Source organism: Priestia sp. TRM10, assembly GCF_057808375.1.
Map to the genome: position 1 here is coordinate 1 of NZ_JBJZOT010000002.1, position 115,343 is coordinate 115,343.

The 115,343-nt window shown below is 35.6% G+C and carries 110 protein-coding genes, 3 pseudogenes and 1 riboswitch (1 of these 114 running past the window's edge); of the genes and pseudogenes, 80 read left to right on the top strand and 33 right to left on the bottom strand.

Features of this window, described 5'->3' with window-relative positions; genetic code table 11:
• The 4 genes and pseudogenes from ACK3CR_RS00100 to ACK3CR_RS00115 all read right to left on the bottom strand — a co-directional run.
• On the bottom strand, positions 1–1,000 hold a 1,000-nt coding region (locus ACK3CR_RS00100; RefSeq protein ID WP_488974791.1), incomplete at its 3' end, for an NTTRR-F1 domain.
• 423 nt (positions 1,001–1,423) lie between these two features.
• A complete protein-coding gene (locus tag ACK3CR_RS00105) occupies positions 1,424–2,113 on the bottom strand; it encodes a DUF1796 family putative cysteine peptidase (RefSeq protein ID WP_328123954.1) in 690 nt (229 codons plus the stop codon).
• Positions 2,114–2,390: 277 nt separating this feature from the next.
• Positions 2,391–2,884 (bottom strand): annotated as a pseudogene (locus ACK3CR_RS00110) (hypothetical protein).
• Entirely contained in the window at positions 2,859–3,869 is a 1,011-nt protein-coding gene (locus ACK3CR_RS00115) for a DUF3231 family protein (RefSeq protein ID WP_488974506.1), read from the bottom strand. Before ACK3CR_RS00115 ends, ACK3CR_RS00110 begins: the two are co-directional and overlap by 26 nt.
• Before the next feature lie 363 nt (positions 3,870–4,232).
• On the opposite strand from ACK3CR_RS00115, the gene ACK3CR_RS00120 reads away from it, so the two are divergent.
• Positions 4,233–5,114 carry a LysR family transcriptional regulator gene (locus tag ACK3CR_RS00120; RefSeq protein ID WP_488974507.1) on the top strand — a complete coding sequence of 294 codons (882 nt, stop codon included), beginning with the start codon at positions 4,233–4,235 and terminating at the stop codon, positions 5,112–5,114.
• Positions 5,115–5,302: 188 nt separating this feature from the next.
• Here the strand turns inward: ACK3CR_RS00120 and ACK3CR_RS00125 are convergent, their stop codons facing one another.
• Positions 5,303–6,481 carry a YeeE/YedE family protein gene (locus ACK3CR_RS00125; protein WP_488974792.1) on the bottom strand — a complete coding sequence of 393 codons (1,179 nt, stop codon included), beginning with the start codon at positions 6,479–6,481 and terminating at the stop codon, positions 5,303–5,305.
• Between the two features lie 268 nt (positions 6,482–6,749).
• Between ACK3CR_RS00125 and ACK3CR_RS00130 the strand changes: the two genes are divergently transcribed.
• From ACK3CR_RS00130 to ACK3CR_RS00145, 4 genes are all read left to right on the top strand, one after another.
• Positions 6,750–7,736 (top strand): LacI family DNA-binding transcriptional regulator, encoded by a 987-nt coding sequence (locus tag ACK3CR_RS00130; protein ID WP_430240585.1) that lies wholly within the window; start codon positions 6,750–6,752, stop codon positions 7,734–7,736.
• 161 nt (positions 7,737–7,897) lie between these two features.
• A complete protein-coding gene (locus ACK3CR_RS00135) occupies positions 7,898–9,139 on the top strand; it encodes an MFS transporter (protein WP_488974508.1) in 1,242 nt (413 codons plus the stop codon).
• A gap of 11 nt (positions 9,140–9,150) precedes the next feature.
• On the top strand, positions 9,151–10,623 hold the full coding sequence (locus ACK3CR_RS00140; RefSeq protein ID WP_243510235.1) for a glycoside hydrolase family 32 protein: 1,473 nt from the start codon (positions 9,151–9,153) through the stop codon (positions 10,621–10,623).
• Between the two features lie 49 nt (positions 10,624–10,672).
• Positions 10,673–11,659, top strand: a complete 987-nt coding sequence (locus ACK3CR_RS00145; RefSeq protein ID WP_328123959.1) for a carbohydrate kinase family protein — start codon at positions 10,673–10,675, stop codon at positions 11,657–11,659.
• 54 nt (positions 11,660–11,713) lie between these two features.
• Here the strand turns inward: ACK3CR_RS00145 and ACK3CR_RS00150 are convergent, their stop codons facing one another.
• On the bottom strand, positions 11,714–12,394 hold the full coding sequence (locus tag ACK3CR_RS00150) for a hypothetical protein (RefSeq protein WP_328123960.1): 681 nt from the start codon (positions 12,392–12,394) through the stop codon (positions 11,714–11,716).
• A 354-nt stretch (positions 12,395–12,748) separates the two neighbouring features.
• Complete coding sequence (pdxR, locus tag ACK3CR_RS00155) at positions 12,749–14,170, bottom strand: MocR-like pyridoxine biosynthesis transcription factor PdxR (RefSeq protein WP_488974509.1); 1,422 nt, start codon at positions 14,168–14,170, stop codon at positions 12,749–12,751.
• Between the two features lie 141 nt (positions 14,171–14,311).
• Between pdxR and ACK3CR_RS00160 the strand changes: the two genes are divergently transcribed.
• From ACK3CR_RS00160 to xynB, 5 genes are all read left to right on the top strand, one after another.
• Positions 14,312–15,208, top strand: a complete 897-nt coding sequence (locus tag ACK3CR_RS00160; RefSeq protein WP_488974510.1) for a DMT family transporter — start codon at positions 14,312–14,314, stop codon at positions 15,206–15,208.
• A 295-nt stretch (positions 15,209–15,503) separates the two neighbouring features.
• Complete coding sequence (gene xylA, locus ACK3CR_RS00165; RefSeq protein WP_243510208.1) at positions 15,504–16,841, top strand: xylose isomerase; 1,338 nt, start codon at positions 15,504–15,506, stop codon at positions 16,839–16,841.
• Positions 16,842–17,285: 444 nt separating this feature from the next.
• On the top strand, positions 17,286–18,701 hold the full coding sequence (gene xylE, locus ACK3CR_RS00170) for a D-xylose transporter XylE (protein ID WP_430240591.1): 1,416 nt from the start codon (positions 17,286–17,288) through the stop codon (positions 18,699–18,701).
• 127 nt (positions 18,702–18,828) lie between these two features.
• Positions 18,829–20,220 (top strand): MFS transporter, encoded by a 1,392-nt coding sequence (locus ACK3CR_RS00175; protein WP_328123964.1) that lies wholly within the window; start codon positions 18,829–18,831, stop codon positions 20,218–20,220.
• Positions 20,221–20,266: 46 nt separating this feature from the next.
• The gene (gene xynB, locus ACK3CR_RS00180) at positions 20,267–21,868 is read left to right on the top strand and encodes a xylan 1,4-beta-xylosidase (protein ID WP_488974511.1); all 1,602 of its coding nucleotides are present in this window, start codon (positions 20,267–20,269) and stop codon (positions 21,866–21,868) included.
• A 98-nt stretch (positions 21,869–21,966) separates the two neighbouring features.
• Here xynB and ACK3CR_RS00185 read toward each other — a convergent pair whose 3' ends face one another.
• Positions 21,967–23,145, bottom strand: a complete 1,179-nt coding sequence (locus ACK3CR_RS00185; protein WP_488974512.1) for an ROK family protein — start codon at positions 23,143–23,145, stop codon at positions 21,967–21,969.
• Positions 23,146–23,413: 268 nt separating this feature from the next.
• Between ACK3CR_RS00185 and xylB the strand changes: the two genes are divergently transcribed.
• From xylB to ACK3CR_RS00210, 5 genes are all read left to right on the top strand, one after another.
• Positions 23,414–24,910, top strand: a complete 1,497-nt coding sequence (gene xylB, locus ACK3CR_RS00190) for a xylulokinase (protein ID WP_243510177.1) — start codon at positions 23,414–23,416, stop codon at positions 24,908–24,910.
• A 531-nt stretch (positions 24,911–25,441) separates the two neighbouring features.
• The gene (locus ACK3CR_RS00195; protein ID WP_243510172.1) at positions 25,442–27,106 is read left to right on the top strand and encodes an alpha-keto acid decarboxylase family protein; all 1,665 of its coding nucleotides are present in this window, start codon (positions 25,442–25,444) and stop codon (positions 27,104–27,106) included.
• A 289-nt stretch (positions 27,107–27,395) separates the two neighbouring features.
• Positions 27,396–28,811: a pectinesterase family protein gene (locus ACK3CR_RS00200; RefSeq protein ID WP_488974513.1), complete on the top strand. Its 1,416-nt coding sequence runs from the start codon at positions 27,396–27,398 to the stop codon at positions 28,809–28,811.
• A gap of 90 nt (positions 28,812–28,901) precedes the next feature.
• Complete coding sequence (locus tag ACK3CR_RS00205; RefSeq protein WP_328123966.1) at positions 28,902–29,642, top strand: rhamnogalacturonan acetylesterase; 741 nt, start codon at positions 28,902–28,904, stop codon at positions 29,640–29,642.
• A 54-nt stretch (positions 29,643–29,696) separates the two neighbouring features.
• Complete coding sequence (locus ACK3CR_RS00210) at positions 29,697–30,995, top strand: pectate lyase family protein (RefSeq protein WP_488974793.1); 1,299 nt, start codon at positions 29,697–29,699, stop codon at positions 30,993–30,995.
• Positions 30,996–31,032: 37 nt separating this feature from the next.
• Here the strand turns inward: ACK3CR_RS00210 and ACK3CR_RS00215 are convergent, their stop codons facing one another.
• Positions 31,033–32,010, bottom strand: coding sequence for a 2-hydroxyacid dehydrogenase (locus tag ACK3CR_RS00215; RefSeq protein WP_488974514.1), 978 nt, complete (start codon positions 32,008–32,010; stop codon positions 31,033–31,035).
• Between the two features lie 67 nt (positions 32,011–32,077).
• The gene (locus ACK3CR_RS00220; protein ID WP_243510161.1) at positions 32,078–33,379 is read right to left on the bottom strand and encodes an Nramp family divalent metal transporter; all 1,302 of its coding nucleotides are present in this window, start codon (positions 33,377–33,379) and stop codon (positions 32,078–32,080) included.
• 704 nt (positions 33,380–34,083) lie between these two features.
• On the opposite strand from ACK3CR_RS00220, the gene ACK3CR_RS00225 reads away from it, so the two are divergent.
• The 6 genes from ACK3CR_RS00225 to ACK3CR_RS00250 all read left to right on the top strand — a co-directional run bounded on the left by ACK3CR_RS00225 (position 34,084) and on the right by ACK3CR_RS00250 (position 40,811).
• On the top strand, positions 34,084–34,515 hold the full coding sequence (locus ACK3CR_RS00225; RefSeq protein WP_328123969.1) for a DUF4064 domain-containing protein: 432 nt from the start codon (positions 34,084–34,086) through the stop codon (positions 34,513–34,515).
• Between the two features lie 371 nt (positions 34,516–34,886).
• The gene (locus tag ACK3CR_RS00230; protein WP_430240597.1) at positions 34,887–35,672 is read left to right on the top strand and encodes an arylamine N-acetyltransferase family protein; all 786 of its coding nucleotides are present in this window, start codon (positions 34,887–34,889) and stop codon (positions 35,670–35,672) included.
• A gap of 101 nt (positions 35,673–35,773) precedes the next feature.
• Positions 35,774–36,049: a hypothetical protein gene (locus ACK3CR_RS00235; RefSeq protein ID WP_488974515.1), complete on the top strand. Its 276-nt coding sequence runs from the start codon at positions 35,774–35,776 to the stop codon at positions 36,047–36,049.
• Positions 36,050–36,424: 375 nt separating this feature from the next.
• Complete coding sequence (locus ACK3CR_RS00240) at positions 36,425–36,703, top strand: glycoside hydrolase family 88 protein (RefSeq protein ID WP_488974794.1); 279 nt, start codon at positions 36,425–36,427, stop codon at positions 36,701–36,703.
• Between the two features lie 157 nt (positions 36,704–36,860).
• Positions 36,861–38,420, top strand: coding sequence for an MFS transporter (locus ACK3CR_RS00245; RefSeq protein WP_328123971.1), 1,560 nt, complete (start codon positions 36,861–36,863; stop codon positions 38,418–38,420).
• A gap of 120 nt (positions 38,421–38,540) precedes the next feature.
• On the top strand, positions 38,541–40,811 hold the full coding sequence (locus ACK3CR_RS00250) for a rhamnogalacturonan lyase (RefSeq protein ID WP_328123972.1): 2,271 nt from the start codon (positions 38,541–38,543) through the stop codon (positions 40,809–40,811).
• Between the two features lie 142 nt (positions 40,812–40,953).
• Here ACK3CR_RS00250 and ACK3CR_RS00255 read toward each other — a convergent pair whose 3' ends face one another.
• On the bottom strand, positions 40,954–41,736 hold the full coding sequence (locus tag ACK3CR_RS00255) for a DeoR/GlpR family DNA-binding transcription regulator (RefSeq protein ID WP_243510146.1): 783 nt from the start codon (positions 41,734–41,736) through the stop codon (positions 40,954–40,956).
• A 623-nt stretch (positions 41,737–42,359) separates the two neighbouring features.
• On the opposite strand from ACK3CR_RS00255, the gene ACK3CR_RS00260 reads away from it, so the two are divergent.
• Positions 42,360–42,713 (top strand): hypothetical protein, encoded by a 354-nt coding sequence (locus tag ACK3CR_RS00260; RefSeq protein ID WP_243510145.1) that lies wholly within the window; start codon positions 42,360–42,362, stop codon positions 42,711–42,713.
• Between the two features lie 87 nt (positions 42,714–42,800).
• Here ACK3CR_RS00260 and ACK3CR_RS00265 read toward each other — a convergent pair whose 3' ends face one another.
• Positions 42,801–43,286 (bottom strand): hypothetical protein, encoded by a 486-nt coding sequence (locus ACK3CR_RS00265; protein WP_243510143.1) that lies wholly within the window; start codon positions 43,284–43,286, stop codon positions 42,801–42,803.
• Positions 43,287–43,566: 280 nt separating this feature from the next.
• A complete protein-coding gene (locus ACK3CR_RS00270) occupies positions 43,567–44,364 on the bottom strand; it encodes a HoxN/HupN/NixA family nickel/cobalt transporter (protein ID WP_410915057.1) in 798 nt (265 codons plus the stop codon).
• A gap of 124 nt (positions 44,365–44,488) precedes the next feature.
• A riboswitch (cobalamin riboswitch) is annotated at positions 44,489–44,682 on the bottom strand.
• Between the two features lie 322 nt (positions 44,683–45,004).
• Between ACK3CR_RS00270 and ACK3CR_RS00275 the strand changes: the two genes are divergently transcribed.
• From ACK3CR_RS00275 to ACK3CR_RS00325, 11 genes are all read left to right on the top strand, one after another.
• Positions 45,005–45,841 carry a pentapeptide repeat-containing protein gene (locus ACK3CR_RS00275; RefSeq protein ID WP_328123975.1) on the top strand — a complete coding sequence of 279 codons (837 nt, stop codon included), beginning with the start codon at positions 45,005–45,007 and terminating at the stop codon, positions 45,839–45,841.
• A 147-nt stretch (positions 45,842–45,988) separates the two neighbouring features.
• Positions 45,989–46,357: a hypothetical protein gene (locus tag ACK3CR_RS00280; RefSeq protein WP_243510136.1), complete on the top strand. Its 369-nt coding sequence runs from the start codon at positions 45,989–45,991 to the stop codon at positions 46,355–46,357.
• On the top strand, positions 46,350–46,604 hold the full coding sequence (locus ACK3CR_RS00285) for a hypothetical protein (RefSeq protein ID WP_243510135.1): 255 nt from the start codon (positions 46,350–46,352) through the stop codon (positions 46,602–46,604). Before ACK3CR_RS00280 ends, ACK3CR_RS00285 begins: the two co-directional genes overlap by 8 nt.
• A gap of 62 nt (positions 46,605–46,666) precedes the next feature.
• Positions 46,667–47,392, top strand: a complete 726-nt coding sequence (locus ACK3CR_RS00290) for an ABC transporter ATP-binding protein (protein ID WP_328123976.1) — start codon at positions 46,667–46,669, stop codon at positions 47,390–47,392.
• Positions 47,389–48,216: a DUF2705 family protein gene (locus tag ACK3CR_RS00295; RefSeq protein ID WP_243510129.1), complete on the top strand. Its 828-nt coding sequence runs from the start codon at positions 47,389–47,391 to the stop codon at positions 48,214–48,216. Before ACK3CR_RS00290 ends, ACK3CR_RS00295 begins: the two co-directional genes overlap by 4 nt.
• Positions 48,217–48,231: 15 nt before the next feature.
• Complete coding sequence (locus tag ACK3CR_RS00300; protein ID WP_488974516.1) at positions 48,232–49,002, top strand: ABC transporter permease; 771 nt, start codon at positions 48,232–48,234, stop codon at positions 49,000–49,002.
• 7 nt (positions 49,003–49,009) lie between these two features.
• Positions 49,010–49,690: a response regulator transcription factor gene (locus tag ACK3CR_RS00305; protein ID WP_488974517.1), complete on the top strand. Its 681-nt coding sequence runs from the start codon at positions 49,010–49,012 to the stop codon at positions 49,688–49,690.
• A complete protein-coding gene (locus ACK3CR_RS00310; RefSeq protein WP_488974518.1) occupies positions 49,678–51,132 on the top strand; it encodes a sensor histidine kinase in 1,455 nt (484 codons plus the stop codon). Before ACK3CR_RS00305 ends, ACK3CR_RS00310 begins: the two co-directional genes overlap by 13 nt.
• Positions 51,133–51,248: 116 nt before the next feature.
• Positions 51,249–51,467: a hypothetical protein gene (locus tag ACK3CR_RS00315; RefSeq protein WP_328123980.1), complete on the top strand. Its 219-nt coding sequence runs from the start codon at positions 51,249–51,251 to the stop codon at positions 51,465–51,467.
• Between the two features lie 107 nt (positions 51,468–51,574).
• Positions 51,575–52,123, top strand: coding sequence for an HD domain-containing protein (locus ACK3CR_RS00320; protein WP_488974519.1), 549 nt, complete (start codon positions 51,575–51,577; stop codon positions 52,121–52,123).
• A gap of 254 nt (positions 52,124–52,377) precedes the next feature.
• On the top strand, positions 52,378–53,301 hold the full coding sequence (locus ACK3CR_RS00325; protein WP_488974520.1) for a dihydrodipicolinate synthase family protein: 924 nt from the start codon (positions 52,378–52,380) through the stop codon (positions 53,299–53,301).
• A gap of 57 nt (positions 53,302–53,358) precedes the next feature.
• Here ACK3CR_RS00325 and ACK3CR_RS00330 read toward each other — a convergent pair whose 3' ends face one another.
• Positions 53,359–53,967: a CPBP family intramembrane glutamic endopeptidase gene (locus tag ACK3CR_RS00330; protein ID WP_488974521.1), complete on the bottom strand. Its 609-nt coding sequence runs from the start codon at positions 53,965–53,967 to the stop codon at positions 53,359–53,361.
• Between the two features lie 613 nt (positions 53,968–54,580).
• On the opposite strand from ACK3CR_RS00330, the gene ACK3CR_RS00335 reads away from it, so the two are divergent.
• The 4 genes from ACK3CR_RS00335 to ACK3CR_RS00350 all read left to right on the top strand — a co-directional run bounded on the left by ACK3CR_RS00335 (position 54,581) and on the right by ACK3CR_RS00350 (position 56,945).
• Positions 54,581–55,057, top strand: a complete 477-nt coding sequence (locus ACK3CR_RS00335) for a MarR family winged helix-turn-helix transcriptional regulator (RefSeq protein ID WP_243510111.1) — start codon at positions 54,581–54,583, stop codon at positions 55,055–55,057.
• A 21-nt stretch (positions 55,058–55,078) separates the two neighbouring features.
• The gene (pssA, locus tag ACK3CR_RS00340; RefSeq protein ID WP_488974522.1) at positions 55,079–55,612 is read left to right on the top strand and encodes a CDP-diacylglycerol--serine O-phosphatidyltransferase; all 534 of its coding nucleotides are present in this window, start codon (positions 55,079–55,081) and stop codon (positions 55,610–55,612) included.
• Positions 55,603–56,091 (top strand): DedA family protein, encoded by a 489-nt coding sequence (locus ACK3CR_RS00345; RefSeq protein ID WP_480380721.1) that lies wholly within the window; start codon positions 55,603–55,605, stop codon positions 56,089–56,091. Before pssA ends, ACK3CR_RS00345 begins: the two co-directional genes overlap by 10 nt.
• Positions 56,092–56,312: 221 nt before the next feature.
• A complete protein-coding gene (locus tag ACK3CR_RS00350; protein ID WP_488974523.1) occupies positions 56,313–56,945 on the top strand; it encodes an esterase/lipase family protein in 633 nt (210 codons plus the stop codon).
• A gap of 66 nt (positions 56,946–57,011) precedes the next feature.
• On the opposite strand, the gene ACK3CR_RS00355 is transcribed toward ACK3CR_RS00350, so the two are convergent.
• From ACK3CR_RS00355 to ACK3CR_RS00365, 3 genes are all read right to left on the bottom strand, one after another.
• On the bottom strand, positions 57,012–57,647 hold the full coding sequence (locus tag ACK3CR_RS00355) for an SdpI family protein (protein ID WP_488974524.1): 636 nt from the start codon (positions 57,645–57,647) through the stop codon (positions 57,012–57,014).
• A complete protein-coding gene (locus tag ACK3CR_RS00360) occupies positions 57,644–57,916 on the bottom strand; it encodes an autorepressor SdpR family transcription factor (protein ID WP_243510100.1) in 273 nt (90 codons plus the stop codon). The genes ACK3CR_RS00355 and ACK3CR_RS00360 overlap by 4 nt, the downstream gene beginning before the upstream one ends.
• Positions 57,917–58,043: 127 nt before the next feature.
• On the bottom strand, positions 58,044–58,922 hold the full coding sequence (locus ACK3CR_RS00365) for a MurR/RpiR family transcriptional regulator (protein ID WP_488974525.1): 879 nt from the start codon (positions 58,920–58,922) through the stop codon (positions 58,044–58,046).
• A 224-nt stretch (positions 58,923–59,146) separates the two neighbouring features.
• Here ACK3CR_RS00365 and ACK3CR_RS00370 point away from each other — a divergent pair, with 224 nt between their 5' ends.
• Both ACK3CR_RS00370 and catA read left to right on the top strand, forming a co-directional pair.
• On the top strand, positions 59,147–60,577 hold the full coding sequence (locus tag ACK3CR_RS00370) for a 6-phospho-beta-glucosidase (RefSeq protein WP_488974526.1): 1,431 nt from the start codon (positions 59,147–59,149) through the stop codon (positions 60,575–60,577).
• A 213-nt stretch (positions 60,578–60,790) separates the two neighbouring features.
• Positions 60,791–61,444: a type A chloramphenicol O-acetyltransferase gene (gene catA, locus ACK3CR_RS00375; protein WP_488974527.1), complete on the top strand. Its 654-nt coding sequence runs from the start codon at positions 60,791–60,793 to the stop codon at positions 61,442–61,444.
• Between the two features lie 60 nt (positions 61,445–61,504).
• Here catA and ACK3CR_RS00380 read toward each other — a convergent pair whose 3' ends face one another.
• A complete protein-coding gene (locus tag ACK3CR_RS00380) occupies positions 61,505–62,299 on the bottom strand; it encodes a nucleotidyltransferase domain-containing protein (protein WP_488974528.1) in 795 nt (264 codons plus the stop codon).
• 139 nt (positions 62,300–62,438) lie between these two features.
• On the opposite strand from ACK3CR_RS00380, the gene ACK3CR_RS00385 reads away from it, so the two are divergent.
• The 8 genes from ACK3CR_RS00385 to ACK3CR_RS00420 all read left to right on the top strand — a co-directional run bounded on the left by ACK3CR_RS00385 (position 62,439) and on the right by ACK3CR_RS00420 (position 67,830).
• Complete coding sequence (locus tag ACK3CR_RS00385) at positions 62,439–62,921, top strand: DUF456 domain-containing protein (protein ID WP_430111346.1); 483 nt, start codon at positions 62,439–62,441, stop codon at positions 62,919–62,921.
• 142 nt (positions 62,922–63,063) lie between these two features.
• The gene (locus tag ACK3CR_RS00390; protein WP_488974529.1) at positions 63,064–64,266 is read left to right on the top strand and encodes an iron-containing alcohol dehydrogenase; all 1,203 of its coding nucleotides are present in this window, start codon (positions 63,064–63,066) and stop codon (positions 64,264–64,266) included.
• Between the two features lie 89 nt (positions 64,267–64,355).
• Positions 64,356–64,589: a DUF6199 family natural product biosynthesis protein gene (locus tag ACK3CR_RS00395; RefSeq protein ID WP_488974530.1), complete on the top strand. Its 234-nt coding sequence runs from the start codon at positions 64,356–64,358 to the stop codon at positions 64,587–64,589.
• A 65-nt stretch (positions 64,590–64,654) separates the two neighbouring features.
• Positions 64,655–65,497, top strand: coding sequence for a 3'(2'),5'-bisphosphate nucleotidase CysQ (gene cysQ, locus ACK3CR_RS00400; RefSeq protein WP_488974531.1), 843 nt, complete (start codon positions 64,655–64,657; stop codon positions 65,495–65,497).
• 242 nt (positions 65,498–65,739) lie between these two features.
• On the top strand, positions 65,740–66,405 hold the full coding sequence (locus tag ACK3CR_RS00405; protein WP_488974532.1) for a hypothetical protein: 666 nt from the start codon (positions 65,740–65,742) through the stop codon (positions 66,403–66,405).
• A gap of 214 nt (positions 66,406–66,619) precedes the next feature.
• The gene (locus tag ACK3CR_RS00410) at positions 66,620–67,075 is read left to right on the top strand and encodes a hypothetical protein (protein WP_488974533.1); all 456 of its coding nucleotides are present in this window, start codon (positions 66,620–66,622) and stop codon (positions 67,073–67,075) included.
• Positions 67,076–67,081: 6 nt separating this feature from the next.
• Positions 67,082–67,456 (top strand): immunity 22 family protein, encoded by a 375-nt coding sequence (locus tag ACK3CR_RS00415; protein ID WP_488974534.1) that lies wholly within the window; start codon positions 67,082–67,084, stop codon positions 67,454–67,456.
• Positions 67,457–67,473: 17 nt separating this feature from the next.
• Positions 67,474–67,830: an Imm3 family immunity protein gene (locus ACK3CR_RS00420; RefSeq protein WP_430240615.1), complete on the top strand. Its 357-nt coding sequence runs from the start codon at positions 67,474–67,476 to the stop codon at positions 67,828–67,830.
• Positions 67,831–67,975: 145 nt separating this feature from the next.
• Here the strand turns inward: ACK3CR_RS00420 and ACK3CR_RS00425 are convergent, their stop codons facing one another.
• Complete coding sequence (locus ACK3CR_RS00425) at positions 67,976–68,743, bottom strand: hypothetical protein (protein ID WP_488974535.1); 768 nt, start codon at positions 68,741–68,743, stop codon at positions 67,976–67,978.
• A gap of 267 nt (positions 68,744–69,010) precedes the next feature.
• On the opposite strand from ACK3CR_RS00425, the gene ACK3CR_RS00430 reads away from it, so the two are divergent.
• The 11 genes from ACK3CR_RS00430 to ACK3CR_RS00480 all read left to right on the top strand — a co-directional run bounded on the left by ACK3CR_RS00430 (position 69,011) and on the right by ACK3CR_RS00480 (position 79,069).
• Positions 69,011–69,283, top strand: coding sequence for a DUF5839 family protein (locus ACK3CR_RS00430; RefSeq protein WP_243510040.1), 273 nt, complete (start codon positions 69,011–69,013; stop codon positions 69,281–69,283).
• Between the two features lie 273 nt (positions 69,284–69,556).
• On the top strand, positions 69,557–70,897 hold the full coding sequence (locus tag ACK3CR_RS00435; protein WP_328123997.1) for a hypothetical protein: 1,341 nt from the start codon (positions 69,557–69,559) through the stop codon (positions 70,895–70,897).
• A gap of 3 nt (positions 70,898–70,900) precedes the next feature.
• The gene (locus ACK3CR_RS00440; protein ID WP_328123998.1) at positions 70,901–71,563 is read left to right on the top strand and encodes a hypothetical protein; all 663 of its coding nucleotides are present in this window, start codon (positions 70,901–70,903) and stop codon (positions 71,561–71,563) included.
• A gap of 344 nt (positions 71,564–71,907) precedes the next feature.
• Positions 71,908–72,387, top strand: a complete 480-nt coding sequence (locus ACK3CR_RS00445) for a hypothetical protein (RefSeq protein ID WP_328123999.1) — start codon at positions 71,908–71,910, stop codon at positions 72,385–72,387.
• A 908-nt stretch (positions 72,388–73,295) separates the two neighbouring features.
• Positions 73,296–74,219 (top strand): ABC transporter ATP-binding protein, encoded by a 924-nt coding sequence (locus ACK3CR_RS00450; RefSeq protein WP_328124000.1) that lies wholly within the window; start codon positions 73,296–73,298, stop codon positions 74,217–74,219.
• A gap of 144 nt (positions 74,220–74,363) precedes the next feature.
• Positions 74,364–75,068 (top strand): ABC transporter permease, encoded by a 705-nt coding sequence (locus ACK3CR_RS00455; protein ID WP_488974536.1) that lies wholly within the window; start codon positions 74,364–74,366, stop codon positions 75,066–75,068.
• 54 nt (positions 75,069–75,122) lie between these two features.
• Positions 75,123–75,986, top strand: a complete 864-nt coding sequence (locus ACK3CR_RS00460; RefSeq protein ID WP_328124030.1) for a DUF4097 family beta strand repeat-containing protein — start codon at positions 75,123–75,125, stop codon at positions 75,984–75,986.
• 283 nt (positions 75,987–76,269) lie between these two features.
• Complete coding sequence (locus ACK3CR_RS00465; protein WP_488974537.1) at positions 76,270–76,986, top strand: winged helix-turn-helix domain-containing protein; 717 nt, start codon at positions 76,270–76,272, stop codon at positions 76,984–76,986.
• 1 nt (position 76,987) lies between these two features.
• On the top strand, positions 76,988–77,923 hold the full coding sequence (locus ACK3CR_RS00470; protein WP_328124003.1) for a sensor histidine kinase: 936 nt from the start codon (positions 76,988–76,990) through the stop codon (positions 77,921–77,923).
• A gap of 283 nt (positions 77,924–78,206) precedes the next feature.
• Positions 78,207–78,401, top strand: coding sequence for a hypothetical protein (locus ACK3CR_RS00475; RefSeq protein WP_243510019.1), 195 nt, complete (start codon positions 78,207–78,209; stop codon positions 78,399–78,401).
• Between the two features lie 119 nt (positions 78,402–78,520).
• Complete coding sequence (locus tag ACK3CR_RS00480) at positions 78,521–79,069, top strand: hypothetical protein (protein WP_328124004.1); 549 nt, start codon at positions 78,521–78,523, stop codon at positions 79,067–79,069.
• Between the two features lie 162 nt (positions 79,070–79,231).
• On the opposite strand, the gene ACK3CR_RS00485 is transcribed toward ACK3CR_RS00480, so the two are convergent.
• Positions 79,232–80,740: an AMP-binding protein gene (locus tag ACK3CR_RS00485; protein ID WP_328124005.1), complete on the bottom strand. Its 1,509-nt coding sequence runs from the start codon at positions 80,738–80,740 to the stop codon at positions 79,232–79,234.
• Positions 80,741–81,036: 296 nt separating this feature from the next.
• On the opposite strand from ACK3CR_RS00485, the gene ACK3CR_RS00490 reads away from it, so the two are divergent.
• From ACK3CR_RS00490 to ACK3CR_RS00510, 5 genes and pseudogenes are all read left to right on the top strand, one after another.
• Positions 81,037–81,561, top strand: coding sequence for a general stress protein (locus ACK3CR_RS00490; RefSeq protein ID WP_328124006.1), 525 nt, complete (start codon positions 81,037–81,039; stop codon positions 81,559–81,561).
• A gap of 658 nt (positions 81,562–82,219) precedes the next feature.
• Complete coding sequence (locus ACK3CR_RS00495) at positions 82,220–82,732, top strand: DUF5412 family protein (RefSeq protein WP_243510010.1); 513 nt, start codon at positions 82,220–82,222, stop codon at positions 82,730–82,732.
• A 186-nt stretch (positions 82,733–82,918) separates the two neighbouring features.
• Positions 82,919–83,398, top strand: coding sequence for a hypothetical protein (locus ACK3CR_RS00500; protein WP_243510009.1), 480 nt, complete (start codon positions 82,919–82,921; stop codon positions 83,396–83,398).
• A 93-nt stretch (positions 83,399–83,491) separates the two neighbouring features.
• On the top strand, positions 83,492–83,926 hold the full coding sequence (locus ACK3CR_RS00505; RefSeq protein ID WP_243510006.1) for an SMI1/KNR4 family protein: 435 nt from the start codon (positions 83,492–83,494) through the stop codon (positions 83,924–83,926).
• A 134-nt stretch (positions 83,927–84,060) separates the two neighbouring features.
• Positions 84,061–84,290, top strand: a pseudogene (locus ACK3CR_RS00510) (immunity 22 family protein); the annotation flags it as partial.
• Between the two features lie 99 nt (positions 84,291–84,389).
• Here the strand turns inward: ACK3CR_RS00510 and ACK3CR_RS00515 are convergent.
• Positions 84,390–84,545: a hypothetical protein gene (locus ACK3CR_RS00515; RefSeq protein WP_243510002.1), complete on the bottom strand. Its 156-nt coding sequence runs from the start codon at positions 84,543–84,545 to the stop codon at positions 84,390–84,392.
• Positions 84,546–84,990: 445 nt separating this feature from the next.
• On the opposite strand from ACK3CR_RS00515, the gene ACK3CR_RS00520 reads away from it, so the two are divergent.
• On the top strand, positions 84,991–85,974 hold the full coding sequence (locus tag ACK3CR_RS00520) for a tRNA dihydrouridine synthase (RefSeq protein WP_328124007.1): 984 nt from the start codon (positions 84,991–84,993) through the stop codon (positions 85,972–85,974).
• A gap of 153 nt (positions 85,975–86,127) precedes the next feature.
• On the opposite strand, the gene ACK3CR_RS00525 is transcribed toward ACK3CR_RS00520, so the two are convergent.
• From ACK3CR_RS00525 to ACK3CR_RS00535, 3 genes are all read right to left on the bottom strand, one after another.
• A complete protein-coding gene (locus tag ACK3CR_RS00525; protein ID WP_139210367.1) occupies positions 86,128–86,274 on the bottom strand; it encodes a BH0509 family protein in 147 nt (48 codons plus the stop codon).
• A gap of 954 nt (positions 86,275–87,228) precedes the next feature.
• Complete coding sequence (locus ACK3CR_RS00530) at positions 87,229–87,429, bottom strand: cold-shock protein (RefSeq protein ID WP_019394549.1); 201 nt, start codon at positions 87,427–87,429, stop codon at positions 87,229–87,231.
• Between the two features lie 402 nt (positions 87,430–87,831).
• The gene (locus ACK3CR_RS00535; protein ID WP_328124008.1) at positions 87,832–88,902 is read right to left on the bottom strand and encodes a DUF3900 domain-containing protein; all 1,071 of its coding nucleotides are present in this window, start codon (positions 88,900–88,902) and stop codon (positions 87,832–87,834) included.
• A 367-nt stretch (positions 88,903–89,269) separates the two neighbouring features.
• Here ACK3CR_RS00535 and ACK3CR_RS00540 point away from each other — a divergent pair, with 367 nt between their 5' ends.
• Positions 89,270–89,695, top strand: coding sequence for an ASCH domain-containing protein (locus ACK3CR_RS00540; protein ID WP_410915060.1), 426 nt, complete (start codon positions 89,270–89,272; stop codon positions 89,693–89,695).
• 353 nt (positions 89,696–90,048) lie between these two features.
• The gene (locus tag ACK3CR_RS00545; RefSeq protein ID WP_243509995.1) at positions 90,049–91,551 is read left to right on the top strand and encodes a malate:quinone oxidoreductase; all 1,503 of its coding nucleotides are present in this window, start codon (positions 90,049–90,051) and stop codon (positions 91,549–91,551) included.
• 102 nt (positions 91,552–91,653) lie between these two features.
• On the opposite strand, the gene ACK3CR_RS00550 is transcribed toward ACK3CR_RS00545, so the two are convergent.
• Complete coding sequence (locus ACK3CR_RS00550) at positions 91,654–91,827, bottom strand: hypothetical protein (RefSeq protein ID WP_243509991.1); 174 nt, start codon at positions 91,825–91,827, stop codon at positions 91,654–91,656.
• Between the two features lie 240 nt (positions 91,828–92,067).
• On the opposite strand from ACK3CR_RS00550, the gene ACK3CR_RS00555 reads away from it, so the two are divergent.
• The 10 genes from ACK3CR_RS00555 (at position 92,068) to ACK3CR_RS00600 (ending at position 101,129) form a co-directional block, all read left to right on the top strand.
• Positions 92,068–93,144, top strand: coding sequence for a type I restriction endonuclease (locus ACK3CR_RS00555; RefSeq protein WP_488974538.1), 1,077 nt, complete (start codon positions 92,068–92,070; stop codon positions 93,142–93,144).
• A gap of 189 nt (positions 93,145–93,333) precedes the next feature.
• On the top strand, positions 93,334–93,471 hold the full coding sequence (locus tag ACK3CR_RS00560) for a hypothetical protein (RefSeq protein ID WP_488974539.1): 138 nt from the start codon (positions 93,334–93,336) through the stop codon (positions 93,469–93,471).
• A gap of 301 nt (positions 93,472–93,772) precedes the next feature.
• Positions 93,773–94,720, top strand: coding sequence for a hypothetical protein (locus ACK3CR_RS00565; RefSeq protein ID WP_488974540.1), 948 nt, complete (start codon positions 93,773–93,775; stop codon positions 94,718–94,720).
• 203 nt (positions 94,721–94,923) lie between these two features.
• Positions 94,924–96,843, top strand: a complete 1,920-nt coding sequence (locus tag ACK3CR_RS00570) for a BglG family transcription antiterminator (RefSeq protein WP_488974541.1) — start codon at positions 94,924–94,926, stop codon at positions 96,841–96,843.
• Positions 96,836–97,279 (top strand): PTS sugar transporter subunit IIA, encoded by a 444-nt coding sequence (locus tag ACK3CR_RS00575; protein ID WP_328124014.1) that lies wholly within the window; start codon positions 96,836–96,838, stop codon positions 97,277–97,279. The genes ACK3CR_RS00570 and ACK3CR_RS00575 overlap by 8 nt, the downstream gene beginning before the upstream one ends.
• Positions 97,280–97,311: 32 nt before the next feature.
• Entirely contained in the window at positions 97,312–98,367 is a 1,056-nt protein-coding gene (locus tag ACK3CR_RS00580) for a PTS fructose transporter subunit EIIC (protein ID WP_488974542.1), read from the top strand.
• Positions 98,368–98,387: 20 nt separating this feature from the next.
• Positions 98,388–98,702, top strand: a complete 315-nt coding sequence (locus tag ACK3CR_RS00585; RefSeq protein ID WP_243509973.1) for a PTS fructose-like transporter subunit IIB — start codon at positions 98,388–98,390, stop codon at positions 98,700–98,702.
• Positions 98,703–98,725: 23 nt separating this feature from the next.
• Positions 98,726–100,006, top strand: coding sequence for a class II D-tagatose-bisphosphate aldolase non-catalytic subunit (locus tag ACK3CR_RS00590; protein WP_488974543.1), 1,281 nt, complete (start codon positions 98,726–98,728; stop codon positions 100,004–100,006).
• A 153-nt stretch (positions 100,007–100,159) separates the two neighbouring features.
• Positions 100,160–100,648, top strand: coding sequence for a GNAT family N-acetyltransferase (locus ACK3CR_RS00595; RefSeq protein ID WP_488974544.1), 489 nt, complete (start codon positions 100,160–100,162; stop codon positions 100,646–100,648).
• 13 nt (positions 100,649–100,661) lie between these two features.
• Positions 100,662–101,129 (top strand): NUDIX domain-containing protein, encoded by a 468-nt coding sequence (locus ACK3CR_RS00600; protein ID WP_488974545.1) that lies wholly within the window; start codon positions 100,662–100,664, stop codon positions 101,127–101,129.
• Between the two features lie 38 nt (positions 101,130–101,167).
• Here ACK3CR_RS00600 and ACK3CR_RS00605 read toward each other — a convergent pair whose 3' ends face one another.
• From ACK3CR_RS00605 to ACK3CR_RS00640, 8 genes are all read right to left on the bottom strand, one after another.
• The gene (locus tag ACK3CR_RS00605; RefSeq protein WP_328124016.1) at positions 101,168–101,629 is read right to left on the bottom strand and encodes a DMT family transporter; all 462 of its coding nucleotides are present in this window, start codon (positions 101,627–101,629) and stop codon (positions 101,168–101,170) included.
• Between the two features lie 12 nt (positions 101,630–101,641).
• Entirely contained in the window at positions 101,642–102,070 is a 429-nt protein-coding gene (locus tag ACK3CR_RS00610) for a DMT family transporter (protein WP_243509962.1), read from the bottom strand.
• A 74-nt stretch (positions 102,071–102,144) separates the two neighbouring features.
• A complete protein-coding gene (locus ACK3CR_RS00615; protein WP_328124017.1) occupies positions 102,145–102,447 on the bottom strand; it encodes an ArsR/SmtB family transcription factor in 303 nt (100 codons plus the stop codon).
• Positions 102,448–102,518: 71 nt separating this feature from the next.
• Positions 102,519–103,127 carry a transglutaminase-like domain-containing protein gene (locus ACK3CR_RS00620; protein ID WP_328124018.1) on the bottom strand — a complete coding sequence of 203 codons (609 nt, stop codon included), beginning with the start codon at positions 103,125–103,127 and terminating at the stop codon, positions 102,519–102,521.
• A 390-nt stretch (positions 103,128–103,517) separates the two neighbouring features.
• Positions 103,518–103,721 carry a hypothetical protein gene (locus ACK3CR_RS00625; protein ID WP_243509952.1) on the bottom strand — a complete coding sequence of 68 codons (204 nt, stop codon included), beginning with the start codon at positions 103,719–103,721 and terminating at the stop codon, positions 103,518–103,520.
• Positions 103,722–104,107: 386 nt separating this feature from the next.
• Positions 104,108–104,638: a DinB family protein gene (locus tag ACK3CR_RS00630; RefSeq protein ID WP_488974546.1), complete on the bottom strand. Its 531-nt coding sequence runs from the start codon at positions 104,636–104,638 to the stop codon at positions 104,108–104,110.
• Between the two features lie 108 nt (positions 104,639–104,746).
• On the bottom strand, positions 104,747–105,790 hold the full coding sequence (locus ACK3CR_RS00635) for a flavin-containing monooxygenase (RefSeq protein WP_328124020.1): 1,044 nt from the start codon (positions 105,788–105,790) through the stop codon (positions 104,747–104,749).
• 419 nt (positions 105,791–106,209) lie between these two features.
• Positions 106,210–106,476 carry a winged helix-turn-helix transcriptional regulator gene (locus tag ACK3CR_RS00640; protein ID WP_488974547.1) on the bottom strand — a complete coding sequence of 89 codons (267 nt, stop codon included), beginning with the start codon at positions 106,474–106,476 and terminating at the stop codon, positions 106,210–106,212.
• A 518-nt stretch (positions 106,477–106,994) separates the two neighbouring features.
• On the opposite strand from ACK3CR_RS00640, the pseudogene ACK3CR_RS00645 reads away from it, so the two are divergent.
• The 4 genes and pseudogenes from ACK3CR_RS00645 to ACK3CR_RS00660 form a co-directional block, all read left to right on the top strand.
• Positions 106,995–107,595: pseudogene (locus ACK3CR_RS00645) on the top strand (reverse transcriptase domain-containing protein); the annotation flags it as partial.
• Positions 107,596–107,713: 118 nt separating this feature from the next.
• A complete protein-coding gene (locus tag ACK3CR_RS00650) occupies positions 107,714–108,967 on the top strand; it encodes an MFS transporter (protein ID WP_488974548.1) in 1,254 nt (417 codons plus the stop codon).
• Between the two features lie 14 nt (positions 108,968–108,981).
• Complete coding sequence (locus ACK3CR_RS00655) at positions 108,982–113,538, top strand: amino acid adenylation domain-containing protein (protein ID WP_488974549.1); 4,557 nt, start codon at positions 108,982–108,984, stop codon at positions 113,536–113,538.
• Positions 113,539–113,540: 2 nt separating this feature from the next.
• Positions 113,541–115,343, top strand: partial view of an amino acid adenylation domain-containing protein gene (locus ACK3CR_RS00660; RefSeq protein WP_488974550.1) — the 5' portion only. Its footprint extends 4,674 nt past the window's final position; only the first 1,803 of its 6,477 coding nucleotides appear in the window; its start codon is at positions 113,541–113,543; the stop codon falls past the right edge of the window.

The window sequence follows — 115,343 nt, forward strand, 5'->3', positions numbered from 1 at the left end:
TAGGTCCAGTTGGTCCAAGGTCGCCAGTAGCACCCGTAGGTCCAGTTGGTCCAAGGTCGCCAGTAGCACCCGTAGGTCCAGTTGGTCCAAGGTCGCCAGTAGCACCCGTAGGTCCAGTTGGTCCAAGATCGCCAGTAGCACCCGTAGGCCCAGTTGGTCCGACATCACCAGTAGCACCTGTAGGTCCAGTTGGTCCAAGGTCGCCAGTAGCACCTGTAGGTCCAGTTGGTCCAAGGTCACCAGTAGCACCTGTAGGTCCAGTTGGTCCAAGGTCGCCAGTAGCACCCGTAGGTCCAGTTGGTCCGACATCACCAGTAGCACCCGTAGGTCCAAGGTCACCAGTAGCACCTGTAGGTCCAGTTGGTCCAAGGTCACCAGTAGCACCTGTAGGTCCAGTTGGTCCAAGGTCGCCAGTAGCACCCGTAGGTCCGGTTGGTCCGACATCACCAGTAGCACCCGTAGGTCCAGTTGGTCCAAGGTCACCAGTAGCACCCGTAGGTCCAGTCGGTCCAGTCGGTCCTGTTACGCCAATTACATTTAATAGAGCAACATCATCGACTAAAATATCAGCTGTGCCTACTTGAGGCCCAGTATTAATTAAAACAAAGGCTTGTGTAGCGCTTGGGGGAGCTGGAGTTGTAATTTGGTGGATTTCAAGCCATGTATTATTATCGGCTGTAGGGATTCTGTTTACTGGAATGTTTATAAAGAGTCCGTTTCCAAGAGAATTAGAAAGATCATTTAAATAAACAACTTGTATCTGTATAGGAGCAGCCTGATCCAATCCTACTTTAGCTAGGGAAACGAGTAATTCAAAGGTGTCTCCTGGATTCACGGGAACAAGTTGCCCAATATAGGAAACCGTGTCTCCACCCTGTAATCTTGCTGAATAAAAGTTGGAATGTGAAAATTGATTGGTCACTATTGCGTTGGAAAAAAACCATGGAGAAAGTGTTCCTGTTTCGAAACCTCCATTAACAATTAAGTTCTGAATACTCATGTTGTTCATTATTCCTCCATTCTATTAAAGTAGCATTACTATTTAAAGTAATACTGTTTATCCTATGTCTCTTCCTTAGAAATGGCGCGGGCACTTATCCTTTTTAGTGTTTTTTTTCCAGATAAAGGGGGATGAGTAAAGTTTAAGGACTGGGAGGAGTTGTGAAAAATGCAATTTTCTATTCTCTTTTCTCATGGCGGAGTGGGGAAAAGTTTGTTAAATCAGTGAGGGACAAAAAAACTGGCTAGAGAGTAAAAAAACAGAAGGCGCGGATTCCTTGTTATTTAAGGGTTCCGCGCCTTCGTTATTTCTTTGAATATGTTTTATATCAGCTAGAATTGTATAAAAATTACTAATTAGATATAGAGTTATAGGAATATGCAAAATCTGATTTAATTAAAAGATTTAGTAGTTTAAAAACAATTAATTCGTTAATGTTACTCCATTTAGAACATGATCCCATGTCGAATCGCTGTTAGGATCACTAGGAACGTTAACTACACATGTTCTATCTAATTCCCAATCTACTTCAGTAATTTCTTCCAAGTCTTCTACTGGATTAAGGATAAGGACATTAAAACGTCCTTTTACCATGTGAGACAAAATAGATTGTAATTCGACTGCTTCATCATAGTTAGCTACCCATCTAACAAATAGAACGGATTCACTATTGGCTACTTTCTTTAGAAATCTATATATTCGATAGTTTAGTGTTTTTTTAAAAGAAGGGTAGGTTACAATCCAATTTTGATCTCCAATAATAGGGAAATCGTGAGCTGAAAAGATATTATAAACAGTATCTTGTATCACATAGGATTTTGTTGGTATTTGAATTTCTTTATCTGGAACAACAGGGGCTCCATCATGAGCATATACATAATCTCCTTTATCATTTACTACACGCATATTTTTAAGTTCCATAAATCCCTTAAAATTATTTTTAAACAATCTATTTACATCTGAAAGGAATGGAGAGTAACTCCAATCTAGTGGACTTGATGTAAACCTTTTTAAATTAAGGCGTTGGAATTGAAGGGCTGGATTACAAGCACTCCCTAAACTAAATACAGCATCATAAGATCCTTTGATATCTTGTAAGTTCAAGTTAATCATCCTCCTATTATTTTTTAAAAGGTCTCTTAATATAAAATGCTTAGTTGGTTGGAATTGTTTGGACAATTTATTTTAAAGTCTATATGAGGGTCAGTACCCTATAGAAGCCATATCTTTATAAAGAAACTACAAAATATAAAAAAGTAATCTTAACATTCAAAAGACAGCACTTATTAAATAGGCGCTGTCTTTTGAACCCAGTAATATCTTAAGGAGACTTAATTTTACATTTGGTAATGGAATGAAAAGATAAAAAAATAAACAATTAAGTTTACCCTTAATGTGATGTTAGGATTCTTTTTAGAGAAAAACCGATTGTTAAACCAGGGATAACCCCCAACATTGGAAGCCATACGGGTCCTAATAAGAAACCAAACACTTCTAGTTTTGTTGAATACATAATCCCAAGTGTAACGAAAAATCCTGAGAAAACGAACGGAAGATAGGAGAAGTGGCTCTTTCCACCCCCTGAACTTTTAAAGGCATCCCACATTGAAAAAAGTATAAACAAGGATAAAACATAAGCCATTGGAAATTTGTTTGAGCAATTGCCGCATCTATTTGTCCCATAAAACTTAATTGAATGATTTCATTAAAATTGGCCTTAACGTTTATTACCATTTCAAGGACAAGAAATAAAATCCCTTTAAATAGCCTCCCATTTAATATTTGAGAAAAACCAGGTAAAGCTATACTCCAAAATATACTCTCAATTATCTGTTCCTTTTTTTCATTCTTACTAAAATCATTTATTTTTTGCCAAATCGTCATGATCTGTCGCTAGTGGAGGTTGCTCCATCCATTCATTTTCTATTAGTAAATTTACGCCGTCTTCTGCTAACACTGCAATATCGGTAATCATTTTCGCATAATTAGCTGCCAAATCCCTTCGTTGACATAATGACATAGCTTCACCGTAATATCCAATAGCTGAAGAGAGTAGGCTAGATATTAAAAACATCATGAGTTTATCGGAAAAGGGAGGAACTGTTGAATCTGTTACCTCGGAATCAAACGTTCTAGGAATGTGCAAATCATCATCTGTTAACATTGAAGCTAGGATTTTGAAGTGTTCTTGGCAAACTGATCTAGCTCTTTTCATGTATTTCCGAACAACTTTTGACTGAGCAACCTGGCTAAACCCCAACTCTAGAACTAGTTTTGTCAGTGTCTTTTGCATATTAAGGTAAGTACCACTAACTTCAACTGCACTGATCGGTCTACGTTTCCCAAGCCACCCTGTTAGATAACTTTGTTTTTTTACAAACTCAACTTTCTGATGATTGTTAAAAGTAGGGGGTTTACTAATAATTCCTTTACTTACAAGCACACCAGTAGCTAAATCATACAATTCCACTGACTCAGAAATAACTTGTTTAAAGTATTTTCTTTGGTCCTCTCTAATTGCACAGCCGATAGCTCCTGTATATCTAGTCATACCATGGACAGACATGATCTGCATAAAAACAATAATATATGTATCTGTAAATAGAGCCGGTGCCTCTAGTGTGACATCCTCATCAGTAAATCCCTTTGGAATTGGGTAGTTTTCCTTTGTTAAAAATTCTTTTATCTTTTGAAGGTGGGTTTCTGATAACTCTAGGGCAAATTGAAGGACGTCACCTATTTCTTTATCCTCTACAGTATTAATGAAATAACGAATAATGCAATGTGATAAGCTATCATTGAGGTATTGTGACCAAAGGTTTGCAAGTTCCGAGGAACTCATCTTACCACTATGAGTAATGTTCTCCATTTTATTAACCTCCTGCAAATTTGTCTACGCTAGTATATCCCAATGGAGTTATATTATAATTTAGAACAAACTTCAGGATTGATGGGCTCTACGTTTCATTATAATCTCATGGATGTAGCAATAGCCTTTGTTGCTTATTGGTTTACTAAGTTCCTTTTGAAAGTAAGAAATAGAAGGTGAAGATTGCCTTATCTATAAAGAATAAAGAAAGATTACATATTTTTGAAATTTCGGTTTCTCCACAGGGACCAAATAAGCTTCTCAAGTATCAATTTGGAGAAAGAGACATAAATAACTATAAAAAGCAATTGTAATATATAATATAGTTAGGTATGAATTTATCTGTATGTGGAGGAGAGCTTTATGGAATGGCATCATTTTGAGTATTTTCAAATGCTTGCACGCACAGAACATATGACACAATCAGCGAAGCTATTATCAATATCACAGCCTGCGTTAAGTCGCTCCATTTCTCGATTAGAGGAGGAAGTTGGTGTTCCACTATTTGATCGGCAAGGTCGCTCTATTTCGTTAAATAAATACGGTCATTTGTTCTTAAAACGAGTCGAACGGATTATGAAAGAGTTCGAAGAAGGAAAGAGAGAGATTCAAGCCCTTTTGGATCCTGAAGAAGGAGAGATTTCCCTCGGGTTTCTACATACGCTAGGACCAAGTTATATTCCACGCCTTATTAGCTCTTTTAGAGAAGTGTATCCAAAAACAAAGTTTCGTCTTTATCAAAATAATTCTCACACTCTTCTTCGCCAGCTAGAAGAAGGAGAAATTGATATTTGTCTGCTTTCAAATATGGAAATTAAGCATCCTATTCAATGGCGAATTTTAAGGAAAGAAGAGCTCTTTCTCAGTGTTCCAACTTGTCACCGGTTTTCCCATTACAAAAGCATTTTATTAGAGGAAGTACGAGAGGAGAAATTTGTTCTCTTAAAAAAAGGATATTCGCTGCGCTCCATTACGGATCAGCTATTTGAGAAAGTTGGAATTATCCCAAACATTACTTTTGAGGGAGAAGAAGTTCCCACAATTGCAGGGCTGATCTCAGCTGGATTTGGTATTTCATTATTGCCTCGTTTACATAAACCAGAGGAAACCAACGTTATCCAAATTCCGGTTCGTTCTCCAAAGTGTGAACGATTAATAGGGCTTGCCTGGAATGAAAAAACATACATGTCTGCTCCAACATTGAACTTGAAGAATTTTGTTTTAGAGTGTAAAAATGAGCTTTAAAATATGAAGCATTAAAACTTTGTAATGAGTAAACTACATAAAGTATGAAAAGAGATAAGCATAAGATAAAAACAAGAAGGTGAGAAATGAAACAACCAAGTTGTCCCTTCGTAGTTTTTGAGACAGCTAATAGGTGCATAAAAAAGACCTTATCTACATAGATAAGGTCTTTTTACATGTTCTTTTCTTTATTTCTTATAAGCACAATATGGACGGAGTTTCACACCGATAATGCTTCCGATAAATGCAGCAACAAACCAAAGCCAGCCATGCAGGCTAAAGGAAGCAATTCCATCAAAATAGGCTCCAATATTACATCCAAATGAAATACGAGCTCCATATCCCATCATTAATCCACCAACTAATGAACCAATTGTCATGCGGGTCGGCAGTTTAAAGCGGACAGGTTTGCTGAAACGACCTGCGAAAGCAGCTGCAAGAAGTGCTCCAGCCATAAGACTGATATCCATAACGGTTGTGATGTCCATATATAATGGACTTTCTAGTGAAGCAGCCTTTGCAGGATCCTGCCAGTATGACCATGTCTCAGGACTTGCCCCAAAAGCTTGGGTGATTTTTGAACCCCACAGAGCAAAAGCAGATGTAATTCCCCAAGGCTTTCCTTGAATCATTAAGATAAGAGCATTTAGAACGGCTAGCGCAACTCCACCTAAAATAAGTGGCCAAGGACCTTTGAAAATGACTTTCCATCCGTTTGCATTTTCTCGCTTTTGAGGAATAAGTTTGCCGTGTTTACGTTTTTCAATCAAGATTGTCGCAAAGTAAACAATAGCAAGCATGATAAACTGCACAAGAAAACCTGTTACAACATTAAAATGTTCAATAAGAGAAATTGGTTGAAATTGCGGTGTATTCATCCACCAATTAAAATGAGTAGCAGCAATAACAGAGCCTGCAATAAATCCGATTAATGTTACAACACCGTTCATATCACCGCCACCAATATGATACAGCGTACCTGATGCGCACCCATCACCCATTTGCATTCCAATTCCAAAAATAAAGGCGCCGACTAATACAGACATTCCTACTGGAGATACATATCCGGAAATAGAATGGCCAAACATGCTTCCTTTCAAAAGAAGCGGTAAAAATAACGCGTTTGCTACAAGCATCATAATCATTTGAGCACGAATACCTTCACCACGGCGGTGTAAAATAAATTGACGCCATGCAGATGTAAAACCAAAGCGGGCTTGATATAAGATAAAGCCTCCAACTCCGCCTAATACATATAAAAGCGATTGATTAAAAGATACTTTTGTATACAAGAAAATAGTACCGCCAATCAGGATGAGAAGTGATAAAACACTTAACCATGTATTCCGATTATTTGGGGTTTTCATTACCTTCTGAGTTGACGATACAGATTGATTATTAACCATTGTTGCCAATGTAACCCCTCCTTTTTATAATATAGTACAATAATTCCTATCGGGTTTCTAGTGTTTAGAGTTAATTTATTAGAATGTTAGTTAGTGGAAAAAGGATAGAATAATCATGGAGATTTTATAACTTAATGTGTGTTTCAAATAGGAAAGCGTTATCAATATTTTGTACATTATTCTATAGGAAAGGTATAATAGCTTAAGAGCATGCGAAAGGGGAAAATCGATGAAAACAAAGATTGGAGATGTAGCAAAGCTAGCTGGAGTTTCTCCCACAACGGTTTCTCGTGTACTGAATAACCGTGGGTACATCAGTAAAGAAACAAGAGAAAATGTACATAAAGCTATGAGGGAATTAAACTACTTTCCAAATGATTTAGCACGGTCATTATTTAATAAACGAACTAACTTAATTGGCGTTATCTTCCCAACAACAAGCAATCCTTTTTATGGAGAGCTTATTTTTCATCTAGAAAATATTTGTGCTGAACAAGGCTATAAAGTATTGCTGTGCAATAGCTTAAATAGTATAGAAAAAGAAGAAAAGTATGTGGAAATGCTGCTGCGCAATCAAGTAGACGGCATAATCGTTGGGACCCATAATCACGGAATTATTGATTATCATAAGCAAAATCTAGCTGTTGTTGCTGTTGATAGATATTTATCGGAGACGATTCCAATTGTAAGCTGTGATAATTATGACGGAGGAAGAAAAGCAACAGAACTGCTCGTATCAAAACAGTGCGAATACATTATACATATTAACGGTCAGTCTGATATAGAAACTCCAGCGCAACAGCTTAGAAGAAAGGCATATGAGGACGTATTACACAAATGCGGTAAAAAGCCGATTACATATGAAGTCCCTCAAACATTTGATCCAAAAAGTCAGGATGAAATCATTCAGCGAATTTTAGATGAACACCCACATGTAGACGGAGTTTTTGCGAGTAATGATTTGTTTGCGGCTTCTTTTATTCGCGAAGCAAAACGAAGAGGAAAGAAAATCCCCGGGGACGTTAAAGTTGTCGGATATGATGGAACTGAAACAGCGCAAACTTTATTACCTGAATTAACAACCATTCAACAGCCAATCTACTCTATTGCTCAAACGACTGTTGATATGCTGTTAAAAGGGATTAGCGGAGAGTTTCACAATATCAAAAGTGAAACAAAGCTACCTGTAACGCTAATTGAAGGTGAAACAACATAGGACATTGCCTCTAGGCAGTGTCCTATGTTGTTTTCTGAAGAATTAAATTAAAAATTATGAAACCGGTTGACATATGAAACCGGTTGACATAGAATTATCTATGAAAGTGCTTTCAATAACAAACCATTCGTTTTTCATTTCTAATCAAAGGGGTTATCCAAATGAAAAGTTCAAAAATGTTGTATTGGAAGTTAAGTGCGTATTTCTTTTTCTTTTTCTTTACATGGTCTGCTAGCTATTCTCTTTTTTCGATTTGGCTTGGTCAAGAGATTAAATTAAGTGGATCAGCAACTGGTTTAATCTTTTCTGTAAACGCTATCTTTGCTTTATGTATGCAGCCGATATATGGATATATATCAGACAAAATTGGCTTGAAGAAAAATATTTTATTCTTTATTAGCCTTTTACTTGTATTTGTTGGACCATTCTATATTTTCATTTATGGGCCATTGCTTCAGTACAATGTTTTGCTTGGAGCAATTGTAGGAGGGATGTACTTAGGTGTTTCATTTTTAGCTGGAATAGGAGCCATCGAATCGTATATTGAAAAGATCAGCCGAAAATATCAGTTTGAATATGGAAAATCAAGAATGTGGGGATCATTAGGGTGGGCTTCAGCTACATTTTTTGCAGGTCAGTTATTTAACATTAATCCTAATATTAATTTCTGGATTGCTTCTGGGTCGGCAATTATTCTTGTCTTCATTATTTTGTCTATAAAAATAGAGATGACAACACACGAAGTCGAGAAAGCCCAATCTGTTTCTTTAAAAGACGTAGGTCAACTTTTTCTTTTAAAAGATTTTTGGTTTTTAATGCTTTATGTAGTTGGTGTGACTTGCGTATATAGCGTGTATGATCAACAATTTCCGATCTACTATGCATCTGTTTTTCCAAGTGAGGCATTAGGGAACCAAGTATTTGGATATCTTAATTCTGTTCAGGTGTTTTTAGAAGCTGGGATGCTGTTTTTAGCTCCGTTTATGGTAAACAAACTTGGCGCAAAAAACAGCTTATTATTAGCAGGATTTCTAATGGCTTTTCGAATTATTGGTTCAGGGCTTGTGATGGGTCCAATTGGAATTTCTTCGATGAAGCTTATTCACGCTTTAGAGTTACCAATTATGTTGATTGCAATTTTTAAATATTTAGCAATTAATTTTGATACTCGTTTATCATCCATTTTATATCTTGTTGGCTTTCAATTTGCGTCACAAGTAGGAGCAGCTATTTTATCGCCTATTTCAGGGATATTGTATGATTCCATTGGGTTCCGATACTCTTATCTTGTAATGGGAACAATGGTGTTAGGTTTTACGATTATATCCATCTTCACATTGCTAGGTTCTAAGCATACTAGAGGAATACCTCAAGGTGGGAAAAATATAAAAAGAGTAGTATAGGAGGAAGTAATATGGTAATAGATCACAAACTTCAAAAAGCTGAAGAAGCTATCAAAAAAACAACACAAAACATAAATCCTCGGTATCGATTAGGTTATCATATTATGGGAGAAGGGAACTGGATCAACGACCCAAACGGTTTGGTTCAATACAAAGGAGAATATCACGTTTTTTATCAGCATCATCCATATGATGAAAACTGGGGTCCTATGCACTGGGGACATGTAAAAAGTAAAGATTTAGTGAACTGGGAATATGCTCCGATTGCGTTAGCACCTGGTGATGAATACGATAGGGATGGCTGCTTTTCAGGAAGTGCAGTTAACAATGACGGAGAGCTAACCCTTATTTATACAGGTCACAATTATATTAATCAAGAGGAAGACACTTTTTATCAAACTCAAAATATTGCGGTGAGTACAGATGGAGTAGTATTTGAGAAAGTAGGTCAAAATCCTGTTATTGCTCATCCTCCTGAAGACAGTGCTCATCATTTCCGCGACCCGAAAGTATGGAAGCATAATAATCAATGGTATATGATTGTTGGAAACTCAACAAAAAATCAAACAGGAAGAGTGATTTTATATAAATCTCAGGATTTAAGAAAATGGGAGTATGTTGGAGTTCTTGCTCAAAGTGATGGAACACTAGGATATATGTGGGAGTGTCCAGACTTTTTCGATCTGGGAGGAAAGCATATCCTGTTAATTTCTCCACAAGGGATAGAATCTAAAGGAGACGATTATAACAATCTCTTTCAAACAGGTTATTTTGTTGGAGAATATGACTATGAAAAAAATGAGTACGTAAAAGGTGAATTTCTAGAGTTAGATCATGGCCACGATTTTTATGCCGCTCAAACACTGGTAGATGAGAAAGGCCGTCGCATTGTAATTGGTTGGATGGATATGTGGGAAAGCGAAATGCCGACAAAACAAGATGGATGGTGTGGAGCATTAACTATTCCTCGAGAGCTAACACTTGGAAAGAACAACACTGTTTTTATGAATCCTGTAGATGAGATGGTAGAATTGCGTGAAACAAAGAGTGTAGAACTTGAAAACACAAGCCTTTCAGATTATCATTTAGCAAAGGAAAACAGTAGTTTACTAGAGATAAAAGCAGAATTTGATTTAACAGAGTGTAAGGCAGAATCAGTTGGATTAACGATTAAAGGCGTCGAAGAAGAGGAAGTTGTGATTACCTATCATATTCAAGATGAAAAGCTTTCTCTGGACTGCTCGAAAATGGGGAAAGAGGAAGATGGAGGAAGAACAACAGGGCTTGTGAATGATGGGAAGCTTACACTGCGTATTTTCCTTGATCGATCCTCAATTGAAGTGTTTGCAAACGATGGCATGAAAACGATGACAAGTCGTATATACCCAACGGAAGAAAGATTAGGCGTGATGTGCTTTGCAAACAAAGGTGAGGTAAAAGTTAAAGAGTTTATGTATTGGAAATTGAAAGATATTTGGAAGTAGAATAATGGTGAGCAAGCGCAAGCTTGCTCACAAAATTGAGGTGTACATAATGAGTAAAATTTTTTGTATTGGTGAAACATTAATTGATTTTATTCCCGTTCAAAAAGAAAAGAGTTTAAAAGAAGTAGCTGGCTTTGAACGTGTAGCAGGCGGAGCGCCAATGAATGTTGCGATTGCAGCGGCAAAGTACGGCTGTGAAGCTGTTATGCTAACAAAAATGGCAAATGATCATTTTGGGGATCATATTATGGATGTTTTACAAAAAGCAAATGTTAATACGTCCTATATTGTTCGATCAGATGAAGGTGAAACAGGTCTTGCTTTTGTTTCAGTAGACGGATTTGGTGAGAGAACGTTCAATTTTTATCGTCAAAATGCAGCTGACCTTCGTTTTTCAGAAGAGGAAATCGATGGAGAGTGGTTTAGTGGAGAAGACTTTCTTCATTTTTGCTCTGTGGACTTAGTTGACAGTCCAATGAAAATTGCGCACAAAAAAGCAATCAAGGAAATGAAGAAAAAGGGTGGAATCATTAGCTTTGATCCAAATGTGCGCCTTCCATTATGGCCTGATAAAGAAAGCTGCCGTAAAGCAATTTTAGAGTTTTTACCGCTTTCTCATATTGTTAAAATATCGGATGAAGAGCTTTCGTTTATTACAGGCATAGAGGATGAAGAATCGGGCATTAAGGCGCTTTTCACAGGAGATGTAAAAGTTGTTGTTTATACAAAAGGTAAACACGGGGCTTCCATTCATTTTAAGAATGGTGAAGCGTATGAAGGAAAAGGATTTAAAGTAACTGTTGCTGATACAACAGGTGCTGGAGATGCTTTTATTGGCGGCTTTTTATCAGAGCTTTCACAGCATGAGATTACAAGTGAGAACTTGATTGAACAAGTAAGAGCACATCATGAAGAGCTTCTTACTTTTGCAAATGCAAGTGGAGCGTTAACAGCCTCCGTCAAAGGAGCAATTCAATCAGCACCAGGAAAAGAGCATGTATTAAGATTTATTGAAACACGGAAAACAGAAGCGTAGGAAAATGATACCCCCGTCTCTTTGTAGAAAGAGGCGGGGGTACTTATGTAAAGGCTACTCTACGTCTGGTGCCTCATTAAAGACAGTGCCATTCGTATCCTCAATCACGACATCGGATTGAACTCTATCTAAGCCAATAGCGATAAAAGGATTCTTTTCATCAGAACGATTGTAGAACGTTCTAACCTTAATTACGGTAGTATTTCCGTCTTCTTCTACGTCTAGAACTTCTATATTATCTCCTGCCATTTCTTCCCCTAAGGATAAGACAACCGCTTTTGCTCCCTCGGAAATAGTAAACGTTTTATGGCCTTGAATGGTTGGATTTTGTTGAAGGAGGGATAAATACGAACCTATCTCATCTGAGGTTCCGATGGAAAGTCGAGTTTCTTTTATAACCCAATAGTCAACTTGCTTTATATACATCCGACAATTAGAGACGATAACAAACAAAATAACAAATGTAAAAACACTCTTTTTCCATACAATACTTTTTCCAAACAAAGTTAACAGGAAGGAAATAACTAAAATACCGAGGCTTGATATTAAAAAAGCGATCCCATATCCTAATGTATTCACTTGGTAGGCTACAGCAATACTTCCAAGTAAGGATAACCCACCAATAGTAGCTACAGTCAATACTCTTCTTCTATTTTCTATCTCTTTTGCAAAAACGTAAGTTAATAGATATAGCCCTAATCCCACAACTAGTCCAATTAAAAACATAATAAACAAGTATATTTTCTCCTCTCTCACTTCTTCATAAAAGTCGAGTGCTCCTTTATATACACTAGAACCTCGTCAAACTCAGTAAACTCAAACGGAAACAACACGCCTTTAAGAGGCTGTTCTAGAAGTATTTTAGCTAAAGAAGCTGTTACAATAGCTGTTGTTTTATAATCTGACGAAGAAGAAAGGGAGAAAGTTTGGGTAGAGGGTTTCCCATTATATAATCCTTCAACTTCTAAAGTGAGAAAGACGTTCTCCTTCTTCCTATCATTATGTTTTACAAATTTTGAAATAAACTTAGGATGACCAAAACGAAGAAGGAACCGAATAATCGCTAGTTTTTTAAATACTCGATCATCACTAAGATAAACTTCTAATTAACAAACCTAATTTCTTAATCCCAATCTCTAAGTCTTCCATTGAGGCATATGCATAGGAGAGGCGTATATAACGACTAGATTGTTCATGGTAAATATGACCAGGGTTTAGTAATATCCCTTGTGTACGAGCACATGCATAAAGACTTTTCATAGAAATTGGGGCAAGAATATGAACCCAAACAAAAAAGCCTCCTTGAGGTTCTTCCCATGCTGCAAGTCCTTCTAAATGCTGTTTAATAAGCTTTAAAGCTACATTCTTTCTTTCCAAAAGATTCTCCCTTACTTTTTTAACATGTTCCACATATAACCCACTTTGCAGCCATTCGGCCGCAACCCGTTGAGAAAGAGAGCTAGAACCATAGTCAATTTGCATCTTAATATCTGCAAGGCGGTTAATAACAGGTTCTGGTGCTGCTATCCAACCAATTCGTAAACCAGGCGTTAATGTTTTGGACAAACTGCTAACATATAAAACATGGCCTGTTTGATCTAAAGATTTTAATGGTAAAGGGGGGGCTTTTTCAAACCATAGTTCTCTATAAATATCGTCTTCAATAATAGGAATTTGACAGTTTGTACATGTTTCGATAATATTTTTGCGTCGTTTCTCAGACATTAATGTTCCAGTTGGATTATGAAAACAAGGATTTGTATATAGAACAGCTTCTTTCCTTTTCTTTTTCACATGCTCTAGATGCTGGGCGAGAAGGCCTTCATGATCCAAAGGTATTCCAGTCAGATTTATCCCAGCTGACTGAAAAATACGAAGAGAGTAAAGGTAAGAAGGTTTTTCTAGTAGAACTGTTGATCCTTTTTGCAAAAGTCCAATGGAGACAAGTTGAAGAGCTTGGAGGGCTCCTGAGACAATTAAGATTGAAGAGGGAGAGACATTAACATTCATTTTATGTAAATAAGCGCTCACTGCTTTTCGTAATGGTAAATATCCTTTTGGTTCTTCATAGCCAAAAGGAGTTATATGATTAGAGACTTTATTTATCATATCTTTCATTTTCTGAAGGGGAAACATGTCACTTGAAAGCTCACCTTTACTTAGTTGGATAAACTGTTGTTGTGACTCTGAGTTGTTGATTTCTTGAACTGTTGATCTGCTTTGTTTCAGCATTCCCGCTTCTACATGTGTATTCCAATTGAGAGAGGAAGATAAAAGATTCCATGTATTGTTCGTTACAATGGTTCCTACACCCTTTTGTGTTTCGAGTAGGCCATCCGCGATTAACTCTTCTAATGCTGTAATAACTGTACTTCTATTCACATTAAATTCTTTCGCTAACTGACGTTGACTAGGGATTTTACTTCCAATAGGCCATTCACCATTTGAAATTTTTTCTTTTATATACCTCATAATTTTTTCATACTTAGGAATGCTTGTTTTACTTAACATAAGAAGTTTCTCCTTTGAAGTGGTTGGTTTTCAAAAATTTAACTGGTTGGAGACATTTTACCAAATGTTATCTAGGATAGAAACTACTTGTTAGATTTCTAGACTAACTGGTTGGATTTTATTTGATAAGGAGAGAATAAATTGAGAAACAGAACAGTATTCTTACTTGTTTCATATGTATCTATCATCTTTTTTTGGGGGTCTTCTTTTCCAGCTATTCGTTTTGCCCTACATTCTTATACTCCTGAAAGTCTAGCTCTTTTTCGGTTACTCATTGCTTCAAGCTTTCTAATGATTATAGCTATTGTACTGCGCATAGGTCTACCAAATATGAGAGATGTTCCTATGTTAGTTCTTTTAGGATGCTTAGGATTTTCAGCTTATCATCTTTTTTTAAATAAGGGAGAAACAACTGTAGGTGGAGGGATTGCTAGTTTACTTGTGTCTACTACACCAATATTTTCACTAGTACTTGAACGGCTATATTTAAAGAGAAAAATGGGGGTTAGTAAATGGCTAGGTTCATTTATTAGTTTTTTAGGAATTGCCTTTTTTTCACTTAGCTATCATTCCCAGTCTTACTCTATTAACGGAACAGTGTTTATTCTGCTTGCTTCTTTTTCAGAAAGCTTGTACTTTGTTTTTCAAACACGTTACTTAAAACAATACGGAATGTTCGCATTTATTACTTATACGATATGGGGAGGAACAATTGGAATGCTGTGGTTTTTCCCACGGCTGTTAACAGAGATAGAAGTAGCTTCTTTTTCATCTACTTTAGCCGTGATGTATTTAGGCGTTTTCTCCTCTGTTCTACCTTATTTAGCTTTAGCCTATATAAACTTAAAAGTAGGGGCGTCAGAAGCCACAACTTCTCTTTATCTTATACCAATTGTAGCTGTCATTTTATCAGGAATATGGCTTGACGAAAAGATTACTTTACTTAGTGTAGGAGGTGGGATAATTACATTTTTAGGACTTTTTCTGATTCATGGAAAGCAACAAATGTCACGAGCGAAAGACAATATAAATTTTTAATAATAAGATATCCAAGGGTACAATTCAGAAAGATAATTTCTTCGATAATAAGGTTTGACTAGAACAATGAGTATTTTTTACTCTTATTAACAACTATTAGGCCGTAAGAAAATAAAAAAATCTGAAAAAGGGTATTGAAAGAAATAACGATATCTTATAATATGTATTTAAGTTAGTTTGTAGGGGGAACAAACTAACTTAAACCTTATTAATAAAATATAACTTATCTTCAATGATGAATCACTTTAATTTGAATGTTTAAAGTTTATCTTATCTCAACTAAGGGGGAAATAATATGACTCAATCTTATACTAATGTGGGAACTTATTTTGGAAGCGTAAACAAAGTGTTTTATGAAGGGAAGGATTCTAACAATCCTCTAGCATTTAAGTACTACAATCCAGAAGAAGTTATAGGAAATAAAACGATGAAAGAACATTTGAGATTTTCGGTAGCTTACTGGCATACCTTTACGGCTGATGGAACAGATCCTTTTGGATCTGCAACAATGAAAAGACCATGGGACAAGTATCAAGGAATGGACTTAGCTAAGGCAAGGGTAGAAGCCGCATTTGAACTTTTTGAAAAATTAGGGGTTCCTTTCTTTGCTTTCCATGATCGAGATATTGCCCCAGAAGGAAATACATTAAAAGAGACAAATGAAAATTTAAATGTAATCATTGCTATGATCAAAGAGTACATGAAAACAAGTAATGTGAAATTATTATGGAATACAGCTAATATGTTTACTCATCCTCGTTTTGTTCATGGAGCAGCTACTTCTTGTAACGCAGATGTATTTGCATATGCAGCAGCTCAAGTGAAGAAAGGATTGGAAACAGCGAAAGAGCTTGGAGCTGAAAACTATGTATTTTGGGGAGGACGTGAAGGTTATGAAACGTTATTAAATACAGATTTAAAATTAGAGTTGGATAATCTAGCTCGATTCATGCATATGGCGGTTGACTATGCAAAAGAAATTGAATTTACAGGACAATTTTTGATTGAACCAAAACCGAAGGAACCAACTACACATCAATACGATACAGATGCTGCTACAACAATTGCTTTTCTAAAACAGTATAATTTAGACAAATATTTCAAGTTGAATCTTGAAGCTAATCATGCGACTTTAGCTGGTCATACATTTGATCATGAGTTAAGAGTAGCTCGAGTACACGGCCTGTTAGGTTCTGTTGACGCTAATCAGGGAGATCCTCTTTTAGGATGGGATACAGATGAGTTTCCAACCGATTTATATTCTACAACATTAGCCATGTATGAAATTTTGCAAAATGGAGGATTAGGTTGTGGAGGATTGAACTTTGATGCCAAAGTACGAAGAGGATCTTTTGAGTTAGAGGACTTAGTATACTCTCATGTTGCTGGAATGGACGCATTTGCAAGAGGGTTAAAAGTGGCTCATAAATTAATTGAAGACCGTGTATTTGAGGATGTTATCGCAGAACGTTATCATAGCTTCACGGAAGGGATTGGACTAGATATTGTGGAAGGAAGAGCAAACTTCCATACCCTTGAGCAATACGCTCTGAATAATAACTCAATTCAAAACAAATCTGGAAGACAAGAACGGTTGAAAGCCACCCTAAATCAATATATTTTAGAAGTTTAAAATGAAAAAGGAACGACTTAAGAAGTAACAAGAAAACCGACTGTATCATTTCTCGAAAAGACCCGTCAATGAATCTTTTTATATCTTTAAGTTTTCATGACGGGTTCTTTTCTATAAAACATATAAAGAGTTCGAGTCAATACTTTTATACAAGTAGAGGAGAAAAGTGTAAGCATTGCCTTGAGTTTTGATGAATATTTCCGTAAATAAAAAGTTTTCTAGAAGCGTGATTTACTACTTTAAAATAGGAAGGAGTTTAGGGGAAGATTTTAAAGATTAATCTATAAGCAACTAAGTTATGAGAAACAAGCCTTTACGTATATTATTTTTGTAAGCGCTTTATAAAATAGTCTTACTTAATAGAAGTCGGGGGAATGTTAATCATTTAGTTTTATATAGTAGATTAATTTTCTTTGAGTTATTAAAATTTATCCCTGAAAAACTATGAAACAAAAGCGAAACTCACTTTATATTTTTTCAATTACGCTCGTAGCTGCTATCGGTGGTTTGCTTTTCGGTTATGATACTGCTGTAATATCTGGAACTGAAAAATCAATAGAAGCCTATTTAATAAAACCTTTAGGTTTAGGGTCGTTAGCACACGGAGCAACAATTTCTAGTGCATTAATTGGTTGTATCATTGGCGGTATAATATCCGGTTATTTTGCGTCAAGTTTTGGACGTAAATATTCCCTTATTGTCGCAGCTATCCTTTTTCTTCTATCAGCTTTAGGGTCTGCTTATCCTGAGTTTTTATTTTTTACAAAGGGAGAACCATCCCTTTCTCTATTACTTATGTTTAATTTATATCGAATCATAGGGGGAGTCGGTGTCGGCTTAGCTTCAGCTATTGTGCCAATGTATATAGGAGAGATTGCACCTGCAGATATTCGTGGCCGATTAGTATCATTTAATCAATTTATGATTATTTTTGGGATGCTAGTCGTTTATTTTGTTAACTGGGGGATTGCTAATGGACAGCCATTAGAATGGATAAATGATATAGGGTGGAGATATATGTTCGCTTCAGAAATAGTTCCAGCCTTCTTATTTTGTGTATTTCTACTTTTTGTACCCGAAACACCTCGATACCTAGCAATTAAAAACCAAGATGATAAAGCATTAAATATTCTTACTAAAATTAATGGCTCTTTAGAAGCGGCAGCCATTTTAAGTGAAATTAAGCAAACCGTAAAAGTAAGTATTGCTTCTGAAAAGCTATTTGCTTATGGGAAATTAGTGATTGTGGTAGGAATTATGCTCTCGGTATTTCAGCAATTTGTCGGTATAAATGTTGCTTTGTATTATGCTCCACGTATTTTTGAAAGCATGGGAGCTGCAAAAGACGCTTCGATGTTACAGACCATCGTTATGGGATTAGTCAATGTTATCTTTACAATTGTTGCTATTTTAACAGTTGATAAGTGGGGACGTAAACCATTACTAACAATAGGATCCATTGGTATGGCGATTGGAATGTTTGGTGTGGCAGGAATGGCTTTTCTAAATATTATTGGAATGAGTACTTTAATCTTCATTATTATATACACAGCTGCTTTTATGTTATCGTGGGGGCCAATATGTTGGGTGTTAATTTCTGAGATTTTCCCTAATAGAATCCGTGGCAAGGCCGTTGCCATTGCAGTAGCTGCTCAATGGGCTGCTAATTACCTAATCTCATCTACTTATCCAATGATGATGGAATACAGCAGCGGCTTAACTTATGGTTTCTATGGGCTAATGAGTGTATTTTCCGCTCTATTTGTTTGGAAATTCATCCCTGAAACAAAAGGGAAGACGCTTGAACAAATGGAGAATGAATGGAAAAAAACTAAAGTTGATCATCATGAAGTAGTATGAAGTTATTTTTGAGGTTTTAACATTATATAGACACGCATATCCCTCTTTGAAATTGAAAAAGTAACTTTTATGGAAAATGTAAAGGTATGTAGTTTTTATTTAATGGCGCTCTGAAGGAGGAAAGAAGATGTCTAGTGAAAATCTATCGAGAATTCCTATATTTGAAAAAGTTGGTTATGCTTCTGGGGATTTCGCTTGTAATTTGATTTACAATACAGTTTCTACGTACCTTTTATTTTTCTATACCGATGTATTTGGGTTATCAGCAGCTGCTGCCGGTACAATGTTTTTAGTTGTTAGAATAATTGATGCCCTTGCTGATCCTTTTATTGGAACAATAGTAGATAGAACAAATAGTCGATTTGGACGTTTTAGACCGTATCTGTTATTTGGAGCATTTCCATTTGCTATACTCGCAATACTGTGTTTTACAACTCCTGATTTTTCAGATATGGGTAAATTAATATATGCCTATATTACGTATGTTGGTTTATCACTTACATACACAACTATAAATGTTCCATATGGTGCATTAACTTCTGCGATGACACGAAACAATCAAGAAGTTGTTAGTATCACATCTGTGCGTATGTTCTTTGCTAACCTTGGTGGATTGATAGTAGCATTTTTTGTTCCTCTATTATCCAATAACTTACGTGATACTACGGATAGTTCAGTTCTTGCTTGGCAGCTGACTATGAGTATTCTGGGGGTTATCGGAGCATGTTTATTAATATTTTGTTTTAAAAGCACGCAAGAACGTGTAAGTCTTCAAAAATCGAAGGAGAAAATTAGATTATCAGATATATTTGAACAGTTTCAGGTTAACCGACCATTAGTCATTTTAAGTATCTTCTTTATCATTATTTTTGGCGTTAATTCAATAAGCAATTCTGTTGGAATCTATTATATTACCTACAATGTCGGTAGGGAAGATTTGGTGAAATGGTATGGTTTATTGGGGAGCTTACCAGCTCTAATTATCCTCCCATTTATACCTAAGATTAATAGATGGATAGGGAAGAAGAAACTATTAACTTTTGCATTATTATTAAATATTGTTGGTCTTTTAGGTCTGCTTATTGTCCCACCTAGTCATATTTTTCTTGTACTCCTCTTTCGTCTAATTGCTGCTGCAGGAAGTGTTACAGCTGGAGGCTATATGTGGGCTCTTATTCCAGAAACAATTGAATATGGAGAATACAAGACAGGAAAACGGATGGGAGGATTAATTTATTCCGTTATTGGTTTCTTTTTTAAGTTTGGCATGGCCATAGGGGGCATCATACCAGGATTTGTTTTAGATAAATTCGGTTATATTGCGAATCAGGTACAAACTCCTGAAGCATTAACAGGAATTTTAATTACAACAACAATCATCCCTGTTGTGTTCTTGGTATTAGCAATAATTAACATTTACTTCTATAACTTAGATGAAGAAGAATATGCAAAGATTGTACGTGAATTAGAGAATAGAGATAAAGTATATATGGACCATATTGATGAATTTAAAAACTAGAAAAAGAGTATATTAAGAAATTTGTAGATCATGAGGAGGAGTTAAGATGAAGATTATTAATCCAGTCCTTAGAGGTTTTAACCCTGATCCAAGTATATGCAGAGTAGGAGAAGACTATTATATTGCCGTATCTACATTTGAATGGTTTCCAGGTGTACAGATTCATCATTCAAAAGATTTAGTAAATTGGCGCTTGGTTGCACATCCATTACAGAGGGTTTCACAATTAGATATGAAAGGAAATCCTAATTCTGGAGGAGTATGGGCACCTTGTTTAAGTTATAGTGACGGGAAATTTTGGCTTATATATACAGATGTAAAGGTTGTGGATGGCGCTTGGAAAGATTGTCATAACTATTTAGTGACTTCAGACACAATTGATGGAGAATGGGGAGAACCTATTAAATTAAATAGTTCTGGATTCGACGCTTCTCTATTTCACGATTTTGATGGCAGGAAATATTTATTAAATATGTTATGGAATCATCGAATCAATCACCATTCATTCGGTGGTATTGTAATGCAGGAATATTCACCTGAGGAACAGAAATTAATCAATAAGCCAAAGGTCATTTTCAAAGGAACGGACATAAAACTAACAGAAGCACCTCATCTTTATCATATTGGTGATTATTATTATTTACTCACAGCAGAAGGTGGAACGCGATTTGAACATGCTGCTACAATTGCTCGCTCCACAGATATTGAAGGGCCATATGAACTTCATCCAGACAATCCAATTTTAACGTCTTGGCATGAACCTCGAAATCCATTACAAAAGTGCGGGCATGCTTCAATTGTTCAAACTCATACAAATAAATGGTATTTAGCTCATTTGACAGGCCGTCCAATTCATCCTTCCGATGATTCAGTTATTCAGCAAAGAGGATATTGTCCACTAGGTCGAGAAACAGCTATTCAAAAATTAGAGTGGAAAGATGGGTGGCCTTATGTAGTTGGTGGAAAAGAAGGTAGCTTAGAGGTGGAGGCACCGAGTATTGCTGAAACTACGTTTGAAGCAACATATCCAGAGGTCGATCAATTTGAAAGTGCAAAATTAAATATTAACTTTCAGACATTACGGATCCCTTTTACAGATGAATTAGGGTCATTAACTGAAAAACCTAACCATTTAAGCCTATTTGGACATGAATCATTAACATCTTTATTCACTCAAGCATTTGTAGCAAGACGTTGGCAAAGCCTTCACTTTGAGGCAGAAACAGCGGTTGAATTCTATCCAGAGAACTTTCAACAAGCAGCAGGGCTAGTTAATTATTATAATACGGAAAATTGGACAGCTCTTCAAGTAACGTACGATGAAGACATTGGACGTATTTTAGATCTAACAATATGTGATAACTTCTCTTTTTCACAACCGTTAAAAGATAAGATTATTATTCCTCTTGAAATAAAATATGTTCATCTAAAAGTAGAGATTGAACATGACAAATATTATTATTCTTATTCTTTCGACAAAGAAAAATGGACTAAGATTGAAGTAATGTTAGAATCTAAAAAATTATCAGATGATTATGTTCGAGGAGGAGGATTCTTTACAGGAGCTTTCGTAGGAATGCAATGCCAAGATACGAGCGGTCAAAATATTCAGGCTGACTTTAAATATTTTAGTTATAAGGAAAAATAATATAAATCAAAAGGAGACTTTTACTTTTGCCAAAGTCTCCTTTTGATTTATTTGTTTCTATAATATAGTTGTTTTTCTTGAATTCAAAATTTAGAGTTTTAATTATTATAAATTTGTTCTTTAGAGAAATATAAACTTTTAATGCCAAGGAAGTGTTGAATATTTAAATAAGTTGCTCCAATTAAAATTGCTCGATTTCCTAGGGAAGAGGAGGCTACTTCTATGTCGTCAATCATAAAGCACGTTAATTCTTCTTTTATTGTTTCTAACAATGAAGGTATTGTACGGATCAATTCACTATTAAGGAAAATAACATCAGGATTATACGTATTATTAACATTATTAATAGCAATTGAAATATATTTAGCTGTTTCTTTTAATAACTTAATTGTTTCTTCATTGTTTTGTTCAACAGCTTGAGTTATTTGATGGAAGGAAGATTGTTGTCCTTCCCGATTTAGTAAGCTGAAACGTTCTAAGATAGCTTTTTCGGAATAGTATTGCTCAAGGCACCCTCTATTCCCACATGGACATGCTTTTCCACCTGGAAATAGAATAGTATGTCCAATTTCTCCAGCATAACCATTTTTTCCATAGTGCAATTCCTTATCTAGTATGATACCTGCGCCAATTCCGGAATGGATACTAATGCTAACTAAATTGGAGAAATGTGAATGATAGGCTAATTCGGCAATTGCTGAGAGGTTTGCTTCATTCTCAATTAGAACTGGAATACCTGTTTCTTTTTCAATGACCTCTACTAAATTAAGTTTATTCAGATCATAGTAAGGAGTGAAAATAATTTCATTGTTCAAGGTTACACCATGAATTGCTATCGCTATTCCAATTACACCATATTCAGTAGGGGGAGCTTGTTCTTTGCAAAGTTGATATACATCTAGGATATATTTACAAACGTTATGTCTATCTATTTTAATATTTTCTTGATAATGCTCCTTTATAATAGAGCCATCAAGGTAAGTAAGCATGAAAGCAATATAATTATAACCAATGTCAATACTAATGGATAGTCCAGCCTTCGCAATAAATTGAAGAATGATGGGTCTTCTTCCACCAACTTGTGTACTTGTCCCAATACCTGTTTCCGTAACCAGTTTCCGATCAATTAAGGTTTTTACAATCTCCGAAACAGTCGCCTTATTTAAACCACATATTTTTGCTAATTCTGCACGTGAGAGGGGGCCACTTTTAATAATTTCTTCGAGAATAACTAGTTCATTTTGTTTCCGTATCATATATTTATCTGTTGTTTCCATGCATGTACCTCATTTCCTCATCTCTAGATTAATGATATTAGTTTATCGTTTAAAAATTTATTTGTCTAACCGATGTAAGCGGTTGACAATAGATTTATATATAATTATTATAATGTTATTAGTTAGTTTACCGTACTAACATACTTGAGGTCAAATATAACAATCATAGAACTAGGATTTCATAGCGTTTTTTCATAGAAATGCAGTTTGCGAATTGATTGGAGATTTACAGAATAGTCTTTTTTATGTAGATAAAGGAGTGAAACTAATGAAATATGTAATTGGAATTGATTTAGGAACGAGCGCTGTCAAAACGATTTTGGTTAATGAAAATGGAGAAGTTTGTGGAGAAGTTTCTAAAAGTTATCCACTTATTCAAGAGAAGGCAGGATACAATGAACAAAATCCGGAAGACTGGGTGCGACAGACAATTCAGGCCTTGGCTGAGCTTGTTTCTATATGTCAAGTTCAAGTTAATAATATTGAAGGGATTAGTTATTCTGGGCAAATGCATGGATTAGTGTTGCTTGATCAAAATCAGTGTGTGTTACGTAACGCTATATTATGGAATGATACAAGAACAACTTCTCAATGCAGGAATATAGAAGAGGAGTTTGGAGAACAGTTGTTAGAGATTACAAAGAACCGTGTTCTAGAAGGTTTTACATTGCCTAAAATCTTATGGGTGAAGGAACATGAACCCGAAATCTTTGAAAAAGCAGCCATTTTCCTACTTCCTAAAGACTATGTAAGATTTAGAATGACAGGCATCATTAATAGTGAGTTTTCAGATGCAGCGGGAACTTTGCTATTACATGTAACACGTAAGAAATGGGACTATGATATCTGTAAACGCTTTGATATCCCTACAAGGATCTGTCCACCGCTTGTTGAATCACATGATTGTGTAGGAACGCTGCTTCCTAATATTGCAGAGGAGACAGGATTATCTAAAAAAACGAAAGTATTTGCAGGTGGAGCTGACAATGCATGTGGAGCCATTGGTGCTGGTATTCTCTCTTCAGGCAAAACGTTATGTAGCATCGGTACATCTGGGGTCATTCTTTCATATGAGGAAGATAAAGAAAGAGATTTTAAAGGAAAAGTTCACTTTTTTAACCATGGAAAGAAGGATGCGTTTTATGCAATGGGGGTTACGCTTGCTGCAGGTTACAGTTTGAACTGGTTTAAAGAAACGTTCTCTCAAAATGAAACATTTGAGCAGTTGTTGCATGGAGTAGAATCTGTCCCAATTGGATCTAATGGACTGTTATTTACCCCGTATCTAGTGGGGGAAAGGAGTCCACATGCTGATTCTCTCATTCGAGGAAGCTTTATTGGAATGGATGGATCTCATAAAAAAGAGAATTTTGTGAGAGCAGTTATGGAAGGGGTTACATTCTCTCTTCATGAGTCCATTAAGCTATTCCGGAAAGAAGGAAAAACAGTTGATACGATTATATCAATTGGGGGTGGAGCCAAGAACGAAACATGGCTTCAGATGCAAGCTGATATTTTTAAGGCCAAAGTAATTAAGTTAGAAAGTGAACAAGGTCCGGCAATGGGAGCGGCCATGCTAGCTACTTTTGGAAGTGGATGGTTTGATTCACTTGAACAGTGTGCAGAAAAATTTATTAGAGAGACAGCAACATTTTATCCTAAAGAATCGAATGTAGAGAGATATGAAGCTCTATTTAATATTTATGAAGAGGTTTATTTTAAAACAAAAGATTTAAATGCTGCATTAGCCACATTTAGAGACTGATAACAAATTGTACGAGACGTGAAAAATGATTATTAAATAGAATATCAAATTTAAAGAGCTATAGAACAATTTATTAAGAACAGAGTGAGAATATATGAAGACAATCTCAACTTTTCTCCGAATTCGAAAGTATAATGGAGAAGTTTATATTGAAATTAGAAACAATTTATAGAAGAAATGAGGTTCCTACTATTTTATGTAACTGTCTATCTACATTTTCCTTGTCTAGAACTAGCTCACGGAACTTTAAAAATAGTGGTCTTAGGAGCCATTTTTCTCTTTACTCTGTTCAAATTTCAGCTTTAATAAGAGAAATGACTATTTTATAGAAGGAATTTCTTACTTGAGGAAAAAGGACACCAAGTTTTACTGTAAAAAGAAGGGGGAATTATCCCTAAGAAAATCCATTTTATAACTTTCGGAAAATAGGTTAAAATAACTAAAAAATGTAAAGTTTCTATTCCTTGTGTTTATGAACAATGATAAAAAGGGAAGGAGAAAGTTAGATATTAAAATAAGGTGGAATAGACAGTGAAAAAAGACTATACAATTGGTGACTACTTACTAGACAGACTAGCTGAAATTGGAGTTCAGCACGTTTTTGGCGTTCCTGGTGATTATAATTTAATGTTTTTAGATGAAGTTCTAAAACATAAAGAGTTAGAATGGATCGGCAACTGCAATGAGCTTAATGCTGCATATGCTGCTGATGGATATGCAAGATTAAACGGCATCGGAGCTGTTATGACTACATTTGGGGTTGGCGAGTTAAGTGCTGTAAACGGAATTGCTGGTTCATATGCTGAACATGTTCCCGTTGTCAAAGTCACGGGGGCTCCAACAACAAAAGTGATGAAAGAAGGTGCTTACGTTCATCATACATTAGGAGACGGAAACTTCCATCGTTTTTCAACGATGTTTAGGGAAGTGACGTGTGCTCAAACCATATTAACAGTTGAAAATGCGAGCCAGGAGATTGACCGGGTACTTCTTGCTTGTTTAACAGAAAAAAAGCCTGTTCATATTGTGCTTCCTATTGATGTATATGATAAACCTGCTAATAAGCCTAAAAAACAACTTTTAAATGAAGAAGTGAAGAGCAATGAAAAAGCAATGGACGAGATGCTTACTAATTTATTAATGAAAATAAACAAAGCGAAAAAGCCGGTAATTTTAGCAGACTATGAAGTGTACCGCTACAAAGCGGAAAAAGAGTTAATGCACTTTGCTGAAAAGAGCGGCTTTCCCATTGCAACGCTAAGTATGGGAAAAGGGGTTTTTGACGAAACACATCCTCAATTTATTGGTGTTTACAATGGAGATTTAAGTGATTCTTATATTAAACAAAGAATAGATGAATCCGATTGTATTATAAGTGTAGGAGTGAAGTTAACAGATTCTATTACAGGCGGGTTTTCACAAGGGTTCTCTGAAGAAAACGTGATTCATCTTCATCCTTTGTCTGTTGAGGGGGAAGGAGAAAAATATGCACCTCTTACAATGAAAGACACGTTGAATACATTAGCTCATCACATCAAAAAACGAGAGAGAGAAGAAATGAACATTATGTCAATTGCTTCTCAGCAACAACAACCATTTGAAGCAACAGACGAAAAACTTACGCAAACGCGATTCTTTGAGCGTCTTTCTCATTTTATAAAAGAAGAGGATGTACTCCTTGCTGATCAAGGAACTTCCTTTTTTGGTGCAGCAACAATGCCGTTAAAAAAAGGAGGGACATTTATTGGTCAGCCATTATGGGGATCTATTGGCTATACGCTTCCTGCGATACTTGGAAGTCAGCTTGCGGACAAAGAACGTCGCAACATTCTTTTAATTGGAGATGGTTCTTTCCAGCTTACGGCTCAAGAACTTTCAACCATCATTTATCAAAAAATTAAGCCCATTATTTTCTTAATCAACAATGATGGCTATACAGTAGAACGCGCTATTCACGGTGAAAACAAATCTTACAATGATATTGTGATGTGGGATTATGAAAAACTTCCAAGCATTTTTGGGCCAAAAGAAGCAAGCGAAACGTTTAAAGTACAAACAGAGCAGGAGCTTGATGATATGTTAAACAAGATAGAACATCATGATAAGCTTGTTTTCGCTGAAATCAAAATGAACAGAGATGATAAACCGGAATTATTAACAGAGCTCTCTAAACGATTTTCGAATCAAAATTCATAGAATAAGCCTCTACTCATGTATGGGTGGAGGTTTTTTAAAAAATAAATATTCCTTCTGCTCTTTTTAATAGGATTCCATCACAATTTGTAAAAAGTAGGTCTATTCTCCTCATCAAATGTATTCGTGTAAAAATTAATTAAATATTCAAAAAAATATTGCAAATCTTAACTCATTCTATATAATAAATTTTAGACTCACAGAAAGAGAGGCGAAGTGTTTGGACTTTAGTAGGAAAAAGAGAAAAGTGATCATTTATTCTGCCACAATGTTGACGATGATGGGAGGGGTATTGTCTAATACGATTTATGCACACGATAACATTAACGCAACCGCAATTAATATGAGCTTAAATGAAAAGGCACATGTAAAAGATGTTGTGAGCAGCGGAGATCTTGCAAAACTGTATATGCTCGGCATTTTATCAAGTGAAGGTGTTTCACAAAGAAAAATGTCAAGCAGTGAGATGAAGATAGATAAGGCAGAACTTGTAAGAAATGACCTTATTGCGGTTACATTTAGTACAACTCTAAAAAGGATAGATAAAAATGATATCGCTTTCAAAGGAAATCAGGACACTATTTCAATTCAAAACATGACTCAAAGTGTAAACAAAAAAGGGCAAACCGTTGTTCTTTTCCAAACCTCTACAAAAATTAGAGGTAACGTATATACTGAAGTAGTGAGAAAAGAAGCCACTCATTCTTTAAAACAAGATAAACGCCAAAAACTTCAAGATATAAGAGAAAGATTCGATAAAATTGGGAAAGTAGTAACAGTCTCAAAAGATGAAAAGGGAGATTATCGTACCGTTCAAGAAGCTATTAATGCGATCCCTTCTGGAAACAAAGAGAAAGTTACCGTCTTTATTTTTAACGGGGTATATAAAGAAGTTGTCACAGTACCTGAAGATAAAGATTTTGTTTCACTTATCGGCGAAAACGCTAACAAAACAAAACTTACGTATGACAACTATTCAGGGAAGGAGAAACCTGGGGGCGGAACATACGGGACATCAGGAAGCGCAAGCGTTTATATATATGGTGATGATTTTACGGCTGAAAATCTCACATTTGAAAATGCATTTGATGAAAAAAGTGTTGATGTAAAAGATGAGCAAGCTGTTGCCGTATATACGAAAGGCGAACGACAAGTTTTTAAGAATACGAGATTTATTGGAAACCAAGATACATTGTACACGAAAGAGGGCACACAATACTTCTACAATTGTTACATTGAAGGAGATGTCGATTTTATCTTTGGGGGTTCTCAAGCCGTATTTGAAAAATGCGATATTATGTCTCTAACGAGAGGATCTTCAACTGTAAATGGGTATGTCACAGCGCCAAGCACTCAAATAACAGACGAATATGGCTATTTATTTATTAAAAGCAGGCTTTTAAGTAATGCAGAAGATGGAACTGTCTATCTTGGCAGACCGTGGCATCCAGGTGGCGACCCTAAGGCAATTGGAAGTGTTGTATTTAGAGAAAGTTATCTTGGGCCGCATATCAATGAACAAGGATGGACAGACATGTCAGGTTTTTCTTATCGTGATGCACGGTTTTATGAATATAAAAACCATGGTCCAGGAGTTGCTTTTAATGACTCACGGAAACAATTAACAAGAGAAGAAGCAAATCAGTATACAATTCAAAATGTGCTAAATGGCTGGAATCCAAAAGAAAAAGCAGAATCTAAAAGATAGGTGAAGAAGATGAAAAAAACGATGAAAAAGAAAATTCATTTTATATGTCTTCTACTTCTCCTATTGAGTTTAAGTGTTGGGGGAATAAGAGTGGAAGCGACAAGTTTTGTTTCACAGTCACATAAAAGTAAAATAACGGTCTACCTTGTGGGGGACTCGACTGTTTCAACCTATGATTCTTCCGTTGCGCCGAGAGCGGGATGGGGGCAAGTTTTTGAGGAAGAGTTTCGTCATAAAGTGACGGTCAGAAATGAAGCGCAATCTGGTCGAAGCTCAAAAAGTTTCATTGACGAAGGAAGGTTAGATGCCGTTCTAGGCGAAATTCAAAAAGGAGACTACCTTTTGATTCAATTTGGACATAATGACGAAAAAATAGAAGATCCGAGTCGCTATACAGAGCCTTCTACTACGTATAAACGCTACTTGAAACAATATATTGACGGAGCTCATGCTAAAAAAGCGACGCCTATTTTAATTACGCCTGTTGAACGTAGACGTTTCACAGAAGAAGGTATTGCTTATGATTCTCATGGGACATATCCCAAAGCAATGAAAGAGCTAGGAAAAGAAGAGAATGTGCCTGTTATTGATTTAACAGAGAAAAGTAAAGCATTGTACGAAGAACTTGGCGTTGAAAAAACAAAAGACCTCTTTCTTTGGCTCGAAAAAGGAGAACATCCTAACTATCCAGATGGAGTAATTGATAATACGCATTTTCAAGAAAATGGGGCAAGAGAAATTTCACACCTTGTAGCAGAGGGTGTAAAAGAATTAAAGATTGTCCCGTTAAAGAACTACCTTAACAAAGAACAGTTCATTTCTAATCGCTAAAATGTTAACGTTAACATTTATGATTTGAAGGAGGAGTTTAGGATGAGAAAAGTAGTGAAAGGGCTTGTGTTAGCATCCCTTCTTATTGCAGGTAGTAGTTCAACAGCATCAGCGGCTTCTAGCAATCTCGGAAAAGAGAGTCTTGCTTCAAATGATGGCTGGGCTTCTTATGGAAAAGGAACAAGGGGTGGCTCAGGAGCAGACAGTCGTCATACATTTACAGTGAAAAATAGAAGTGAGTTTGTTCGTGCTCTTTCAGAGGGCGGGAATATGCCGAAAATTGTTTATATTGCAGGAGCAATTGATTTTAATGTTGATGAAAACAATCAGCCTGCAACAGCAGAGCACTATGCGAAAAAGTGTGGCTATGATTTTAATGCTTACCTTCAAGCTTACAGCCCAGAGAAGTGGGGTTATGATAAAGAAGTAAGCGGACCGCTTGAAGATGCACGTGTATGTGCTCAAAAAGAACAGAAAAAGCAGGTTGTTGTAAATGTTCCTTCTAATACGTCTATTATCGGACTAGGAAAAGATGCTGAAATTTTAGGAGGAAGTCTTAATATTAGTGGAGTAGAAAATGTTATCGTTCGAAATATTGTATTTGAGGCGCCGAGAGATTTCTTTCCACAATGGGATCCAACTGATGGAGATCAAGGAGAGTGGAACTCTGAATATGACAATATTGTAGTCACAAATGGAGCAGAACATGTCTGGATAGATCACAATACATTTAGCGATGGTCGCTATCATGATAAAGGGTTTGGTGAGTATTTTGGGCGCAAATTCCAACAGCATGATGGACTATTAGATGTAACAAACACAGCAAGCTATATGACCGCCTCTTACAACGTTTTTCAAGACCATGATAAAGTCTCCCTTATTGGATCAAGCGACAGTAAGACAAGTGATCGAGGGCGTTTAAAAGTAACCCTTCATCACAACTACTATAAAAATTTAACGCAGCGCTTACCTCGTGTTCGCTATGGTGAAGTACATGTGTACAACAACTACTATGAATTCGCAAAAAGTACGGATTACTCATTTCAATATGCATTAGGAGTTGGAAAAGAATCTAAGATTTATGCGCAAAACAACTACTTCTCGTTTGATTATAATGTACCTCTAGGGAATATTATTAAAGATTGGAAAGGAACATCTATTTATGAAGAGGGTTCGTATGTAAAGAGCCCAGCAGGAGAGCGTCAAGTTGATTTACTTCAAGAAACAAATAAAGAAAATGGCACAAAATTAGATAAAAATGTAGGCTGGAAACCCTCTTTATATAAAAAAATTCATCCAACCCAATCTGTTCCAGGAACTGTAAAAGCACAAGCAGGCGCAGGGAAACTGTAAAAAGAAAAGCCTTTGTAGATAACTACAAAGGCTTTTCTTATTTTACCCCTATGCTTCCTTTAATAAGATTAGGAGGGGTTTCTCCTTTTAATCCAGCTACTAGATTTTCGGCTCCAAGCATTGCCATTTTAAGGCGTGTTTCAGCTGTAGCAGAGCCGATATGTGGCAACGTCACAACGTTTTTTATCGAAAGGAGGGGACTGTCTGGGCTCACTGGTTCTTGTTCAAATACATCAAGTCCAGCCCCTAAAATTTCTTCTGCTCTTAAAGCATTTATAAGGGCTTCTTCATCAACAGTTTTTCCTCTTGAACCGTTAATAAAGATAGCGCTCTGTTTCATAAGCTCAAACTCACGTTTTCCCATTAGTCCCTCTGTTTGAGGAGTAAGAGGCGTCATTAAGCAAACAAAATCAGACTTTTGGAGCAGCTCTTCTAAAGAACAATATATTGCATTATATGTTCCTTCTTCTTCTTTTTTTCGAGAGCGTCCATAATACAAGATGTCCATATCAAAACCAAAATGCGCTCTCTTGGCAATAGCAGAGCCAACCCCTCCCATACCAATGATTCCTAATGTTTTATGGTGAACATCAACACCAAAATGTTCTTCTTTCAATGTTTCTTTCCATTCGCCATTTTTAACAAACTGATCTAATTCAGGCATTCTGCGAGCTGTTGCAAGCAAAAGACCAAAAATCGTATCTGCCACAGTATCATTTAACACATCAGGCGTATTTGTAGCGATAATATTTCGTTTTGATAATTCACCCATATCAAGATTGTCATAGCCAACAGATGTATTACACACTATTTTTAAATGTGGAGCACGATCTAGTAAGTCTTCATCTACCTTCAAACCAGACCCTAGCAGAGCATCCGCATCTTTTAACTCTTCTAAAAATGTTGGATAAACATCTGAATGTAGCTTCTCAAAGTAAATGACCTCACATGTTTCTCTTATAAAGTTCAAAACCTTTTCATCCATTTTTTTATATACGATAACTTTTGGTTTCATGAAGTTTCCTCTTTTCTTTTAATTGTTCACTTCTAAAACTTCCACTTTATATCATTAAACTCCTTTTTTAAAAGAATCCTATTGCGAGTTGGATAGAAGACCAAAGAGCTAATGCTGTTGCAAGAAATAGGCATAAGTTTTCAAACCAGTTGTTGCGATATTTTCCCATAAGACTTTTTTTATTAGATAAAACAAGCATACCAATTGCAATAACAGGGAAGCCCACAACGTTTAAAGCATTCACTAAAAGTGTCAGTGTAATAAAACCAGGCATTCCAGGAATTGACCAAATGATTGGCGTAACGAGCACAAAAAGCATAATCCATTTGAACAGTGGATCTTTATTGTATTTTCCGTTGTATTTCTCTTTTCTTTTCTTGTTAATTACATAATAAGCATCCGTAATAAGTCTTGGATATCCTGTCGATTTTCCAACAATGCTCGCAAATAAAACGCCAAAAACTCCAAGGTAGAAAATAAGCCAACCTATTTGACCTAACTGCATTTGCAGAGCTGCTCCAAGATCATCAATTGTTTCAACTTCAATACCCTTTGGTTTTAATATTTCAGCTCCGATAATCCAAATGGCTAAATTAATTACAATACAAACCCCAATTGCAAAAAGTAAATCATTACGCTGAATTTTTAAGTGTTTCGGTTTTGTCCAGCCTTTTTCTTTTAAAAAGTAAGGATGCACAAAGTTAGAAATAGATCCAGCTACAGCTCCAACTATTGAAACTGCTAACAAGAAAGCGCCATGCAAGCCTGTATCACTTGGAATGCTAAACCCAACTGTACCTTTTACAATTTCTCCAAAGTCAGGAGATGATTGAACTGCCAAAACAATAAAGGCCACTGTCAACAACCCTAAAATAATCTTCATTACATTTTCAATCGTATTATAAATGTTTCGTCCGATTAACAGTAAGATAAGGACAACAACAATAACAGATCCTAAAAATGGCTGGTTAATATGAAGAAGCGTTGATAGCACTTCACCAGCTCCTTTGATCATATACGAATTAAAAAGATGTCCCATGATGAGCGCATATACTAAAAGAAAATAAGCAAAAAAAGGATGAATTCGTCCGTAACCTTCTAAGAGAGACAAATTCTCGTTATTACAAAGCTGAAAACGTGCAATAACATTTACGATGAGAAATCTGAGAAGAAGAGAGAGAGCTAAAATCCACATTAAGCTGTATCCATAGGAAGCTCCGGCAACAGAAGAAGTCACTAAATCTCCTGCACCAAGCCATGTTAAAACTGCTAAAATACCTGGACCAAACGTTTTAGCGAACTTTGTTAGAAAAGTCTGTCTTTTTTCAACTACAACTTCTGCGCTTTGCAAGTTAGACTCATTTTTCATTTAAATCCCCCTTATAAACTTTGGATACGCTTTCAATTTAGGAATGGAGTGGTTTTGACAAGATGAAAAAATACAGAGGATGTCAACGCCAAGAAGAGTAATCACGGGAAGAGTCGTTAGTGTGATGTAAAGTAGATATAGTAGCAAGGATAATGATAATAGAGAACAGTAAGTTAATATTAGATTTAAAAAAGAGCAAAATGAAACTTGAAGTAAATCCCTCCCTAAACAATATTCTGAATAATCAAATTTATTGTAAGACAAATAAAAATGTAAGTCAATAAAATATTAGAATAGCAAACTAGAAAAAAGATAAGAAGAACGATAAAGGAGCTTAACTATGGATAAAAACGGGAATGAAATCTTTGAGTGAAACATGAGGGGATTTTTATTAAACCTTGAAAAAAGTTTGATTCTCCTTCGGTAGGGGGGACTTTATAACTTTTACAACTATGTAATAAGAAATTGAATAAGAAAATAAAATGATTAAGAATAACCGAAACATGATGACATCCTAGCAATCATGAACGAAAATTAATAGCTGTTTACCTTAATTTTAACTTAATTTACGCTGAACCTCTTTCACTCTTGAATAAAAACTATTAAAATGTAATTAAGGAAGAATTTGGTTGTGATAAGAGCTTTATTTTTCGAATAGATGAGAAATAAAATCTTATCATTTAAAAAAGCTAAGGAGGAAGAACATGAGTAGAGTTGTAGAAATTGTGTTTTCGGTAATTGGAATTGTGCTTTTTTTAATTGTTTCAGTAGGAAGCGGTTTTGTACTTGCTCTTCCACAAGACAATCAAGACGTACAAGACGGTTTTCAACAAGCTATAGATAAAAGCAATATTACGAACATTAGTGCAAGTGAGATGGCGTCTGCTGTTAATGATGGAGCTCTTTATCTTCTTATTGTGACGCTTATTTGCGCTATATTAGGAATTGTTTCTATCATTTATCTAAAAGGAAATAAAAAACCTAAGCTAGCAGGGGGAATTTTAATTGTCACAGCTATTCTTGGAACAGTTGCAACGTTTGTTTTAGGGATATTTGGTGGGATTGCTTATTTAATCGCTGGAATCATCGCACTTGTTCGTAAATCAAAAAAAGTAGAAACTAGTAGAACATATTAGGGGAATTTAAGATTTTATTGGCTATTGGATGAAGAGGAAACTATGAGTCAGTTAAGAAAGCAGCATAACCATAAGGGTAAAAGTTATACATAAGGAAACCTTTCCCGAACTCACTGTGAGAGAAGAAAGGATTATTCTAAAACTAAACAGAGTTTTCTAGAGTATAATATTGATATTATTCAAATTGAAGTTGATCAAGCTTCTCTTGAAGAAATCTATGTAAAGATGAAATAGCATAAAGAAGCGGCTTCGCTATTGAATGAAGCCGCTTCTTTATTTTGCCATTAATCAAATGAACAGATATGAGCTATTTTGTTGTGATTTAAAACCATTCATAACATACTTAGTATAGAAGATAAGGAGGAAATGTTATGAAGAAAATAAATACATTATTACGAGAGCGTATTGGTATGTCACAAGGAGAAGAAATAGAATTTGATGATTTACACACACTCCTTCCTCAATTAGCAAAAGAACTTCCTTTTGAAAATTTATGTATTATTGAAAATAGAACAAGTGAACTTACAGAAGAAAATTTGGCACATAAATTTTTTACACGAAATGAAGGGGGAGTATGCTATGAGCTAAATTCTCTTCTCTATTTATTTCTTGTTGAAAACAACTTTGATGTAAAGCTTGTACGAGGCGTTATTTATGAAAACGAAAATAACAAATGGAACGACATTGGGAAAACCCACGTTGCCATCCTTGTTAACTATAAAGAGAAAACCTATTTAATTGATACAGGGTTTGGTGGGAATTTACCGTTAAAACCTGTTCCATTAACAGGGGAAGAAGTTCATTCTAGTAATGGAGATTTTAGAGTAAGCAATATAAAATCAGAGCATGGTAACTATATCTTTGAAATGAAAGTAAGAAATAAAGATAGTGACTGGAAGTGGGGCTATGCTTTTGATGCATCGGAGTCTATTCGAGAAATTGAAAAACTAAACGAAATTCAAGATATTATTGTGAATCACCCACAGTCTCCTTTTAATAAAAAAACGCTTATAACGCGTTTAACTGATGAAGGAAATGTGACAGCAACTGAACAATCTTTTACAGAGTGGAAAGATGGAAAGATGACGAAAAGAGAAATGAATAGGGAAGAACTCGAGAAATTAATCCAAAACTATTTTGGGTTTAAAAAAGTGTAAATTTAGCATGAAAGCTTGAAACTATAGGAAAGTGGAGCTCGTCTAAAGGGAGCATTAAAAAAGTAAAAAACGGATTTTTGTATAAAAAGGAGCTCAAACACATGTCCAAAACGTTTACTGCCTTATCGTATGTTCTATTTTTTACTCCCTTTATTCTTATTTGTAACTTCTTATTTAACATTGTTCCACTTGAAAAAATTCAAGGAATGCCTGTTTTTCTTCCCCTATTATTTTGTCCAATTGGCATTTTCTTTGCTTTACGAGCTTATACAACGAGGAAAAGAGCAATTTCCTTTATTGGAGCTATAGCAAATGGCCTTTTATTTCTCTTTCCTATTATGTATATGATCATTGGAACGGCCTTGTTTGGAGTTTAAAATAGAATGTAAGTTAGAAAAGACTCAAAGCTTAATGCATAGTTTTGGGTCTTTTTTTTGTTTTTGAAAAAATAAATAATCAGAAAATAAAGAATATTATTGACATAAACAAAACAAAGTCAATATAATAATAAATAATAACAGAAATAAACAAATGTAAATAAAGGTTTGTTTGTTGTTTTTGTGTTGAAAGAGAGTATTTTTTTGAAAACGTTTGCTTTATAGAGAGGAGAGAAAAATGGATAGAAAAGAACTTGAATAAATCATTAGCTTTTTGATTGAAAACTTAGTTAATTTAGATGATCCAGAAGGAAAATATGCAATTTTGCTTAAAGACAGACGAAAGATTGATAACAAAAGTTTTAACTATTGGGAATGGACCGCTGGAATTGGGCTATATGGAATGATGAAATATTATCGATAAACATCTTAAATATGATTATAAAGTGGTTTAATCAGCAGTTTGAACAACCGCCAGTCGAAAAAAATGTAAATGCAATGGTTCAAATGTTAACGCTCACATATCTCTATGAAGAAACAAAAAATCCAACATATTTGCCATATTTAGAAACATGGGGAGATTGGTTGTATCACGATATGCCTCGTACAAAAAGCAATGGCCACTCTTTGTTTAGTAGAATACTTATACTTTAACATTTAGAACATAGTCGATAGAAAATAGCATGAATTCCTACTAAAAAATAAGCTTATTTCATTCTCTTTTTAATCTACTTTCTCAAGCGCTAATTATGTTTCACATTGCTATTTGTCTACAAGCTTCTTTTTAAAAGCTGAAGAAAACGGAGGAAATATGATGAGTAAACCTCAACGACAAATTAAATTTGTAAACTATCTTTCTTATGGATTAGGAGATTTTGTAGGAGCAGGAGCATTTGCCCTCACTGCTGCATGGTTAATGTACTTTTATACAACATTTTGTGGATTAACAGCAACACAAGCAGGCTCAATCTTTGCAGTTGCAAGGGTTGTAGATGCTGTTGCAGCTCCTGCAATGGGATATATCACCGACAATTTTCATAAAACAAAGCTTGGTCGAAGATTTGGCAGGAGAAAATTTTTCATTTTAGCAGCCATTCCGCTTATGCTTATATATGCGTTAATATGGGTAGATGGCTTTAACTATTGGTATTATATGTTAACCTACATTATTTTTGAAATCGCTTACTCTATGATTTTAATTCCATATGACACACTAGCAGCAGAAATGACAGATGATTATAAAAAACGCTCAAAGCTTACTGGTGCGAGAATGTTTGTTGCGCAAATTTCCGCTGTTTTCGCTTCCTTTATTCCTGGTCGACTTATTGAATCGTTAGGGAAAGATGATCCGCTAAGCTTTCTTTATTCAGGATTAATTTTCACCGCAATTTTTGTTGTTGTGTTATTTGTTCTTTATAAAAATACGTGGGAGCGCCCACTATCAGAAATTCCGATTGAAAAAGAGATTGATAAGAAAACGCTGCTTCAAAAAATTGAAAAGGTGTACGTTGATTTATTTTCAACTCTTCGCGTTAAAACATTTAGACATCATTTAGGAATGTATTTAGGAGGCTATTTAAGTCAAGATGTGTTTAATGCTGTATTTACGTACTTCATTGTTTTTGCTCTCATGCATAATGCTGTTGTTGCTTCTAACCTCTTAACTGTTATGTATATTCTCCAGATTGTAGGAGTATGGATTGCGATGACATTGACGATTAAATTGAATCCAGCGCCTGCTTATCGGACGGCAATTATCTTTTTTATGGTAGGTATTTTAGGATTTGCCGCATTGAGGATTACAAATGTTGAAAATAGTTTACTTCTTATGTTTATTATGATTGGCATTGCTGGATTAGGGCGCGGAGGCCTTAACTATATTCCGTGGAACAACTATGCCTTTATTCCTGATATTGATGAAGCTCTAACAGGACAGCGCCGCGAAGGAGTTTTTGCTGGTGTAATGAGTTTAATTAGAAAAGCTTCTCAAGCTCTGGCCGTTTTTTTAGTTGGCGTTGGACTAGACTTATCAGGCTTTGTTTCTGGGCAAGAAGTTCAATCTTCATCTGTTGTTCAGACAATTACAAGTATCTTGCTTTTTGGAACACTTCTCTTTCTTATTGGCGGTTTACTTATTTCTTATCGTTATAAATTAACTAAAGAAAATCATGTTGTATTGTTAGCTGAAATTCAGCGGCTGAAAAAGGGCGGACTTAAAAAAGAAGCGTCTCCTGAAGCTCGTGAAGTAGTGGAAAAATTAACAGGATGGGACTATGAAAAAACATGGGGAAACAATCCTGTAGGATATGAAAACTATGTAGCTTATAAAAAGAGTCGAAAAGAAGGACCTGATATCAAAACAACGCTATAGCTTCTTATAAGGAAAACTTACTTGTTCATTATCCAAAGCTTCAATTCTATTCAGATCGAACGTTAAGATTAAAAGGAAGATGAAGTTCTGTTTTTGTAAGCGTTTTAAGGAGGAGAAAAAATGAAGAGAAAGAAACCATCACTTTTAAATCGAATGATTATAATGCTGCTTATACCTTTATTATGTATGACAACGCCTGCTTGGGCAGATACGAACGGGAAAACAATGAAAGGAGGAGAAAAGCTTGATCGTGGATTAGTAGCCGTCTCCACCTCAGAAGGAGTTTATCTTAGCTGGCGTTTTTTGTCTCAGGAAGCAACAGGCTATTCAAAAACAGGGTTAACAGGTGCGAACTTTAACGTATATCGAAACGGAAAGAAAATTGCGGTTGTAAAAGATAGTACAAATTTTTTAGACAGAGATGGGAATTTAGAGTCTACCTATTATGTTTCCTCTTCTCAAAAGGAAAAAGGGACAGGGAAAAGCGCTGTTGTTACACCAATGAACGAAGCATATTACGATTTAAAGCTAAAGAAACCAAAGGATGGGAGAACACCTGATGGCCAAACTTATACGTATGAAGCAAATGACACGAGCGTTGGAGATGTGGACGGCGATGGACAGTACGAGCTTTTTGTAAAATGGGATCCGTCAAATTCAAAAGATGTTTCACAAGTAGGGTATACAGGCAATGCGTATATAGATTGTTATAAACTTGATGGAACGCTTCTTTATCGAATTGATTTAGGCGTTAATATTAGAGCTGGTGCTCACTATACACAGTTTTTAGTATACGATTTTGATCAAGATGGAAAAGCAGAGATGATGCTCAAAACAGCGCCAGGTACAAAAACCATTCAGTTTGATAAGCGTGGAAATGTACAAGGTGAGAAGTTCATCACAATGCCTAAAGAAGATATAAAAGCAGGATATCGTCATAGCGATGATTACCGAATGAGCAGTGAGGATTACTATGGTCATGTTGTGAAGATGTTTATGAATTGGCACAAGCATGAAGAAGTTCAAAAAGGAAATTGGCCGAAAACGCTTGAAGAATGTTTTGGGATTGCTAAGAAGTATCGCTATCCCCTATCACGGGAGGATGCAGAAAGTTTAGCTGATTACTTTATGGATGAATATGCACCAAAGAGAAGTGAACGAAATAAACTGCGCGACTTCCAAGGGTTTATTTTAGAAGGACCCGAATATTTAACTGTATTTGAAGGTGCAACAGGTAAAGAGCTTGAAACGATAGACTATGAACCTCAGCGCTATGATGATGGATTGATGTGGGGCGACTATGCAACCCCAAGAATTGAACCAGGTAACAGAGTTGATCGGTTTCTCTCAGGTGTTGCTTACCTTGAAAGGGATCAACCATACGCTATTTTTGCAAGAGGATATTATACAAGAGCAAATGTTGTTTCATATCGTTGGGATGGAAAAAAACTTAAGAAATATTGGGCTGTTGATAGTGGATGGACACCAATGAGTAACCCATTTAACAGCAATCCACATGAGAAAGATGGGGAAAGTAAAAAATATGGTACTCTTACAAATCAAGGTGCTCACTATCTTACAACAAGCGATGTTGACAATGATGGAAAGCAGGAAATAGTGTATGGAGGCGCGACAATCGATCATAATGGTAAGTTGCTATATAGCTCCTACGATAAGATGCCGCCTGAAAGTGAAAAAAGTGGTGAAAGGGTGAAGCTTGGTCACGGCGATACCCTGCACGTTGCTGACATTAATCCAAAACGAAGCGGACTAGAAATTTTTATGGTGCATGAAAATGGCACAAAAGCACCTTATGGCTATAGTTTACGTGATGCGAAAACAGGAGAAGTAATTGTTGGAGAATATACAGGTAAAGATACAGGTCGTGGGATTGTAGGAGATATTGATCCTGCTCATGAAGGATTAGAAATGTGGGCTACAAGTCTATTAAGCGCTGATGGCCAAAAAATAGATCAGAAGTTTCCAGGAACAAATATGAGCATTAGATGGGGAGCTGATATGACAACCCAAATCATTAAGGGCACCTTTGCAGAGCCGCCAACAATCGATGACTGGAAAAAGGGACGATTACTAACAGCTACAAATACGAGTACAAACAATGGCACAAAAGGGAACCCAAGCTTAGTTGCTGACCTGTTTGGAGACTGGAGAGAAGAACTTATTGTGAAGAAAGCGGATAGCTCAGCACTTCGCATATATATGAGCACAGAAAAAACAAATCATAAGTTATATACCTTAATGCAGGATAAGCAGTACAGAACAGGAATTGCCAACCAAAATACGGGGTATAATCAACCTGCATATCCGAGCTTCTATTTTGCTTCTGATATGAATTGGCGCGACGTTCCTCTTTTGAAAAACCATCACTAAGTTAAGGGAAAAGTCGGAGCTTTAAAGAGCTTCGGCTTTTTCTATTGATATTCTCTTGAAAACAGAACTAGATCAATATATAAAATTTGTCTTAGTTCTGGGGGAAATACAAAAAAACAAACTTATCATAAAATAAGTTTGTTTAAGAAGCAGGTTTATCAACAAAGTCAACGGTCGTAACGATAATGTTTTTTTCTTTTAATTTCTCTTGAGAATGGGAAGGGAGTTTTACGTCCACGATCATTTCATCAACTTGATCTAGAGTAGAGATATGTGAAAACTCTCGGTAACCAAACTTGCTAGAGTCAACCATCAAGAATGTTTTATTCGATCTTTCAATCATTTTTCTTTTTAAGAGAGCTTGCCATTCGTTTGAGTCACTTAATCCACTAGTTAAATCAATACCTTTACAGGAAAGAAAGGCTTTATTAACATGATAATTCTCAAGCGATCGCTCCGCTAGCGGTCCTACATAAGACAAGGATTTTGGAAGCAGGATTCCACCAGTTGAAATCACTTCAATTCGGTCCTTTTTGCTAAGTTCAATCGCAACCTTAATAGAGTTTGTAATGACAGTGAGCGGAATGTTAGGAAGTATTTTGGCCATATACCATGCGGTTGTACTTGCGTCAAGAATAATCCGGTCACCGTTTTCTACTCTTTTTACGGCTTCATGAGCGATTATTTTCTTTTCCAATACATTTGTAATTTCTCGTTCTGAGAAATCTATTTCGCTTTCTTTTTCTTGGACACTCACTGCTCCACCGTGACTTCTTCGTAATTTATTTTCTTTTTCGAGTTTTTCAAGATCACGTCTAATGGTTTCTTCTGTAACAGCAAAAAGCTCACTAAGCTCAGAAACTCGAATGCTTGATCGTAAATTAACTAAATCCACAATTTTTTGTTGTCTTTCGGCTACTAGCATTCATAACGTCCTTTCCTTCAATATCTGTAAAACAAATTACAGAGGAATATGTTGTTTTCTTTTTATTTTGTCTCATCATATCATACTTTTTAATATAAATTCACGCTATAGTTTATGCTTTCTTAGAAGAATGAGCTCTTTTAAAGACGTTCAAAGGCTAGCGAAGGAGAAAAAACATAAAGGAGAAGAGTGAAACAAATATAAATAAAAAAATTAAAAGTTTGTTTTCGTTGAATTGTTTTTTGAATCAAAGTGCGATAATGATGTAAATGTTTTATTAGGGAGGTTTTTTTGTGAGTATTTACTGCAAAACGTGTCATTTTTAAAATTGAAAATCCCTTATTCTTTATAAATGCTACTTTATAGAGGAGATGGAATCTGGTAAGATTTATCATGTAAAGGTCAACATGACCATATTAAAACTAAATTACCATATATATTATAAGTTCCTATCATTTTAGAAAAGAGAGGAGAGCGAAGAGAGCATAGTGATATAGGGTAGAACCTAGCTTGCTAAAGTTTGTTTCTGACTGTAAAGCATAACATATATAGTAGAGACAACAGATAAAAGCAACTTACATCACTTAGTAACAACGGATTACGGCAAATGTGGAGGAAAAATATTGAGATTTCCAGTTGTAAAGGAAGAGAAAACAAAAAACAGCTTCGATGAGACAGCAGCAATAGAATATTTAGATCATCCATATCCAAAAGTACAAGTGACGGCTCTTATCCAAATTGTAAAGGGTAACATATCCAATGCAGAAGTTATTTCTAAACTTATCGAGCTAAGCAAGTATAGAAATGAAGAGATTCACAAAATATTTGGAAAAGATACAATTGGTCACTATAGTATTGCGGCACTTCAAGTATTAAATACATATGAATCAACTAGAGCCTTTGAAGACATAATGAGTGAATTAGAAGAGAGAGAACAAAACATCATTAAAAGAATTGTTCAAAACTTCAATATGTAAGACCGTTTCGTTTCTATTAATATAGAAAATGGAAGTGAAAAAAGCAGTGAGAAGCTTTCGGTTTCTCACTGCTTTTTTAGGTATATTTTAGCTAATACCTTGCCATAAATAGAGAATAATAGAGCTTGAGAGAAGAAGAAAGCCAGATAGTGGCATACCTTGTGCTTCTTGTTTAAGTATCTTTTTTAGATGGTGTGCTTGTTCTGCTTGGTGCTCTCTATAGGAAAGAATAAGAGTGTTTAGCGGTTTGGTAATAATCGTAATATTAGCGTTTTCTCTTTCTATAATCTCTTGTGACTTAGAGAAGTTAACATTGAACATAATATAGCAGTTTCGAACAAATAAGCTTGTTTTCAAAGGAGTATAAATGAGGTAAGCGAGCACTAAGATGACACAGATAATAATGAGTCCTTCAATGATTGAAAGCTGGTGCTGAATCATAGCTAGAGCAGTGAATAGACTGCAAAATGTCCCGACGGCATTGCACGCAATATAAGGAGAGCTAAAGGTCTTACAGCAAATAATGAGAAGTCCTGCTAAAGCAAGTAAAATGATGACAAGATTCATATTCATAAATGACTCCTTCCTATTTATCTTCCTTTATGTGTATCATTACCCTAAATGAGTCCTCTATCTACATTATGTAAAGAGAAATTTTTTATTAAAGAGATAAAATAAGCTGAAAGAGAGAAACTGCCTGTAATAGAAAGACGATTAATAATCATATGTGGAAGAAAGATGCGTAAAATGAGAGAGTTTCTATCAAGTTTGTTTCTTATTACAAACTGACTTGTTTAAGTTGGAGAAAAAGAGAGCAAAGGATGTGTTGCTCTCTCAGATAAATTCACAGTTGTTACACGGATTGAACACTGTTGTTTGCTTTTTTAGCTTTGAAACGGACAAAAATAAACATTGAAAGAAGAAATAGAAAAAGGATAACGCCAACAATCTCAAAGTCTATTTCTGCCCATGGATTGAAGAATGTAAAAGCAAGATAGAAAGAAACGCTGTAGGCGAGTACAACAATGACCCAGCCCATAAGGCGTGAAGCCGCTTGACCAAATTCACTTGAGTCTTTGACCATCTTGTGTACAACAAAAGAATCAATTGTATCTGTAATCATCATGCCAACCATAAAAACTAGACCTAATAATAAGGGAGTATATGAGCTTGAATTGCCCGCAGCTAATGTCCATACAGCTGTTTGACTCACCGTTTCGGCTGCTAGGGCAAAGAGAGCACCAATCAGAATAATAAGAAGCGGATTTGTTGTTCCTTTTGCAAGTTTTGGGATGAATTTCCCTTTTAACCCACTAAGCTGAAATTCTTCCTTACTACCTCTTGTTCGAATTAAATTGTACGTATTTAATGTACCAATTAAAAATAAAGATAAAATAGAGACCCATGAAGCAAAGATGTCAAAGGATGATGGGAACGTAAAGTTACTCATCACCATTCCTAAAACTCCAGCAGTTAATGCGACAACGCCCCCGTGTCCAAACGAAAATAATGTACCAACCCATCTTGAGAAAGGACTTTTCATCCTCCAGTTGTACCTTGTTTGACCATCAATGAAAGCTAAATGGTCTGCATCAAGCCCATGCCTTAATCCTAAAACAAATACAAATGCAAAAAGTGATAAACCTTCCAATTTTGTAGCCTCCTTTAATAAAAAATCCTCAACCATTTCTAGGGTTGAGGGAAATATGTATAACAAATAAGCAGCATAAATAAACAATGCTGAATATGTATACACTACTCTCTTTCCTAGAAGATCCTAGCGTACAGATTAGGTAGGTATCCTGGCTCTGAAATCATCATTTTTTGCCGCCTTCCCTAACAGAGTTGTTAAGTGGCATCTGGCGAAAAACTCCTTCATAACAGTGGCTGGACCGCCCAAGATTTTCACTTGGTTCCCTGTTACCTCCTCCTTTTAAAAAGTAAGAGCCCCTAAACTGCGGGTTAATTATCGTTTTCATATGCTTTTTTTGGTAGTATACCATATTTTTGTAAAAGTTAAATCCTCCAAACGAATCTTTTCTTTTTAAAGGTCTAGCATACTTCTACACTACTGATACTATGGATAGAAAGGAAGAAAGGATGATAATCGATAAAAAACGTCCTCATTATTCAAAGAAATTCAAATTCTTATTAAATAGTTAGAAAACATTCATCACCTTGGTTAACAAGAAATATAAACAGAGTGGAAATCTAATTTACAAATCTCTTCCTTTTTTACCTCATTCCTTTTAATATGAATATAGCGGGATTAAAAAAGGGATGGGATAAAAGTGTCAATTGAATTAGAAAATAAAGTAGAAGTTCAAAAAGCATTGAATTCAGACTGTACAAGCTGTTTTGGTTTATGCTGTGTTGCATTGCCATATGCAAAGTCAGCTGATTTTGCTTTTGATAAAGATGGAGGAACACCTTGCCAGAATTTGCAAGATAACTACTTGTGCGGCATTCATGATAACTTAATGAAGGAAGGCTTTCGCGGTTGTGTTGCTTATGAATGTTTTGGAGCAGGTCAAAAAGTATCTAGAATTATATATAAGAGGAAAGAATGGAAAGAAAATAAACAATATGCTGAACAAATGTTTAGCGTCTATCCGATTGTTCAGCAACTTCACGAAATGCTTTCCTACTTATATGAAGCAATGGGCTATAGGGAAACAAAATTTATTCATGCTGAGCTAAGAGAGATGTTCAGAGAAACGGAAAAGATGACAGAACAATCTCCAGAAGAAATTTTACATATAGATGTTGCAGGGCATAGAGCAAAAGTAAATACACTGCTTTTACAAACAAGTGAATTAGTCCGCCCGCACATCACTCATAAGAAAAAACGAAAGTATAGCAGTGATTATATAGGGGCTAAGCTTAGGAAAGCAAAGCTTAAAGGGGAGAATCTAAGAGGGGCACTCCTTATTGCAGCAGATCTTAGAGAAGCAGATCTTCGTTTTACAGATTTGATTGGAGCAGACTTTAGGGATGCAGATCTTAGCGGGGCAGATTTGACGGGAAGTCTTTTTCTTACTCAAGCACAAGTAAACGCAGCAAAGGGAAATAGTTATACAAAGTTGCCACCGTCATTAAAAATACCAGCTCATTGGCAAAAAGCGTAAGAACTTCTAAAAGTTCTTACGCTTTTTTATTTTAATAGCTTGTAGAGAAGGGGGAAAAGGGGATAGGAGGACTTTTTATATAAAAATGTGACAAGTATTAAAAAAATTTCATAGAGTATAGAAGCTAGAATAGAAATGAGGCATGCTATGGAAAAACGAAATGTTTTTATTGAAATGTTTTTAATTCTTATTACAGCGTGGTGGTCTATGGTTCTAGTAGTAAATGACAAGTTGTTTCATAACCGCCCTGAATTTTTTTATACGTTTCAGGAAATTGGTAATGAAGCAGAGTGGGCAAGTATCTTTATTTTAAGTTTGATTTCCCTCATTCTTGGACTCGTATGGAGAAAAGCGTGGATGCGTAAAATATCACTGCTTTCATCAACGTTTCTGTATGGAATGATGGCAGCGGGATTTATTCTAGCAAAGCAACCCTTAAACACGGGAGTAGGCGTTTATTTTGCAATAGCTCTCCTTGCTTTATGGGGAACAAGAGATGTGAAGGAAGATGAATAAGATTGAGTCATTAACGGAAAGTGTTGCAAAACTTGAAAATCGAATGAGTGAAAAAGATAAAGAAATTACGGCGCTTACGATTCAGAAAGAAACGATTTTATATAAGCTTGAAATCATTCAAAAACAGCTTGATACAATTGAAAACTCTGTGAAAAAAGGAGTTGGCTGGCACAGCTTTTTTGTAGATTTCCTAAAAGTAGCCGCCCAAGTTGCTGCTCTTGTTGCAGCAGGAAAATTTTTTCTTTAGTTCTAAAACTTTATAAAATGTTTATAATTCCCTCCTATACTGACGTTAGGAGGGATTTTCTTATGAAAAATACAATTTTAAATGTCCAAAACGTATCTAAAAAAATGAAAAAACGCTCGTTATTAAAAGGAGTGTCGTTCAGTGTTAAAGGTGGAGACATCTGCGGATTATTAGGGCCAAATGGAGCTGGGAAGACAACGCTTATCCGTATGCTAACAGGCTTGATTAAACCAACAGGGGGTCAAATTTTATTAAATGGAAAAAATATTATGACAGATCGTAAAGAAGCGTTAAAGGAAGTAGGAGCAATCGTTGAGTCGCCCATCTTCTTTCCATATATGACAGGAGGAGAAAATCTTCATAATCTAGCGCGACTTCATATTAGTTCTAAAAGTGAACGTGAAAAAAGAGTATGTGAAGTGCTTGAAATTGTTGGATTAACAGGACGGGAAGATGATAAAGTTCGCACTTATTCGCTTGGCATGAAGCAGCGATTAGGAATTGCGCAAGCTCTTTTAGGAGATCCTGAACTTCTTATATTAGACGAACCAGCAAACGGACTCGATCCCATTGGGGTAAGAGAACTACGCGAGCTTTTATTCAAGCTAAAAGAGGAGTATGGAAAAACGATTTTAATTTCGAGCCACTTGCTTGATGAATTACAGCGCGTTTGTGACCAGATTGTTGTGATTAGAGAAGGCGAATTAATGTGGAACGGAGATTTAAATGAATTTGCATCTGAAAATCAAAACTTAGAAGATGCGTTTGTGGAGTTGGTGTCACGATGAAGGCATTAATTTTAGCGGAATGGGAGCGACTTTTTAAACGGAAATTAACGTGGATTGTGTTAGCGATGGCACCTGCTGGACTACTTGTTGCTGCTTCGTATTTGCAGAAGCAAAACGGGCAGCTAAGTCCTGACTTACCAGAATATACGTTCACAGGAAACTTTGCTGTACTTGGGTTATCTGAGATGTTATTTACCGCATTTAATGCGCTTTTACTTGTTTTTATTACATTGATGATTACAGAAGAATACCGAACAGGACAGCTACGTATGGTGATGATTCGGGCCCGTTCGCTCGGTGAGCTTGTCACAGCTAAAGTGCTCGTTATACTGGTCTTCTTGTTTCTCTTTTTTATCATCTATTTTTTGAGTAGTTATTTGATAGGATTCTTTTTCTTTGATAATCAGGCAAACTATGCTGTTTTCTATCATAACGAGTTGTTTAGCTTTAAAGAAGGCTTAATTTATAATATTGAGTTCTATGGGCTGTCATATATGACGACCGTTGCAATCGGGGCTGTGCTAGTATTTATTGCCGTTATTAGTAAAACAACGACAGCAGCCATTGGAGGAGGAATGGGTTTCTTACTTTTCTCATTCTCTTATCCTTATATGTTAAAAGTATTTAGTGGATTTATTGATCAAGTAACGTTTGCAAAATTCTTTTTCGCATCAATTCCGATGATTCAACATGAAGGTATTACAACGATGATTGCTGAAAAACCACAGTTTGTTTTATGGAATCTAGGAGTGATGGGATTTTATATTTTGTTTTTCAGCACGCTAACATTTTTAACACTTCGAAAAAAAGAAACGTTTTTATAAAAGGAGAGAGCAGAAATGAAACAATTAATTTGTAGTGAACTAGAAAGAACTTTCAAACGGAAAAAGACTATTATTATGCTTGTTGTTTATCTGTTGTTGCTTGGGTTTGAATGTTTGTTTTTATTTGCAATGGGAGGAACCACTTTCTTTGATCCTGAACATGATGTAAAGATGGATTCGCTAAATTCTTCTCCCCTTTATTTACGAGATTTAGCTTTCTTTCTTACATTTATTCTCATTCCAATGCTTGTTGTAGATAGTTTTAACGGGGAATATGCGTCAGGGGCACTGCGCCTTGTATTAATTCGTCCTCAGTCACGTTTACAGCTGTTTTTAGCGAAGTGGTTTATTCAATGTTTTCTGTTTTTCGGTGTGTTAGTTATTACAGGTGTAACCGGGTTTTTGTTTGGGAAAATTGTGATGCCGAATGCAGAACATACGGTATTTTTAGGTGGGCATGATGTAGATGCGATGGGAGCATTTCTCTATACGCTTAAATTTTACGGCATTGCGTTTGCTATTTTTCTCACAATTATTACACTTGCTAGCTTAGTGAGCGTTCTTATGCCAAATGCCATTCTTTCATATGTTGGATTAATCGCTATATTAATTGGGAGTGTCTATGCGTCAGATCAGCTTCTTTTCTTCTTTTCAATGACCGATTCGATTTTTTATCAACTAAGCGGTACAAGTTCAGATAATTTTTTATTCCTTCTATTTCCAATATTGGGACTTAGCATTATAATAAATATAACCGTATGGAAGAAAAAAGAATGGATAGGATGAAGATAAAATGCAAGAAAAAATTCTGCTTGTGGATGATGAGAAAGAAATTATCTCGTTTATGAGAGATGCCTTGGAAGATGAAGGATATGATGTGCTATATGCCTATGATGGAAAAGAGGCGCTCACCAAACTAAAAGAACGGCCAGATCTTATTCTTTTAGATGTGATGATGCCTGAAATGGACGGATTTGAGCTTTGTGAACTTATCCGTAAAAATGTCTCTTGTCCGATTTTGTTTTTAAGTGCAAAACAAACAGAGCAAGATCGGATCAAAGGTCTTTTAGTTGGAGGAGATGACTATTTAATAAAGCCATTTAGCATGAAGGAGCTAAAAATGAGAATTTATGCTCATTTGAGGCGAGAGAAGCGGACGGAAAGCACAGCATATAATCGACTTCATTTTGGCTATTTAACAATTGACTTAGACGGCTATCAAATTTTATATAACAATGAAAAACTTCCATTTACATCAAGAGAGTTTGAGCTTCTGCACTTTCTAGCGCTTCATCCGGGACAAGTGTTCACACGAGAGCAGCTGTATGAAAAAATTTGGGGATATGATGCAGAAGGAGACTCTTCAACAGTGACAGAGCATATAAAAAAAATTCGCGCTAAGCTTTCTAAATATAAAGGATGCAGAGACTATATTTCGACAGTGTGGGGCATTGGCTATAAATGGGCAAGTTGAATAAACGGAAAAAGAGCGCAAGTCTAAGAACCCAGCTCGTGACCTCATTTCATCTTGTCCTCTTATTTAGTATACTTGCGACCATTATTACAGCAGGAGCTATTGTGCTATGTGCTATTATCTTCCTTATTCCGAACGGATTGAACCCTGCTAACTACTATGAGAAAAAAATCCCTGATGTGCTCGCATTTGTTCAAAAACATGAAAGTGATATGACATCCCGAAGTTTTCAAAGCAGACTTGAAAAAGAGATTCCAACAGAAGGGATTGGCTATCAAGTTCTGAATAAAGAAGGAAATGTTGTATACGGTTCAATTGAAAAAACGTATATCGGAAGTAAACGAGATCTTTATTCTAAGCTGAACAGTGATATCCATGATGATACGTATTTTGTTAAACTTTATCCCCTGTTTAATAGAGAAAAAGAAGTGAATGGTGCTGTTTTGTTGCGCTACAAATTAACGCTTGCTTCTTCTAATCCAAATGACCGTTTGTTTATTGTAGGTGCAACGGTTTTATTATTTAGTAGTCCTTTTCTATATTTCTATCTTTTTTCTTATCTGTTTGGACGTCGATTTAGCCGGAAAATTGAGAAACCGTTCAACGAGCTTATTGATGCATCTCATAAAATTCAGCGTAATAACTTGGAGTTTTCGCTACCGAAAGTTCAAGAATCGAGAGAATTAGATCAGCTTGTTCATGCATTTGAAGACATGAGAGTGGCGCTTAAAGAGTCACTAACACGGCAATGGAAGCTTGAAGAAGACCGAAAAGAAATGACAGCAGCGATTGCTCATGATTTAAGAACTCCACTTACGATCATTCATGGTCATACAGAAGGACTTCTTGAAGGAAGTAAAAACAATCCGAAGCGACTTGATGATTATTTACAAACCATTTTTAGAAATACAGTTCGTTCCATTCGCTTACTTGATCAGCTTCGCGATGTTTCCGTCTTAGAGAATGTTACGTTTTCTGTAAAAAAAGAACCAATTAATATTAAAGAATTTGTTGAATCAAAAGGGAGCGAATTTGTACTTTTAAGCAAGAAGAAAGATGTTGATTTTTCTTATACAATCCATGGTGAACAGGAAGTCTTCCATATTGATCCACAGCTTATTGCACAAGCTTTTGATAACGTAATCACAAACTGTATTCGCTACACTCCTCGGGGCGGAAAGATTAGCTGGGATATTACGAGCCACAATGAGACCGTTTTATTTGAAGTGAAAGATAGCGGACCTGGGTTTGCACAAAATCATAACAAAAAGCTGTTTGAGAAGTTTTACCGAGAAGATCAATCAAGAGGTAGTACAGAAGGAAACGCAGGGCTTGGCCTCTATATTGCGCACTCTATTGTTCAAAACCATGGGGGAGAAATTGAGGCTTATAATCAAAAAGAAGGGGGAGCATATATTAAAATAGAGCTTCCGCTTACATAACCGTTTTTCGAGCCGTGTTTGAAATTCTCCTAGTAAGGTTAAAGAAGAAGTATAACTATCTACGAAAATACGAAAGAAAATATAATAGAATACTTCAAAAAAGGGAGGAGGAAAAAATGGTGAAAACGAGACATAATGATTATAAAGAAGAAGAACGGATAAAAAATGAACCTTCAAAAGAATCCGAAGTGAAAGACCGAACAGAGTTAGACAAATTTGAAAGCCAACAAAACGTCGATCATATTCCACTTGAAGAGGTTGAACTAGATCAGAAAGACGAAAAAAGAAAGCATCGTACAAAGGATTCTTCTTCGACAGAGAAGAAGCACAAATAAGAGAAGCGGTTGCTGCATTAGCAGCCGCTTCTTTTATTGTATTAATGTTTGGTTTTTCCATCAATATCACATATGATAAAAACAACAGGAAGCCAAGAGGTGATGGGATGAATGCAAAAGAAAAAGCGCTAGCATTTGCAACCAAAATGCATGGAGAACAAAAAAGAAAAGGAAGTTCCCTTCCATATATTGTTCACCCTATCGAGGTGAGTAAAATATTAGAAGAAGCAAACTTGCCAGAAAGTGTTGTAATCGCGGGTCTTCTTCACGATACGGTTGAAGATACAGAGGCCACATTAGATGACATTAAGGTTCTTTTTGGAAAAGAAGTAGCATTTCTTGTTGGGGCTCATACGGAAGATAAGTCTAAAAGCTGGGAAGAGCGTAAAGCTCATACAATTGCCGTTGCAAAAAGCGGGTCATTACTTGTAAAAGCTCTTATTGCAGCGGATAAATTATCAAATTTACATTCGCTACAAAAAGACTACAAAGAGCAAGGAGAGGAAGTATGGACACACTTTAAACGGGGATACGAAAAGCAAAAATGGTATTATCTGAACGTTGCTCATAATCTTTTTATTGGTTTGAAGGAAGAGGAAGTGCCTGATTTTTTTTACGAGTTTAGAAAAGAATTAGAAACATTTTTTGAAAAGTAAAGAGGAAAGCTTAAGTGAGTTGTTACTATGCTTATTTTTAGAAGCAAAGGAATCTTTATAAAGATTCCTTTTTATATTAAATCTTCAATCTTCAATCAACTCATAAGAGAGTGAAGTAGTGGATATTTTAATTCGCAAAATATAAACGAAATGCAAATAAATAACTAAAAAACCATAGGATATGATACGATAAAAAAACATCCAGAAATTCTAAAATGAAAGCGTTTTATATAAAAATAAAAGGAGAGGTTGCAGTGAAGGCAGATCCAATATTCAAAGGGATTATCCCGCCAATTCCAACTATTTTATATGAAGATGGACGCATTGATGAAAAAGGAATGAAAAACCTAATTGATTTCTTAATTGAATCAAATGTTGATGGACTTTTCTTTTTAGGTTCTGGAGGGGAATTTAGTCAAATGTCAGCAGGGCTAAGAAGAGAAGTAGCGGAGTTTGTGATTCCTTATGTAAACGGTCGTGTTCCCGTTCTGATTGGTACAGGCACGTCAAGCACAATGGAGACGATTTCTTTGAGCGTTCATGCACAAGAAAAGGGAGCTGACGGTATCGTTGTTATTAACCCTTATTATTGGCCCTTAACTGAAGAAGGTCTTTTTGAGCATTATAGTGAAATCGCGCAAAATGTAGATCTCCCCATCATGCTATATAACTTTCCTTCATTAACAGGAACAGATTTATCTCCTGATTTAGTGTTGAAGCTCGCTCAAGCACATCCAAATATCGTTGGAATTAAAGATACGGTTGACGCTGTAGGGCATACAAGAGAACTCATTTTAAAAGTGAAAAAAGAGAAACCTAATTTTGTCGTTTTCTCAGGGTATGATGATCACTTATTTAATACGCTAGCTTTAGGAGGAGATGGCTCAATTCCGCTCTCAGCAAGTTTTGCTCCAGAACTATCTGTTGGAATTTATAGAGCTTTTCAAACAGGAGACTACGAAAAAGCGATTGAGCTTCATCGTCAACTTGCTCCTTTACCGCTTTTATATAAATTAGACTCGCCCTTTATGAATGTTGCCAAAGAAGCTATTCGTTTAAGAGGGATAGAAGTGTCAACAGATGTATTAGCTCCAACCCGCAAGCTTAGCGAAGAGAAGAAAAAAGAGTTGAAATCACTCTTAACAACGTTTCTTGGTGATTCTATTGTGTTATCTTAAGTTTTTTAATAGAGTCACAACAAAGACTCAGAGCTTTTAGCTTTGAGTCTTTGTTGTTTAGGATTTTAATTTTAGAATTCGATACTTAAAGAGGATGGTGATGACAAAGTTAAGAAAAAAGTGGGCGATGATTGGTGATAAAATATTACTTGTTTTCACATATACCCAACCAAATACAAGACTTGGTAATAGAATATTAAAAAGCATAAGAGGCTTTTTAAAATATTGAACATGAAGAGCTAAAAATAGAAGAGAAGTAATAAAAATCCCGACCCAGCTTTCTTCTATATAAAGAAGAAGTAAATTTTGAACAATCCCTCTAAATAAAAGCTCTTCAAACAATGATCCAAAAAGAAAAAGAGAAAGTAGTGCTGATATAGAAGATGTTTGGTATTGCTTATTCTGATTATCAATGTAATGAGAAGGAATAAAAATTGTTAAAAAAATACCGAATAAGATAAGTCCTATCGTTGTTGTAACCGTCATGGTCATAAGTGTAGCGGGGTTATGAAATGATAAAAATTGATCTAGCGTCAAAACATCAAAAATAATTAACAGTGTGATCGCTGCTATGCCCATTAAAGTAAAAGAGGCAAAAACAAAAACAGCGTCTTTTAAATTTAGCTCTTCTTTTTCAATCTTTGAATGATTTTGTACTGTGCTCATATATGACCTGCTTTCTTGATGAATTTTATATATAGTAAAACCTATATCTTCATATTCTAACAGAAAAAGGATGATAAGAGGGTCCAAAGTTTAAGATAGTAAGGATAGATTACAAGATTTTTGTTCAATCTGTTCTAGAAAAAGCTAGTCTGCAAAGCCTAGGTTTCTACACCTTTTCTTAGGCATCTGCAAATTTCTCTCCATAAATTACTTCTTTCAAAAGAGAAACTTCTTCGCCTTCTTCTTCGACTCTTATTAGGAGGCCATACTTGAGATAAGTTTAAGAACATTATAAAGGAATTAATTAACAAAAGTTAAGTTAACTTAACTATAAGAGAGATATTCTTTACTGTCAACTCATTTTTTAAATATCATTTGAATTTAGAGAACAACAAAAAAGGAAAAACCGTATAGAAATGTATATAAATTTCCATAAACTAAGCACAAGGTCTTTTTATATGGTATGCTAATATGCGTTCCTGAAAAATTTGACATTACAATCGAACTACTTTTATAATTGATTAAGTTAACTTAACTAATTGCAGAAGAAATTATTTCTCTAGCATTTTGCTAAAAAGTAATGAAAATAGCGTTATAAAAGGAGCGTAAAAAAGTGTTGTCGGAGTATCAAAAGATTATTAAACAAATGAACGATGCCTTTGAAGAGTTTGGAGTATTAATTGCTAATGAGACGAAAAAAATTGATCAGTTTGACTTAACAATGCAGCAGGATCTCATCTTAGCTTATATAGCTAAGCATTTAAACGTAACGGCAAACGAAATTGCTCATTCGTTCGGTATTACGAAAAGTGCTGTAAGTCAAGTTCTCTCAAAACTTGAACAAAATAAAATGATTATACGAGCGGTCAACCCACAAAATAAGCGAGAATCTTTTATATCATTAGGAGAAAATGGAGAAAAGTATGTCTCTTTGCTCCAAGAATTGGACATAAAGCTTATTAAGAACTATTATTCAAAAGTGAACTTAGATGATTTAACACATATGACACGAACAATGGAAAAAATTAATGAAGTTATTAAAGAAGAAAATGAAACAACTCAGAAAAAAGGTACATTACATAGAGAATAGTACTGGAGGTTTAACTACACTGTGATTTATATACCCAACATGATTACAATCGGAAACTTTATTTGTGGAATTTTAGCTATTCACTCTTTATTATTTCACCACGTTCATTCAGCTGTTATGCTGATTTTTACAGGAATGTTTTTTGATCTTTTTGATGGCTTAGCTGCCCGCAAGCTTAATGTTGTTTCAGAAATCGGCAAAGAGCTGGATTCTTTAGCTGATCTTGTCACATTTAGCGTTGCGCCATCAATGCTTGCCTACAGTGTGTCATTATATGAACTGCCGCTTATCGGTCTTTTATGTGCACTTGCTTTCAATGTTTGTGGAATGCTTCGTCTTGCCCGTTTTAATGCTGAACAAAGCAAACTATCAACATTTATTGGAATGCCTGCTCCATTCGCTGCAATCTGTCTTGTTGTGCTGAGTTCTGTACATAACCCAGTGATTCTAGCCATTGGGACGTGTATTCTTGCTTATCTTATGGTAAGCCGAGTCAAATTCCCACATTTCAAGAGCCAAGCCCCTGAAAACGTGGAGACGCAAGGATGGAACTAGTCGAGCATCTTATTACACACTATGGCTATATTGCTGTTTTTTTGATGCTTACGCTCGGAATTGTTGGTTTACCCATTCCTGATGAAGTATTAATGACGCTCATTGGGTACTTTACACATGTTGGTACGCTCAACTATGAACTTGCTATTGTTATTAGTTTTACAGGTGCTCTATTAGGAATGATGATTAGCTACCTTATTGGAAGGAAAGCAGGTCGTCCTTTTATTGATAAGTATGGAAAGTGGGTTGGTTTGAAAGAAAAACGAATGGATAAAGTGGAAACATGGATGAAGAAATATGGGCCATATTCGCTTATCCTTGGCTACTTTATTCCGGGTGTGCGCCATGTGACATGCTATTTTTCAGGCATTACCCGGATGAATTTAAAAAAATATCTCTTATTTGTAGCCATTGGTGCTTTCTTATGGTGCTTTGTTTTTATTACAATTGGAAGAATTGCCGGTGTTATTCGTTTTTAAGGTGGTTACGGAGTGAAGCGTTCTAAGTTGAAAAACTTAGGGCGCTTTTTTTGTGTGGATTGGTTGAAGGTGTTAACAATATTTTTCTATCAATAGCATTGAGTCTTTAATAATATTAAATTTTTTATAGGTAATATTATCCTTTTTTTAAAAAATATATTAACAAAATTAGGAACGTTGTATATAATTATCTTTATTACATAATTTTAGGAGGTTTATGCATGAAAAAGGTCATTATGGCAGCAGTTCTATCTTTGGCACTCTTTCTATCTTTTATTGGTGTTCAACCATCAAGTGCTAAAGCCCAGTCTGCTCACAATCCAGTTGTGTTTGTACACGGTATTGGAGGGGCTTCTTATAATTTCTTCAGTATTGAAAACTATTTAAGATTGCAAGGATGGGATAGAAGTCAGTTCTATGCCATTGATTTCTACAACAAAGCAGGTTCTAACTCCACAAACGGACCACAGCTTGCAACGTACATTGATCGCGTTCTAAGAGAAACAGGATCAGATAAAGTTGATATTGTAGCTCATAGCATGGGAGGAGCAAATACGCTTTATTACATCAAGTATCTTGGTGGCGGGGACAAAATTGAGAATGTTGTTACTTTAGGTGGAGCTAACGGTCTATCTTCTTCAGTAGCATTGCCAGGTACAGATCCTAACCAAAAAATCTTATATACTTCAATCTACAGTATAAACGATGGAATTGTTCTTCCTAGTCTTTCTCGATTACAAGGAGCAAGAAACATTCAACTTTATGGCATCACTCATATCGGTTTATTGGCAAATAATCAAGTAAACGGATATATTAAAGAAGGATTAAATGGCGGAGGCTTGAACACAAATTAAGCTAATGCTACAACAAAAAACCGCTTCTACTATATTAGTAGAGAGGTTTTTTGTTGTGGCAAAGTATTATTCTGTCATTTTCCGATACTGAACATATGAATAGAGAGTTGGAATAAGAACAACAGCAAGAATAATAGAGATGATCAGAGGAAATAACAGTTGTTCTGGAACAAACGGAGTTACGAAGAATAAGAAACCTCCTAGGATAAACAGTTTTGAACCAAGTCTGTGCGTTTTTCTCCATACTTTCTCATTGCTGAGTGTCCAAGCAGTTCTAATCCCAATAAAAAAGTTAGGTTTTACCGTTTGCATGTAGTTTCCTAAAATAATAAACAAAATACCAACAAGGATAGGAGTAATGGTTGTAACATTTAAGTTATATCCAAGGCTTGCAAGAAGAACGGAAATGTTGAGAAGAAACAAAACCAACATAATAGCAAGCGTAATGATTCGATATGAACGTGAAAATTTTTGATAGTTTTGTTTCCGAGGATCCATTTTAGGGGAGAGAACTAAAACGGCATACAAGAACAGCAAGATTCCATTGTGAGTAAACGCTGCTTGTAGCTTAGGTGCGTAAGAGTTTACAGTTCCATCAACTCCCCACTGCATCGGAATTTGAGAGGGTAGCTTATTGTAGAGGATCACCCAACATAAGATGGAAAGTGACATAATGATAAGAGGGAAGACGTGTTTTTTCATTTCTTTTCATCTCCTTTTTCAACAAAATCAAGGGCCCAGCTCACGAGTTCTTGGAAAACAGTCGCATTTAAAGAATACACAACATACTGACCTTTTTTTTCATCTGAAACAAGGTCAGCATTTTTCAAGATTTTTAAGTGCTGAGAAATGCTAGGCTTTGACATATTAAATTGTTCTGCAATTTCTCCAGCTGTCATATCTTTTTCTTTTAAGAGAGATAAAATTTTACGACGGGTCCCATCAGCGAGAGCTTTAAATGCGTTGTTCATAAGGTGAGTCCTTTCTTCGGTATTTAGTTAATTAAGTATTTACCTAAATACTAAATTAAAAGGAATTCTTTGTCAATAGGCAAAAACCGGTGTCCTTCTATAAAGAATACCGGTTTTTAGTGAAACATTATTCTTCTTTTAATAGCGTGCTGCTTGATACGCGTTCATCAACATTTTTTGAAACGTTTGTTTTATATTCTAAATTGCGATCATAGTCCATTTTAAAAAGGCATGAATATAAAATATCTAAGAGGAGATGAATCGAGTTATTTGTAGAATATGTAGCGATTTTCGAATAAAGTTTTTCACGCGTGGAAATGGACATGGCACAATTTGAGAGCTTTCTTAAGCTGTTTTCTCCAATACTTGTTAGAGAAATAATAGGAGTGCGGTTTCTTTTTAAAATGTTCGCGATTTTTAAGACTTCTTCTGTTTCCCCAGAATAGGAAATTAAGATGGCCGTATGCTGAGGCGTCGAATTGGATGCTACAAATGGCTGCTCTTCAGGTACGTTCATAATGTCAACATGCTTGTTAATACGAAGCATTTTATGTTTGAAATCATACGCCATAATAAGGGAGTTGCTAATCCCATAGATGCTAATATGCTGCGACTTATGAAGAATTTCAACAGCTTTTTGCAGCTCTGTATGTTTTAAAAGGGAGAGCGTATCTTCAATTGATTCTGAGGCAAGGTGCCCAATTTTCGCAGCCACATTTATAAACGTATCATTTGTATCAAATGGATAGTTTGGATCAATGTTAGAAAAGTGCTGATTTAAATAGTGAAGCTCTTCAAGATATTTTTCTTTTAATTCATTCCACCCGCTAAAGCCTAATTTTTTAGACAAGCGAACAGCTGTGGAAGGGGAAGTATAGGTAGCTTTTGCTAAATCTTTTGTTGAGAGACTTTCAATATTTTCTTTCTCCTGGAGAATAAATTTCGCTAATATTTCTTCTGATTTTGATAAAGAGTCCATTGATTCAAGTTTATTCGAAATAATCATTGTGCAACATTCCTTTTATATGTGAAAGTTAATCGTTTTCAAAACGGCATTCCAAAAATATGTGCTTATTATTCATTAAAATTAAAACGGCATTTCAAAGTCACTGTAAGCCATTTCATTAAAAGTAGCGTTGTTCTATTATTAAAGTATAACATTTCACAATTAAAAAAACGGAATCACTTAGAAAAGGATTCGTTTTGTTTTTATAAAGGGAGGAAAACAACATGGCATTCAAAGAAAACTTTTTATGGGGAGGAGCCGTTGCTGCTCATCAAATTGAAGGCGGTTGGAATAAAGGAGGAAAAGGACCAAGCGTTGCTGACGTAATGACAGCAGGTGCGCACGGTGTGCCGCGTGAAATTACGGACGGTATTGTAGAAGGAAAATATTATCCAAACCATGAAGGCATCAACTTTTACGAGAATTATAAAGAAGATATTGCCCTATTTGCGGAGATGGGTTTTAAATGCTTCCGTACTAGTATTGCATGGTCACGTATTTTCCCTAAAGGTGACGAGCTGGAGCCAAATGAAGACGGCTTAAAGTTTTATGACGATTTATTTGATGAACTATTAAAGCACGGGATCGAACCTGTTGTCACATTAAGCCATTTTGAAATGCCGTATCATCTTGCAAAAGAATATGGTGGATGGCGCAGCCGTGACGTAATCGGTTTCTTCGTGCACTATGCAGCAACAGTAATGGAACGTTATAAAGATAAAGTAAAGTATTGGATGACGTTTAATGAAATCAACAACCAAAAGAACACATCAAACCCAATTTTCTTATGGACATGCTCTGGGGTTAAATGTGAAGAAGGCGAAAATCCTGAAGAAGTGATGTACCAAGCTGTTCACCATGAGCTTGTTGCAAGCGCACTTGCTGTGAAAGCAGCTCACAACATTAGCCCTGATCTTCAAGTAGGATGCATGGTGGCAATGGTGCCAATTTATCCGTACTCTTGTAATCCAGATGATATGATGCTGCAAGTCGAATCTATGCATGACCGCTGGCTCTTTGCTGATGTCCATTGCCGCGGACATTATGGGGCTTATGCGTTAAAAGAGTGGGAGAGAAAAGGCTACAACATTAAAATGGAGCCTGGTGACGCAGAAATTCTTGCAGAAGGAACAGTAGACTATATCGGCTTTAGCTATTATATGTCAGACGCTGTGAAAACTGGAGTAAATGAAATTGATCCAACGAATATAGCAGGATCAAGCGCTAGCGTGAAGAACCCTCATGTCAAAGCATCTGACTGGGGTTGGCAGATTGACCCTGTTGGTTTACGCTATTCATTGAATATGCTATATGAAAGATATGAGCTTCCATTATTCATTGTTGAAAATGGGTTTGGTGCCATTGATGTGAAGAATGAAGACGGTACTTGCGATGATGACTATCGCATTGATTATTTAGGAGCACATATTAAAGAAATGAAAAAAGCAGTTGAGCTTGATGGTGTTGACTTAATGGGCTATACTCCGTGGGGGTGTATTGACTTAGTTTCTTTCACAACAGGAGAAATGAAAAAACGCTATGGCTTCATTTACGTTGATCGTGATAACGAAGGAAACGGCACATTAGAACGTTCAAAGAAAAAATCGTTTGATTGGTACAAACAGGTGATTGCAACAAATGGAGAAGAAGTATAAGAAGTAAGTAAAAAAAGTGGATGAAGCCTAATGCTTCATCTACTTTTTTTGTAGGTTGCTTCAGTACTCCTGTCTCTGTATAATAACCGCATGAGATCCTTTCTACAAACGATCTCATGAACGTTTCTAAAGTAAATGATGGAGTGAAAAATATGAAAAAATCAGAGAAATTAGCCTCCTAAAATTAAAAATTATATTTTAGGAGGAATAGTCATGAATTTTCATCAAATTGATATTGAAAATTGGAATAGAAAAGAGCATTTCCATCACTATATGAACGGAGCAAAATGTTCTTTCAATCTAACAGCGAACGTAGATGTAACGGAGTTATTAGCGGCATTAAAAGATAAGAAGATTAAATTTTATCCTGCGTTTATTTATATGGTGACACGAATCGTCAACAAGCATAGAGAATTTAGAACCACTTTTAATGAAAAAGGAATTCTCGGGTATTGGGATGAAGTTGTCCCGAATTATACTGTTTTCCATAAAGATGAGCGGACTTTTTCGGCACTTTGGACTGATTATTCTTCGGACTTCTCCACTTTTTATAAAAGGTATGAGTCTGACCTGAATGTATTCGGTCATCAAAAAGGATTATGGATAAAAGAAAATGTCCCGCCCCATACGTTCTCAATCTCTTCAATCCCGTGGGTGAACTTTTCATCGTTTGAATTAAACTTATTTAATGGGGAAGATTATCTTCTGCCTATTATTACATGTGGAAAATATGCTTCTAACGGCAATCAAACATTACTGCCTATCTCAATACGAGTTCATCATGCTGTGTGTGATGGTTACCATGTAGGTCTTTTTCTACATGATTTACAGCAACTTATTGATGATTATCTCGATTGGTTAGCCTAGAAAACTAGAAAAGGCAAGATGAAAAAGCATCCATTACCTAATGGATGCTTTTTTGTTTTCTTAAGAATTCCACACTTCCTGTAGCGTATTTTTAAATACAGCATTCAGCTTAGGTGTAGGATTCTCAACTTTCAAATCCAAGCTTTTCGCATATGCTTCTAAACGCTCTAATTCATAAGATAGAAAATCATTAATAATGTGAATTTTAGGCTCTAAATCAAGCTCATCTCCAGCCATCTTCCGCTGAAGAAGAACGGTGATTTCATCTTTAATTTCACTCTCTGGTACTACTCCATCTAACAACTCTTGAAATTCTAACGGAGGAAACTCGTTAAATTGTTCAATCCATCGTGACGCAAGAACGGGGCGGAGGACGTAAAAGTATTTTTTGATTTTTATTGTATCTCCTTGTAGAAATTCCTTAAAATTCTTTCTTGCCATATTTAAATAGTGATAGATCGCTGACGTTGGAAGGAAAATCTCGTTTACTAGCTCACGAATTTGATTCATTGTAGAGAACTTTTCGTAATAAACAATTCCTGAGTTTATCCATTCTAAAAGAGGTGGATTTCCTTTGCGAAATAGCTTGAGCGCTTTTGTAAGCTCCCAGCCGACAACGTCTAATTTATCATTAATAGGAAGCTCAATAACGTCTCGTCTTTTGCCAACGCCCATTGGATCAATCACTAAATAATCATGGGGGGTATGAACATAAATAAATCTGACGTCAAAGTCGCTATCTTTAGAAGGAAAACCCCACGCTCTGCTGCCAGATTCACAAGCATAGAGCACTTTTACATTGTAATTCTTTTCAATTTCTTTAAGTGTTTCGCTAATGGTTGTTTCCACTGTCATTTTTTAAGCTCCATTCTATCCTTAAACTACCTCCATTATATACCAAGTAAAGGAGTTTTCGCTAAAAGGAATTGCTTATTTCTGCTATACTAGGGTATGATTAAATATCACATGACATTTTGCAGTAGGAGTGGTTTTTATCGATATTTTAGGCTGGATTGTTGTTAGTCTTGTATTTATAGTCGCATATGTAGGGTTAATTTATCCGATTATCCCAAGCGTCTTGTTTATTATAGCTGGGTATCTTTTATATGGTCTGTTTTTCAGCTTTGAACAGTTTTCGATTCTCTTTTGGGTTATTCAAGCGATGTTCGTTATCTTGCTTTTTGTTGCCGATTACTTTTCCAACTTAGTTGGAGTTAAGCGCTATGGCGGTTCAAAAGCAGGGATATGGGGAAGTACGATTGGTCTTCTCGTTGGACCATTTGTGATTCCTGTTGTCGGTATTGTTGCTGGACCGTTTTTAGGAGCGGTCATTGCAGAACTTCTCGTACATAGAAAAAGCATAGGAGAGGCAATGAAGGTAGGGTATGGTTCCCTTATCGGATTTTTAAGCAGCATTGTTGTGAAAGGTGCTCTCCAGACGATTATGATTGTGTATTTTATCTTTCAAGTACAGTGAAGACAACTCGGTAAAGAGTTGTCTTTTTATTTGTGCTAGAAAAGGGGAGAAGGGTTGTATTACAATAGAGATAGAGAACCTTGCATCTTAGACTGTAAAAACTTCCTTACTACAATAAAGCAAACATGCAAGGAGGATAAAAATGAAAACGTATTCAAAGTTTAGTATGCCGGAGTCTGTTTTTTATGGAAAAGACGCTTTAAAGCAGCTTGGAGACGAAGTTGCTACATATGGGAAGAAGGCGCTTTTGATTAGTGATCGGATTATGGAGAAAATTGGTCATGTCGGAAAATGCACGGATTTATTAGAAATGGCAAACGTTACGTACTCTTCTTACTTAGATGTGAATTCAGAGCCAACAGACTCTCATGTGAAAGAAGCCCTTGATATTTGTGTGAAAGAAAAATGCGATGTTGTAATTGCCATTGGTGGAGGAAGCTGCATTGACGCCGCTAAAGCCGTTGCTGTTCTTGCCACAAACGGGGGAGGAATTAACGACTATCTTCACAGCACCTCTGCTCTTACAAAAGAACCGCTCCCACTTATCACCATTCCAACAACAGCTGGCACAGGTTCAGAAGTTACAAACGTAACGGTTATTACAAATACAAAAGAAGATATTAAAATGATGATTAAACATCCTGCCTTTCTTCCAAAAGTCGCCATTGTTGATCCAGTCTTAACCCTATCTACACCATCTTCTGTTACAGCTGCAACAGGCATAGACGCCCTTTGTCATGCGATGGAAGCGTATCTTTCCAAGCGGTCACAGCCACTGACTGATAACTTAGCTCTTTCAGCCATTGAAGATATTTTAACGTATATTAAAAGAGCCTATGACAATGGAGAAGACATGGAAGCGCGCGAGAAAATGGCAACAGCGTCAATGAAAGCAGGTCTTGCTTTTACAAATGCCTCTGTAACGCTTGTTCACGGCATGTCTCGTCCTATTGGTGCCCTGTTCCATGTTCCGCATGGAATCTCAAATGCGATGCTGCTTCCCGCTGTATTAGAATTTACTAAAGAAGAGGCAACAGAGAAACTAGCCGTGATTGGCCGTCTTCTTTATCCAGAATCAAAAGCATTTGAAGATGAGCGACTAGCAGATTTAGTGATTCATAAAATCAAATTACTTTGCTCTGAGCTAAACATTCCGAATATGAAGAAATGGGGCATTGATAAAGAAGAGTTCCAACAAGTTGTAGATAAAATGGCGACGGATGCGTTAGCAAGCGGAAGTCCAGGGAATAATCCAAAAGTGCCGTCACATGAAGAGATTATAGAGCTTTATTATACGTGCTATGAGTATGATTTTTCGGTGAGTGAAGAGATGTTGAAGTCTTGAATATAAAAAAAGCAAGGAAGTGCAGCTTCCTTGCTTTTCATTTTGTCCAGTATGTAACTGTTGACTACGTTAACCGTATGATTATGTAAATGGATATATTGGCTGGCGTTATTCTGAGCTTTATTCTCTTTATCCCCCTGTATGCTGTTCTTATTTGGAGATACTTCGATCCAGAAGAAAGCTTATTATTCAGGAAAAGATGGATGTATCAAGAAAATCCTGAGCCAACACCCGCTGCTATTCGCTATATTAAAGTCATGGCGTTCATAGGAATAGTAGGCTTGACATTAGTATTTATTTTCCTATTTATCAAATTTATCTAAAAAGATAACCACATTTTTAGTAAACTAGAAAGATAGACTGATTTACATGAAAGGAGTCAAACACAATGCCTCATAAAAAAGAAGATGAAGTAAATTTACTCAACCTTATCCGTATTGCAACAAACGCGGGAACTGAAATTTTAGGTGTATATGATTCAGAAGACATTGCCCTAGAAACAAAAGCTGACGACTCACCGCTAACCTTAGCGGATAAAAAATCACATGAAGTAATAGTAGCTTCTCTTCAAAAAGAGTATCCAACAATTCCACTCCTAAGTGAAGAAGGTACACACCTTCCTTATCACGAACGAAAAGAATGGGATTACTTTTGGGTAGTCGACCCGCTAGACGGAACGAAAGAATTTGTTAAACGAAACGGAGAGTTTACCGTTAATATTGCGCTTGTACATAAAAATATTCCGCTCATTGGAGTTATTTACGTGCCGGTTTGGGATACGGTTTATTTTGCGAAGAAAGGGCTTGGTGCTTATAAGCTAGAAAACTGTAAAGAAGTGCTCGCAAAAGAAGCGGAATCTTTCCAAGAAAAAGCGGAAAAGTTACCGTTAGTACAAGAGAGAAAGAGCTTAAATATAGTTGCTAGCCGCTCACATATGTCAGAAGATACAAAACAATTTGTAAAAGAACTAGAAAAAGAAGCAGAAGAAGTGAATATTGTTTCTGCCGGAAGTTCCTTAAAGTTCTGCTTAGTTGCAGAAGGAAAAGCAGACGTTTATCCACGTTTTGCTCCAACAATGGAATGGGATACAGCTGCAGGACATGCGATTGTCGAAGAAGCAGGCGGAAGAGTTACAAAACAAGATGGAACACCGCTCTTGTATAATAAAGAGGAGTTAGTTAATCCTTGGTTTGTTGTGGAGAGAACAAAAGAGAAGGTTGTTGTTAAATAGGTAGATATAAAAGGAGAAACCAGATGAAAATTTGTGGTTTCTCCTTGTTCTTTTATATTAGTGCGTGCACTTTATAATCATCAACTAAGCGTAATGTTGCTAAAGAAAGTTGCTTCAATTATGATAGAGTTACAAAAAGCAGTGGTCCCTGTCCTGCTTTTTATTTCTTCTCCATTGAAGGCCTTACTTGGCTAATAAGAAACGAAGAGAAGGAAACTTTAAAAGGAACTAAAGGTGATAAAATGTTAGATTTACAAAATTATTTTAGTGTATTTGATAAATACGCTCATGACTTTTTAGGAATGGATGAAGAGAATCAACTTCAATTTGAGTTGATTTTATCTAGTGAATATATGACAAGTCAGTCTGCTGAATTTAATTCTGAGTTAAAACCAGTAGAAGTTGTTATTCCATACATAGTAGATAGCAGATATAGATATATTCTGCAGGAATCCTATAGCTTAATGTATATTGATGATGAAGAAAAAGAGAAGCCTACTTCCTGTCCAATCTGTTCGTGTGAAGCTCATCTGATGACAAAAGTAGAAGAAGAGGATGAGGAAGCGGTTATCTATGCTCATAGCTGTGATTTTTCTCCTGAATCTATCATGAATGTAATCCAAGAAGTGAAAGAAGATGAAGTCTTACAAGAAAGTGAAGACATTCTTCAAGGCTTGCAATTAGAATATAACGAACAAGGACAAGTTGGATTCAGTTTCAACGGTGCCCAGTACGTAGCCGTCGAAGAAGGGGTATTTCATTACCACTTTTCTGCTGCCGAAATTCATTGCTATTTCTGCAGTAAAGGGGAACCTGTGGAAGAGATTGAAGGAGGACAAGGAGTTATCCAACTCTGTCCTGTTTTAACTAAACATCGGGATAAAATTCTTAAGATGTTGAATGTCTGAATTATAAAATTAGGAAAATGAGTATTTAGGTTAAGTACCAAAAGTTAAAGATGTTTGAACTTTGTTTGAAAAGTGTGATCGAGCATCTCTTCATAATTCTATTTAAAGATGATAAACAAGGGAACCAGAGACCAGAACATCATTTCATCTCTGGTTCTTTTATGTTGAATTAGGGCGTTAACATTACAATTTTTAAAATTACAGGAGAGTTACTATGTCAAAATATACATATAGATTTGAAGAGAAAGGTGAACGCATCATTATCGACTTATCCCAAAGTTATTTAGAAAATAGCTTTCTTATTGAAATTTCATTGGGATCAGATATTTTAGCAAACTTTAATGATATTGAAGAGAAGTTTATTGCTTATTTAAAAGTCCTAACAGGAGAAGAAGAGATGTACAAAGGAGGAGGTAATACAAATATAATTCGAGCATATGAGAATTTTACTTTATTCGAAAGCTTATTTTCTGATGGGGAAGAGGAAATTATTTGTGCAATAGAAACGATAGAGTTTATGAAGTTACTATTAGCTTGGGCTCAGGAGGTTTTTAAGTGTGATAGGAAATATGAAAGGATAAGTGAGGAACAGTTAGAAGAGCATATGTTATGGCTGAAAGGAGCAGAAGCAAAAGTCAACAAACTAACAAACTCTTTAGAACAGGAGTGAATTTTCATGGAGAAACAAGGAAGCGTTTCAATATGGTTAGGAAATCTTAAGGGAGAAGGGGACTTAGATGAATATGTTGCTTTAAAGTATGATGAGGATGGAGAGTCCCTGCCTTCCTTATTTTTCAGAGATTTTCATATTAATCATTATGAAACAGACGAAGATTTCTTTGAAGTGGAATGGTTAGGAGAGAGCAGCAAAGATGTTTCTAAGCTCTTAGAAGGCATATCATATGAGGAAGTTATTATTCCTAAAGTTAAGAAATATAGCGAACTTAATGGAACATATAACTCTATTATTCTCATTTATAACTTTGCGTATAGCGGTGAAGTACATAGGTCAGGGGAATTTGATTTCATTGGATGTACTAATTACAACTAAACGATGGAGGCAGGTTTATGGAAAATTGGGAGTACGATGAATTATTCCATACGATTAAAGAATTTTATGAAGAATTTATAGAAGAAAATAGAGGGTATCGGTATGCTGCGGCAAGATTAGCGAATGAATTCGATAATTTAGGTAAAGTAGAAGATGTTATTGCTGATACGGCTATTGGCGAGATTGTTATGACACACGAAAAAGTATTTGTCGGAACGGTTGAAGGAATTACAAAGAGGTTAAGCTCGTTTCCCTTAGAAGAAGCCATTGGAGAGTTATCGTTAGGTGAAGTTAAAGATTTATCTCAACGAATTGAGCGTGTCTTAAAAGGATTAAGGGAAGTAACGGTGGATTATAATCCGCGTGCGGAATAATACATAAATGATAAGGGTTGTTGATTATAAAACGTGAAAATCATAAGGTAGTTAAGATGGAAGTTACTTATATAGAATGATAGGAAAGCAAGCAAAAAGAGGATGTTCTGAAAAAGTAAAATATCCTCTTTTTACTAAACAGAGGTTATTCATTATAATATGGTGGTTCCTCTCCTGAAATAGAGTGAAGCGTCAATGAGTTTCTTGTAATCTCATAAGAAATTCGATGTTCTCCTTTTACTCCGTCTTTACTCCACTTTTCTATAAATTTAACCGAGTATGTATTTCTTATAATTTTCTTAGCTCTTGTTTCTCTTGTAATATCATATCCCTTTTCTTTTGAGTTTACTTTACCACTTTTATGAGGGAATTTGCTTGTAATAGAATGAGCATCTATTGCTGATGCTATCGCATCCTCTGCTGTAAATGGAGGGAGGGGCTGTGAAATAGTTGCAAAGTAAATAGAAGAACAGATAATAGGGAGGAGAGAAACGAGCAAAATGTATTTTATAGAACGACTCTCATCTTCTTGAGTTATTTGCCAATAGTCAACAAGCGCATACAGTATAGCTATGCCAGCAATACATAGCGCAACAAGTGTACTTTTCGAAACCACTCCACCTGTTAAAGCGCCTACTAATCCATGCAGTATAATATAAGTGAATGAGTTCAGGTTGAATTTATTTCGTAGGAGTTCAATAAGAACGGAAATGAGATTAGCATAAATTAAAATTACGGCGCCTACATAAAAACCATAAAGGAATAACCCTGATATAAATCCTTGCACTAGTTTGTAGTCAGTAACACTCGTTTCAATTGAACGAATCATATACAGAAAAGATAATAAGCATGAAACTAATAATGTTACAGCAACGGTGTTAAATAACTTTCTTGTCAGGGTTGATTTATTCAAGAAATTTCACCTCCTTGCAAGCTGAGTTTAACATAGGTATCTTTTCCTTTGTATAGGTAAAAGAGCAGGAGTTGTTTTAAAAGTAATACTTTGTAAATAAATAAACCCTATACTTTTTCGGTTAGAAAGCCCACCTCTAAAACATAGGGAACTTCAATTTTAAATAATTTATAGAAAATAGCACAAAATCAACCACTACTTTCCTATCAAAATGATTAATTTATGCTAAAATAATGCGTAGAAACAATATTTAAAGGAGATTTGGCATTGAAGGACAATAATACAATTAGCGGTTTTCATATTAAACATAGGACAGAAAATACAATAAAGGTACATCCTAAAAAATATAATTGGCACATTCCAAAAGCATTGCGCCATTTAGATATTCAACCAGGAGATATTGTACGAGCATGTGCAGGACCTGAGAATAAGGTATGTACAATTCTTGTTATGGAAGCGTTTCGGGAAGATATTGAAGTAGCAGGGAAAACGTATAAGCCTGTTGTAAGATTGGTTGAGAAAGCTCCCAATAGGAAGTGAAGTAGAAGTTATATGTGAATCCTTGGTCACATATCGAATGAGGCGTAGCCATCTTAGATGTTCAACTTTTAAAAATAAAAATTAATTTTTATACATAACTTCTCTTTTTGTAGTTCTAAAGTTACTTTTGATTTCTGTGGAGACGAGATAACAGAGACTTTCGGACTAGTAAACTTTATTCATTTTTCACGAAGTTCCTATTTTGGTCCCTATTTCCATTTGTGTTTATGTAAAATGTTATAGTATGGTAAAAATGGAAAAGGGAGTTCTGTTATGGGTACAATTCAAGCAGACTTAAATGAGCTTAAAAATCTTGAACAAAAAACCAAAAATACGAAAGCAAAAATAGATGCAATTCCAGGACAGCTTAGTTTTTCTTTGTCAGGAGTCCTTTCTGAATTAAGTGGGGTATGGAATGGAGAATTAGAGGGCCTGCAGCAGGAATTAGAGAAGAGCATTCGGGAGTATAGTGAAGAGTTAGGTAGAGCGGAGCAAGTTGTTTCAAAGACACATCAAGAGTTAAAAGCAGCGGATGAAGCTCTTCTTCAGGCACTAGGGCTAGATAGTGAAATTGCTCCTCAAAAAACGTCTAAAGAAAAAGCAGCAGGAGCAAGTAAGAAGAAAAAAGAGAAAGAAGAAGGAAATGCTTTTACACAATCGTTAAAAGGAATAGGTGATGGAGCAGGAGATGCCCTTTCAGATACATGGGATGGGATTGTTTCTTTTGCGAAACACCCTGTAGACAGCACCGTTGATACAGCCAAAGGAGTCTATGAAGCAGGAAAGCATCCCATTCGCACTTATAACACAGTAAAAGATGGAGTTGTCACTGCTGTAGATGAGAAACTTATCCATGGTGATGCTTATAGCCGCAGCCACTTTTTCTCTTATGCAGGGACAGAGATTGGACTTGCAGCTATTGGAGATAAAGGAGCAGGTTTAGCTGTTAAGGGAGCTTCTGGTAGTAAGAAGCTTCTAAAGGAAGCAGGTAAGAATGTAAAAGAAGCTCATAAAGCAACTGTGAAACAAAAGGTACCAGCTTTACAACCTGCAGTGGCAGGGGCGCGTAATATTCCACCCCGCAATGTTATTAACATGGATTATGTAAATAATCTTTTACAAAATCTTAAGGGGATGAATTGGAGCTTTTCTAAAGTATTACATATTTCAAAACAGCATGATTATGTTGCTCATGACGGTTACTATACACGTAAGGAATTACGTGCGACTATTGAGGATGCACAATATACAGAACATAATAGAAAGCATCTGAAGGCTAAGACAGACGAGCAAGCAAAGAGAATTAGCGAAACAGGTAAAAAGGCTGCCCAATACCTACCTCATATAAACAATAAGGAGTTAGAAAAAAAAGTTATGAGAGAGGGGAAAATTGTAGATGAGGGAAAAGGGGCTGTGTACTTTTTTCTGCAATTTGACGAACCTGTAGGGTATGATAATGGGAAACCAGCTTATTGGGTGCGAGCGGAATTAACAAACGTTGAACTGGACGGTGTTAGTACTTATCATGGACATCCTCGAAATGATAATAATATAAAAGGGTATCTACCAAAAATGGTAGATAGAGATACTTATTTTAAACAAAGGAGGAATTAATCATTGGGGAAAAAAGAATCTATACGCGATTTACAACCTTTGAATATCATGTTAGGTTGGAAAGCAACATATAATAACTTAACAAAAAATGAACAAAAAAATCGTTTTATTAATGGAACTTTACTTGAGTTAGAATACAAGTTAAACGATCAGAGATTAGCAGTACTGTCAGTTAAGGATGGATTTCAAATTGATTGGACTCGTTTGTCTAATTCTACTACTATTAAAAGTGTGATTGTTCAAAACCAAAAAACTTTGGTGTCTGAGCTAGAAAATATGATTTTTAATATTGACTATCGTACAGATACTAAGACGCCTTATAATTATATTCCTTTACGTCTTCCTTCAGGTTGGAAAGTACTTTATAATACATGTATTAATATAGATCCTGATACATTAAATGAGAAAGATGATCAGTGGCTTAACTTTACTGATGAATTACTTTTTCTAGGATATGATGATGGAAGAATTCTTATTGATATAGGATGGGAACCTGAGGCAAGTCCAGATGGTTACTATTCCCTTGGGCTTGTAATAGATGATGATTGGGAGAATCTCGAGAAACTTTTACATATTCGGCGACCTGAGAAATTAGTAGAAGCTATTGAAGATATTATGGTAGAGGTTGAAGAAGGGAAATATGATAAACCTCCTCATAATACTTGATGAAAAGAGTTTAACAGATCTCTACAAAATTTTTATTAAAGTATGATAAAAGGAGGTAGCGTAAGACGAGATTGGTTAGTTGGGACTTCCTTTCAATATAATACATCTTTTACAATTAGTCTAGAGGATGGACCGAATACCTGGTAGAAATCTAAAGACAAAGATAACTGATACATGAACATATAGAGATACCCTTATCTTTTATTAGATAGGGTATTTTTATGTTTTAAAGAGTACCACATGTACCACATCAATCACGAACCACAATTTCTCCATTTGACTACAAATAAAGTGTAGATTTGGGAGGTGAACAAGTTCTTCATAAATATTTAGGAGTGTTGAACATGAGATATATGAATGAAAGTATGAAACAGATTAATAAGGATATATTTGAAAAGATAAACATAGAGGCTGTTGATATTTTACCTATAGAAAACATTGTCACACCAAATATTGTAAATATTAACGAATGTTATATTCTTGACTTAGAGAACGAATTGAGTTCTAAAAATATCAATTGGAATAGACTAATGAAGATGCATGGGGACAGAACGGGATATGAAGCTTCATGTAATGAGCTTCGTATTAATGATTATGTAGATGATAACAAAACGAGAGATGAAATTTTAATTTATGGACTAAGGTCGTTACATAGTTGGAAGGATAAATTGAAACGAGATTATCCAAATCAAAAAATTGTTTTAATACTAAGTGTCAATGAGAAATTTGTTACTTTAAGATTTCACGCGAAACGAGAAGGGGAAAATTGGTTAAGTTCAGACTTAGAAAGATATCAAGAATCTATATTAGTAGAAGAGTTATAAGACAGATAGCTTTTTAATTAGTTAAAATCCCTCTCTTATACAACATATCCTTTAAGATTAGTAGAAATATAAAAATCCCACCTTTTATTAGATTAGGGAGTTTTATATTTGGAATTATTACAGTCAACAATCTAATCATATTTACTACAGCCCAGTCATTAGATGGATATAGTGGTACAAGTGAACGCTGGCTAGAGGTTATCTAATAGAGGAAGTAAATATACTCGGCATATAAGGACGTTAAACCATATTTAATTTAACAGGTGATAAAAATGTACAAAGAATTAGACAATCTTCTTGCTGCTTATACAACTGATGATGCATGAGATAATGATGGCTGTATAATTTAAGAAGCTTTACAACTCCTCAGAATGAATATGAAGAGCAGAATAGATAAAAAAATATACATTCAGTTCACATATACAAAGCCCACTTTGATAGGAATCAAGGTGGGCTTTATATTGTCCTTCATCATAAACAATTATTAGAAGGGAGTATCATATTGAAGTATATAGCGAGAGGTTCAGAAGTACGGGACAGTGCCTAAATCTACTAAATAAGTATTCCAAGAATATATGAATAAATCTAATAGTGGTTATGTGATCTCTGTAATAAATTTCCCACCTTATTCACACCTAAAAAGGAATGAAGAAGGCTATCTTAGATCACTCCTAGTCACAAAATCTTCAGTCCCTATTCTTTCTTGCTTTACCCTCATCTACAAAGTAAGAACTACATTTTTATAATAAAAAGAGCCTATCTAATTTAGATGGCTTTTTCTAAAAACAGGTTAATTAATGAGGCTTTAACTGTAAAAAAATGAATCTTAAGGAAAAAGTAAGAATTGTGTAAGAGAAAAGAGAACTTTGTTTTATATAATAAGAACATAAGTTGAAAGGAGAGAGTAAATGACATACATCTTAAAAACGAACCAACTTACAAAATCATTTAAAGGAAAAGAAGTTGTTTCTGGAGTTAATATGCACGTGAAAAAAGGGGAGATTTACGGATTTTTAGGCCCCAACGGTGCTGGTAAAACAACCATTATGAAAATGATTACTAATTTAATTAAACCAACAAGTGGGGAAATTGAGATTTTCGGTGAGAAACTAACAGAAACGTCATTTGAAGTTCTCAAGCGAATGGGAACCATTATTGAATATCCAATTTTCTATGACAACCTCACTGCTAAAGAAAATCTGTACTTCCATTGTGAATATATGGGATATTACGATAAGAAATCTATTGACCACGCTATCGAGCTTGTGAAACTCCATAATATCGAAAATAAAAAAGTTAAAGAGTTTTCATTAGGGATGAAACAAAGATTAGGAATCGCTCGAGCTATTTCAACGAAACCAGAACTTCTAGTTTTAGATGAGCCAATCAATGGACTAGATCCTATCGGTATAAAAGAACTAAGAGACCTTTTTAAATTACTTTGTAGGGAGTATGGAATCACCTTATTAGTTTCTAGCCATATTCTAGCCGAGATGGAACAGATGTCAGATACGGTTGGTATTATACAAAACGGTAAGTTAATTAAAGAAGTCTCTATGAAGAGTATTAACGGAAAGCAAACAGAGTATACAGAAGTGAAAGTTCAAAATATAAAGAAAGCCGTGTATATTTTAGAGCAAAAGTTAGGAATAAGAAACTTTAAAATTATTGGTGAACAGATCATCCGTATTTATGAAACCGTTTTGCCTCAGCAAGAAATCTCTAAAGTATTTGTTATGAATGACATTGGTATAGAAAGTATTAATAAAAAACATAGTTCATTAGAAGAGTATTTTTTAAGTTCAATGAATGGGGAAGGAATAAGCGTTTAATTTAGTTAGATTACCCTACACTGAAATTTTTAAAGATTAACAATAACCAAATTTTATATAAGTGTTTTTACTAGGGTTCATCTTTTTAAACTTAAGAAGCCTTAGATAGAGCATCTTAAATTCCACCACTGGAGGCTATTTAAAATGTTGAAACTTATGAAGTTAGAGTATCAGAAACATCACTTGTCACAGTATTTTAAAATGGTAGCAATTTGGATTTTAGTTATCTTTGGATTGGTTGCTCTTATGGGATGGGGATCCAGAAATGAAATAGAGCCTATGTTTCCTACTTACACAGATTTTATGACTTTAACTAATATCTTTATTCGAATTGTATTTATTACGTTCTCCGCTGTACTTTTATCTCGTTTAGTCATTGATGAATATAAAAATAAAACCATTCATTTGCTATTTACTTATCCTTTACAAAGAAAAAAGTTAATGCAAGCTAAATTACTGATTGTATTAATCTTCTGTTTTGTAAGTATTGTTATGGCTACTTTTGTTATTAGTTTGCTAATTTTCTTCGTCAGTCCTCATTTATATTTAGTTGAGAACCCTGTTAAGATGAATGAAATTATTTCTACTATACCCTCAACTCTTATTAACGCTGTTATGATGGCTGGTATAAGTCTAATTCCTTTATTTTTTGGTATGAGAAAGAAATCAACTGCCGCTACAATTACATGGGCTGTCATAATTGGTCTCTTGATTAACTCGACGGTTTCCACTGGGGGAGAGGAATTCAGTTTAAGTCAGTTTATCGTAATTCCTGCTATACTATGTTTATTTGGGCTTTTAATTGGCTACCTTTCTTATTGCAAAGTGGATAAAATTGATGTGCTATAAATAAAAACATAATGACTTTTACTATGTAGTCAGGGGGGAAGAGAATTGAAAAAAGTGATCGGAACTGTTGCAGCACTCGCTGTTGTTGGAGTTGTTGCTTTTGGTGTCTATACATATAGTGCAGAGGCGAAAAGTTTTAAAAAAAGTAAATCTTATAATGCAGAGAAGATTGAAACACTAGAAGTATATAGTGATTCATGGGATGTGAGGTTTCAAGAGAGTAGTTCAAACAAAGTAACGGTTTCTGCTAAAGGTAAACAAAAAGAGGATAATCCTGTTACATTCAAAAAAGATGGAGCAGCACTAGTCATTAAACAAAAAGATCAAGGAAACGCTGGCTTTTTGGGAGGTTTTACTTTTGGTAAGAAAGGCACCGTTTATATTAATCTCCCCAAAGGAGACGTAAACAATATTGAATTAACTAATAAAGATGGCAATATAGAAATGAGTGGAATTTCAACTCATCATATTGTAGTGAAAAACAATGCTGGGGATGGGAAAATTAAAGGTGTTTCGGCTACTACAGGGAAGTTTGTATCAGAGGATGGAGCATTAAGTGTTGAAGATAGTTCTGTTGAAAAGTTAAATATCACGTCTACAAGCGGTGATAACTATCTGAAAGATGTAAGTAGTTCTATGATAAAGGTTACCTCAAAAGATGGAGTAGTTTCAATTAAGGATATAAATGAAGGGAAATCCTTAGGGGTAGAGACTGAAGCAGGTGACATTGAAGTTTCTTATAAAAAGGCTCCAACTTCCCTAGCAGTTGCTGCTAAGAGTAAATCTGATATAACGATTAATCTAGATAGACTGAAGAAAAGTAAGAATACCAAGGAACTGAAAAAAGGGAAAATTGGCGAGGGAACTAATAAGTTAAGTCTATCAAGTGAGGATGGAGCGATAAATGTAGCAAACTAACGATTAAGAAGTTTGTAAAGAAATTTGCGAATTAAATACTGACATGAAAGAGTTTGTTCATCCTTTTTTAAGATAAAGAGAACAACACTAGGCAACCAATTTTCGCTACTGTAGTGAAGAATGGTTGCCTTGTTTATTTGGACCTTAAATAACATTTTATGAAATATATAATAATTTTGGATAAAAAAGGTTTATAATGAAACTGAAATATTTATTAAAAAATTGGTGTTTATGGTGAAACAAGAATATTAATCTATATAAAAGATTTGAGGAGTGGAAAGCTTTGAGTCACAAAATATTAATTGTAGAAGACGATCCATTTATAAGCGATATGGTTAATGAAAGTTTAAGAAAGGAAGGATTTGAAGTTACAGCGGCTTTTGATGGGGAAGAAGCTTTAGAGATATTGAACACTCAAACATTTGACGTTATATTACTTGATCTTATGCTGCCGAAAATAGATGGTATGGAATGTCTAAGAATGATTCGTTCTAAAAGCATGGTTCCAGTTCTTATTATGTCCGCAAAAGATGAAGATGTCGATAAAGCACTTGGACTTGGCCTTGGAGCAGATGATTATATTGCCAAACCTTTTTCTATGCTTGAAGTAGTAGCTAGAATTAAGGCAACGATTAGAAGAGAGAGACACTATAAGAGTTCCCAAGCACCAGAGGCAGGAAAGGAAGAAAGAAAAAACAAGACTGTGAGAATAGGAGATTTGAGTGTTGATATAGATGGGTTTTCTGTGAAAAAACGCGATAAAAAGATTAATCTTACGGCAAAAGAATTTAATATTTTAAAACTACTTGTTTCCAATCCTTCGCAAGTATATACCAAGTCTCAACTTTATAAAGCTGTATGGGAAGATGACTATCACGGAGATGAGAATGTAATTAATGTCCATATTAGACGACTTAGGGAGAAAATTGAGGACAATCCATCGCATCCAAATTACATAACGACGTTGTGGGGGATTGGTTATAAGTTAGGGGATTTGTAAAATGTTTTATCTGGTGATCATCTTATTAATATGCTCTGTAGGTATAAATATCATTCTTTTCCGAAGTCGAGTAAATCAAAGAGCTGAAGTTAAATACATAAGGAATAAGCTTGAAAAAATTGTTAGTGAAGAAACAGGCGAGAGGTTATTGCTTTACACGAACGATAAATATATACAATCCTTGTTAATACAAATAAATCGTCTTTTAGACCACAATCAAAAGGTCATAGGGAATTATAACAGTATAGAGCTTTCAATGAGGAAAATGCTATCAAATATTTCCCACGATTTAAAGACGCCTCTAACCGTTATTCTAGGTTATATTGAAATTATAATTAATGATAAAAACTTAACTCAAGAAAAGATTATGAATTTATTAAAAACCGTTAATTTAAAAACTGTAGAAGTCTTAGATTTAATAAACCGCTTTTTTGAACTTGTAAAACTAGAGTCCGGAGATAAGAAATTAAGCTCTTCAAGAATTGATATATGTGAAATTAGCCGCAAAATCATATTGGACTATTACGAAATTTTAATAAATAAGGAATTCGAAGTCGTTATTGATATCCCAGAAGAACCTGTCTTTGTTAGCGGAGATGAAGGTGCTATTGAGAGGGTTCTCAATAATTTAATTTCCAATGCTGTTCAATATGGAGCACATGGTAAAATGATTGGTTTAAAGATTAGCATAACGGAACAGGATGTTTGCGTAGAAGTGTCAGACAAAGGAAAAGGGATAAATGAATCACATAAAGATCGAGTCTTTGAACGCATGTATACTTTGGAGGACTCAAGGAATACCCATTATCAAGGAAGCGGATTAGGACTAACCATTACTAAAAGGTTAGTAGAGCAAATGGGAGGAAGTATATTTTTAAATAGTATACCCTTTGAAAAGACAACTTTTACGGTATGTCTAAAACGTCTTAAGTTTTAGTAACAGAAAATTATGAGGAGCCTTTATCAAAGACAACTTATTTTTTAGTATTAATTATACTCTAGATGAGGGAATGGCTTCTCATAAATAGGGATAGTAAGTATATTTAGAAGCGCCAACATATTTGGAAAAGTGTTGCTAGTATTAATATATGATACTTAACAGGTTTTTAATGAATTTTAGATACCGTTTCATAAGGCAAGAGGCTAGTTTGAGAGATGAGGTAATCGGAAATGGGAGAAAGTAAATAAGGGTCTCTATATTTAAAAGGAGGTAATAAGATTTGAAGCCAAAAGCTATAGAAAAACTTATATTTGCTCTAGTAGGAATTCTTCTTGCCTTATTTCTTTTTGCTTGGAATCCTATAGGATTATCCACCTCAACTAGTAGATGGATTATAGCGGGTTACATAGTATTGTATGCTATTTATGGATCTATAATAGATATTATTAAATCAAAAAAAGGAGGAACAGATTAAATTGTTCTTCCTTTTATGTTATTATATCCCTGTGGTATATTTTAACATTAACTATAATACTTTCCTTAGTGTTAGTTAGTACATATACCAAGTATCATCAAATTATATTTAGGATGGTGATGAAATTGGGGATTAGCTCGATTTTTTTACTAGGTATGATTGGAATTATGCTGTTATTAGTCTTTAGAGGAAAAGTTCTTTCTACAGTAAAACAAGAAAGCAGATTGGTAAAAAGTCTACAACAAAAATCTTGGTTTCATAATCCATATACAAGCGGCCTTGTATTGTTTCTATGGAATACTTTGATGACAGCTATTGTGGCTTTGTTGATCTTTGCACTTATGATGACAGAAATTTATATTCCTTATCTACATATTGTGATTTTTGGATTAGGGACACTAGCATGCATCCTGGCGTGGGCAACGTTTAGTGCAGCTTGGGTTGGTTCTAAGAAAAGTCGACTCACAATGGCTAGTATCGGAAGTAGCTTTTATGTCCTATTAGGTATGTATGGATTGTATGAATTCATCACATTAAAACCTTCTTACCCTGGAGAAGATGTATTTATGGCTGCTTTAGGCTTTATGGGGGTTATGGTTGTTGCTGCGGTAGCGTTGATGACTTGTTTTTTATTCCTTGGATTTCAACAAAAGAGAGCAGCACATTAATAAACTAAAGAGAAAAGGGACCCTAATTTTAGAGTCCCTTTTCTCATTAAGACCTAAAAAACTTCTACATAATTCAACGAAAATAAAGCTAAATGAATTAAAAATCCCTCACTAGTCAAAAAACAACCAGTGAGGGATTTCATTCAATTTTTTCAAGCTATCTTACAGCTTAGCCGCCATCTCTTCCAACTTTCGATAATCTGCTTTCCCGCTTCCAAGCAGTGGTACTGAATCAATCGTATGAATTTGACTCGGTATATAGAGGGAAGACACTTTTTTACTCTTAATAAATTTTCGAAGCTCCTTGCTGTCAACATCTTGAACCGTAGTATAGAGAATGATTTTTTCTCCTTTTCGCTTATCCTGAACGCTGACCGCATAGAAATTGGAGTCACCAAAACATTGGAAAGCTAGATCTTCAACTCCGTTGAGCGACACCATTTCACCGGCAATTTTGGAGAAACGTTTTAAGCGAGAAAGGATATGAAGATAACCTTCCTCATCAATTTTCGCAATATCACCTGTATTGTACCATTCGCTACTCGGAATAAATCCTTCATTATGAATCATATAGCCTTTCATAACGTTAGGCCCTTTCACAAGCAAGTTTCCGCCTTCTGTAATGCCTTCAACTTTCTCGATTTTGGCATCCATTAAAGGAAGAATCTTTCCAACGCTGCCGAATTTATTGTACGTTGGCGTGTTTAGCGCAATAATGGGAGACGTTTCGGTTGCCCCGTAGCCTTGCAGAATTTCAATCGAGAATTTCTTTTTATACGTTTCGAACACGTCTTCTTTTAATTTCTCTCCACCAGCAATTACATATTTTAATGATGCAAAATCGTCCGGCTCCGCATATTTGGCATACTGATCAAAGAACGTATTTGTCGCAATCGTAATCGTGCTCTTATGCTTCTTAATCATTTTCGGAATTTCTTTATAATGAAGCGGTGACGGATAAAGAAACGCTTTTATATTAAAAATAAGCGGCAAAATAATGCACACCGTCATTCCGAAAGAATGAAAGAGTGGAAGCGGATTGAAAATCTTATCGTCTTCCGTAATATCAATCACTTCAAGCGCTTGCTTAATGTTGGCGTATACATTGCGGTGCGACAAAACAACGCCTTTTGGCTTGCTTTCGGTCCCTGACGTAAACAGAATCACTTCTTCTTTGGAAGCTTTTACAGGGCAAGATATTTTTGTTTCGAGAAACCCTTTGATTTTATGTGAAAGGGCAAGATTGTCTTTTAAATCTTCTACATAAACAATATGTACTTTCTTCTCCATTTCCTCAATGACCATACTAAGTCCCGCCACTTTGATAAACGTTTTTGAGGTAATTACCGTTTTCAAAGAAGTTGTCTCAATACAATCCAATAAGCTTTGTGCGCCCATTGAAAAATTCAAGATACACGGGACTTGCCCGTTTTTAAACAGGGAAAATAGCGCAATGGCTTGCCCTGTAACATTCGGTAGGAAAAGACCAACTCTTTCTTCACCGTTTGTTGCTTGTAAAATCTTCTGACTTAAAACATTTACGCTTAATAAAACCTTTTTATATGTTAAGGCACCGTTTACATCCTCTAAAATGACTTTCTTCGGATTTTTCTTTGCCTGTGTCCTCAGCTCTTTGTACAAATTAATTCTCTCTGGTATCTCTAAAACCACGATAAACCCCTCCACAATAACTACTTTTCTTATATCATATGTATTTACTCCAGGCTCTATCATACCTGTTTCTTTTCATCTCAACAAGGGGTGTTGGAATTACAGTATAAATTAGGATTTAATAAGGTAAATCAGAAAGGAGGGAGAGTTCATTGCAGAAGGAAAGGGAAGCTTTATTACACAGTCTGTTTTTATGGTGAAATATTTTATAAAAGTATATTACTGGTGATTAAGTTGTTTATCATTGAAAAGTGAAAAATTTAAAATCTTAATCATGTAGAAGGGAGGAAAGTGTAATGAAGGATAGAATGGAGAGGAGACTTTCATATCTTATTAGTGGCGAAACATTTGCGATCATCATCTTTCCTATTATTTATGCTGTATCCTTCTTCGCTTATCAGGATGTGAAACTGCACTTTTTATTTTCTTTTTGGCTTTCATTCTTTCTGTTAGAATTCATATTGCTGCAAGGTTCGCTTTATTGGCGTGTGAAGCTAAAACAGTTGAAAAAAGAAGCTTCTATTATACTTCCACAGAGAGTCGTTCGAACATTGCAAGTCCTCGAAAAGGTAAATGGAGGATTACTTCTCCTTACGCTGCTTTTCTTTGTGATTGATATCTTCATATGGTGTCCTAATGTACCTTTTAAAGAACTGTCGATCACAGGATGTATTTTCATTTTTGCATTTCTTGAATATGTCAACTACTTTTATATACAGCTTTCATATGATAATATCTCTGATTTTAAGTTTCTTATAAAAACGAGACGATTAAAAGAAGCATACATAAAGAAGGGTGTTAGAAGAGGCTCTTCAGGGTGAAAGGACTAATAGGGCTTTCTAGTTTCTTTCTCTATAGATTGATAATTTCCCTATTACCATCGGGCTAATTAGAGGGATTGGATAATTAGTTTGTGTTAAATAGAAAAGGGAGAATTTTTTTATGATATTATTGAGGAGAGAATTATAGAGAAGGATGATACAATGCAGAATAAAAAATATTCATTATATAAAAACGGAGTATACCTACATGACTTCGATACTATGAAGACTTGCTCTACCTGGCTAGAGAACATTATAGGAGGGTCCTTATATCAAGGTCTAAGTAGAATTAGAGATGGAAAATGGGTACCTAAGGAAGATTCTCAACTATTTGGCTATGAGGTTAAAACAAATATTGAGTAATAACTATGTGCAGAGCAGAGGCTCTGCTTTTTTATACCTTTTTATTGAGTTAGGGGAAAAGGTAAATTTGCTGGAATTGATAGATTTTCTAGATTACAGAGCAAGGCATTGCGCCAGCTCTTTTTTTATGCTTAAGAAAGGGGCATAAACTATTTATAGTGAGAAGGGCTTTAATTGTAAGGGTTGTTGTTCTTGTATAAGGATTAAATTTACTTTTATGGTATTATATACATATGTCTCTATTTAGTTAGATAATAAAGTATTGAATAAGGTAATACAACGAAAGGAAGTTTTTATGGAAAGACGATATAATTTGTGGTCCTTTTATTTATGCTTAACATGTTTAATATTTTCATTGAGCTTAGTTTTTTCAAATTGGTCAGTAGCTCCGCCTACTTATATTCTTTGGATATTTGCCCTAATAGCCTTTATTTTTGGGCTTTTCGGATTTGAAGATAAAACAAATAAGTGGTCAAGAGTAAGAAGTGTATTTACTTTTATATTCTCATCATTGCTTTCCCTCATTCTCTTTCTTGGGGTACTTCGTGTGTTGTTTATCGCAGAGGACTTGTTTAAAACAATCTATTCCCCTGATCACAACTATAAAATAGAATTTTACCTTATCAATGGTGGAGCCACAACATCGTTTGATGTGTTAGGAAAATTAGATGGTCCACTATGGTTTGAGAAAACAGTTTACGATGATTATAGAATGGATCATGCTGATGCGAAGTGGATAAATAATCATACGATCTCGATAAACAATCATATTTTGGATTTGAAAAAAGGAGAAACATATTCTGATTGAGGGGAAGCTTCCACCTTCTTTAATTATTGGATGGGGGAATGCAATAACGAAAACAGTCATTTCTCTATGGAATAGCTGTTTTTTATCCTTCTTATAAGAATTTCACTGTAGTACTATTTGAAGTTTAATAGTTTCTCAGAGATCTTTAATTCACATCAAACAGTCTAAATGAAGGGCGAGGATGAATTGAAAAAGAAACGTTGGATTTTCGCATTGATTGTAGTGATAGCTGCTATTGGTTTTTACAGCTTTATAAAGTTTAATCCGCCTATAGAAGTAAATACACTAGGTATGAGTCAAAATCATAAATCAGTTGTTGTCGGAATTGGCAACACAGGATTTAGTAAAATGAAGATATTAAATGTCTCGGTCAACAATAATGAAAAACCTGTAGAAGCTAAGGTGCAGGTTAGTAACGATTCCAAAGGATTGGTTATAACTGAAGATTTCGATAGTAAAGAAGCAAGAGAGTTTGGATTTACAAATATAAAGGATGTAACCATTCCAACTAAAACATCTTTCTCTGATCGAGAGAAAGATTCGGATAACAAAAATGATAAACTTTATGGAGTCAGTGCCCTGCATAATAAAGCAATCCATAAAATTTACATAAAGTATCGTTATCTTGGGATATCGTTTGAAGAAAAGGTTTCTGTTGATTTTTGAGAATGTTAGGATGGATAACTATTTAGAGTTCTAAATGAATTATATACTTTATATAAAACCCCTATGAATATTACGCATTTAAAGGAGAACGGAATGAAAATAGCATTGTTAAATGCAATTAACGAAGAGTTTGAAATGTTACCTGAAGCATTTGGAGGACCTGTTAATATTGAGGAAGTAACACAAGCTGAAGATGAGCTAAAAGTGAAACTACCAGAGGATTTTAAACAGTTTCTTTTGAAATATGGTTCAGGAGCAGTTAGTGAAGCCATTGTCTTAGGATTGAGAGAGGCAGAGTTTGTTGCAACACCCTCATTTGTAGAGAAATCTCTACAATTTAGAAGTAAAGGGTATGAGAATTTTGTTGTTATTGGAATAGATGGTGCAGGGAATCCAATAGGTTTTAATTATCCCTATACAGAAATAATGACATTTGACTTTAATTTTGGAGAAAAAGAAATTATCGCTACCAGTTTTGAAGAGTATTTAGAACAAGCCATCCGTGAAGAATTGAATCTCCATTTTTAATGGAGGGTTTATTTTAAAAGGGCTTAAGAAAAAGGATTGAAGAAATGACCGTTAATAAAATAGTGAATACAGAATAAGAATCCTCTCCTTGAAAAATGGGAGTGATAATATGGAATTGATGGGATGGTTTCAGTGTGGTTGAATCCCTACAGAATCTTGAAGAGTATGTTGATATAAAATATACAGAAGATGGAGATGCAATAGATTCGAAGTTTGGTATGAACTTTGAATTTGGCTATTATCATGAAGATAACATTGAAATTTGTTTTTACGAAGACCCCAAAAATAATATAGAAGATATTTTAAGTGATTTTTTTATAGTGAACTAGTTATCCCTAGAATAAAAGAATTAATAAATGGTGAGAGATTCCAATTATCTTTTTAATATTAATTTTAATAAAGTGTTAAGAAAAACAGGATCCTTTTAAAGAAATCCTGTTTTTTATAATGATTAGATATTAACTCACTTTGTCTTTTTATATTCTGAAAGTTCCATCGAACAATTATTATTTACTCCTCTCGTTTCTCTTACTAGCAGATCTTCTTTCTCTGTAACAAGCAAGATTGTCGGATTCATTACAATACCTTTTGTTTTTACTTCCTGTAAAAATTTGTCCACATAACACACATCTTTTTATATTTCTTTTACTTATATTTACTAAGTTGTTTAATTCCCACCAGAGATATCCTTCTCATCATAAAACGTTCGTTATAGGAATATGATTACAAAAAACTTCTTCATACCTTTCGTGGTTAAGTAAATCCAGTGTTCTTCCAATTTTCTTTTCAGTCTTTTTTAGAGAAACTTTATTTTAACTCAAACAGTGGAATACTGGTTGATAGGGGGATTTTAGCAGGAGATATTTTGATTGTACAGAGATCTTGAAGTTAAAATAAACATTTCCTACCCAAACCCCGATTTTGTTAAGATAAACAGTTCAATCAGATTGATAAAAAGTGATTAAATATGGTATAAGTGTAAAAGAAGCAGGGACATCTTGCTTTTTAATTTTAGGATAGCGGGTTGGCCCCGTATCCCGTAGTGAGAGGATTGGAATTGAAATATGAAAGACAATTTTTGGCGTGATTTACCACGACCTTTCTTTATACTGGCACCAATGGAAGAGGTGACGGATGTTGTTTTCCGTCATGTAGTAAGTGAAGCAGCTAGACCTGATGTGTTTTTTACAGAGTTTACAAACACGGAAAGTTATTGTCACCCAGATGGAATGCAAAGTGTGCGTGGACGTTTGACTTTTACAGAGGATGAACAACCAATCGTAGCCCATATATGGGGAGACAAGCCTAAATACTTTCGCCAAATGAGTATTGGTATGGCGGAACTAGGCTATAAGGGTATAGATATTAATATGGGCTGTCCTGTGCCTAATGTGACAAAGAACGGAAAGGGAAGTGGCCTTATCCTTCGTCCAGACGTTGCGGCAGATTTAATACAAGCAGCAAAAGCAGGAGGATTGCCTGTAAGTGTAAAAACAAGGCTTGGTTACGCAGAGGTAGATGAATGGCACGATTGGCTAACACATATCTTGAAACAAGATATTGTTAATCTTTCCATTCATCTGCGTACAAGAAATGAAATGAGCAAAGTAGATGCTCATTGGGAACTAATCCCTGAGATTAAGAAACTTCGTGACGAGGTGGCACCAGATACACTGTTGACAATCAACGGGGATATCCCTGACCGTCAAACTGGCTTAAAGCTCGCTCATCAATATGGTATTGATGGAGTTATGATTGGGCGTGGTATTTTCAGCAATCCATTTGCCTTTGAAAAGGAGCCGAAAGATCATAGTAGTAAGGAATTGCTTGATCTCTTAAGGCTGCATCTGGATCTTCATGATAAATATTCAAGCTTAGGGCTGCGTCCGTTCAAGGCTCTTCATCGCTTTTTTAAGATATATGTCCGTGGATTCAGAGGAGCAAGTGAATTAAGAAATCAATTAATGAGCACAGCGTCAACAGATGAAGTGCGTGCATTACTTGATAACTTTGAGTCAAAGAATCTTGATGTAATAGGGCAACAGTAGAAGTGTCCCAATTCAAGGTAAAAGCGAAGTAGGACGTTAAACTTATTACCGAAGAACAAGTTTGCAAGAAATGATTTCTGAAAGAGATCAAAATAAAAGCGGGAAACCTTGAATCGTCAATGGTTTCCCGCTTTTTCTCATTTTATATTCTAGTTACATATAATCATAAACAGAATCATCAAAATAGAGCCAGTGATAGTATTCAATCTGTGGATCAGTCATATTAGAAATTTCTCTCTCATTGAATTTTTGTTGCTCAATTAATTTCTGCGCTTTTGAATTTCTTTCAGCTTGGCTCATTTTAAATCCTCCTTATAGTATGAAAAACAAAGTATTTAAATTTTGAAAGCGTTTTCCTTTTCTTGTTTTTATTATACATCTCAAATTGAGATTAAACCAATATCAATTTGAGATGATTCTTCAGAAAACGATATAGAAATTAGAAGTGTTATTGATTTACTACCTTTTAGGAGGGGAAAGACGCAAGATCGAATAGAAAAAGCCTGTGTTTTGCTAAGGGGATATGCCTTCAATTTAATAAATTGGACCCAAAAAGTGGGGATTATGCTGCTTTTCGAGTTTGATTAGCGAAAGCTTAGGGAGTCAGCGCAAGTAGGGGGGAGAAATTTTAGCTGAGAGAGGGGACTAAAAGGAGTTTTTTAGAAAGTAGGCTGTGTCGATTTTGTATCTATTTAGAAAAATTCTCGTTATTTTGTAGTGAGCAATTGCGGAAGCGGGATCGTTCATGTAGAAAGTCCTTGAGCGGCATAGGCTTTTCCTATAGCAAAAACGTAGATTTTCCAGGTTGTTTTTTTACCTAAGAGTTAGATTTACACTAAATTCTTATATTAACTATTATAAAGATACATAAATGATTTTTCCTTTGCTTATCATATTATCCTCTCAGGAAACTCTATACAAAAAGTAGAAATCTAAGGGTTGGAGGCTATTAAAGGGAAAGAGTGAGGTTTCATTTAATAAATCATATATAGAATATCTTCTTGCTATTACAAACAGAAGCTCAAGAAAGAGTGGTTTTATTGAATTACATATAAAAAACACTAAATAGTAAAAAAATTAGGTATTGTAAGGATACTATGCTATACTGAGTTTACCATTTGCTTTACCAATTACTATTCTTGTTTCGATATGCCCTATTCATTCGTGAGTAGGGTTTTTATTATGGGTTTTAAGTTTTTGTGAGAATAAAAAAACAGACTCTACGAGTAGAGTCTGTTTGTATGTTTGGGTTAATTACGCTTTTTGAACGTTAGTAGCTTGAGGTCCGCGTTGGCCTTGTTCTACTTCAAAAGTTACAGCTTGACCTTCGTCTAAAGATTTGAAGCCTTCGCCTTGGATTGCTGAGAAATGTACGAATACATCGTCTCCATTTTCACGTTCGATAAATCCAAAACCTTTGTCTGCGTTAAACCACTTTACTTTACCTTGTTCCATTATTGTTGCCTCCTCGTGCGCTATGCACACATTGTGTTACTATTCCTGCTCAAATCTTCAGACGAAAGTTGTTAACTTATCAATCTTCGCCGAACAAAAATAATTCTTATTAAATGTAACAGAAACAATCAGGTATTGCAAGTAAAGACGAAAATTAAGTAATAAGCGCTAAATATTTTTAAAAATAAAAGAAGATTTTTTATAGAGTAGAGCTTGAACAGTTTACTATTTAATACGCGTAAGTGCATTGAAAAACATATCTGCAAACATGTGAGTTGTGTGGTGGATTTGAAACTTCTTTATTTATATAATGGGTTAAAGAAAGTTCTTATGTGGGGTCACCAAGATGTTCAAAAACTCCATACACACAGTGTTGTTAACTTGCTTTACAATTTATAAACCTTAATCTTCCCATCGCTTATTGTTGATTTTCTCAATAATTCCATGCAAATCATCCGGCTTATGAAACTCAATCGGAGAAGCACCTTTCTCAAACAAAATGGATTCGGCTTCAACAATGGCTACATAACGGCCATTGACTTTCGCTAAGTGAATGTTTTCCCCAAAATCCGCTAGCAATCCCTTAATCTCCGTCTCGCCAAGCTTCATTTTTAACTCAGCCTCAGGCGTATGCTCGACAATATGAGCGGCTGCTTCCATCACTTGATGGGTATCTAATCGTTCTTGTATCTCTCGTTTTTCACTTGCAGCCCACAGCTCCATATCCGACTCAAACTGTTCTCGTTCCTCACTTTCAGCTTCAAACGTTTCACTAACGTGTTCACGTACCATATCCATCACTTGCGTTTTCATCACTTCAGGCATTGGCTCGTTGTAGTCGATGAACTTTAAGAAGTCTTCAAAATAGCGAGCATGTGATGCTTGGTGAATAACAAGCTCGCCTTCCTCAACCATGCCTTCTTCAGGCATGTACGGGTATTGAATGGACTTCATATTTTTTGTCGTAATCGCCATTTCAACGTGACGAATAAGGGTAGATTCATCTGAAATAGAAGCTACTTTTGGCTCGAAGTCACACTTTAAAATAAACACAAAGGCATGATCAAAATATTTTCTTGGAACAGCAGATACAACTAAAAATGCTCCTCCTCGAACGGCAGCTGTATCAAGGTAAGCGTTGATAAACTGTTCGCTGTTTTCTTCAAATTCCTCTTTCGTAGCGGCGAAACGAGTCCGGTGAAATAAATTGTAATTCGGATTTGAATCAAGATCATGTCCTGGCTCAACAATAAAATAACCGAGCTTTGTTGGGACTTGTTCAGCTTTTGGATGACGATCTACTTTGCGTTTTACAATTTTCTTAAATTCGCCGTCTAAAAAATCTTTAATTGAGCTTTCCTCATATTCTTCCGTATCAAGCGTTTGAAAATGCTTGTACTGTTTAGATGCTTGTTCTTCTTTTCCTTCTACTTGTATTACATAAAATGATAAAAAGTTAATTTTAAAATCCATTTGGTTCACCTTGTTTCTTTTTAATCGGTTACTTCAGTATAAGAAAGAGTAAAGGTGGCGTCAACGCTTGGGGAATAACGAATTCGGTTTCTTTCCTTGTTTCTTCTTCCTATATATAAGAAGGTTGAGACTGGTGGAATAAGAGGTTTCTGTGAACTACAACGTCAGTGCAGTCCATAGAAAAACTTTATAACCTTGCTATAGTGATGATTAATATGTCTAAAAAGAATGCTAAGTACACATCATTTCTTCTAATCATTTTTAAAACCTCTTCATCATCACTTTTAAATCTTATGTACTCATAATATAACTTCATAAGGAAACTCTAGAGAAAAAGTAGGATTTCGGACGTTGGAGGACAATTACAATGAAAGTTTTATCAATGATACAGCCTTGGGCGAACCTTTTTGCCCTAAGAGAAGCTACATATGAGACAAGATCATGGAAAACAAATTACCGTGGACCCTTAGCTATTCACACAAGTAAGAAAATAAATAAGGAAGCCTGTAACCGTATAGCTATCCGTTCGCTTCTGGACACACACGGCTACACAACAAAAAACCTCCCTACAGGAATGATTATTGCGGTATGCGAGCTTAAAGACTGTTTGAAGGTTGTTGAAAATAACGAGACGTGGGCCATTTTAGAAGACGGAAGAATCGTATCAGAAGACGACTATTTCTTAGGTGATTTTGAGGTTGGTTATTATGCTTGGGAAGTGGAGGAGATGAAAATGTTGGAGGAATTTATTCCAGCAAAAGGTCAGCTTGGGTTATGGGAATATGATTTATAAATAATATTCATATTACTTATAAGATAATCATGGACTTTATAAAAAACACATCTAAAACCTTAATAATAAGGGAAATGAGGGTTGTTAGATAAGTAATAGGGATAAAGATTTAGAGAGTTGCATCACATAATAGTTATAGTGAATACATTTTCACCCTTTTTTTAAACCTTTAAATAGTTTATAATTATCAGATAACGGTGGATATTTTAACCTGTTAATTACTATAATAAAATATGGGGAAGTTTTCATCGAGACAAGAAAGATGTATTCCGAGGTCGCGCTTGGATTTGGTGATCCCTGGATAGGAGACACTGCATCTTTTTTGCAAATACAAGGGGATAAGGAAGGGTATTATGGATAACAGACAGGAACAAACAGACGTTATTTTAATTGGTGCTGGTATTATGAGTGCAACATTGGGGTCAATACTAAAAGAATTAGCGCCAGGTTGGAATATTAAAGTATTTGAAAAGCTCGCAAAAACAGGGGAAGAAAGTTCTAATGAATGGAATAATGCTGGCACAGGGCATGCGGCACTTTGTGAGCTTAATTACACATCCGAAAAACCGGATGGATCTATAGATATTAGTAAAGCAATTCGTATTAATGAACAATTTCAAATTTCAAGACAGTTTTGGTCTTATCTTGTGAAAAAAAGTTTAATTAAAAATCCACAGGAATTTATCATGCCATTGCCTCATATGAGTCTAGTGCAAGGAGGAAGAAACGTTGAGTTCTTAAAGAAACGTTTCGACGCCATGACGAAAAATCCTCTATTTGAAGGGATGGAATTTTCTGATAATCCTGAAGAGCTCGAAAAGTGGATTCCGTTAATTATGGAAGGCCGTACATCAACAGATCCAATTGCAGCGACAAAGATTGATTCTGGAACAGATGTAAACTTTGGAGCATTAACACGCATTCTGTTTGATCATTTAAAAAATCAAAACGTTCATGTGAAGTATAAACATGGTGTAGAAGATATTAATCGTAAAAAAGACGGTTCATGGGAAGTAAAAGTTCAAAATATGGAAAGCGGGAAAACAGAACGCCATAACGCTAAATTTGTCTTTATCGGCGGTGGTGGAGGAAGTCTTCACTTACTCCAAAAATCAGGTATTCCTGAAGGAAAAGGCATCGGAGGATTCCCTGTAAGCGGACTATTTATGGTCTGTAACAACCCGGAAGTTGTGGAAAAGCATCATGCGAAAGTGTACGGAAAAGCTCCAGTTGGCGCGCCTCCAATGTCTGTTCCACATCTCGATACACGCTATATAAACAATAAAAAGTCATTGCTGTTTGGACCATTTGCTGGATTCTCACCAAAGTTCTTAAAAAATGGCTCAATGTTTGATTTGATTACTTCTGTGAAACCAAATAATGTACTAACAATGTTAGCAGCAGGCGTAAAAGAAATGTCGCTCACAAAATATTTAATTGGGCAAGTTATGTTATCAAAAGAAAAACGCATGGAATCACTACGTGAGTTTATTCCAGAGGCGAAAAGTGAAGACTGGGAACTCGTTGTCGCAGGCCAGCGCGTTCAAGTGATTAAAGACACTGAAGCAGGTGGTAAAGGAACCCTTCAGTTCGGTACGGAAGTTGTCAGTGCCTCGGACGGCTCAATTGCGGCATTGCTTGGTGCTTCACCAGGAGCCTCTACCGCTGTTCATGTTATGCTTGAGGTTATTAAAAGATGCTTCCCAGATGAAATAAATGCTTGGGAACCAAAGATTAAGGAAATGGTTCCGTCATATGGCATATCATTAGCGGAGAATCCAAAGCTTTTCAAAGAGATTCATACTTCAACGGCGAAAGCGCTTGGATTGAGTGAAAGAGGACCTGTTTATAGTTGATAGGAATTTTCTCTAGTATGTTAGGGAATAATTGGCTTTATGGTATAGGAATTCATAGTTACATAGATAATAGAGTATGGAGAGAATGAGAACCTTTGATTTTTAATCAAAGGTTCTTCTTTTTTCTTCAATAACCGATAAAATATGAGCTTCTGTTCCGTAGGCTCCTCTAATTGTTTTTCTAGCTTCTATTGACGTTCTAGCCGTTACTGACTTCATTTGTTTTTGTCCTTCGACTTCTATTTCAACAATGAAACATTTTGATCCGCATCTCATGCTGTTTCCTCATTTCTTCAGTTTCTTCTTTTATTGTAAAGGAAGAGTGCTTTGAGAGGAATTAAATTGATTTAGTAATAAAAATATAGTTAATGGAAATGTAAAGTGTTTTCGTAACAACAAATTATACTGTTCTATTCTAACCGATTTGCTTTCAATTCAAATCAGGTATATAAAGGTGTTAAATCACTTCATAGTTTCTCGTCCCTAGCATCAGAATAGTACATAGGGGGCGATGGAATGGAGAATTTTGTTCAGCAGATAAAGACGTTATCAAATAGGATCCAGAGAATGAAAGATAATATTAAAACTGAGGAAGCAACAAAGACATCTTTAATTATGCCTTTAATTCAGGCGTTAGGATATGATGTTTTTAATCCGGAAGAATTTGTGCCAGAGTTCATAGATGATGTTGGGATTAAAAAGGGCGAAAAAATCGATTATGCGATTATGGATAGCGGGAATCCTGTTATATTAATTGAAGCGAAATGTGTACATGAAGAGCTTTCTAAACATGATTCACAGCTTTTTAGATATTTTGGAACAACAAAAGCAAAATTTGCAATTTTAACAAATGGGATTGAGTATAAGTTTTATACAGATTTAGAAGAACGGAATAGAATGGACATGAAGCCTTTCTTTATCTTTAATCTACTAGAGTTTAGAGATAATGATATATATGAAGTAGCCAAGTTTAGAAAGAATGTGTTCAATGTTGAAAATGTGCTTACAACAGCATCTGAACTGAAGTATACAAGCGAAATTAAACACTTTCTTACCGAACAATGGGAAGAACCAAACGATGAGTTTATTAAGTTTGTGCTGAGTGATGTTTATCAAGGCATCAAAACAAAGAGGGTTATAGATAATTTTAGAGATATTGTGAAGAAGTCTTTAACACAATTTGTAAATGAGAGGGTGAATGATAAACTTCAGCAAGCATTAAATTCATCGGGCACACGTGAAGAACCACTTGAGAAAGAAGAGAGTTTTAAAACTAAAGAGATAGTTGAAGATGTCGTAACGATCGAGACTATTGTAACAACAGAGGAAGAAATTGAGGGCTATGTTTTTGTTAAACTAATGTTACAAGATGAAATTGATTCAAGTAGAGTACATTATCGAGATAATAAAAGTTATTTTAATGTTCTTTTGGATGATAGTATTAGAAAATGGATTTGTCGCTTAGGGTTTAACACGACTAATAAATATATTCAATTAAATGATGAAGCAAAAACAACTTATAAAATCAATAATGTTAATGAGATTTCTCTATATAAAGATAAAATTCTTGAAGTAGCAAAGCAGTTTCAATAGATGAAGGATTGCCTTCTACATAAGAAGCTTTTCTTTAATAAGGGCCTTATTCCATGGGAGAAAGGCTTCTTTTTGTATGCATAATCTAGTGGAAATAGGTATTGATTAAATGGAAAATATATCATATATTAATATCTGTCCAATATTAAAAAAGGCAAAAGAACGAGACTAATTGAAAAGGTGACATCATTGACAAAATACGATTTCTTAAAAATAACCATCACACTAACCATCATTGCTTACCTTGCTATATTCCAACTCCCTGATTTTGCACACGGGTTTATTGATGGAATGCATAGCGGTAGTTGGCACAGTCGAGGGTTTTAATACATAATTTTGTATATAAAGGGTAAAAGTCGAGGTTTATAAGATACCTCGACTTTTGTTATGATAATATGGATCACAAGAGGGGAATGAATAGTTTATTACTAAGATAACATTCTTCATTAGCATTCCTGTTCAAAACGCAACCTTCTTAACACACCTAAGAAAAGTCAAAAATACTTATTTTTCAACAAATAAATTGAAACTAATGAGAGTGTTCATTCGTAATATGTCTAGGAATTAAATTCGCTATCTGAGGGGAGAGATTTCCCTTGGTGGATTGGTGAAGGGAGAGAAAAATAAAATGTTTGTAAGTTGGATGAGACCACTGGACAAAGTGTTACTGTGGCTTGGGTTACCGTACGTTCTTACGTTAGCTGCAGCCTTCTTTATGAATAGAGATAATCCAATCAATGAAACAGCTTGGTTTTTTGTCGGATATATGGTGTTAATGGTTATGATATCAGGAGAAAAAAAGAAACGGAGAGTAAAAAGAGGGTACCTTAGCCGTAATAGTGCAATTTGGCTATTGCTTGGCTTTGGGATAGGATATTTTCTGTTAGGAATCTTATTAGGTGTAATTGTAGGTTTAGCGTTTGGTTTTGTAGCTCATAAGTATAAATTAAATTCTACTTATCCAACAGCCATTTTGACTATTGGATGGTGTTTAAATATTAAAGAAAGTTTCCAAACAAATCCTTCATTGGTAGATAAATTATTTTCAATTTATTCAACAACTATATGGAGAGAAACTTCCCTTTTACTTCTCCTTGTTGCTTTATTTCTGTTAATTGTGGGGGGGCTAATGAGCTTATTCTTGAAAAAAGGAGAAAAGGATTCTCAAAGCCATTCTTCTTACGATCGTCCTCGAGAAAGTTATGGAGCAAAAGGTCAAGGATGGAAAGAGAAACTGAAACTATTCAAGAATCCTTTGAGAAGTTTGAGAAGAGAAGCTGCTGTGTCAAAGGAACCATACCCTGCTTATGATGAGAGAAGAAGAGCAGACGAACGATACATGGATTATGATGAGAGAAGAAGAGCAGACGAACGATACATGGATTATGACGAGAGAAGAAGAGCAGACGAACGATACATGGATTATGACGAGAGAAGAAGAGCAGACGAACAATACATGGATTATGATGAAGAAAGAAGAGCGAATGAATATGACAGAGAAGAAGAAGCGCTCGGAGAACGAAGCCGCCGGAAAAATGTAGAAGGTGGTCGATATCAGCGTCGCCACGGTAGATAACAAGGAAAGATGGACACTGTAGCTGAGATCGAACCAATCTCTATAGGTATGATAAAGAATATTTTAAGAGTCATGTTGTTTTCAACATGGCTCTTTTTTGCTGTTTCATTTTTTCAACAACTACCTTGCAAATGTTTGGTACATGCAACAAGCTTCAACAGTGCTATTATAAGAATAACCAATCCGGATTGGGGTTGATCAAAGTGAGTGAGTTAGTTTCTCGTCAAAAAATGCTATTGAAGAAATTGATTGTAAGCAAGAAGTATCGATCTGTTGGGTCGTTTGCTAAGGAGCTCGAAATTTCGAGCCGCACTCTTCATAATGATTTAAAAGCTATTGATCGATTTCTAGAAGCTTTTTCTTCAAAAGTAACAAAAAAATCAGGAGTTGGGATTAAACTTGTTGGAGAAGATAATGAAAAATTGCTTTACCACTTAGAGAGCGAAGAGGCTAGAAAAGAATCTGTTGAAGGAAGACGACAAGAAATCCTTCTTTCTCTACTCTATAATGAAACCGCTACCAGCTATAGGAAGCTAGCAGAGAAATATTTTGTAAGTATAAGCTCGATTACGAATGATCTTGTATGTATTAAAGAGTGGTTAGCACCATTTCATTTATCCCTTGTTAAATCGAATGTTGGCACAGAAATTAAAGGGAATGAAGAAGATATTCGTACAGCTCTTTGTTCCTTGTTTAAAGTCAGCATTATAGAACATAACGATGAAAAGGCTGTAGAGATTCCGAATATGAAAGAATCACAGGAGATCATTCAGTACATTGAAGAAGAACTTGGCTATAAATTTAATGAAGAATATTATGAACATTTAACAAGGATTGTTGCAGTTATGCTAAGCCGCATCTCAAATGGTTTTACAGTCGCATCTTCAGAAGACTTGAGGTTAGAAGAATTTCATGCCCTGCGTATGTATGGCGTTGTGCAGAAAGCTCTTCATCTTTTTAGTTCATTATCCATCACAGAAATTCCTCAGTCAGAAATTCAATATTTAAATACCAGTATTTTAGGAGCACGCTTAAGTCATGTTGGAGCAAATGTTGAACTTTACTATCAAGATATTTTAAAGAAGCTTGTGACAGAGTTGTGCACGATGGCAGATGAAGCATTTGAAACTAACATTCATGATGAAACATTATACAATGGGCTTCTTATTCATTTAAAACCAATGTTATATCGATTAAAACACGGATTAATTGTACAAAATCCACTTTTGGATGATATTAAAGAAAATTATTCAGCAATGTTTGGATTTACATGGTTTTTAGGATCTTTTATTGAAAAAGAAACGGGTTTAAAGCTCAATGATCACGAAGTCAGTTTTCTCATGATTCACTTTCAAGCTGCTCTTGAACGAAACGTTAGCATTAAAAAGGTAATTGTCGTATGTCCTGGCGGGGTTGGAACATCACAGCTGATTGCTAACCGGATTAAACGAATGGTTCCCCAACTTTATGTAACCGCTATCTATTCATATAGAGAGCTTTTAGATGTAAATGTAGAAGCATTAGATATTGATTTCATCATTTCTACAATTCCTCTTCAAGATATAAATAAGAAAGTTGTATTAGTTTCTCCCATGATGGATGTTAACGATGCTAAGAAGCTTAATAGTTTTTATCTTGATTATATTTTTCAAAACGAAAACCAAATCAGACACCGATATGAAAAGCTTCTTCACGCTATTGACCGCAACTTGATTTTTACCAACCTAGACATGACAAGTAAAGATGAAGTGATTGAATTTGTCTCAACAAGTCTACAAAAAAAAGGCTATGTGACAGATCAATTCTATGAATCTGTTAAAAACAGGGAGCAGAAGGCTTCAACAGATTTAGGAAACAAGGTGGCCATTCCACATGGAGAAAATCAGTTTGTCCAAAAGTCTTGTATTTCCGTTGTAACCCTCAAAGAGCCAATTAAGTGGGGAAGAAGTGAAGTTTCTATTGTGTTTTTTATCGTCTTAAAAGTAGAAAACAAGCAAAGTATGAGACCAATCCTACGAGAGCTTTATCAAGTGTTGGATTCTAAAAGAATATTACAAATGATGGAACGTGCGAGCTGTGAAGACGATATTTTGCACATTTTAGGAGGAAAAGAGGATGATTGAAAAAGAGCTGCTTGTTGTAGATGAAGCATTTAAAAATAAAGAAGAGTTAATTTATTCTCTGTCTCAAAAAGCTAATGAATTAGGGAAAGTAAGTCAGGTTTCTCACTATATGCAGTCTGTTTTAAAAAGGGAGGAAGAATGTTCAACAGCGATTGGCTTTTCGGTCGCTATCCCTCATGGCAAATCAGAAAGTGTGAAAATACCTTTTGTGGCTTTCGCTCGTCCACAGCCGTTCATTCAGTGGGATAACAATGAAGAGGAAATAAAGCTAGTCTTCCTTATAGGAGTTCCAAAAGAGCAGGAAGGAACCGTTCATTTAAAAATCTTAGCGAACATTAGCCGAAAGTTAATTGATGAAGAATTCCGTTCAAGCTTGCTGCAAGCAGCTTCTAAAGAAGAACTATATGGCTTACTAACGGAAGCTGTACAAAGCTAAAGAGATACTAAGAGCAATGGGGGCAGATGATTATGGTGGAGTTAATGAAAAATATGAAAAAACATCTTTTGACAGGTGTTTCTTATATGATTCCGTTTACGGTTGCAGGGGGCGTATTGCTAGCCATTTCTGTAATGCTTTCAGGGCAAGCCTCTGTACCTGAGAAAGGATTTTTAGGAGCACTCGCCCAAGTTGGTACAGCAGGTTTATCGCTTTATGTGGCTATATTAGGTGGGTTCATTGCGTACTCGATGGTAGACAGAGCAGGGTTAGGACCTGGGATTATTTCTGCGTATCTTGCTTATGAGCTAGGAGGCGGATTCCTCGGTGGAATGGTCGCGGGAATTGTGGCAGGAATTGTTGTTTACTATTTAAAGAAAATTAAAGGACCCAAAACAGTTGCAACCGTTATACCGATCTTTATTATTCCTCTTTTAGGAACGTTCATTTCAGGGATGATTGTAGTCCTGTTTATTGGTCAACCTCTTGCAAACTTGATGGAAGCTTTGAGCGAATGGCTACTCGGCATGCAAGACAGCTCCAAAATTATGCTAGGGATTATTTTAGGAGCAATGATGGCATTTGATATGGGAGGTCCTTTTAATAAGACAGCTTTCTTTTTCGCCGTAGCCGTAATGGATACGTATCCACAGCTCCTAGCAGCCGTAGCTGTTGCAGGGTGTACTCCACCGCTTGGCTTAGCACTTGCTTCTACTTTATTCAAAAATAAGTTTAACGTCGAAGAACGTGAAGCAGGAAAAGCGGCTTATATTATGGGGGCCATTGGCATTACAGAAGGAGCGATTCCATTTGCTGCAGCTGATCCTTTAAGAGTGATTTCCTCCATTATGGTAGGAGGAGCAGCAGGAGCTGTCACTTCTTTGCTTCTTGGAGCATCTAATTTTGCTCCATGGGGTGGACTTATTGTTTTACCTGTAGTTGAAGGACGATTAAGTTATATTATCGCTATTATTGTAGGAACAGCTGTTACAACTTGTATGGTTGGGCTCTTAAAACAAAGCGTCGAAAGTACAACAAAGCAATCTGTATATAAAGAAGATGATGATTTTGAATTAGAGTTTGATTAATAAAAAGGAGTGATTAAGAAATGAAAATTGTTGCTGTTACATCTTGTCCAACGGGAGTTGCTCACACATATCTTGCAGCTGAAGCGTTAGAAAAAGCGTTTAAAGAAGGAGGGCACACCATTTCTGTTGAAACGCAAGGCTCTGTAGGGATTGAAGGTGAGATCACACAGATAGATATTGAAGGAGCAGACTTTGTGATTCTAACCAAAGATGTGTCGATTAAAGGAGAGGAACGATTTAGCGGAAAACAAATTGTACGTGTTACAGCAGGAAATGCCATTAGAAAAGCAGACCTGATTGTTAAAAAGTTAGAACAAAAGCTTCAGGAACAATAATAAATAAATGGGGAGTGTAAAAGATGACTAAATTACCAATTAAAAAAGCGGTAGATATTTTGCTAGACTTACAGGAAGAAGGAAAAGGGTCTACGTTGTTAGGGATTGGGCCAATGTCAGGTCGTCTGCTTCGTGCAAGTTTTGAACTTGCTAAAGAAAAAGATTTTCCCCTTTTATTTATCGCAAGCCGAAACCAAGTAGACGCTGAAGAACTTGGAGGAGGATATGTGAACGGATGGAATCAACAAACGTTTATGAAAGCTATCCGTTCAACAGCTGAGCAAGTTGGTTTTAACGGTTTGTATTATGTATGCCGAGATCATGGGGGTCCATGGCAACGAGATAAGGAAAGAAACGATCATTTAGATGAAGAAACAGCAATGGAACTAGGGAAGAAATCATACGTAGCAGATATTGAAGCTGGTTTTGATTTACTTCACATTGATCCTACGAAAGATCCTTTTGAAATGGGAAAAGTTATTCCACTCGAGACAGTGTTAAAACGAACGGTTGAGCTTATTGAATATTGTGAGCAAGAAAGGCAAAAAAGGAACCTTCCTGAAATTGGCTATGAGGTTGGAACAGAAGAAACAAACGGTGGGTTAACGTCTATTGAAACATATGAATCTTTTATCGTTGAACTTACAAACGAATTAGAGCGAAAAGGATTGCCAAAGCCAACGTTTATTGTGGGACAGACAGGTACGCTTGTAAAGAAAACGGAAAACGTTGGAACGTTTAACTTTTCAAATGCAAAAGACTTAGCTGGAGTGGCTAAAAAGTACGGAGTTGGTTTGAAGGAACATAATGGAGACTACATTGAGGATGATATCCTGCTAGCACACCTACCAGCTCACATTACAGCAACAAACGTTGCTCCTCAATATGGAACAGAAGAAACGAGAGCTTACTTGTCGTTAAGTAAAGTGGAAGAGAAGTTAAAGGAAGAAGGACTTCTGAATGAAACCTCTAATATCCGAAACATCCTGTTAGAATATGCGATTAAAAGTGAACGATGGAGAAAGTGGATGGTTGGTGAACAAAAGGATGTAACAGTAGACGAGATTTTGAAAGATGAAAACCTTGCTGAGGAAATCTTAGATATTGCGGGGCACTATACGTTTAATAATGAAGAAGTAAAAGAAGGGATACAACAACTTTTTTATAACTTGAAAGAAAACAGTATTGATGGTGATCGGTTTGTAGTGGATCGAATTAAGCGGTCTTTAAATACTTATGTAGAGTGCTATAATCTTGAAGGAACTACATCGAGAATGATGGAAATGGACGCAGTTAAACAGTAAACAATGAGGATAAGTCATAACAAAGAGAATAGAGGTTTTCGCTTTGAGAAACAGAGGCACAATGGTTGTCTCTGTTTTTCTGTGTAGAAAAGAAACATATCCTATTATAAAATGGTAGTATCCATTTTTAACATTTTTAGGAGGAACCATCACATGCTAAAAATCAGAAACGCTGCTCTATCAGATTTCCCAAGACTCATTGAAATTGAAAAACTCTGTTTCTCCAAAGAAGAAGCTGCAACTCCAGAGGCAACAAAACAGCGTCTGCAATATATCCGTGACAGTTTCTTTGTCGCTGAAGAAGACGGAATAATTTTAGGATTAGTGAATGGACCTGTAACAGGACAAAAGTTCATTACAGACGATTTATTTGAAGGTATTACGGCAAACCCTTCATTCGGCGGTCATCAGACAATTCTAGGATTAGCCGTCCATCCAGATTTCCAAAGTCGAGGGATTTCAGCAAAGCTGTTAGCTCATTTGGAAAAGGAAGCGCGTAAACGGACTCGTGAGACGATTACGCTTACGTGTAAAGAAGATTTAATTTCGTTCTATGAAAAACACGGATACATCAACATGGGTGTCTCAGATTCTGCTCACGGTGGAGCGGTTTGGTATAACATGAGTAAAAGATTGAAATAGCAGGAGGAGTGTAATGTATCCAATAAGAGTGAGAGGAAGCGCATTGATTATTGAAAATGAAGCGGTTCTCCTAGTGGAGTTTCATGACGAAAACGGTCTTCACTACAATTTGCCTGGTGGAGGAGTAGAACATGGTGAATCGCTCTTACAAGCAGTGATACGGGAAACGAGGGAAGAAGCTTCTATAGATATTGAAGTCGGGGAAGTAGCTTTTCTTTATGAGTATGCGCCACATTTAAATCATGATAAATATGGACCTGTGCATTCGTTAACAACCATTTTTGACTGCTCGGTACGAGAGGGAGAAAATCCTAAGCTGCCGGAGAAACGGGACCAAAACCAAACAGGAGTAAGGTGGGTACCGCTAGAGGAGCTTCATGCGATTGTTTTATATCCGAATCTCCGGAAGGAAATCTTAGCGTACCATAAGAAAAAGCATAGCATTCTATTGTTAGAAGAACAATTTCTAAAGTCATACTAAAAAGGAACGAACGCTTCTATAAGCACTCGTTCCTTTTTTTATGCTCTTTCTTGTTTCACACGTTTATTACTTTTGTACACAAAGTATAAAGCAAGCAGCATAAACGCTAAAGCTGCCAAACGTTTGCCATCAATATGAATTTCAAGACCGCCAAACCAGCCGAAATGGTCAATAATCATACCTGTGATAAGCTGACCAATAATGGTTCCAATGTTTGTTGCAATAACGCCAATTCGAGGTACTGCAATTACAGTTAATAAAAGGTAAGCAACCCCTAAAAAGACGGCACTTAGCTGCCATTTTGGCGCTTCCATAATCGCTAAAATGTTTCCTTGACCGAAGAATAAAATAATAAGAGCAAGAAATAGAGAACCTGTAATAAAAGTGAAAAGAGTGGTTTCAATTGTTCCAGCTTTTCGACTAAGTGTTCCGTTCACAGAGGATTGAGCACTTAGAACGATTCCGCCGATTAATGTAAAAATAACCATTGCAATTGCCATAGCTTAAACCTCCTAGTAAATTAAAATAAGGGCAATAACCATCGAAATAAGTGCGAAAACTTTTTCTTTGTTGACCGCTATTTTTTGACTTCCAAGCCAGCCAAAGTGTTCAATAAACATACTCATGACCATTTGGCCAATGACAATCGATACCATTGTAATGCCAACTCCAACAAATGGAACGCTAATCACAATCGAAGTTAAATATATAAGGCCAAAAAGTCCGCCAACTAGTGTCCATTTCGGCGCCTCTCTGGTATATGATAATTTTCCTTTTCCAAAGAAAATCCATAATAGTCCCATAATGATAGAACCACCAGCAAAGTTATAAAAGCTGCTTTCCAGCTCTCCAATCACTTTGCCAAGCTCTCCATAAATGGCTCCTTCTAGGCTTAGTGAAGCGCCAGCTAGTAAAGCAATGATGTAGATGACATAGCGCATAGTAATACTCCTTCCTAATAATTAAATAATTATATATCTAGAATTATCGAAATGATAAACAGAGAAAAAAACTTTTATAGTTTCTCTCTCACATATTTCTCTAATTCTTTAATTGTTTCTTCATTACGACGATAATACGTCCATTTTCCATGACGTTCTGATTGTAATAATTTTGCCTTCTGCATCATCGATAAATAATGAGATATTGTCGATTGAGATAAATTAGCTTTTTCTTGAATATCTCCAACACATACGCCTCCTTTTTCTTCGACGTACGCAGAAGGCGTATTAAAGTGTTTCTCAGGATCCTTTAACCACGTCAAGATGTCTAGACGTATCTCATTTGAAAGTGCTTTGAAAATATCGATTGAATTCATGTCTTATATACTAATCGTAGTATACCGATATGTCAATGTTTAAAAACTCGAGTGTCTCTCTGCCGTATTTTTTAAATACTTTTCGGTAAACCATTCATGTACATTTCTCTACCATCGCTATGTTCTTTTAAAACGTTCACTGTCTTCTCATGTGGATTCATATAAATTGTTGGATAATCCTTTTCATCCAAATGGGAACGAACAGGGAAGGCGAGCTTTTCTTCATAAAGCGAAAATTGCGCATTCACTCCAGGCTTGTTTCCACGTGAATCAAGGCGAATCCATTTGTTTTCAGCATCAATATACACGGCATTCAAAGCATGAATACAATAGCCATCTTCAGGTGTAGCAAACAAGGTGAGTCTTTGATAGCAAAAGCCTGTTGGAATGCCTTTTACACGAAGAAGGGCAGCGAGTAAGTTAGACTTTGCATAGCAAATTCCTTCCCTATACTCCAATACTTCAGAAGCGGTTCTTGTCACACGGTGACTTCGGATATCCCATGAGTGAGCGATGTGATCTCTTACAAATTCATAAGCTTCTTTAGCATAATGGAGCTTATCTGTGGACTTTGCATAAATTTCATCTGCTTTTTTCATAAGAGAAGGATGTGTGAAATTCACTTCAGGGGTAGAAATTAAGTAATCATGCAGGTTAGTAGACTGAAGAACTAAGCCCATATAAACAGCTCCTTTATGAATTATCATACATTAAATTATATATTGATTCATAAGGGGTGAATAGATATTTCTTCCTCAAAGAATTTGAAATTTGTATTTTTTTACAATTGAGTAGGGTATAATGAGGAAAATGATTCTGTAACAGGGGTATATCGTTTTTAGGGGGAGAAAGTTGTCATTAGGTCACTTTGTTATTAATAGGAATTTCAGAATATGCGTTGAGAAAGATTAAAACATCATTAAGCTAATGATACTTATTATGAGAAGAATATGACCATGGGCAAAAAATCCTCTATTCAGGGGGAATAGAGGATTTTTTCTCTTCTTTCCCCGTTAGGAAAGAAGGGAAATGTCGAACCTTGGAGGGAGCTTGAAAGCGTAAAGGATGTATTATTGGTTTTGTTGACTCGTTTGATTCGTTTGTTGCCCCATTTGTTGTCCCATCATTTGATTGCTTCCTTGAGAGTTCATATTTAACATATGTGGCATTACATTTTGAAGTTGTCCACCACGTCCTGTCATCATACTGTAAGCAGCTGCTCCAATACCAACAGAAGCAATGATAGGTAACACTTGAATGTTGTTTTTCATCATTTCGCATCTCCTTTCTTATCCTGTATTAAAAATTCTCCCTTATTCTCTGTTTCTTTCTCCTTTTTATTCGAATAAACCAGAGTTGCAATAACAAATAATTATATGAAAGAGAAGATAAATATGGAAGTCTAAAATTAAATAGGATGTACAAAGATGAGAGTCTATCTAATAAGACAATATCCAAATCAATGTAATAATTTTGGCGATGCTCCCTTCGATATAAAGAGTAGCAGTTGTATCACTTTTGGATCAGCTCAAAACCTTTAAATAAAGCATTTCTCATCTTCTCGGAATGCTGTTTGTAATTGCCGTTATCTTTATTTTTTCAGAAGATACATCAAGAGAAGCAAAAACGGAGAAAGCTATTACATATTAAAAAAGTCCTCTTATGTGAAAGAGGACTTTTCTTTTTGGGCGAATAAAAACAAATACAGCCCATAATCTGTCGGCACAGAAGAGTGGCCCATTTGACGCAGCATCGCTGAAATATTTCCTCTGTGATATGTGCCGTGATTCACAATGTGAGGAACAAGATCACCTACCGTTGTTTCCATTACTCCCCCAGCTGGATTTTGGATACTGAGTTGTTTGGGTAAGTTTTCTTCTTTGCTTAGAAAGGTTTTGTAGCGCTCTGATAAATCCGTAAAAAGCTGCTCCATTTCTGCTAAGCTTTTTGCTTCCATCTCTTCTTTATGTTCCCTTGCTAAGTTTAATGCATGGAGTAAATCTTTCCCTAAGAACACATCAAGCCATCCAAGATCAGAAAGGTAAACATGCGCTAGGACGTGAGAAAAAGACGGGAAGATGCTTTGAATTTCCTCACAGTAAGTCTCTTCTGGAAGCTCTTTTAAACGCTTGAAAATTTGCTCGTTTGCCCAAGTATTGAACTGATAAAACTGTAGTGGGAAGTTTGTCATTGGATTCTCCTTTTCTAATTCCATTGTTAAGCCGTAAAAATATAATATTAGACTGTTTCTCCTAAAAAACCTTTAAATTACTTGTAATTCGTTAGGGATACATAAAGCTTATCTTATATGAGTTAAGAGGTGTTGATAAAGATAATGAGCATCTTTTCCAACTCCTTCAAGCAATGAAGAACCTTTTCGGTATTGCCAAGGTAAGCCGAGAAAAAATACACCCTTTTGATGAGTAATGCCGCGTTTATGAATGATGTTTCCTTGTTTATCAACTAAGTTAGGAAAGTTCAACCAAGTGTAGTTAGGATTAAAACCTGTTGCCCAAATAATATTATTCACTTTTAATGTAGAAGCATCAGTAAAAATCACTTCATTTTCACTAGCTGTTTTAGTGCGGTCTTTTAAGTGAACAAGACTAGCTTTTATTTTCGTTTTTAACTCTGTTCCAAAGATAGGATCACCATATAGCTGAAGTTTTCGTCCGATAAAAGAGTCCCTTGTGGCTTTTAGGATTCCGAGCTTGTCAAACCACCAAAAAATATTTTTATTCATGATAAAAAAGGGGAGAAATCGCAGCTTGCCGCTAGTAGAGAGATACGTTTCATGAGTGTTCGCTAATTCTACTGCAATTTGAGCTCCAGAGTTTCCAGCACCAACAACTAAAACATTTCCATCTTTTAGTTGTGAAGGATTTTTGTAAGAAGAAGAATGAAGTTGAACAATATCTTTTGAAAGTTTTTTAGCGAAGGAAGGAATTCTAGGTGTATGAAAAGGACCTGTCGCAACAATAAGATTTCGAGCTTTAATTACCCCTTTATTTGTTTCAAGCGAAAAGAAACCATCAATTTTTGCGACACTTTTTACATGAATGCCAAGTTGAACAGGCAGGGAAAATGTTTTAGCGTAGTTCTCAAGATAGTCGGCAATGTCATCTTTCGTTGGCATACAGTTCCGCTCTTTCTTTAGCCTTAATCCAGGTAAAGAGCTATAGAGAGGAGGAGTAAATAAAGTGAGTGAATCATACCGATTTCTCCACGTATCGCCAATGCGGGTATTTTGATCAATAATGACAAAGGAGAGATCGGTTTTCTTTAAATAATAGCCCATTGATAATCCAGCTTGGCCTGAACCAATAATAATAACATCGTACATAAGCATCACACCTTTATTCTATATATGATTATATAATCATATTAACATATAAGTACCTTGTTTGATTGCCTAATTAAACTTTCTTTATAGACTATGTCTTAGATAAGGAAATTGATAAATAGGAAAGGAAAAAGGAGAGATGTACATTCACGACTGAATTCTGCTCATTGCATATTACTTTGTTAGTTCGTAAAATCTCTTCAACTTTAAAGCCTAACTTTTTATAAAGGTGTAGTGCTCTATTGTTTTTTCTAAAACATGTAGCGTTATTTTTCGCCTTTTTCTCGGTCTAAAAACTCTGTTTCTTCGCTAATTTGGAATCATAAGGTCCTCTATTTTTAATAACAGCAGAACGCATTTGATGAGTAAAAAAGTCTTTTTGTTCAATCCTCATAGACGCTTCTTATACCTAACACATCTCAAGCGTTTCTCCATTCTTTCATTGCTTCAAAAATAGGGCGTAATGTTTCTCCTTTGTATGTAAGAGAGTATTCTACATGTGGTGTGATCTCTGCGTATATTTTTCGTGAAATAATAACTTCGTTTTCCAACTCTTTTAAACTTAGGGAGAGAGTGCGTGGACTCACATTTTTTGATTCTGGTTCTGTGGCTGTTTCCGATGACTGCCAATAAAAGAAGAGATCCTGCTGTAATAATATTTTTTTACCTCTCCAAAAGGAATCCATATACTCTTTTCCTTAATTATTTCAAATACTTCCTCTAATATTTGATCTCGTTTTTTCGGAGGAAGTTTTACTCCAGGATATTTCCTCATCTTTATATATCGCTCTCTTAAACCTCGCCCAATGTGCTCTTTTTGCTTCTTAGTTAAAGCAGAAAATTTCTTATTCGTTTAGATGAGACGACCATTTCGATATTCATAATCCTTCATCTTTTATGCCTCCTTTATTCCTATGATAACAAAAAAGGAATAGGGGGTGCCGATAAGAAAAAATAAGAAAAATTTGTAATAAAATGGAGGATTTTAGAAAAATGAAAAGAATGGATATAAAAGAGGAGGATCATAATATTCTTTAAATTGCTTAAAACTATTGGTCAACATATCCATATACACATTTAAAAGGAAGCTTATTGTATCAAATGGAAAATTACAAATTTCATTACTGAGGAATTTCTTCAGTAAGCATTAATCTAATAATTGTACCCGGAGAAAAGATAGCCTTTGAGTATGACATAGAAGAAAATGAGCAATATTGGTCAGAGATTCCATCAAAATATCACAGTTTACTCTCAAGGTGTTAATGGTCACAATTTTTGTGATTTAATGAACGTAATCCGTTCTAATGAAAATATCCGTCTTGCCTATCAAATATAAAGAGAAATACAGAAAGTAAGACCACAGATTATAATCAATTAACGATCGAAGATATCAAACACTTATCAGTAGAAGAAGTCATTGATAAAGTTCAGAACAGGCTTCAATCGTATAACCCGGAAAAAGTCAGGCGGGTTTTCATTCTTAAATCGAATGAAAAAACTAGACCTTTGGGAATCCCAACGATATGGGATAGAATTCTTCAACAGTATATGTTACAAGTCTTAGAGCCTATTTGCGAAGCGAAATTCCATAAATATAGTTATGGTTTCAGACCGAATCGAAGTACCCATCACGCCGAAGCCAGATTGGAATTACTCATCAATTTGAGTGGACTCTATCACTGTATAGACATAGATATCAAAGGATTCTTTGATAATGTAAACCACTGAAACAGATATGGTCGTTAGGTATAAAGGATAAGACGGTACTATCGATTACTTCAAAACTCTTGAAAGCCGAGATTGAACAAGCGGAGCAATTGTTAATTCTAGATCTATCCACAGTCATGTCGGTAAACAATTAATTGGGAGATGGAACTATGCAATTAGAACATTTATTTTAATCAACTTAAGGAGCCCATTCTTATGAAAACTACTGACTCAAAAAGTCTATGGAAAAATAGGGTTTATTTACAGGTTTTCTCTGCATATTCACTGCTTATGCTTGGGGTATTTATTGATATGTTAGCCATTATGACTATTGTTGGTTTTGAATGGGAAGTAGACCCCACCATGATTGGATTGATTCCTGTTGCGTATGCACTTCCTGGGATTTTATTTAGTTCATGGGCAGGTGTGATTGCAGATCGTTTCAAAAAAATTCCTATTATGATGTTTTGTAATCTTATGGTTGGTCTATTAACAATTGCTCTTTTATTTGTCCACAGTATTTATTGGCTCTTATTAGTATTAATGATTCGTTCTATTTTTATCGTTTTCTATTATCCTGCACAGCAAACACTAACACGCCAGATTGTTTCTCCTGATTTGCTTACTAAAGCAGTAAGTATCAACGGTATAGTTGAGCAGGGAACCAAGATAGTAGGTCCACTTATAGGAGGAATGTTGCTGAGCTGGTTTCATCCAGAGTTCTGCCTCATTATAAGGGCGATAAGTTGTTTACTAGCTACTTTGGTTCTGTTGCCTACAATAAAATTTAAGGAATCTCTGTCAAGAGAACATATTGAAAAGCAACAGCAAAGCAATTGGACCGCTTGGTTACAAGGTTGGGGTTACGTATTATCTAATCGGATAATATTATCAACCATGATTTTCGTTACAATAGCTATGGCAGTATTACAATTAGTAGACTCACAGTTCCCTACTTTATTTAAGAGCTTGTTTCCAAATGATAAAAGTAAAATGGGATACATCATTTCTATTATTGGTCTTGGTGGAATACTTGGTGCGTTATTAACTCAGAAATTAAAACAATTTCAATATGGTTGGGTAGTATGTGGAGGTATGGTTTTAATGGGAATTGGTTTTGGAGGGATTGGGCTGATAACTCCCGGTACGGTCTTCGTTTGGGCCTATCTGATTAGTTTTATCGCTGGTATTGGAAGTGGACTGATGCTTGTATCTAATCAAGTCATTTTACAAATAGAATCCCATCAAGATCAAGTAGGAAGAGTATTTGGTATTCAAAGTAGTTTAACAAACGCAGTCCTAATTATTTCTCCTGCTATGAGCGGCCCACTAGTTCATTTGTTTGGGGTAACTCAACTCTATGTTTATGGAGGGATTGGGCTTATTATCATTGGAGTAATTGGGGTTTCACTACAGAAATATTTATGGGTTAAACATAAACAAGAACCTATAAGAGTAAATAATTTTTGAAGGGAAGATTTCTTATGACCAATGAGGAATATTATTCATTAAGTCATCCGCAGAGGAGAATATGGTATACAGAAGTTATTCATTCCGGTAAAGGAATATGTAATTTAAGGTTTTTGTTTAAACTTCATAAAAAAATGAATTATTCGAAATTAAACCAAGTTGTGAATCGTGTTATTAGTGAAAATGATGGTCTGTGCATCAGACTAAAAGAAAATGGGCATCGGGAACCTGAACAATATTTTGTTAAACATGAAGAACAAGAATTTGAGTTTTTCGATTTCAGTTCTGGGGAAGATTCAGATTTGCTGGAGCAATGGATCGAGCAGAAAACACAAGAAACGTTTACATTATTTAATTCTGATTTATATTATTTCGCTTTAATAAAATTAAACGATAATGAATGTGCGGTTTTTGGGAATGTTCATCACATTATCATGGATGGTTTATCAATTCAAATTTTCACTAGTCAGATTGCTAAATATTATTATGAGATTCATAGCGAGACTGATGAAGGCGTACTTAGAAATTCATATGTTCAATTTCTGATCAATGAACAAACATACTTGAATAGTATTCGCTTTCAAAAAGATCAAAAATTCTGGTTAGAGGAATTCAAAACACTTCCATCTGTGACGGGATTGAAATCCTATAATGCGTACCAAGTTAGTACCAGAGCATCTCGCGAGACGTTTATTTTATCGGAAGACTTGAAGAGAAAGATAGAAAAAAATTCTGAAGATTATAAATTTAGTAAATATACTCTTTTTGTTGCTGCGTTTTCGTTGGCGATGTATCGGTGGACCTCATCGCTTGATATTGCATTAGGAATGGTTTATAGCAATCGTATGACTAAAATGGAACGGGAATTAATTGGAATGATGGTGAGTACGGTTCCTTTAAGAATGGATATTGATCCTGAAGAAGAAGTCCTTTCATTTATTGGGCGGGTTTCCAGAAAACAAAGCAAATCATTACGACATCAGAAATACCCATTTGATTTGTTATTAAAACAGATTAATAAAGAGAATAACAGCAATGTTAGACTTTTCGGAACTACGATTGATTATAGAGATCGGGATGAAAGTGGTGACTCACTTTGGATTCCAAACGGTGAAGAAGTGCAAGATTTTGCAGTGCATATTGAAAATTTGATTGATATAGACTCTTTACAAATACATATTGATTATCATGAAGAGCTATTTTCTAAGGAAGAGATAAAACGTTTTTTAAAAGTTATGTTAGCAATAATAGAAAATGCTTTTGAAAATCCAAAGCAGAAGGTAGCTGAAATCGAAATCATTTCTGAAGAAGATAAAAGAAAAAGTTTAATAGAGTTCAACAATCCTAAGCTTGATTTTTCACCTCGAGCAACTATTCATGAATTGTTCGAACAGCAAGCGATACTTTATCCGAATGCTATTGCAGTAATATATGAAAAGGAGAGAGTTACCTATAGAGAGATAAATGAACGTGCAAATCAGTTAGCCCATTATCTACAGAAAAAAGGAGTAGGACCTGATGCTTTGGTTGGACTTTGTGTTGAACGTTCTTTCGAAATGATTGTAGGTATTTTAGGGATTTTGAAGGCTGGTGGAGCTTATGTTCCAATTGATCCAACATATCCAGAGCAGCGACTTCAATATATTGTAGAGGATGCTAGCATTCAGTTAGTTGTAACGCAAGAAAGTTTAAAAGAATTAAAATGGTTACCAGGAAATATTGAATCGATTTGCCTGGATCGTGATTGGAATGAGATTGGGCAAGAAAGTAAGACTTTACCGATTTCAGATGTAAGTTCTCAACACCTAGCTTACGTAATCTATACTTCGGGATCAACCGGGAATCCGAAGGGCGTTATGATAGAACATCACAATGTTATTCGTTTATTTAAATCAACGGACTGTTGGTACCAGTTTAATGAAAAAGATACTTGGACGCTTTTTCATTCTTATGCATTTGATTTCTCAGTATGGGAAATTTGGGGAGCATTATTGTATGGTGGGAAATTAGTCGTTGTTCCTTACTGGATTAGTCGATCGCCTAAGGACTTTTATCAACTATTGGTAGAGGAAGAAGTCACAGTTCTAAATCAGACACCTTCTGCATTTCGACAATTAATACAGGTATGTGAACAAGAAGATAAGAATAAAAATTTGCATCTACGTTATGTGATATTTGGTGGGGAAGCGTTAGATCCTATTAGCTTGCTACCGTGGTTTCAAAGGTATGGAGAGAAAGAACCACAATTAATCAATATGTATGGAATTACAGAAACTACCGTTCACGTTACTTATTCTCCGATTACTCAAGATGAGGTCTGCCACTCTTCACGAAGTAATATCGGAAAACGGATTCAAGATTTAGAAGTGTATGTGCTAGACGCTTGCCAACAACCTGTACCTATTGGGGTAGAAGGTGAGCTTTATATTGGTGGAGCAGGGCTTGCACGTGGATATTTAAATAGACCTGAATTAACTGCAGAGCGGTTCATTCCTCATCCATTTAGTAATGAACCGAAAGCAAGATTATATCGGACAGGAGACTTAGCGAGGCACTTGCCTGATGGGAGTCTGGATTATTGTGGAAGAATTGATCGTCAGGTTAAAATCCGTGGTTTCCGAATTGAGATTGGGGAAATTGAGTCTACTTTAAACGCACATGCATCTATAAAAGAGGCTGTTGTGATTGTTCGAGAAAATCAGCCGGGTGATAAACGATTAGTGGCATATGTTGTAGGAGATAGCAATGTAGGTGCGTGGAGGGAGTATCTAAAAGCAAAACTACCGAGTTATATGGTCCCTTCAGGATTTGTGACGATGGAAGCCATTCCACTAACCGCTAACGGGAAAGTTGATCATGATGCCTTGCCTTTGCCAGAGGAAGAGAAGATTAACAGCGAATGTGTTGCCCCTCAGAGTAGTAACGAAAAAAAACTGGCTACCATTTGGAAGCAAGTATTAGGAGTTAAAAAGGTGGGAATTTATGATAACTTCTTTGAAATTGGTGGCGACTCGATTCTCAGCATTCAAATTATATCACAAGCGAGTCAAGTGGGATTAAAATTCACTCCAAAGCAAATGTTTGAATGTCCAACTATTGCCGAGTTGGCACAAGTGGTTATAGAAACTCAGGGAGTACAAGCGGAGCAGGGAGTGGTGACAGGAGATGTACCTCTTACTCCAATTCAGTACTGGTTCTTCGAGCAAGAACATCCACGTCCGGAGTATTGGAATCAATCAATGCTTTTAAGAGTAAAAGAGAGATTGGACATGAAGTTACTAGAGGGAGCTATATTAAACTTACTCAAACACCATGATGCTTTACGTTTCCGGTACAAACAGTTACCAAATGGCACGTGGAGACAGAGAAATGAGGGAATTGATGAGCAGTCTGTACTTCGTGTGGTAAAACGGAACAATGCTAATGAACAAGCGTGGAATCAAGTGATACAAGAAGAGATGAATATCACACAATCTAGTTTCAATTTAGTTACAGGTCCGTTGATGAGAGTAGTTTACTTCGAGGATATGTTGAATGGGAATGATCGATTATTTTGGGTGATTCATCATTTAGTAGTAGATGGAGTATCATGGAGAATTCTATTGGAAGATTTACAGGCAGTATACAATCAGATAAAACAAGGTCAAAGAGTTCGTTTACCTGTGAAAAGTACATCTTTTAAAGAGTGGTCGGAACGACTACAGACATACAGTGATTCTGGTATTTCAAAAGAAGTACAAAATTATTGGAATGAACAGGAAGAAAAAGAAGTGATGAAGATTCCAACGGACTACCCAATACAAGAAACAACAGAAGAATCGATTGATCAAGTGACGAGGACTTTAGGGGCAGAAGAAACCCATACGTTGTTACAAGAAGTTCCGGTGACTCATAAGACAAGAATTAGCGAGGTATTATTGACGGCGTTAGGACAAGCTATAGTCGATCATACCAATCAGCAAACGGTTTCTATCCATCTAGAAGGACATGGGAGAGAAGAGATGATTGAAGGTATGGATCTCTCGCGGACAGTGGGCTGGTTCACGAGTATTTATCCTGTTCATCTTAATTTTCAAGGGCCAACAACACCTATTGAAGGATTAAAGGTTGTAAAAGATCAATTGCGTCGAATTCCGAATCGTGGCGTTGATTATGGTGTTTTACGTTACTTGAATAGAGAATTACTTCCGTTTTATCAGCAAAAACCGTCAATAAGCTTTAACTATTTGGGCCAATTTGATCAAGTGTTTTCAAAGGAATCTTTGTTTATACAAGAGACAAGGTTTACATTTTTAGATCATGCTCCAGAGTCCAAACTATCTCATCTAATTGATGTTATCGGTATGGTAAAAGATGAGAAATTACATTTTGTTTGGATGTATAGTAGAGAACAGTTTTCTAGATTAACAATTCAAGAGATAGCAGATGGTATGTTGAGGCATCTTCGTCAACTTATAAATAAACCAACAACTGAGTCTGCTTTTACAGTATCAGATTTTGCTGACGCAGAGGAACTTACGGAAGAAAGCTTGAGTAAAGTATTACTTAAATTAACAAAGAAGAGGGTGTAAAGATGGAAGACGTTATTGACATATATGGATTATCACCTTTGCAAAAAGGAATCCTGTTTCATACCTTATACGATCAAGATGATGATCATTCTTTTTCCTACATTGTACAAGTAGGCTTCTTGCTCGGTGGTCGATTGGATATTGCTGCTTTCGAAAAGGCTTGGGAATACGTCATTCACAGACATGAAGTTCTACGTTCAGTATTTGTGTGGGAAGAAGTAGAAAAACCCCTGCAAGCCGTTTACCAACGTCTTCCTTTTACTATTCATCAAGAAGATTGGAGTGCCCAGTCTCATGAGGAGAGGGAGAAGAAATTACACCAGTTTTTGACTGAAGATCGTAGAAAAGGATTTTTATTGGACGAAGCACCGTTGATGAGAGTCACCGCGATTAAAGAAGCAGAAGAGGAAACGAGAATCATTTGGACACATCATCATATTTTGTTGGATGGATGGAGTGTGTCCTTAGTCTTTAGTGAAGTAATGGAAGTTTATCTCAAAATGATGAAGGGAGAATTGTTTAATCTTCCTAAGTCTCTTCCTTATAAAAAATATATCCAATGGATAAATAAACAAGATTACAGTCAAGCAGAAAAATTTTGGACAGAAGAATTAAAAGGATTTCATGCACCTACGCCATTAGCGATGGAAAGAAAGGACCAGGGACAGGAGAAGGGTTATGGAGAGTGTGTTGATCAGGTATCTGAGGAACTTACTGAGAATTTACAAGAGTGGGTACGAAATAGTCGGTTAACATTGAATACGTTAGTGCAGGGCGCTTGGGCCTACTTGATGAGTAGGTATAGTGGTGAAGATGACATCGTATTTGGCGTAACTAGTTCTGGACGTCCTACTGAATTGGTAGGCGCAGAGAATATGGTTGGCCTATTCATTAACACATTGCCTACCCGAATTCGAGTAACAAATGATACATCAGTAGTAGATTGGCTTCGTAAGATACAGATGAAAGAAATGGAACGAAGACAATATGAGTATAATTCGTTGGTTGATATTCAAGGGTGGAGTGAGGTGCCGCGGAATAGTTCCTTATTTCATACCTTGTATGTGTTTGAAAATTACCCCATTCAAGGTGAGCGTAATGTTGATTTAAGATTACTAGAGGTCCAAAGCGCGGAACAAACAAACTATCCTTTAACACTCATTGTAATGCCTGGTAAGGAAATTACGTTAAAGTTGATGTATGACCGCAACTATTTTAATGAAGAAACAATAAATCGGATTCAGGGTCACTTATTGCAAACATTAATTCAGATGACGAAAAGTTTAGATTCAAAGCTCTCTGAAGTCACTCATTTAACAATGGAAGAGCAGACACAGTTGCTAGAGGAATGGAATAATACTCAAGTAAAATATTCATCTGAAAATATGATTCAAACGGTATTTGAGAAGCAAGTTAAGAAAACGCCAGAAGCAATCGCGGTTATTTATGAAAATGAACAAATTACCTATAAAGAGCTGGATGAGCGCGCTAATCAGTTAGCTCACTATTTACAAAAACGTGGTGTAGGTCCAGAGTCTCTAGTTGGAGTATATATGGAACGTTCGATACAAATGATGATAGCGTTACTAGGGATTCTAAAATCAGGAGGAGCTTATGTTCCACTTGACCCCACTTATCCAGAGAGTCGGTTACGCTATATATTAGAAGATGCTAGCATCGAAGTACTAGTAACGCAAGAAAAGTTAAAAAGTCTAGGTATATCCCAACACATCGAAACAATTTGTATGAATCAAGATTGTAGTGCAATTGAAAAAGAAGAATCAACCGTATGTACAAGTAGTGTA

Bases quoted from the DNA above. Each gene is read 5' to 3' on its own strand.
- ACK3CR_RS00355 (WP_488974524.1), bottom strand. From the start codon at position 57,647: ATGAAAAAACACGTCTTCCCTCTTATCATTATGTCACTTTCCATCTTA.
- ACK3CR_RS00435 (WP_328123997.1), top strand. From the start codon at position 69,557: ATGGGTACAATTCAAGCAGACTTAAATGAGCTTAAAAATCTTGAACAA.
- ACK3CR_RS00315 (WP_328123980.1), top strand. From the start codon at position 51,249: ATGGTGAAAACGAGACATAATGATTATAAAGAAGAAGAACGGATAAAA.
- ACK3CR_RS00125 (WP_488974792.1), bottom strand. From the start codon at position 6,481: ATGAAAACCCCAAATAATCGGAATACATGGTTAAGTGTTTTATCACTT.
- ACK3CR_RS00410 (WP_488974533.1), top strand. From the start codon at position 66,620: ATGTCAAAATATACATATAGATTTGAAGAGAAAGGTGAACGCATCATT.
- ACK3CR_RS00595 (WP_488974544.1), top strand. From the start codon at position 100,160: ATGCTAAAAATCAGAAACGCTGCTCTATCAGATTTCCCAAGACTCATT.
- catA (WP_488974527.1), top strand. From the start codon at position 60,791: ATGAATTTTCATCAAATTGATATTGAAAATTGGAATAGAAAAGAGCAT.
- ACK3CR_RS00650 (WP_488974548.1), top strand. From the start codon at position 107,714: ATGAAAACTACTGACTCAAAAAGTCTATGGAAAAATAGGGTTTATTTA.
- ACK3CR_RS00480 (WP_328124004.1), top strand. From the start codon at position 78,521: ATGAAATTGGGGATTAGCTCGATTTTTTTACTAGGTATGATTGGAATT.
- ACK3CR_RS00240 (WP_488974794.1), top strand. From the start codon at position 36,425: ATGGACCGCTGGAATTGGGCTATATGGAATGATGAAATATTATCGATA.
- ACK3CR_RS00600 (WP_488974545.1), top strand. From the start codon at position 100,662: ATGTATCCAATAAGAGTGAGAGGAAGCGCATTGATTATTGAAAATGAA.
- ACK3CR_RS00590 (WP_488974543.1), top strand. From the start codon at position 98,726: ATGACTAAATTACCAATTAAAAAAGCGGTAGATATTTTGCTAGACTTA.
- ACK3CR_RS00330 (WP_488974521.1), bottom strand. From the start codon at position 53,967: ATGAGCACAGTACAAAATCATTCAAAGATTGAAAAAGAAGAGCTAAAT.
- ACK3CR_RS00300 (WP_488974516.1), top strand. From the start codon at position 48,232: ATGAAACAATTAATTTGTAGTGAACTAGAAAGAACTTTCAAACGGAAA.
- ACK3CR_RS00255 (WP_243510146.1), bottom strand. From the start codon at position 41,736: ATGCTAGTAGCCGAAAGACAACAAAAAATTGTGGATTTAGTTAATTTA.
- ACK3CR_RS00115 (WP_488974506.1), bottom strand. From the start codon at position 3,869: ATGGAGAACATTACTCATAGTGGTAAGATGAGTTCCTCGGAACTTGCA.
- ACK3CR_RS00585 (WP_243509973.1), top strand. From the start codon at position 98,388: ATGAAAATTGTTGCTGTTACATCTTGTCCAACGGGAGTTGCTCACACA.
- ACK3CR_RS00280 (WP_243510136.1), top strand. From the start codon at position 45,989: ATGGAAAAACGAAATGTTTTTATTGAAATGTTTTTAATTCTTATTACA.
- ACK3CR_RS00455 (WP_488974536.1), top strand. From the start codon at position 74,364: ATGTTGAAACTTATGAAGTTAGAGTATCAGAAACATCACTTGTCACAG.
- ACK3CR_RS00535 (WP_328124008.1), bottom strand. From the start codon at position 88,902: ATGGATTTTAAAATTAACTTTTTATCATTTTATGTAATACAAGTAGAA.
- ACK3CR_RS00350 (WP_488974523.1), top strand. From the start codon at position 56,313: ATGAAAAAGGTCATTATGGCAGCAGTTCTATCTTTGGCACTCTTTCTA.
- ACK3CR_RS00220 (WP_243510161.1), bottom strand. From the start codon at position 33,379: ATGAAAAATGAGTCTAACTTGCAAAGCGCAGAAGTTGTAGTTGAAAAA.
- xynB (WP_488974511.1), top strand. From the start codon at position 20,267: ATGAAGATTATTAATCCAGTCCTTAGAGGTTTTAACCCTGATCCAAGT.
- ACK3CR_RS00505 (WP_243510006.1), top strand. From the start codon at position 83,492: ATGAAAATAGCATTGTTAAATGCAATTAACGAAGAGTTTGAAATGTTA.
- ACK3CR_RS00285 (WP_243510135.1), top strand. From the start codon at position 46,350: ATGAATAAGATTGAGTCATTAACGGAAAGTGTTGCAAAACTTGAAAAT.
- ACK3CR_RS00130 (WP_430240585.1), top strand. From the start codon at position 6,750: ATGAAAACAAAGATTGGAGATGTAGCAAAGCTAGCTGGAGTTTCTCCC.
- xylB (WP_243510177.1), top strand. From the start codon at position 23,414: ATGAAATATGTAATTGGAATTGATTTAGGAACGAGCGCTGTCAAAACG.
- ACK3CR_RS00215 (WP_488974514.1), bottom strand. From the start codon at position 32,010: ATGAAACCAAAAGTTATCGTATATAAAAAAATGGATGAAAAGGTTTTG.
- ACK3CR_RS00320 (WP_488974519.1), top strand. From the start codon at position 51,575: ATGAATGCAAAAGAAAAAGCGCTAGCATTTGCAACCAAAATGCATGGA.
- ACK3CR_RS00610 (WP_243509962.1), bottom strand. From the start codon at position 102,070: ATGCGCTATGTCATCTACATCATTGCTTTACTAGCTGGCGCTTCACTA.
- ACK3CR_RS00540 (WP_410915060.1), top strand. From the start codon at position 89,270: ATGAAAGTTTTATCAATGATACAGCCTTGGGCGAACCTTTTTGCCCTA.
- ACK3CR_RS00175 (WP_328123964.1), top strand. From the start codon at position 18,829: ATGTCTAGTGAAAATCTATCGAGAATTCCTATATTTGAAAAAGTTGGT.
- ACK3CR_RS00225 (WP_328123969.1), top strand. From the start codon at position 34,084: ATGAGTAGAGTTGTAGAAATTGTGTTTTCGGTAATTGGAATTGTGCTT.
- ACK3CR_RS00520 (WP_328124007.1), top strand. From the start codon at position 84,991: ATGAAAGACAATTTTTGGCGTGATTTACCACGACCTTTCTTTATACTG.
- ACK3CR_RS00420 (WP_430240615.1), top strand. From the start codon at position 67,474: ATGGAAAATTGGGAGTACGATGAATTATTCCATACGATTAAAGAATTT.
- ACK3CR_RS00185 (WP_488974512.1), bottom strand. From the start codon at position 23,145: ATGGAAACAACAGATAAATATATGATACGGAAACAAAATGAACTAGTT.
- ACK3CR_RS00230 (WP_430240597.1), top strand. From the start codon at position 34,887: ATGAAGAAAATAAATACATTATTACGAGAGCGTATTGGTATGTCACAA.
- ACK3CR_RS00495 (WP_243510010.1), top strand. From the start codon at position 82,220: ATGGAAAGACGATATAATTTGTGGTCCTTTTATTTATGCTTAACATGT.
- ACK3CR_RS00615 (WP_328124017.1), bottom strand. From the start codon at position 102,447: ATGAATTCAATCGATATTTTCAAAGCACTTTCAAATGAGATACGTCTA.
- ACK3CR_RS00580 (WP_488974542.1), top strand. From the start codon at position 97,312: ATGGTGGAGTTAATGAAAAATATGAAAAAACATCTTTTGACAGGTGTT.
- ACK3CR_RS00290 (WP_328123976.1), top strand. From the start codon at position 46,667: ATGAAAAATACAATTTTAAATGTCCAAAACGTATCTAAAAAAATGAAA.
- ACK3CR_RS00250 (WP_328123972.1), top strand. From the start codon at position 38,541: ATGAAGAGAAAGAAACCATCACTTTTAAATCGAATGATTATAATGCTG.
- ACK3CR_RS00525 (WP_139210367.1), bottom strand. From the start codon at position 86,274: ATGAGCCAAGCTGAAAGAAATTCAAAAGCGCAGAAATTAATTGAGCAA.
- ACK3CR_RS00625 (WP_243509952.1), bottom strand. From the start codon at position 103,721: ATGATGAAAAACAACATTCAAGTGTTACCTATCATTGCTTCTGTTGGT.
- ACK3CR_RS00365 (WP_488974525.1), bottom strand. From the start codon at position 58,922: ATGATTATTTCGAATAAACTTGAATCAATGGACTCTTTATCAAAATCA.
- ACK3CR_RS00120 (WP_488974507.1), top strand. From the start codon at position 4,233: ATGGAATGGCATCATTTTGAGTATTTTCAAATGCTTGCACGCACAGAA.
- ACK3CR_RS00305 (WP_488974517.1), top strand. From the start codon at position 49,010: ATGCAAGAAAAAATTCTGCTTGTGGATGATGAGAAAGAAATTATCTCG.
- ACK3CR_RS00545 (WP_243509995.1), top strand. From the start codon at position 90,049: ATGGATAACAGACAGGAACAAACAGACGTTATTTTAATTGGTGCTGGT.
- ACK3CR_RS00655 (WP_488974549.1), top strand. From the start codon at position 108,982: ATGACCAATGAGGAATATTATTCATTAAGTCATCCGCAGAGGAGAATA.
- ACK3CR_RS00555 (WP_488974538.1), top strand. From the start codon at position 92,068: ATGGAGAATTTTGTTCAGCAGATAAAGACGTTATCAAATAGGATCCAG.
- ACK3CR_RS00415 (WP_488974534.1), top strand. From the start codon at position 67,082: ATGGAGAAACAAGGAAGCGTTTCAATATGGTTAGGAAATCTTAAGGGA.
- pdxR (WP_488974509.1), bottom strand. From the start codon at position 14,170: ATGTTAAGTAAAACAAGCATTCCTAAGTATGAAAAAATTATGAGGTAT.
- ACK3CR_RS00640 (WP_488974547.1), bottom strand. From the start codon at position 106,476: ATGGATTCCTTTTGGAGAGGTAAAAAAATATTATTACAGCAGGATCTC.
- ACK3CR_RS00445 (WP_328123999.1), top strand. From the start codon at position 71,908: ATGAGATATATGAATGAAAGTATGAAACAGATTAATAAGGATATATTT.
- ACK3CR_RS00245 (WP_328123971.1), top strand. From the start codon at position 36,861: ATGATGAGTAAACCTCAACGACAAATTAAATTTGTAAACTATCTTTCT.
- ACK3CR_RS00345 (WP_480380721.1), top strand. From the start codon at position 55,603: ATGGAACTAGTCGAGCATCTTATTACACACTATGGCTATATTGCTGTT.
- ACK3CR_RS00490 (WP_328124006.1), top strand. From the start codon at position 81,037: ATGAAGGATAGAATGGAGAGGAGACTTTCATATCTTATTAGTGGCGAA.
- ACK3CR_RS00565 (WP_488974540.1), top strand. From the start codon at position 93,773: ATGTTTGTAAGTTGGATGAGACCACTGGACAAAGTGTTACTGTGGCTT.
- ACK3CR_RS00360 (WP_243510100.1), bottom strand. From the start codon at position 57,916: ATGAACAACGCATTTAAAGCTCTCGCTGATGGGACCCGTCGTAAAATT.
- xylA (WP_243510208.1), top strand. From the start codon at position 15,504: ATGACTCAATCTTATACTAATGTGGGAACTTATTTTGGAAGCGTAAAC.
- cysQ (WP_488974531.1), top strand. From the start codon at position 64,655: ATGCCTCATAAAAAAGAAGATGAAGTAAATTTACTCAACCTTATCCGT.
- ACK3CR_RS00620 (WP_328124018.1), bottom strand. From the start codon at position 103,127: ATGGGCTTAGTTCTTCAGTCTACTAACCTGCATGATTACTTAATTTCT.
- ACK3CR_RS00140 (WP_243510235.1), top strand. From the start codon at position 9,151: ATGGTAATAGATCACAAACTTCAAAAAGCTGAAGAAGCTATCAAAAAA.
- xylE (WP_430240591.1), top strand. From the start codon at position 17,286: ATGAAACAAAAGCGAAACTCACTTTATATTTTTTCAATTACGCTCGTA.
- ACK3CR_RS00135 (WP_488974508.1), top strand. From the start codon at position 7,898: ATGAAAAGTTCAAAAATGTTGTATTGGAAGTTAAGTGCGTATTTCTTT.
- ACK3CR_RS00265 (WP_243510143.1), bottom strand. From the start codon at position 43,286: ATGAATATGAATCTTGTCATCATTTTACTTGCTTTAGCAGGACTTCTC.
- ACK3CR_RS00105 (WP_328123954.1), bottom strand. From the start codon at position 2,113: ATGATTAACTTGAACTTACAAGATATCAAAGGATCTTATGATGCTGTA.
- ACK3CR_RS00380 (WP_488974528.1), bottom strand. From the start codon at position 62,299: ATGACAGTGGAAACAACCATTAGCGAAACACTTAAAGAAATTGAAAAG.
- ACK3CR_RS00450 (WP_328124000.1), top strand. From the start codon at position 73,296: ATGACATACATCTTAAAAACGAACCAACTTACAAAATCATTTAAAGGA.
- ACK3CR_RS00575 (WP_328124014.1), top strand. From the start codon at position 96,836: ATGATTGAAAAAGAGCTGCTTGTTGTAGATGAAGCATTTAAAAATAAA.
- ACK3CR_RS00295 (WP_243510129.1), top strand. From the start codon at position 47,389: ATGAAGGCATTAATTTTAGCGGAATGGGAGCGACTTTTTAAACGGAAA.
- ACK3CR_RS00470 (WP_328124003.1), top strand. From the start codon at position 76,988: ATGTTTTATCTGGTGATCATCTTATTAATATGCTCTGTAGGTATAAAT.
- ACK3CR_RS00235 (WP_488974515.1), top strand. From the start codon at position 35,774: ATGTCCAAAACGTTTACTGCCTTATCGTATGTTCTATTTTTTACTCCC.
- ACK3CR_RS00635 (WP_328124020.1), bottom strand. From the start codon at position 105,790: ATGTACGATGTTATTATTATTGGTTCAGGCCAAGCTGGATTATCAATG.
- ACK3CR_RS00370 (WP_488974526.1), top strand. From the start codon at position 59,147: ATGGCATTCAAAGAAAACTTTTTATGGGGAGGAGCCGTTGCTGCTCAT.
- ACK3CR_RS00310 (WP_488974518.1), top strand. From the start codon at position 49,678: ATGGGCAAGTTGAATAAACGGAAAAAGAGCGCAAGTCTAAGAACCCAG.
- ACK3CR_RS00605 (WP_328124016.1), bottom strand. From the start codon at position 101,629: ATGGCAATTGCAATGGTTATTTTTACATTAATCGGCGGAATCGTTCTA.
- ACK3CR_RS00550 (WP_243509991.1), bottom strand. From the start codon at position 91,827: ATGAGATGCGGATCAAAATGTTTCATTGTTGAAATAGAAGTCGAAGGA.
- ACK3CR_RS00145 (WP_328123959.1), top strand. From the start codon at position 10,673: ATGAGTAAAATTTTTTGTATTGGTGAAACATTAATTGATTTTATTCCC.
- ACK3CR_RS00630 (WP_488974546.1), bottom strand. From the start codon at position 104,638: ATGACAAACTTCCCACTACAGTTTTATCAGTTCAATACTTGGGCAAAC.
- ACK3CR_RS00390 (WP_488974529.1), top strand. From the start codon at position 63,064: ATGAAAACGTATTCAAAGTTTAGTATGCCGGAGTCTGTTTTTTATGGA.
- ACK3CR_RS00395 (WP_488974530.1), top strand. From the start codon at position 64,356: ATGGATATATTGGCTGGCGTTATTCTGAGCTTTATTCTCTTTATCCCC.
- ACK3CR_RS00530 (WP_019394549.1), bottom strand. From the start codon at position 87,429: ATGGAACAAGGTAAAGTAAAGTGGTTTAACGCAGACAAAGGTTTTGGA.
- ACK3CR_RS00405 (WP_488974532.1), top strand. From the start codon at position 65,740: ATGTTAGATTTACAAAATTATTTTAGTGTATTTGATAAATACGCTCAT.